Below are 112,811 nucleotides of genomic sequence, written 5' to 3' on the forward strand. Positions count from 1 at the left end.
CGATCCGCTGCGCGAGTACCCACGCATCATGCACCCCCACCTGATAGACGACACCGCCATGCGCTATCTGCTCGACCCGAGGATCACCGCGATCGTCGCCGAGCTGATCGACGAGGAGCCGATAGCAGCGCAGAGCATGCTGTACTTCAAGCCTCCCGGCGCACGCGGGCAGGCGCTGCACCAGGACAACTTCTATCTGCGGGTCGAGCCGGGCACCTGTGTCGCGGCGTGGGTGGCGCTCGACCACGTGGACCGCGACAACGGAGGGCTCGAAGTCGTCCCCGGCACGCACCTCATGGACCTCTTCTGCCCCGAGGAGGCCGACCCCGACACGTACTTCACGAGGGAGTACGTGCCACCGCCGGCGGGCCTCACGCGCGTGCCCGTCGACATGGAGCCGGGCGACGTCCTCTTCTTCAACGGGAGCCTGGTCCACGGCTCCGAGCCGAACACGACCACGGACCGGTTCCGCCGCAGCTTCGTGTGCCACTACGCCCCGCGTTCGGCCCGCCGCATCGCCCGCCACTACCGCACGTTCACGCTGGAGGGCCAGGAGGTCTTCCTGGCAGAGGCGGAGGGGGGCGGCCCCTGCGGTACGGAGTTCCCGGTCACGTCGCCGCACTAGTGGCTCTCGTTCGGATCATGCCGGGTTCGCGGGGCCCGGCACGCTAGGTCCCGCTCCTGACCTCCAACGCCCTTCCCAGGACGGGCGCCAGGGCTTCGGCGTAGCCCTCTGCCATATGGCTTTCGTCCCGGTAGACGAAGGTGTCGTACACCGCGACGGGACAGGCTCCGTGCGTCGTGCACAGCCAGGGCTGCGGGTCGATCACGGAGACGCCGGTCGAACGCGCCGCTGCCTTGGTGGCGTTCCTGCGGGTCACGTCGTGCAGCGCCTTGGGGACGCGGACCGAGCAGTCCCGCAGGTGCTGGGGGTGGATGGCCGCGCAGTCGAGTACGTCCTCGCGAGGCCAGGGTGTGTCGAGGAGCGCGACGACCCGGCCGCCTGATCGCGAGAGCTTCCGGAACGTCCGGACGTAGCCGTCGGTCCATCCCGCGAGCGGATCCCGCATCGTCTGCGCCGGTGTGCCCGCGTCGGAGGAGGACACGAGGACGAGTGAGGGACGGAGCTTCTCGATCCGCGAGAGCGCGTCTGCGCGCCAGCGGTCACATGTCGTATAGGGACGGTGTGCGTTGACGATGGTGACCGCGGCCGCCTTGCAGGATGCCTTGGTCATCGATATCAGCTTCCAATGGTGCTGCAGGGCAAGGACGTTGAGCGCCGGGAACCACTGGGCCGCGTGGGAGTCGCCGAAGAGTACGACGACGTCCTTCGAGGACCGGTCTCCGTACACGCACAAGGGTGTGCTCGTGCTGGCGTAGTTCTGGTGGCACCCGTCCCGGTACACGGCGGACCGTACGTCCGTGATCCCTGTGAGTGGCGGTGTGAGGTTGTCCGGCAGGCGCGTGCCGGTCGTGCCGAGGGCCTGCGTGAGGCGCGCGCCGGGGTCCGGGGCGGAGGCGAGGGCGTCCTTGAGCACGGGAGCGGGCTCGCCGGAGCTGATCGACGGCGGGAAGGCCGCCGCGATCAGCGCGGTGGCCGCGGTGACGGCGGTCAGGGCGAGGCCGAGCCGCAGGCCACGGCCCGGGCGGCCGCGCAGGGCCCGGTGGAAGCGCACCGGGTTCTCGACCAGGCGCAGGGTCAGCCAGGCCGGGAGCAGAGCGGCCACACCGAGGGCCAGCTCCAGGTGCGTGCCGGCAGGCCTGTCCAGCGCCTTGGGCCCGATGACCAGGAACGGCCAGTGCCACAGGTACCAGCTGTACGACAGGCCGCCCAGCCAGGTCACCGGCCGTGCGGTGAGCATCCGGCGCGCTCCCGGCCACGCGGGCGAGGTGCCGCCGACGATGACGAGGGCGGCGCCGATGACGGGTGCCGCCGCGGCCGTTCCCGGGAAGGGCGTGCCGGCGTCGAAACGCAGCGCGGCGGCGATGATGCAGGCGAGACCGGCCCATGTCATCGCCACGGCCACGCCGGCCGGCAGACGGGGAGGCCGGAGCAGGGCGAGCGCGACCAGCGCTCCGGTGCCCAGCTCCCAGGCGCGCGTGTGCGAACCGAAGTAGGCCCACGGCGCCGACTGCCCGGTCACGTAGACGCTCAGCCCGAACGACACCGCGCACAGCGCCACCAGGGGTATCGCCAGGAGCGCGCGGCGCCGCCTCGACAGCCGCCAGCCGAGCAGCAGGAGCAGCGGCCACACCAGATAGAACTGCTCCTCGACGGCGAGCGACCAGAAGTGCTGGAACGGGGACGGAGGGCTGCCCTCCGCGAGGTAGTCGGTGCCCGTGGCCGCGAGGCGGAAGTTCACCGCGTACAAAGCGCTGGCGAACGCGTCGCTCATGTACTCGGCGAAGCGGATCTTCGACAGGAACAGCCATGATCCGGCGAGGGTCACCAGGACGACGAGGGCCGAGGCGGGGAGCAGGCGCAGCGCCCTGCGGGCGTAGAACGCACGGATCGATATGCGGTCGGAGGCGGACAGTTCGCGCAGGAGCGAGGACGTGATGAGGAAGCCCGAGATCACGAAGAAGACGTCGACCCCGACGTAGCCGCCGCTGAACCGTGTGACACCGGCGTGGCCCAGGACGACCAGAGAGACAGCGAGGGCCCGGAGCCCCTGGATGTCAGGGCGCTGCCCAGGCACGGTGTGTGTCGCGCCCGGCGGGGGTGAGGTGCGCCCGGCGTCGGACGCCGGCTTCTCTTCCACCGTCCCCGTCGACTGCGTGGCGGGTTCGGTTGCTGTCTGTCCGGCGTGCGTTCTTGCGCGCAGTACGGCGTATGGAGTCCTGGTCACGTCTGGGACTGTCCGGTCAGACCCGTGTGTTGCGCCCGCGCACCCTTGTTTTTGAGCACTCAACCAGGTGTTCACCGACAGGGCGCCTGCGGGTCGTCCGGTGTTGTGCCGGCGCCCGGCACCATGGCGTGGCTCGCGCAACGGCTGCCGCGGAACGGAGACATGCGGTCATGGAGGACTCACTGCGCGCCCGCGCCCGGATCAGGGCGGGCGACGCCGATGCCTTCGCGGAGCTCTTCGACGACACCTCTCCCGCGGTGCACCGCATGGCGTTGCGCGCGACGGGCGACTGGGCGCAGGCCGAGGACGTCGTCTCGCTCACCTTCCTGGAGATATGGCGGCTCCGGCAGACGGTGCGCCGCGAGGACGCCCCGCTCCGGCCGTTCGTCCTGGGCGTCGGCCTGAACGTCCTGCGCAACCAGTCCCGCTCGGCCCGCCGTCACCGCGCGGCCCTGGCCCGGCTGCCCGTCTGCGAGCACCTGCCGGACTTCGCGGACGAGGTGGTCGACCGCATCGCGGACGCCGAGCAGGTCGCCGCCGCCCGCACGGCACTGGACGCGCTGAACCGCGCCGAGCGCGATGTCGTCCTCCTGTGCGGCTGGTCGGAGCTCAACTCCGAGGCCGCCGCGGAGATTCTGGGCGTGGCACCGGGCACGGTCCGCTCGCGCCTGTCGCGGGCGAGGGCGCGGCTGCGGGCGTCCGTCGACGCGTAGGCCCACGAAGGCAACGACCCGCACGCCGGTTACCGACTGATCAAGCCCTGCCAGAGCAATGTCGATGGACGTGACGCCTCGTCAGATCTCTGGTTCGACCCACTGCTCGAGGAAGTCGTCACCGAGGTCGGGTACGAGGTCCTGTTCTCCGCTGTACGGGGACAGCTCGGCCCAGATCACCTTGCCGCGCGGCGGATAGCGCGTGCCCCAGCGTTCGGCGTAGTGGGCGACGAGGAACAGCCCTCGTCCGCCCTCGTCGGTGGTGGCGGCCCGGCGCAGATGGGGTGCTGTGCTGCTGCCGTCGGAAATCTCGCAGATCAGGGAGCGGTCGTACAGCATACGGACCTTGATCGGCTGCGTGCCGTAGCGGATGGCGTTGGTGATCAGTTCGCTGAGGACGAGCTCGGTGGTGAACGCGATCCCGTCGAGGCCCCAGTCGTCGAGTCGGCGCAGGCACGCGGAGCGTACGGGGGCGACGGCCGCCGGATCGGAGGGCACGTCCCATTCGGCGACCCGGCCGGGGTCGAGAAGCCGGGTGCGGGCGACGATCAGGGCGACGTCGTCGTCGGGCCGTTCGGGCATCACGGCGTCGAGGACGTCCGTGCAGGTCTCCTGCGGTGTGCGGTTCGCTCCGTCGGACAGGGCGGCGCGCAACAGCTCGATGCCGGTGTCGAAGTCGCGGTGCCGGCCCTCGATCAAGCCGTCGGTGTACAGCACGAGTTGGGAGCCTTCGGGCAGGAGCAGTTCGAGGGTCTCCATCGGCATGCCGTCACCTAGTCCGAGGGGCGGGGACACGGGTACGTCAAGGAGGGTGACGGTGCCGTCGGGGCGGACCACGGCTGGTCCGGGGTGGCCGGACGAGGCCATCGTCACGTGGCCGGTGACCGCGTCGTAGATCGCGTACAGGCAGGTCGCCCCGACGATGCCCGCCCCCTCGCCTTCGGCCTCGCGTGCCACGTCGGCGTCGATGCGGGCGACCTGTTCGTCGAGGTGGCTCAGGAGTTCGTCGGGGGTCAGGTCGAGGTACGAGAAGTTGTGGACGGTGGTGCGCAGTTGCCCCATCGTGGCCGCCGCGCGTACACCGTGCCCGACGACGTCGCCGACGACGAGGGCGACACGGGCGCCGGGCAGCGGGATGAGGTCGAACCAGTCGCCGCCGACCCCCGCTTCGGCGGGCAGGTACCGGTGGGCGACCTGGAGCGCGGACTGCTCGGGGAGCACGCCGGGCAGGAGGCTGCGTTGCAGGGTGACGGCCATGTCGTGTTCGCGGGTGAAGCGGCGGGCGTTGTCGATCGCCACTGCGGCGCGGGCAGCCAGCTCTTCGGCAGTGGACAGGTCGTCCGGCTCGAAGGGCCCGGTGCTCTCCATGCGCCAGAAGTTCGCGAGGCCGAGCACGATGCCGCGTGCGCTCAGGGGCACGCTGATCTGTGAACGGATGCCGTGTTCCAGAATCCGCCGGGCCCGCACGGGGTCCTGCATGCGCCAGGCGCCTGCCGCACCCAGATCCTCCTCCAGCACCGCGTGGCCGGTGCTCATCGACCTCTCCATCAGCGTCGAGGGGACGAACCTGATCAGTTCGCCCACCGGGTAGAACACGTCCTCGCGCGCGATGCCTGTGACCGCCATGCGGCGCATTTCTGCGGTGTCTCCGCTGGGCTCGCCGCCTCGCATGACGCCTTCGAGGAGTTCGACGGTGACGACGTCCGCGAAGCGGGGGACGGCGACATCGGCCAGTTCCTCCGCGGTGTGGATGACGTCCAGGGTCGTGCCGATGCGTACGCCCGCGTCGTAGAGGAGTTGCAGGCGTTCCGTGGCCGACTGCGCCTTGCCCGCGAGGGCCCGCAGTTCGGTGGAGTCCCGCAGCGTCACCGCGTTACCGGCGGGCCCGCCGTACAGGGCCGTCGGCCGTACGTTCACCGCGAGCAGGCGGTCGCCCGCGCGGTGCACCTCGTCGGTCACGATCTGTTCGGTGACGAGGAGTTCGGCCATGTGCGGGGCGAGGCCGAGGTCCGCGACGGCGCGGCCTTCCGCACCCGGGGGCAGTCCGAGGAGCCGTTTCGCCTCGTCGTTGGCGAGCAGCAGGCAGCCGTCCCCGCTGGTGATGAGCACGCCTTCCTTCACGGCGTGCAGGACCGCGTCATGGTGCTCGTACATCCGCGAGAGCTCGGCGGGATCGAGGCCGTGGGTCTGGCGCCGCACCCTCCTGCTCACGAGGACCGACCCGGCCGTCACGATGAGTAGCGCGCCCGCGGCGGGCCCCAGGAGCAGGGGCAGTTTGCCCGACACCCCGGCGTTCACGTGCTCCACGGTGATCCCGACGCTCACGAGGCCGACGACGGAGCCGTCGGTGTCGATGACCGGGACGGTCGTGTTCACGGCGGGGCCGACGGAGGTACGGAAGGTGCTGGTGACCGTATGACCGGCCAGCGCGGTCGCGAACGGCCCGGTCACGTGCTTGCCGATCAGGCTCGGGTCGGGATGGGACCAGCGGATGCCCGCCGGGCTGAAGGTCACGACGTAGTCGACGCCGGTTGTCTTGCGGACCGCTTCCGCGCTGGGCTGGAGTACGGCGCCCGGGTCGTCGGACTTCATGGCGCTCAGCGTCCCCGGGGAGTGGGCGAACGCCTCGGCGGTCGCGACCGAGCGACGCGTGGCCTCCTTCATGGTGGAGTCCCTGGCCTGGAGCACGAGTGCCGTGCCGGCCGCGACGACGAGCAGCACGGTCAGTGTCAGCTGCAGCAGAAACACCTGGCCTGCGACGCTGTGCACGCTGACGAGGGAGCGGAGAGTGTGCGCCCAGGAGGACCGTGGCTCCCCGGGAACGACGCCCTCCTGTCGGGCGGCAGGCCGCCCGAGGGACTGCGTCATATCCCCTTTGTAACACTGTGCGTAATCAGGGGCGAAGCCCCGGCCGGAGAACCGCTGCGGACAGCGCCGGCGGCGAGTTTCCTCACGAGGAGTGACCCTGCGAACGCGTCAGCCTGCCTGCGCCCCGTAAACGCGCTCGACTGTCATCGTCATGAGCACCCTGCGGTCCGACACCATCACCGACCGGTACTCGTCCCAGTCGGGGTGCTCGCCGGACGCGGCGCGGTAATAGCTCACGAGGGCCTCGACCTCGGGGCCGTGCGGGTCGGTTCCCGGTCCGGCCAGCGTGACCGGGCCCTCGGCCGTGGCCCATGACCAGCCGTCGGCACTGGTGACCTCCAGGGCGGCGCGCGGGTCACGGCGCAGATTCGCCGTCTTGGCGCGCCCCTCGGTCATCGACACGTAGAGGAGACCGGCCTCCTCGTCGTAGAAGGGCATGACGGGCGAAAGCTGAGGCAGGCCGTCCGACTTGATCGTGGCGAGGACACCGAGTCGGCTCTGGGCGAGCAGCGTGCGCGGGCTGAACGGAGTGTCGGTCATATACAGATTCAAGTCCCGACCTGGCACCGCTATTCCCCTTGCACGCACGCTCACCGCATCGCGGGGCCGGGGTCCCGCAGTCCCGTAGCTCACGGATGGGAGACTGGTCTGCCGTTCGGGGCTTCGAGGGGATGGACGGGATCATGCGACGCCGTCAGGTGACGACGCACATCGTGGCACTGGTCATGGCGGTGACCGCGACAACGGCCGCGACGGGCTGCACCCGCCTCCTCGACGACAAGGGCCCGCTGCCGTCACGGTCCGCGGAACCGCGCCTGTCGGCGGACGCGGCGGTGCGCGAGCTGACGTCCGCGCTGGCGGCGGAGGGCGTCACGCTCGATCGGGCACCCCAGGATCAGATCGTGATCGAGTGCACCGAGCGGCTGACGGGCCGTGGTGGGTCGGCGAAGGCCGCCGCGGCCCTGAAGTCCGGTTTCGCCCGTGCCCGTTCCGACCACGGCTGGAAGAGCGGCCCGGACATCGGCAGCGCCTCGCTCACCCTGCGCAAGGGCAACTGGACGGCGGCGGCCGCCCTCCCGCCCGCGACGGGTGCGTCCGCCACGACGCCGGTCACGATCATCGTCAACCTCGTGTGCGACGGCGCCCGCTCGAAGTCCGGGACGGGCGCCTCGCCGAGCCCGGCCGCTTCCTGAGCGGTGACGCTCTCGGGCCTCGGCTACTCGCCCGGCCGCGCCGCCTCCGCACGCAGTTTCGCGGCCCGTTCGGTCGGGTCGTAGGCCGGTCCGACGCCCTCGATCAGCAGCAGATCGCCCTCGATGTGGTCGGTCCGCAGCCGCAGAATGTCCTGGTACGGAGGTGAGTTGTACCAGGCACGCGCCTCGGCGAGGCCGGGGAACTCGATCAGCACCATGCTGCCCGGCCAGCTCCCCTCGACCACTTCGGCGGGCGGGCCGTGGATGACGAAGCGGCCCTCGAAGGGGTCGAGCGTGGCCTGGATGCGCTCCAGGTACTCGATGATGTCGGCGTGATGCCGGCGGCTGCGGAGATGCGCGAAGCCATAGGCGGACACGGTCGGGCTCCCTCGTTCGGGTCCTCGCGGTGCAAAGACGAGGACCCGAACGTAGCCCGGGGGCGTTCGAGGGGTCGATTACCTCTGAGGTAGGTGCCACGGAGCCGCCGCGGCGTTCACGGGACAGCCCCCTGGACCGTGGTTCAGGAAAGGGCCCCCACGTGCGCGAGGGCCTGCTTCAGGAGGACGCCGTGCCCGCCCGGCATCTCGTTCTGGACCATCTGCGACGAGGCCTCCTCCGGGGTGAACCAGACCAGGTCGAGTGCGTCCTGCCGGGGCCGGCAGTCACCGCTCACAGGGACGATGTACGCGAGCGACACGGCATGCTGGCGCGGGTCGTGGAACGGCGTGACGCCGAGCGTCGGGAAGTACTCGGCGACAGTGAAAGGCTGCAGGGACGCCGGCACGCGCGGCAGGGCCACCGGGCCGAGGTCCTTCTCCAGATGACGCAGCAGCGCGTCGCGGACGCGTTCGTGGTGCAGCACCCGGCCGGAGACGAAGGAGCGGCTGACCGTCCCGTCCCGCCCGATGCGCAACAGCAGTCCGATGTGGGTGACTTCACCATTGTTGTCGACTCGCACCGGTACGGCTTCGACGTACAGGATCGGCATGCGGGCGCGCGCCAGCTCAAGGTCGTCGGAGGTGAGCCAGCCGGGCGTGGTTTCGGTCGTATCAGACATTGGGCGATCGTACTTTCAACGTCTCCCGCGTCACGCACGCCGCTCCCGGCAACACCCCGATCGGGGACGGACGGTCATACACGAATTCAGGCAAACGACACGAGGTGGAACACCGGATGCCGCGCCGACTCCGCGGCGAACTCCTCGTCGGTCGAATCGAGCGTCACGTCGAAGTAGGCCCGGGTGACCGGCACTTCCCGCAGGTACTGCCGCAGTACGGGGACGCTTTCCTCGGGGCCGAGTTCGACCACGCGCAGGTTCTGCGACCGGCCACCGCGGCTCAGGCCGACCTCGCCGGCGACGCGGGCGTTGCGCACCCAGTCGCTGACCCCGTACGCGGCGACGAGCCAGCGCTCACCGCCCGCCGACATCACGTCGACCGGGGTGGAGTAGGGGCGGCCCGACTTCCTGCCCTTCACGGTCAGGATGTAGCGGTAGCCCTTGCCGATCCCGAGTCGGGTCATGGTCGTGAACACCCGGTTGACCGCGCGCGTCCCGAGTCCGACACGGTACGACTTCGCCATGTGCCCCTCCACTGATTCCGGCTTGCCGTGCTCGATCCTGTCCTGATCGAACTCGTCCTGGTCGCCTACGCTCCGGAAGCCTACGTTCTCCTGTTGGAACAGCCCCAGTTGACCCTTCGAAGGCAGGCAACATGTCCACACGCCCACCCCTCCCTCCCTTCACCCGCGAGACCGCCATCGAGAAGGTGCGTCTCGCCGAGGACGGCTGGAACAGCCGCTCCCCGCAGAAGGTCGCCCTGGCCTACAGCGAGGACTCACGCTGGCGCAATCGCGCGGAGTTCATCACCGGCCGGGACGCGATCGTGGAGTTCCTGTCGCGCAAGTGGAACCGGGAGCTGGACTACCGGCTCATCAAGGAGCTGTGGGCCTTCGACGGCCACCGCATCGCGGTCCGCTTCGCCTACGAATGGCATGACGACTCCGGCCACTGGTTCCGTTCGTACGGCAACGAGAACTGGGAGTTCGACGACGACGGCCTGATGCGCACCCGCCACGCGAGCATCAACGACCTGCCGATCGAGGAGTCCGAGCGCACATACCGCTGGCCGCTCGGGCGCCGCCCCGACGACCACCCGGGCCTCAGCGATCTCGGTCTGTGAACACGCCGACGCCGCTCGCCGCGATGTGACGGCGTAGCACCCCGCCGTCACGGGGATGAGACGGCGGGGGCTGCCACGTCGAGCGTGACTGTTCAAGTTTCACAGACTCAGGGCGTGATCGGAACCACGCCTCGCGAACGGATGGACACACGGGGCGACGAAGAGGCGGCGTTCAACTCCCCATCCCCGCCCATCCGTTGGCCGCGGTCGACTTGTGGCGCCGGCGGGAGCGGGCCACGCACGCGGGTGCCACAGCGGGCGGCCGAGCAGCAGAGGCGGCGGGGGCCGGCAGGAACAGCAGCACGCCGTCCTCGGCCCCGCACTGCCCTCGGACCTGTGAGGTGAGCGATGACGAGGTGGTCGGCGAGCTGGACCTGGCTCAGCAGCCCGCGCTCGGAGGATCCCGGACGGCGTAACTCAGGGCGCCGGACGACGATCTTGTGCTTACGGTCGGCGGTGGGCGCCCTGACAGGACGGCGCACCCGGGCGGCCTCGCGGACCACTTCGCACGTACCGCGAGGCCGCCCATCACCGCCTCCGGCAGGCGAGCCTGACGGCCGCACCCGACCTGATCGACACACCACGACGCCTCGCGGTCCGGCTGGACCTCGAAGGGGACCGACGGCCTCCAGTCGTGCCACGTCTCCCGGTTCGCGGGGCGTGCGGCTCACCAGGCCAGCATCAGCCAGGCGCGATGCGGCAGTTCCGTCTCGGCCGCGACGCCCTCCGCGCCGTGGAACACGCTCGCCGGTTCCGGGGTCTTCAGCGGGTCGAGCCGGACCGACGAGACCGCGTCGGGTGGCGTGGGGATGTCGACGTGGGGCAGCGCGGGATCGAAGCTGCCATTGGCCACGGCGAGTCGCGTCACCCCGTCCTGGTGGGACAGGTGCGGGATCAGGTGCGGTCCGCCGCTCACCAGCGGCAGCGTCGGGGCCTGTCCCTCCAGGAACCTGATGACGACGTGCATGACGCGCTGCCCGAAGTCGTCGCGGGGCAGGTCGGCGGGGTCGGTGGCGGCGAGTACGGCGACGCGACCGCCGAGCTCATTCACGTATCCGCAGCTGCCTGCGCCCCACGCGTCTTCCCCTGGGGTGAGGATGTGCGTCCACACCACGGCGTCCGGATGCGGCGTCAGGCGGGCCAGCGCGGGCTGTGTGTTGACGCTCAGCAGCGTGCCGACGAGGTCGGGGTCGGGGTGGTGGGTGATCTGTTCGAAGCTGAACGGGTCCGCCGTCTGCGCGTCCTCGCGGTCGACGACCTCGGCGACCTGGACACCGAGGAGGTCGCCGAATCCGCGCCGGGTCAGCACGTCGGCCGCGATCCCGTCGAGCAGCAGTCCGCCCGTCAGCATCTCCCGGATCTCGTCGTCGTCGAACGCCCAGGCCAGCATGCCGAAGACGGCCTGGACCGGAGCCTTTGAGGCGGTGACCGGGATGCCGTAGCGCAGCAGGAATTCGGCTGCCCCGCGCGGGCCGGTGCGCAGCTCCTCCAGGGTGCCGGTCCGCGTGCGGACGTGGGCCGCGGCGTCCTGCCGGTACGGCAGCCCGACCCCGAGTGTCCGGGCCTGCTTGGTATGGCGCCCCGCGATCCAGTCGAGGGCCGGGCGTGAGCGGCGCAGCAGCTGGGCCGTGCCGGGGAAGCGGTCGGGGCGGCCGGCCTGCATGGGGTGCACGTTGAGGAACAGCGCGTCCGCGCCCGACAGTTGGGCCGTGGTCATCTCGGACCAGGTCTGCACGTCGGACTTCGACCAGGTGGTGTGCGGCCAGTTCTCGATCTCCGGCTCGGACTCGACCCAGTCGGGCCGCAGCGCGCGCTGGGATTCCAGGAGCCACATCTGGCTGCTGAGGGAGCGCGGGGCGCTGTCGCTGTACGGCGCGAAGTGCGGGCGGTGCGCAGCCCGGCCCCGGACGGCCAGGGCCTGGAACAGCGCCGGCCAGTCGCGGCCCTCGACGGAGTGGACGTCGGGCAGCGAACTCATCAGCCCGAGCCGGGAACGGCCCGCCGAACGTTCCTCGACGACCTCGCTGAGCCGCTCGGCGATCTCCGTCTGGACGGTGCGCCAGACCTGCTGGAGCAGGGCGCGCCACGGGTGCGGCGACCCGGGTTCCGTGATCGCCCGCACGACCTCGTCGCGGGTCACGGGACGGCCGACGAGATCGGCCAGCCGGTCCAGGACGGAGGTCTCGAAACCCCCGCCCCAGTCCAGCGGGGCGTGGTTGTGGTAGCGGAAGTCGTCCTCCAGCCACAGCACGCGGAAGCCGAGCCCGGCGAAGCGTCCGTAATGGGCGTACAGCCATTCCCGCCAGCGGGGGCAGGTGAACGAGGCCTGCGCGGCGGCGGTCCTGCCGGTGGGCGAGACCATCGGCAGGAAGCCGTGGGCGTCCTTGCGGCCGCGGTCCGCGTGGCCGGCCGTCACCCACGGGTTGAGGCTGACGTCGAGTCCGGCGTCGCGCAGGATGTCGCTGACGGTGGCCGTGGTCTCGTACCAGCGGTCTTCGGCCTCACCGACGACGTAGCCGCCGAACACTTCCTCCGCAGCCAGCAGAAGAACGACTTCGTCGACCCCTGCCTCCTGGCAGGCCCCGGCGAGGGCGGTGGCATTCGCGACCGCCTCGGCCGGGTCCTTGCGGGGAGGGAGCTGGAATCGCAGGTGGTAGCGCGCCGACAACGGGACTCTCCTTGCACGGGTTGTACGAGGGCGGGCGCGGCCGGTGGCTCCGCCGGCCCACCGCCCCGTCCGCCGCGTCAGCTCCGGAATGTGACGAGGGGAGCTGACGCGAGGGACCGGCGATCTACGGACGAAGGAAAACTATCTGCTTGAAATTGCTCGGTCAATGGAGCTTTCGCGCAACTTCAATCAAACCCACTGAACGGCTTCTGGGCGCCCTCCGTCACGCCAGGTCCGTCGACATGGCCAGGGCCCGGTTCCGGTCGAGTTCGCGGGTGACGAGGTCGAGTTTGGCCTCGACGCGGGCCACGGCGTCGGCGCCGAGCAGGAGGCGGAGCGGAGGTTCGGGGGTCTCGGCCAGGCCGACGACGGCGGCTGCCGCTTTGGCGGGGTCTCCGGGCTGGCGGTGGTTGACGTCCGCGAGGGCCTTGCGGGTGGCGCCGGCGGTGGGCGCGTAGTCGTCGATCACGTGAGGTTCGGTGTAGAGACTCGACGCGTCGAGGAAGTCGGTGCGGAAGCCGCCGGGTTCGACGACGGTGACGTGGACGCCCAAGGGGGCGAGTTCGCCGTGCAGGGCCTCGGTGACGGCTTCGACGGCGAACTTCGTCGCGCCGTACAGGCCGACGCCGGGAGCGGTGGCGAAACCGCCGACCGAGCCGATGTTGATCACGTGGCCGGAACGCTGTTCGCGGAGTGTGGGCAGCACGGCCCGCAGGGTGCTGAGCACCCCGAAGACGTTGATGTCGAACGCGTCGCGTACGGCCGCGTCCGAGACCTCTTCCACCGCCCCGAGGAGGCCGCGCCCCGCGTTGTTGACCAGGACGTCGATGCGGCCGAAGCGCGCGAGCGCGGCATCGACCGCGGTGCGTATCGTCGCCTCCTCGGTGACGTCCAGGTCGACGGCGAGCAGGGCGTCGGGCGCGTCCGGGAAGGCACGGCGCACGGCCTCGGCGTCGCGCGCCGTGGCGACGACCTCATGCCCTCGCGCCAGCGCCTCCCGCGCGATCTCCGCTCCCAGGCCGCGCGAGGCGCCGGTGATGAACCAAACAGACATGTCTCCTGCTTTCGTGAGCGTGACTGAGTACGTGTGCCGTAGGGGTGACACGGCGCGGGTGCTGAGCCGTGCCGTGCCGTATGCGCTGTACGCGGATGCGGCTTGCGGCTTGCGGTTTACGGGTGACCCGGTACGGCACGGGCGAAGGTGAAGACCGTTTCCCGTTCCTGGCCGTCGTCGGGGAGTTCCCGGTCGGCCCACCTGTCCATGACTTCCACGATCTCGTCCTTGAACTGGGCGAGTTCGGCGTCGGTCATCCGCAGCCACACCTCGGCGGCAAAGGGCCCGAGCGGCCAGCGCTGCTGCTCGGACTGGGGCTGATCGGCCCAGCGGCGCACCTGGTTGATCTGCCGCTCGAGGTTGAGGGACTCGGCGGCCTGTGCGACGGCCTCCCCCGCCGCGTCGTCGGCGAAGTCGACGGAGGACCACAGGAGCTTCGGAGTGGTGCGCCGCCACCACCGTTCCCGGCGGTCGCGCGCGAGTTCAGGGGCCTCCTCGATCAGCCCAGCGGCGGCCAGCGCCTTCAGGTGGTGACTCACATTGCCGACGGCTTCGCCCGTCGCCTGCGACAGTGCGCTGGCGGTGGAAGGGCCGTCGAGCTTGAGCAGATCGAGCAGGCGGCGACGGACCGGGTGGGCCATCGCGGCCAGCACCCGGGAATCGGTGATGGGAGGGGCCATACGGGCAACATTACTTACACAAGAACTCTTGTGCAATGGTTCTTGTGGGACTGGTTCAACCACGGTGGAACAGGTCCTGCGGATCTACGCGCACCCAGCCCTGCCGCGTGGCGGGCGGGCGGGGGACCTCCCGGTGCAGGGCGCGCCATTGATGCACGAGCGCGTCGTAAATGGGCGTCGGCGAGGCGGCCCCGCCCGTGCCCAGCGGGGCAGCGTGACGCGGTCGGGGCGCAGGAACGCTTTTGCGCGGGTCGTTCATGCGCTGACCAACGACCGCGCCCCCTCCTGGCCACGCCATCGGCGAAGGATCTTTCCCAGGACACACATCCGAGCGGCGACGGACCACCGCGAAGCCGCGACGTCGCTCCGTCACACGTCGAGCATGAGCCTCGGTCCGGCGCTCATCGGCACGCACAGCAACATCGTCCGGCTCTCGGCGCGTTCCTGGTCGGTGAGCAGGTCGTCGTGGTGTTCGGGCGGTACGGCCAGGACCGGCGTCTCACGGGCTCACCGCGCTGGTCCGCCGCATCGAACGCCTGGAACCCGCCGGTCCTGAGACCCCGTTCGTGCACAACACGCTGCGCGGCTGGTCCTCGGTCCCGGTGCGCGCGGTGGCCCGCTGAGCCCGCGGAGCTCCGGCCGCCACGCACATCCGCGGCCCAGGGTCAGTCCTTCGTCAGCCTCACGGGAATCGCCTTCAGGCCTCCCACGATGAAGCCGCCGGCCGGTTCCAACGACTCGGCGGGCAGGGCGAGTTCCAGGTCGGGGAAGCGGTCGAAGAGGGCCGGGAGGGCGATCGCGGCTTCCATACGGGCCAGGGGCGCGCCCAGGCAGCGGTGGACTCCGTGGCCGAAGCTGAGGTGTTCGGCGCTCGGGCGGCGTGCGTCGTACTGGTCGGCGGTGTCCCCGTGCTGCCGCGGATCGCGCCCGGTGGCCGCGAACGACGCCAGAATCGGCTCGCCCTTGCGGATGGTGGGCCCGTCCGGGATCTCGATGTCCTCGACGGCGAACCGGAGCGGAAGGTTGACGACGCTGGGGGCCCAGCGGAGGGTCTCCTCGATCACGTCGTTCCAGGAGAGCTTGCCCGCACGGACCAGTTCGAGCTGCTCCGGGTGCGTGAGCAGGGCGTGAACGGCGTTGCCTATGAGGTTGACCGTGGTCTCGTGGCCGGCGACGAGGACGAGCAGGAGCGTGTCTATCAGCTCCTGTTCGGTCATGCGCTGGCCTTCCTCGTCCCGCGCGGCGACCAGCACACTGGTCAGGTCCGACGCGGGTTCCTCGCGCTTCAGCGCGGCCAGCCCCTTCAGCAGCGCCTGGATCTCGACGAACGCGGCGCCCGCCTCCTGCGGGTCGACGGAGGTCATGATGATCTCGGAAAGCCGGGCCAGTTCGGCGCGGGTGTCGCCCTCGGGGACACCGAACAGCTCGCAGATGACCTGCATCGGCAGCCGGTGCGTGAAGCTCTCGCGGAGGTCGACCGCGGATCCCCGGGGCGCCGTGGCGAGTTCGTCCAGGAGGGCGGCGGTGATGCGCTCGACCGAGGGCAGCATGGCGTCGGTGCGGCGGGCCGTGAACGCCGGTGCGATGAGCTTGCGCAGCCGTCGGTGGTCGCTCCCGTACGCGGTGAACATGTTGTTCACGCCGACCCAGGTGGCCAGCCAGGACTCGCGGTACTCGCCGCGCTGCCACGCGGGCCAGTGCAGGTTGGGGTCCTTGGACACGCGTGGGTCGGTCAGCAGGTCCTTGAGCAGGCTGTGGCTGGTGATGGCCCATGCCTCGGGGCCGTCGGGGAGCCGGACGAGCGTCACCGGACCCGCGGCGCGCAGCCGCGCGGCCTCGGCGTGGACGTCGGCACCGGCCGGGTCGATTGCGACGGGTTGCGGTCCCATGAAGTGGCTCCTGCCTGGTCGGGATCTTGGGGCCGGAGGATGACGCGCCCCGCGGCGCGAGAGCCCTGAGGAACCTATCCAAGATCATTACGACTGTCCGGCAGGGATGGCCGGTTCGATGCGTCCGAGCCTGGGCTGCCGGTCGCTCGACAGGTGTTCCGGCCGGGCGGACGCGCGCGGCACCTCTGAGTGGACCGGTCCTCAACGGGTCCCGTCTTGGCCGAAAGTCAACCACTCGACGGACAGTCAACAACCGTGTCTGCACCGCCGAGTTGGCGTGGTGGGCAGACCGGAGACACCTGCCCGCAGGGGCCGCACGGTACTCCCACCCCGCTCCTGGCAACTCCTGGCACGCCGTCCCGCGCGAAACTCCGGGCTCAGCTCTGCTCGGTCGGCAGCTCGAGGCGCGTCAGGTGCTCGGGCGTGAGTGCATGCAGGAAGCTCTCGGCGTCGAACGCTTCGCCGGCGGCGACCACGCCGGTCACCACACGGTCGCCTTGGAGCATGCGCGCGAGGGCCTCGACGACGAGCGGCGCCGTGACGGCGTAGATGTCACGGCCTCCCGCCACGGCGCGGCGCGTCTCGCGGCCGCGGGTCACCACGGCCTCCACGAGGAAGGACTGCGCGGAGCGGCCGTCGGCGTCGGCGGGTACGGGCTCGGGGGTGTCCTCCGCGCGGATGTCGCGCAGCGGCGCGAGGTTCATCACCGCGCGCACCTCGGGGGTGCGCACGTGGCGCGGGAGCGTGACCTGGTCGGCCGTCGCGAACACGACGGTGTCCTGCTTGCCGAGCGGCTCCGGGAAGGTCCACGGGGAGACATCCTGCGCATACGAGAAGGGGCTCAACCTGCCCGCGGTGAAGGTGAGATGGCGCCCGGCGTTGCTCTCGCCGGTGCGGCGGGTGCCCTGCGTCGGGTGCCAGCTGTCGAGGCCGTACGCGAGTGTGATCTCGTCCGCGTCCGGCCAGTCGCCGAGAGCGGCGGTGGCGAGGAGGTCACCCAGGCCGCCGTAGAACGCCAGGGACGGAACGACGGCGATGCCGGCCTCCCTGGCGCGGTCGCCGTAGGTGTCGAACAGGGCGGCGGTGACGGCCTGTTCGGCCCCGACGTCCAGGTAGGGGATGCCCGCGCGGAGCGCCGCGTCCACCAGCGGGCTGGCCGTGTCGAGGAACGGTCCGGCGGCGTTGATGACCGCCGCCGCTCCTTCGAGGGCCCGGTCGAGGGAGGCCGCGTCGTCGGGGAGCGCCTGACGCACGGGCGCGCCGGGAGCGAGGTCGCGCACCGCGTCGAGCTTGCACGCGTCCCGTCCGACGAGCACCGGCGTCGCTCCCCGTCTCAGCAGCTCCGCCACGACGAAGCGGCCGGTGTGTCCGTAGGCGCCGAAGACGACGACCGGCCGCCCGTCGAGCGACCCGGTGGTGTGATGCGAGGCGGGTCCCGAGAGGGTGTTGCTCATCGTCGGCTCCAGTGTCCGAAGGGCGGTGGTGTGCGGTTCGACAGCAATGATCCGGGCGAGGGGCCCGCCCAGCCAGTGGCAGGAATGACGAGGGGCGTACAGTTTCGGACATGCAATCCCTCGCGCGTTCCGCTGTACGTTCCGCTGCGCATTCGGTTGCGATGGCGCTCCCCGAAGGCACGATGCTCTTCGAGGCCGCGGGGGCGCTCGAAGTCTTCGGCTCCGACCATTCCGACCTGGCCGCGCCTTGGTACTCGTTCACCACCTGCGGACCCGCCGGGTCCCGCGTCGGCGACTGGCTCCGGGCCGACACCACCCACGGACTCGAGGCCGTCGCCGATGCGCAGACGGTGATCGTCCCGGCGTGGCGCGACGTCGAGCAGGAGCCTCCGCAGGAACTGCTCGACGCCCTGCGCACCGCCCACTCGGCAGGCGCCCGGATCGCCTCGCTGTGCACCGGCGCCTTCGTCCTGGCCGCGGCCGGACTCCTCGACGGCCGTCGCGCCACCACTCACTGGGCGCACACGGAAAGGCTCGCGGCGCGGTACCCGGGCGTCAGGGTCGACGCCGAAGTGCTGTTCACCGACGAGGGCAGCGTCCTCACGTCCGCCGGCAAGGCGGCCGGAATGGACCTGTGCCTCCACATCGTGCGCACGGACCACGGGGCGACGGTCGCCAACGCCCTGGCGCGGCACCTCGTGACGCCGCCCCATCGGGACGGCGGCCAGGCGCAGTTCATCCCGGCGCCGGTGACGCACGGGCGCGACCATCCGCTCGCCGATCTGCTCCCCTGGGTGCTGGCCCGGATCGACCAGCCGCTCACCGTCGAGGACATGGCCCGCCAGGCGGGCATGAGCAGCCGCAACCTGGTGCGGCACTTCCATGCCGTCACAGGGACGGCGCCCCTGAGGTGGCTGTTGAGCCAGCGTGTGCGGGAGGCGCAGGAGCTGCTGGAGTCGAGCGACGACACCGTCGAGCGGATCGCGGCACGGACGGGCATGGGGACCTCCGCCACGCTCCGGCGGCACTTCGCCCGGGTCACGGGCCTGCCGCCGGAGGCCTATCGGAGGACGTTCGGCGGCCGGTGACACGCGCCGCACCCCGCACGATGCACACCCCCACGATCACCGAACCCTCACCCTAAAGCTGAGGTCGAGGTGCCACTCGATGAGACCACGCCTCGGACCGGGCCCGGGACCGCGCGCCGGACGACGGGACCGCGCCTGGGAGCCGCCCGGGACCCGCCTGGTACCGCCAGTCCCAGGAAGACGGGACTCCTGGCTGATGGCAGCGCGGGGCCGCACGCTGGTGGCATGACGAAAACACTCATCACCGGAGCGAACAAGGGTCTCGGCTTCGAGACCGCCCGCCGACTCGTCGCCGCAGGCCACACCGTCTACGTGGGCAGCCGCGACCCCGAGCGCGGCCGCCGCGCCGCCGAGCAGCTCGGCGCACGCTGGGTCCAGCTCGACGTCACGGACGACGCGTCCGTGAACGCCGCCGCGAAGACGATCGAGGCCGACGGCGGCCTGGACGTGCTGATCAACAACGCCGGCATCGAGGGCCGGACCCCGGACGGCGGCGTGATCGGCGCCGCGGACGTGACCGCCGACGAGATGCGGTCGACCTTCGAGACGAACGTCTTCGGCGTCGTACGTGTCACCCACGCGTTCCTGCCCCTGCTGCACAAGTCCGACGCGCCGGTCGTGGTCAACCTGAGCAGCGGCCTGGCCTCGCTGGCCCGGGTCACCGACGCGGGGACGCCGACCCACGCGTATCCCGGAGTCGCCTACCCCGCCTCGAAGACGGCGGTGAACATGGTCACCGTGCAGTACGCGAAGGCGTTCCCCGGCATGCGGATCAACGCGGTCGAGCCCGGCTACACCGCGACGGACCTGAACGCCCACACCGGCATCCAGACCGTCGAGGAGGGCGCCGAGATCATCGTGCGCATGGCCCAGCTGGGCCCCGACGGCCCGACCGGCACGTACGTCAGCGCGGAGGGCCCGCTCCCCTGGTGACGACGCGCGTCGCCCGACGGGGACGCCCGCCTCACACCGTCCCGTCCGCCATCGCCCGCGTGACGTCACGCCCACCGCGTACACGTCGCGCGAGGTTGGCGGCGGCGTCGGGCCACCCGGCGTGGTCGAAGGAGAAGCCCGCGTCGAGCAGCCGGCCCGGGACCACGCGGCGGCTCTTCAGAAGGAGTTCGGTGTCCGAGCGGAGCGCGAACGCGCCGAGTTCGGCCATCCACTTCGTCGCGGGAAGGCCCACCGGAACGCCCCATGCCGCGCGTAGCGCACGCATGAAGTCACGCTGCGGCAGCGGCTCGGGGGCGGCGAGGTTCACGGGCCCGTCCAGGTCGTCGCGTTCGATCAGGAACCGGACCGCTCGGGCGAAGTCACGGTCGTAGATCCAGGACACGTACTGGCAGCCGCCCGCGACCGGACCACCGAGGCCGAGCCTGGCCAGGCGCAGGAGGACGTCGAAGACACCGCCGCGATCGGGGCTCATGACCATCGCGGCGCGCAGGGCGACCTTGCGGGTGTGCGGGGTGTCGGCCCGCTCCTGCGCCCGCTCCCACACCTTGGCGATCTCGACGCTGTAACCCCAGTAGCCCGGGACGCCGGCCTCGTCGCCGCCGAGTACGCCGGTTGTCTCGTCGTTCGGCGCGGCGAAGCTGTGGGCGTAGATGGTGGCCGTACTCATCTGCAGCCACACCCTCGGAGGTCGCGCTGCGGCGGAGACGGCCTCGCCGACGACCTCGGCGGACCGCACGCGCGAGTCCATCATGGCCCGGAGGTTGGCCTGTGTGTAACGGCAACTGACGCTGCGTCCGGCGAGGTTGATCACGACGTCGCTGCCGTCGACGACCTCGGCCCAGGGGCCCAGGGTCTCGCCGTTCCAGCGGACTTCGTCGTCGTGCACGGGCCGCCGCGTGAGGACGACGACTTCGTGTCCCGCTGCGGCCAGTTCACGCTTCAGGATCGTCCCTACCTGCCCGGTGCCGCCGGGTATCACGATCTTCATGGAGCCCCCTCATCGTGTCGGCCCCACCTTAGCGCAGATATTTGAACACGTTCAAATAGAAGGGGGCCCAGGAGGGCCGCCCGCGCGGGACGGTCCTCAGGCCCGGTCGCGGACGTGCAGGTCGAGTCCGCTCGTGCCCGGTGCCTCGACCTCCGGCAGGAGCCGCATGTCGTGGTCGTAGTCGCCGCCCGTGAGAGGGCGGAAGGGGACGGGCGTGGCCGTGAAGAGTGTGTCGAGTCGTCGCGCGTACTCCGCCCGCGCGGCGGCGAATCGTTCGTCGGGCAGTTCGTTCGAGCTGTACACCGCGAACGGCTCCAGCGGGTTCATGCCGGTGAACCAGAACAGGCCGTGCTGAATGGGGTGCAGAACGTCCGCGAGGCTTCCGTGGACACCACGGTCGGAGAACGCGGACTCGCGCGCGCCGACCGTCACCGACACGAGCGCCCGCCTGCCCGGCAGGGAGCTTTCGCCGTACGGCGGCGGGACCGCGGGGCCGTACGCGAAGCCGCTCGTGAAGACCCGGTCGATCCAGCCCTTGAGGATCGCGGGCGCCGAGAACCACCACATCGGGAACTGCAGGACCACCGCGTCCGACCAGCGCACCTTCTCCTGCTCCGCCGCGATGTCGGGTGACAGACCGCCCGAGAGCGTCGCCCGCTCGGAGTCGGCCATCACGTGCAGCCGGGCCGCTCCGGTGCGCTCGGGGAAGTCCTCGGCGTCCACCGTCGCCTTCCACTTCATCGCGTAGAGGTCGGACACCCTCACCTCGCCCCGCCGTGCGCAGGTGCTCGACCGCGAAGCCGGTCAACGCGGAGTTGAGCGAACGGGGTTCCGGGTGGGCGCTGACCACGAGGATCTTCTTGGGCTGCCGAGGCGTCGTGTCGTTCATGCCACCACGTTCGCCCAGGCGCGTCCGGGCAGCCAGCACCCTGGTCAACGGCGGAACGCTCATCCTGGTACTGCGAGGGCCACGCATACTTGGGTCCATGGACGGCGTGAACGGCATCGGGGACACGGGCGCGGGCACCACCCTCACCACCGGCGGCTCGCAGCGCGGCCTCGGAGACTTTCTCCGCGCCCGCCGCGCGCGCGTCACACCGGAGCGCGCCGGGCTCTCCGGCGGCCGTCGCCGGCGGGTACGGGGACTGCGCCGCGAAGAGCTGGCACAGCTCGCCGGGATCAGCGTGGACTACTACGTACGCCTGGAACAGGGCCGCGCCACGCAGCCCTCCCCAGAGGTCGTCGACGCGCTCGCCGGAGCGCTCGGCCTCGACGCGGCGGAGCGCGGGCATCTCGCGACCCTGGCCGGTGCGCGGCAGGGCCCCGCGCCCGAGACCAGGGTCAGCCCGATGCCTTCCCGGCCTTCGCCACGAACCATCGCCTGGACGTGGTGGCGTGGAACGTCCTCGGCGCCGAGCTCATCGGCGGTCTGGGCAAGCCGGCCCGCCGCGACCGGAACAACGCGCGGTACCTCTTCCTCGACCCCGCTTCCCGCGTCGTCCACCCTGAGTGGGAGGACCGGGCGGCGGAGGCCGTGGGCCAGCTGCGGGTCTGGTCGGGGCGCTACCCCGACGACACGGAACTGGCCGCGCTCATCGCCGAACTCACCGCGCTCAGCCAGGAGTTCAGGCGTATCTGGGACAGCGGCGAGGTCGTGATGTGCGCGGCGGGGCGCAAGCTCCTGAGACACCCGGTGGCCGGGCTGCTCACGCTGGACTTCGAGACGCTGCACGTACCGGCAGTTCCCGGCGAGACGGGCCTGGTCGTGCATGTGTTCAGCGCCGAGGACGGCAGCGAGGAGGCCGCGGCTCTCGCGCGGCTGACCGAAGCCGTTACAGTGGCCCACAGGCCGTGACTGGCGCTGGGGTGGAGAACCACCGGGGAGCGGCCTGACCAAAGGGTCGATGTATGCCGTGCGCCTGGGCGAGTGGTCAATGACGCCTGGGAGGCGACCATGTCCCCGACACGGACAACCCACCTCATGGACGGCACCGGTCCCGCCCGGCGCCTCGTCGAGGAGTCCGCGGGCAAGGCGGCGGAGCTGGTGAGGCGTACGGGCTCGGCGCCCTGCCTCGCGACCGTGCTGGTGGGCGAGGATCCCGCCTCCGTCACCTACGTACGTATGAAGCAGGCCCGCTGCGCCAAGGCCGGTATCGAGTCGCGGCGCGTCCAGCTCCCCGCCACCACGACGACCGCGGAGCTGGTCGCCACCCTGCGCGAACTGTCACAGGACGCGTCGGTCCACGGAATCCTGCTCCAGCACCCCGTGGGCCCGCACATCGACGAACGCGCGGCCTTCGAGGCCATCGCTCCGGAGAAGGACGTCGACGGCGTCACCATGAGCTCGTTCGGCGCGATGGCCTTCGGGCTGCCCGGGTTCGTCTCCTGCACACCCGGCGGAATCATGCGGCTCCTCGACGAGTACGACGTCGGTCTCGCGGGCCGGCACGCGGTCGTCGTGGGCCGGAGCGCGATCCTCGGCAAGCCGGCCGGGATGCTGCTGCTCGCCCGGGACGCCACGGTGACGTACTGCCACTCGCGGACTGCCGACCTCAGCACGTTCGTGCGGGAGGCGGACATCGTGGTGGCGGCGGTGGGCCGGCCCCGGCTCATCCGCGGCGAGGACATCAAGCCTGGCGCGGTCGTCATCGACGCCGGCTACAACGCGGGCAACGTCGGTGACGTGGACTTCGACACCGCGGCCGAGCGGGCCCGCCTGATCACTCCCGTTCCCGGCGGGGTGGGCCCCATGACCATCGCCGTCCTCCTGGCGCAGACGGTCACCGCCGCATACCGCCAGCTCGGCGCGGACCCCGGCCGCGCGCTCGCCTGAGGGGACGGCGGTCCGGGGCCCTACGCGGTGGCGACGTCGAGGAGTCCGGCGGCCGCCACCGCGAGTGCGGCGCGCGGCAGCGGCTCGCACTCCAGCGGTGCGCACACCTCGAAGCCGATGTGCCGTACCGCCGTCTCACCGGAAGGCAGCATCTGGAGATACTCGGGCCCGTCGGGTTCCTCGCGGCCCAGGAGGAATGCGACGGTCAGCAGCGTTCCGGCGGCGACCCCCGGGGATCCGGCCTGCGGTTCACGGGCGATCAGGGTGAACTCTCCCTCGTACGGGCCTGGCGGCGGCTCGGCCAGAAGCCACTGAGCGAACTCGGCGGCCCGCGCCGCGCCTTCACCCAGTGGCACGCGCCCGAGGAAGTACGCCCCGAACCACCAGCCGCCGTCCGTATCTGTGCCGAGGGCCGATCCACAGCTCCTCGACGGGCCGGCCCGGATAGTGGGTCCCGCGCCATGCGAGGCGGAAGAGGGGACCGGTTCCGGGACGGGGGCGATCCGCGTACGGCATCGAGTGATCTCCTTCGGGCACTGGCGCTCAGACCACCCAGTGCGGTCGGCGCGCGGCTGATGCCGAGGGGAGGCCGGCGGCGAGCGCGGTCGCCATGCGGTGGACGGCCTCGCGCAGGGTGTCCGCCGAGGTCGTGTACGGGATGCGCATCCGCTGCTCGAAGATGCCTGGGTCGGTGGCGAAGTGGGCGCCGCTCTCGATCCGGACGCCGTTGTCGAGGGCCCGCTCGGACAGCGCGGAGGCGACGGGTTCGCCCAGGTCGACCCAGAACGACAGCCCGCCGGGCGGCAGTTGCCAGGTCCAGTGCGGCAGGTGCTCGCCCAGCGCGGCGGCCAACGCCGCGCGCTGTAGCCGTAGTTGCTCAAGGCGGGGCGGCAGAAGCTCGTCCGACCGGTCCAGGAGGGTGAGGGCCAGGAGTTGGTCGACGACCGATCCGCCCATGTCGGTGGCCACGCGCTGGCCCGCGAGTTCGGTGACGAGCGGTGCGGGCGCGCGCAGCCAGCCGATACGCAGGCCACCCCAATGGGTCTTGCTCATCGAGCCGATGGCGATGACCTGGCCGGCGCCACCCTTCGCGGCGTGGGAGGCGAAGGGAGGCGGGGCGGGCACGTCGAGCGCGAGGTCGGCCAGCGTCTCGTCGATGACCAGCCATGTCCCGGAGCGCTCCGCCGCCCGCAGGACGCGCGCCCGCTCCTGCTCGGGCATGAGGCAGCCGGTCGGATTGTGGAAGTCGGGGACCAGGTAGGCCATTTGGGGCACGGCCTGGCGAAGGGTCGATTCGGTGATCTCGATGTCCCAGCCGGTGTCGGTCACGGGGACGGACACGGTGCGCAGCCGGGCTCGGCGCAGGGCGTCAAGGGCGTTGGGGTAGGACGGGTTCTCGACCATGACCCGGTCACCGGGGCTGCTCAGGAGTCCCAGGACGAGTGTCAGCGCGTGCTGCGCGCCGGACGTCACAAGGATCTGTTCGGGCAGGGTGGCGAGACCGCGTCGGGTGTAGCGCTCGGCGATGGCGGCGCGCAGGTCGGGCAGGCCGTAGGGGTGGTAGCCGGGGGTGTGCGCCTGCTCGGCCAGTTGCGGGGTGATGTGCGCGAGGGCGTCGACGAGTGCCTGCCGGGGCAGCCCGGGCGAGGCTCTGGCCAGGTCGATCGCGGTGTCCGGGGGGCCGAGGAGGCGTGTGATGCCACTGGGGGTGCGGCCTTCGGGCAGGGCGGTCCACGTGCCCGATCCCTGGCGGCTGTGCGCGTAGCCGCTCTCGCGCAGCAGGTCGTACACGGCGGTGACGGTGGTTCTGCTGGTGGCGAGGGCTGCGGCCAGTTCGCGCTCTGCGGGGAGCTTGACGTGCAGCGCGATGCGTCCGTCGAGGATGAGCGTGCTGATCGCCTGGGCGAGGTGGCGGTAGGCGGGTCTCGTGCCCGAGATGTCAGGAAGCATCGCGGCGAGCCGGCGGCTGCCCAGGGTCCGGTCCGCGCGGCCCACCCTGTCCACGGGCAGGAAGGCGTTCGCGTCAGTCAAACCATTCTCCCCAGATTGGCCATGTTATGCGGGCCAATGACTCTACAGAGTTGCCGCAATGGCCTTGAAGGCATACGACACCCAGGGCGGAGACAGGCACACATGCGGCACGACACGGGTATGACGGGCCACCTCGAGAAGGCGGCACCTCAGAGCAACGACATCGGCGCAGCGACCTCGCCTCCGGGGCCCGGCGAGATCCCGACGACCGCACCCCGGACGCCCGGTGGCGGCGCCCGCACCACTCCCCCACTCACCTACGTACGCTTCGGGGAACGCCCGCTCCGCCGCCTGCCGCAGTTGTTCACCGGCCTCGCCCTGTACGGATTCAGCATGGCCGTCATGGTGCGCTCCGCGCTGGGGCTGAGCCCTTGGAGCGTCCTCAACGAGGGGCTGGAGAAGCACACTTCGCTGACCTTCGGCACACTCACCGCCGTCGTGGGTGTGTCCGTCCTGCTGCTGTGGATCCCCCTGCGGCAGCGGCCGACGTTCGGCACCGCCGCCAACATCGTCGTCATCGCCTTCTCGTCCGACCTCGGGCTCACGCTCGTCCCCGGAGGCCTGGCACTCCCCGAGCGCGTCGGGCTCCTCCTCGCCGGGATATCCGCCAACGCCCTGTCCGTCGCCGTCTACGTAGGCGCACGGTTCGGTCCGGGGCCCCGGGACGGGCTGATGACCGGAGCGTCCGCCCTGACCGGGCGTTCCATCCGCGTGGTCCGCACGTGCATCGAGATCGCCGTGCTCGCATCGGGGTGGCTGCTCGGCGGCGGCGTGGGCCTCGGCACCGTGCTGTACGCCCTGACCGTCGGCCCCATCACGCAGTTCTTCCTGCCCCGGTTCGCCTACACGAGCCCGACCAGGACCGCACGCACGGGCCCGTCTGTCACCGGCTCCCGCAGGTCTTCGTAGAGTCTGTGCGTCATATCTGCCCAAGCATCTGCTCGACCGGGCCCGGTACGGCGAGTTCGACACGTGAGCGCGGGCCGTTCTTGCGTCTATCGCCGGGCGCCCTGCCGGCGGTAGAAGTCGAACTGGGTCACGCCGTCGTAGCCGTAGCTCTCGGGGTGCAGTTCGTGCAGCGCCACCCCGCAACGGGCAAGCGGGCCCAGGGTCTTGGTCATCAGCTCACCCGCCTCAGCGATGAACGCGGCCTTCTCCGCGGCGCTGTTCGTGCCGACGGTGACGGTGGCCTCGACATGGGCGTCGAGGCCATCGGTCAGCGGCCTGCCGTCCACGTAGTAGCGCTCGGCCGGAACCAGGTCGACGTGCACGATGGTCCGCGCGCCGGACTTGCGCAGTGCCGACACCGCCAGGCCGGTCAGGCCCTCGGCGAGGGTGCGCCGGACGCCGGCGGGGAGCGCGGGGTCGGTGACGGTGACACGGATGAAAGGCATGGCTTCTCCTGAGCAGGTGGGAGGAGTGTGTCCGCCGGAGCCGGCGGCACGGACCAAGACTCACCCGACCTGGCACCATTGATCCAACGCATACGTGTCATAGGTATATGAGGCCCCCGCATGACCGTGAACCTTTCCCAGTTGAGGGCGTTCCTCGCCGTCGTCGACGCGGGGGGCTTCAGCGCGGCGGCGGCCGAACTCGGGCTGAGCCAGTCGGCGGTGTCGCACGCGGTCGCGTCCCTGGAACGCGAGTTGACCGCTCCGCTGCTGGTGCGTGCCGTCCCGGTGCGGACCACGGCGCTCGGCGAGCGGGTCGTGCCGCACGCCCGGACCGCCGTGGCGGCGGCGCGGTCCGTGGAGCAACTCGCGTCGGACGCCGCCGCGATGACGGGCACGGTACGGCTCGCCGCCACACCGACGGTCTGCCAGGGTCTGATTCCCGGCCTGCTGCGGCACTGGGGCGAGGGCCAGCCCCATATCACGGTCCGCGTCTTCGAGGGGGACAGCTCCGAGATCGCCGCCTGGCTGGAGAACGGGACGGCCGATGCCGCCATCCTGATCGACCCTCCCCCGGGCCGGGGCATCCAGCTCGCCGCGGACAGCTACCGGGCCGTGCTGCCCCTGGACCATCCCCTCGCCGGCGAGCCGGTCGTCGACATCCGCGACCTGGAGGACGATCCGTTCCTGATCTCGCCCAACGGCTGCGAGGACCGCATCCGGACGATCCACCGTCTCGCCGGGCTGAGGTTCACACCCACGCACCGTGTACGGGATCTGGCGACCCTGATCAGCATGGTGCAGGCCGGTATCGGCGTGACCGTCCTGTCGGAGGTGTCCCGCTCCCTGATCCCGCCCGACCTGGCGCTGCTGCCGGTGCACCCTCAGACCTCGCGCCGCCTCGTACTGACCGGACCCCGCGCCCGCCCCTGGCATCCGGCCATCCGCACCCTGGCGGAGTCCGCCCTGGAGCATCTCGCCTCTTCCGGTGCCACGCCGGTCGCACACGCGGGCTGAAGAATTCCGTCGAAGCCACGGACGGTGCTGATAACTGTGGCCGCATGACCCATGGGAAGACTTCATACGTGTGCCTGCCCTGCCGGGTCTCGTACAAGCAGGCCTACGACCGGGGCAGGGAGCGGATCTGTCCGCGCTGTGCTGAGCCGATGATCCATGCGGGGTCGGCGTTCGCCGCGCCGCGCCGCCGGGACACGGCCGCGTGGCGGGCGCTCACGGTCCTGCTGAACGCGGGCGTGGGCTTCCACAAGAGCTGCTGCGGCGGCCCGGGGTTCCGGCCCCGCAGTCCGCGTGAGGTGCGCGAGCGCCTCGCGTACGCCGAGCGGTCCGGTGAGCCCGTCGCCCGCGCGCTCACGCGGTATGACGTGCCGTGGATCGGCGGGCCCGGTCGGCGTTGACGGGTGCCGTCGTGTCGAGCGGCGTGGGCGCAGAGCGCGACGGCCGCCGCGCCGGGGGTGATCCGGTGACCCCCTGACCGGCCACGGGCTTGCTTATTGGTCACACACTCAATAATATCCCGGGTATGCCGTCACGCGTCCAGCACAAGCGAATTCGGAAGACGCCGGCCGCCCGACGTGCGGAGATCGTCGACGCGGCCGCCGCGGTAGCCCTCGCCGAAGGGCTCGAGTGCGTCACTCTGCGGCGGATGGGCGAGGAGCTCGGCGTCCGCCCCGGGCTGATCAGCCACTACTTCCCCGCGGCGGACGACCTCGTGGCGGAGGCCTTCGGCAGCGCCGCCGGCGCCGAGCTCGACAGCCTGCTGCCCGCCGAGCGGACCCAGGGGATGCCCACGCTGCACCTGGGGTGGTTCTTCGCGCGCGCGACGGGCGCGCCCTACGACAACATCAGCCGCCTCTGGATCAACGCGCGCCACCTCAGCCGCTACCGGCCCGTCCTGCGCGACCGGGTCGCCGAGCAGGAGGCGGCCTGGCGCGAGCGGCTCACCGGCCTGATCCGGGAGGGCGTCGACCGGAACGAATTCCGTACGGACGACCCGTATGTGACGTCCATTCAGATCCTGGTGGTGCTCGACGGCCTCGGAGCGCACGCCAACACCGACACGAGCAACCGCCCCGCCGCGGTGTCGCGCATGGCCGCCACGACGGCGGAACGCGAACTCGGCCTTCCGAACGGGACGCTCACCAGAACCGGCGCATCGCTCACGGCGTCACCCACCGGCTAGGACCTGGCCCTCCCCTCCCCGGCCACCACCCACCCGCCCTGCAAGGAGCCGCCGTGCCCACCCCGCTCGTCCTGTTCTCCGCCCGCCTGCTCGACCCGGTCACCGGCGCGTTCCTGCCGCAGACGGCCCTCGCCGTGTCCGGCGGCCGGATCTCCGCCCTGGGTGACGACCGCGGCATACGTGAGCACGTGGACTCCTCGACCACGGTGATCGACCTCAAGGGCGCCGTGGTGACGCCGGGCCTGGTCGACGGACACCTCCACCCCGTCTCCGGTGCCGAACTGACGCACGGGCTCGACCTGTCGGACTGCACGGACGTGGAAGGCGTGCGTGCGACGCTCGCCGCCGAGGTGCGGAAGCTGACGCCGGGGGCGTGGCTGCACGGCTGGGGGCTCGACCCGAACGTCTTCGGAGACCGGCCCGTCGGAATCGCCCCCTTCGACTCCGTCCTCGACGGCGTACCGGCCCTTCTGCTCCTGTTCGACGCCCATTCCATGCTGGCCAGCCGGCGCGCGCTGGAACTGGCCGGGGTGGACGGCCCGCGCACCTTCGACCAGGCCTCCGCCGAAGTGGTCTGCGACGCGCAGGGCCGTCCCACCGGTCTGCTCCAGGAGGACGCCGCCTGCGAGCTCGTGGAACGCGTCGCCCCGCAGCCCACGCGGGAGGAGCGCCGCAACCGGCTCGCCGCCACGCTGCGCGCCATGGCCGCCTCGGGTCTCACCGGCGGTCACGTCATGGACGCGAACGGGGACAGCCTCGCCCTCTTCTCCGAGCTCGACGCCGCGGGTGAACTCGCGCTCCGGCTGCGGGTCGCGCCATGGTGCCAGCCCGGTACCGACGCCGAGGGAGTACGGGCGCTCATCCGGCAGCAGGGCGCCGGCGGCGCGCTGTGGCGGACGGACGGCGTCAAGATCTTCATGGACGGCACCATCGACAACGGCACGGCCTGGCTGGAACGCCCGGACTGCCACGGCGAGTCCACCCACGCGTTCTGGCCGGACCCCGAGGTCTACTCGCGGATCGTCGGCGAGCTCCACCGCGCCGGGGTTCCCACCGCCACCCACGCGATCGGCGACGCCGCCGTACGTCATGTCCTGGATGCCGTCGAGAAGGCGCAAGCCGCCGGCGGGCGCGGGGTGCGTCACCGGGTCGAGCACATCGAGACCGTGCCCGACGACACCCTGGGCCGGTTCGCCGAACTCGGCGTCATCGCGTCCATGCAGCCCACCCACTGCTGCGACTTCACCCGGGCCGACCACACCGACAACTGGTCGCGCCGCCTCGGTGAGGAGCGCGCATCACGCGCCTGGCGCTGTCGCGATCTGCAGGACTCGGGCGCCACGGTGGTCCTCGGCTCCGACTGGCCGATCGCCCCGTATCCGCCGCTCGGGGTCATGGCGGGCGCGCGCCACCGCCGCCCGAGCCGTGACCTCAGTCAGGACCCGCACGGACCCGAGCAGGCGCTCACGCCGCTCGAAGCGCTCCAGGGTCTGACGGCCAACGCGGCCTATGCGGCGGGCGAGGAGCACGAGGCGGGGCGGATCGCCGTCGGCTACCTCGCCGACCTCACCGTTCTCGCCGACAACCCGCTCACCACGGCGGACATGGCGCTGCCCGACCTGCCGGTGCTGCTCACGGTCCTCGACGGCCGCCCTACATTCCGCGACGCGAGTCTGTAGTTGTCTACGGGTACGGGGAGCCGCTCACACCGGCTCTCCGTACCAGCGGCGGTGGACGACCGGCTCCACCAGGAGCACCCCCACCGCCGCGACCGCCGCCACCGAGGCCGCCGGAAGGGAACCCCACGCGGCCGCGACCGCCCCGGCGAGCACCACCAGCGGGCGCACCAGGGTCAGCGGCCCGAGGCCGACGACCACGGCGAGGGTGCCCGCCCGGAACGGGCCCCATAGGTAGCAGCCCAGGCTCAGGGCGACGATCACCGCGTACGGCGCGTAGCACAGGAGCATCCGGTGGGCGGCGGCGTCGAGTTGGGCGTAGCGCGCGCCCCGGTCAGCCGCGGTGACGAGCAGCGCCACGGCAAGGGCCGTACTCAGCAGCAGCGCCGGGGCGCCGACCGTGAGACCGCGGCGGGCCGCGAGCAGCGCCCGTCCCGACTTGCGGATGCGCCCGTCCCGCCCGGTGTAGGCGCGGAATCCGGCGAAAGCCGCGTCGACGAGCGCCAGAGCGGCGAGCAGGACGGTGTTCATCCGGCGCCCTCCCCCGCCGAAACCCCCTGGCGCGTCACGCCCCCGCTGTCCGAAGGCCCCACCAGGCGGCCCGACGGACCGGGTCCCAGCTCGGCCCGCAGCGGCGGCAGCAGGTCCGGGCGTACGCCGATGACGGGTCGCAGTGTGGTGCAGAACGGGTTGCTGCGTCCGCGTGGTTCGTACACGAGCGGGGTCATACCGTCGGCGTGGGCGGCGGCGGCCAGCAGTGTCTCGTCGTCGTGGGCGCGGCGGGCCGACATCACGCCGTCGTGGCGGCCCAGCGGATCCCGCATCCGCGCCCGGTGGAAGACCCACGCGCCGATCGGGGCGAGACCGGTGGCGGCGATGTCGAAGTGGCAGAACGCGGCCGTGCCCGGCGTGGCCTGGGCGGCGAAGAAGGCGTCGAGGTCATCGCCCCGGAAGTGGTGCAGGACGCCCGTCGACACGTACACGGTGGCGGGCTCGTCCAGGGCGAACGCGTCACCCCGCACGAACCGGCAGGGCAGTCCCTCCGCGCGGGCGAGCCGCCCGGCCTCGGTGACCAGGGCCGCGTTGAAGTCCACGCCGACCAGGTCGACATCCGGGCCGAGGGCACCGGACGCGGCCAGCCAGCGCACCAGGTAGCCGAGCCCGCAGCCGATGTCCACCACGCGCAGCGGACCGTCGGTCCGCCCGGCCGCGCGGATCACGGCGAGCAGCGGACGCAGGAGTTCGGCGATGCGGTCGCCGAGGCGCAGTTCCTCGCTGAGCCGCTGGAGCTCGGTGTGGACGGCGACGAGCCGGCGGTCCACGGCGAGCGGATCGAGGTTCCCGTCGTCGTCGCACGCCAGCCCGGCGGCGATACGGGCGCCGCTGCGGTCCCCGGCGGCGGCGAGCCGCGCGACGACGTCGGCGCCCCGCACCGGCAGGCGTGCGCGCGTGCCGGGGTCGTGGTCCACGACCAGATCGGATATCTCGATGAGCTGCACAGGGAGAAGGTACGCGGCCGGGGAGGCCGTCGGCGCGACGCCCTGGGAGGCACCTCCGGCCCGAAAGCTCAAGCGCGCGACGGCCGGACGGCCCCGCCCGTCCTCGGAACGGACGGGGCCTGCGCTCTCGTGGCTACCGCGAAACCACCTGGTCGGTCACCGCACCCGGCACCGGGGCGTAGCCGGTCGCCCGGCTGGTGAACGTGCCCCGGCCCTGGGTCCGGCCGCGCAACTGGGACGCGTAGCCGAACAGTTCGGCCAGCGGCACCGTCGCCGTGACGACCGCGGTGCCGGCGCGCATCGCGGAGGCGGAGATCTGGCCGCGGCGCGCGGCCAGGTCCCCGAGCACTCCGCCCACGGCGTCCTCGGCCACGGTGGCCGTGACCTCGACCACCGGTTCGAGGAGCGCCATGACGCTCGCCCGGAAGGCGGCCCTGAGCGCGAAGCGGCCGGCCGTGCGGAACGCCATCGGGGAGGAGTCCTTGGGGTGCGTGGACCCGTCGGTGAGCGTGACCCGTACCCCGGTGACGCGGTGGCCACCGAGGGGGCCCTCGCTCAGGGCGTCCCCGCATCCGGCCTCCACGGCCTGCACGTAGTCCCGCGGCAGGCGTCCGCCGGTGACGACCGACCGGAACTCGAACTCCGGCGCGCCGTCGCCCGTACCGTCCTGCGCCACCGGCAGAGGCTGCACATCAATGACGACGTGCGCGAACTGGCCTGCTCCTCCCTCCTGTTTGACATGCCGGTACACCAGTCCGGACACCCCGCGCGAGACCGTCTCCCGGTAGGCCACCTGCGGCCTGCCGACACCGACCTCCAGGCCGTGCGCCCGGCGGATCTTCTCGACCGCCACCTCCAGATGCAGCTCGCCCATGCCCGACAGCACCGTCTGGCCGCTCTCGCGGTCGGTCCTGACCACGAGCGAGGGATCCTCCTCCACGAGTCGTGCCAGCGCGGACACCAGCCGGGCGCTGTCGGCGTTCCTGCGTGCCTCGACGGCCACGGAGACGACCGGTTCGGCCACCGCGGGCGGTTCGAGGACGACAGGCGCGCCGGGCGCGCACAGGGTGGCGCCGCTGCGGGCGGTCCTCACGCCGGCCACCGCGACGATGTCACCGGCCACCGCGTGCTCGACCTCGGTGTGCCGGTCCGCCTGGACGCGCAGGATCCGGCCGATCCGCTCCGTACGCCGGGCGCCCGCATCCCACACCGCCTCTCCCCTGCGAACCGTTCCCGAGTACACCCGCAGATAGGTCAGACGCCCGCGAGGGGTCGCCTGCACCTTGAACACCAGCGCGGCCAGCGGCGCCGCCGGATCGCAGACACGCTCCTGCTCGTCGTCGCCGACGACACCGCGGACCGCGGGCACGTCGAGCGGTGACGGCAGGTAGGCGACGACCGCGTCCAGGAGCGGCTCGACACCGCGGTTGCGGTACGCCGAACCGCACAGCACGACGACGCCCTCACCACTGCGCGTCAGATCACGCAGCGCCGCCGTCAACATCCCCGCGGACAGGGCCGATCCGTCGCAGAACTCCTCCAGCGCGCCGGGATGGAGCTGCGCCACCGTCTCCTCAAGGAGCCGTCTGCGCCGCCGCGCCTCCTCGAGCAGCTCTGCCGGTACCGGCCCCTCCTCGTACGTGTCGCCGCCCTCTCGCCACACGAGAAGCCGCATGCGGATCAGGTCGACGACACCGGTGAACGCGTCCTCGCGGCCGACCGGCAGCTGGACCACCATCGGGACCGTGTCGAGGCGCCGGCGCATCGACTCGACCGCCGTGTCCAGGTCGGCACCGGCACGGTCGAGCTTGTTCACGAAGGCGATCCGCGGCACACCGTGCCGGTCGGCCTGACGCCAGACCGACTCGCTCTGCGGCTCGACGCCCGCGACGGCGTCGAACACCGCGATCGCGCCGTCCAGCACGCGCAGGGAGCGCTCGACCTCGTCGGCGAAGTCGACATGGCCCGGGGTGTCGATCAGGTTGATCCGGTGCCCGTCCCAGGCGCAGCTGACCGCCGCGGCGGAGATGGTGATGCCCCGTTCGCGTTCCTGGACGTCGAAGTCGGTGACGGTGGTGCCGTCGTGGACTTCGCCGCGTTTGTAGGTGGCGCCGGTGACGTAGAGGATCCGTTCGGTGACGGTGGTCTTGCCGGCGTCGACGTGGGCGAGGATGCCCACGTTGCGGACGGCGGTCAGGGGGTCGGTGTCATGACGGTGCAGGTCGGTACGCACGCCTGTGGCCTTTCGGGTGGTTCCGCACAGAGGCAGCGCGATCGCCGGACGTACAACGCAACGGGCCCTGCCGAAGGGTCGGTTCAGGGTCGTGCGGACACGCGAGGTGTCAGATGTTCGTCGCGGGGGTCCGGTACCGGCCGCGCAGCCGGTGCCGGGCACACCGAGACACCAGGATCACCTCGAACCGTGACCGGGGAACGACGACAGCGGTGCGGTGACGCACGGCCCGGCTCCCCTCACTTGTCACGGCGCGCGCTGCGACGTGGGGCAGCGGCGTGGATACGTGGCGAGTGTAGGGAACCGGGCTCTTGCCGGGCACCCGATTAAAAAGCCCGGAGGCGCCTCTCTCAGGGATGCATCCGTGCCCCCTTGAGGACCTTGTCGACGGCGCCCCGCGCGCCGTACACGGCCATGCCGACCAGGTCCAGCTGGTCGGCTGGCACCGCCCGGACCGCCGCACGGTTGTCCCCGTCGTTGCCCGTACCGAACAGCTCCGCCGTGAACACCGCTGTCGGCAGCGAGCGGGACAGGGCGCGTCCGTGCGCCGTGGTCAGGGTCTGCTTCGTCCCCTCGAAGACCAGCACCGGCTGGCGGAACATCGGCAGGTATGTGGTCGCGTCGGCGTCCTCGTACGGGGCTCCGACCACCTCGGGCGCCGTCGTACCGAGCCCGCTGACCAGGAACGCGGTCACGTTGAGCCGCTGCCAGGGCTCCAGGTCGTCGCGCAGGAGGACGGCGATCTTGGTGTCGAAGCGGACGGGCGCGCGGCCGGAAGGGTCATCCGACCCGGCCGGGGTCGACATCGACGCCGCCGTCGGTGTCGGTGTCTGCATCGCGGTGTCGGTGGGGATCTCGTCCATCGTTCTCATGCTTCGAGACTGCGCTGTCCACCCCGGTCAGGTCTTGTACGTTCCTTGCATGGTGCCCCGGCCGGAGATCTCCGCATGGCGCCCGCAGGTCGCGGGTGTCGTGGAGGTGTTCCACGCCCACTTCACCGAGCACGCGTACCCCATGCACGTCCACGACGCGTGGACGCTGCTGATCGTCGACGACGGCGCGGTCCGCTACCACCTGGACCGCCACGAGCGCGGCACGCCGAACGACACCGTCAGCCTGCTTCCGCCGCGTGTCCCGCACAACGGGTCGCCCGCCACCGCACAAGGGTTCCGCAAGCGCGTCCTCTACCTCGACATGACGCAGCTCGACGAGTCCTTCATCGGTGCGGCGGTGGACGGGCCCGACCTCACCGACCCCGTCCTGCGCACCCGAGTCGGCCAGCTCCACAGCGCGCTCGAGCACCGGGGCGACGAGTTCGAGGCGCAGAGCCGCCTCGCCCTGATCGGCGAACGGCTGCGCACCCACCTGCGGCCCGGCTCCCCCGGCACCGAGCGGCCCGGCCGGGGCGTCGCCCACGACCTGCGGGACCTCCTGGACGCACGGCTCCTGGACGGCATCGCCCTGGACGAGGCGGCGCGTCTCGTGCACGCCCACCCGACCCATCTCGTACGCGCCTTCAGCGGCGCCTTCGGCATCCCGCCGCACCAGTACGTGATGTCGCGCCGCGTCGATCTGGCCCGCCGCCTGCTCCTCGGCGGGCAGCCCCCGGGCGAAGTGGCGACCGCCGCCGGCTTCTACGACCAGTCGCACCTCACCCGGCACTTCAAGCGCGTACTCGGCACCACCCCCGGCCGCTACGCCCGCACCGCTCCCTGAGTGCTTCGGCTGCATTCAGGGGGTGTTGCACACGTTCGCGGAACCACTTCCCCCTACCGTCGTTGCACGGATGCCGCCGGGCGCCGATGCCGGGCCGCGACAAGACCCTGGGAGTGCGCGTGAAGGTTGTCTGTGTCGGTGGAGGTCCCGCCGCCCTGTACTTCTCGATTCTGCTGAAGCTCCAGGCTCCTTCGCACGACATCACCGTCTTCGAACGGAACCCGGAAGGCTCCACCTACGGCTGGGGCGTCACCTACTGGCCGGACATGCTGGAGCGGCTCAGGCGCCACGACCCGCACTCCGCGTCCGCGATCAGCGACGGGTCCCTCCGCTGGCGTGACGGGGTCGCCCATGTCGGGCAGCGCACCACGACCCACGAGGGCGACGAGGGCTTCGCCATCGGCCGGCACAGGCTCCTCGACATCCTCGCCCGCCGCGCGGAGTCCCTCGGCGTCGCCCTTGAGTACGGCCACGAGATCGCGGACCGCGAGCAACTGCCCGAGGCCGACCTGGTCGTGGCCGGCGACGGCGCCAACAGCCGGATGCGCGACCGCCACGCCGGCCACTTCGGCACGCAGACCACCCTGGGCAGCAACCCGTACCTCTGGCTCGGCACGACCAAGGTGTTCCGCTCCTTCACCTTCGCCTTCGCGCAGACCGCGCACGGCTGGATCTGGTGTTACGCCTACGGGTACAGCGACGAGCACAGCACCTGCGTCGTCGAGTGCTCCAAGGAGACCTGGCAGGGCCTCGAACTCGACCGCCTGCCCCAGCCGGAGGCCCTGCGCCGCCTGGAGGCCATCTTCGCCTCGCTCCTCGACGGCCACGCCCTCGTCGGCCGCAGCGACCACGGCGGCCCGGCCCCCTGGCAGACCTTCCGCACCCTCACCAACCGGACCTGGTCGCACGGCAATATGGTGCTGCTCGGCGACGCCGCGCACACGACGCACTACTCCATCGGAGCGGGCACGACGCTCGCGATGCAGGACGCCATGGTGCTGGCGAGCTCCCTCGCCGAAGCGAAGACGATCCGGCCGGCGCTCTCCCGCTACGAGCACACCCGCAAGAGCGAGCTGCTGTCCGTGCAGAGCGCCGCCCGGCACAGCGCCCAGTGGTACGAGAACCTCCCCCGCTACATCCATCTCCCGCCGGCCCACATGTTCGCCCTGCTCGGCCAGCGGCACTCTCCGCTGCTCCCCCACATCCCGCCCCAGCTCTACTACCGGATCGACCAGGCCGCCGACCAGTTGCAGTCATTGCGCAGACTCAAGCAGTGGCTGGGCCCCCGCCTCGCCCGCACCCTCCAGCACCGCAACTGCGCGCGCGGGTAAGACACTTCGAGTCAGAGGCGCCAGAAGCTCAGAAGCTCACGGCAGTCGGCGAGACGGCTCAGGCCCGTGTCTTCGACGGCGTGTGCGGCGGCCGGACCGCCCGGCCGCCGTCAGTGGTGCCAGGCGTGCCCGCCCGTGTTGTGGATGAAGCGCTGAAGCACCTTGAGGGTGGTCAGATACTCCTCGTCCGAGACGCCCGCGTGCCGCTCCGCCCACAGCTCCTCCTGGAGTGCGGCCAGTTCGTCGAAGGAGTTCTTGCCCGCCGCCGTGAGCGAGAGCCGTCCCTCGGCGTCCTCGGTGAGCCAGCCGCGGGCGATCGTCGCGTCGATCTCCTCTGCCAGGACTACCTCTCCCGCGTCGAGGTAGCCACTGAGGGTTTCGGACACCTCACCCCGCGTCTTGACGCGCTCGGCCCGTGCGACCTGCGCGAGGACCCACCACTGCGGCTGGGTGGTGCCCTTCTCCGCGAGGGCGCCCCTGGTGCGGGCGACTACTGCCTTGTAGGCGGCCCAGGCCCAGTAGCCGATGGGCTGCTGGATCAGTTCCGCGTCGTTGTGCGAGTACTCCATGGCTGGTTCGCTCCGTCCGCTGCACACGATCCTTCGGTGCATCCGAGCCTAGAAACTGAACCACACTTGAGGTCCAGGGCTCGCGGCTCAAAAGATCGCGCGTTTTCGGATCGCGCGAGACCGCCGCGCCCTGTCACCCTGCTCTCATGAGTGATGCGGAAGTGCTGCTTCTCGGCGGACGGGCCGGTGTCGGCAAGACGACCGTGGGCTGGGAGGTGTCGGCCCTCCTGCGCGGCATGGAGGTGTCGCACGCCGTGATCGAGGGCGACTTCATGGGGCAGGTGCATCCGGCGCCGGAGGGCGACCCGCACCGGGCCGGGGTCACCGAGGACAATCTGACGGCCGTGTGGAGCAACTTCTCCCGGCGCGGCTACCGCCGCCTCATCTACACGAACACGGTCAGTGTGCTGCCCGAAGCGGCCGGCATGTTCGAACGCGCCATGGGAGCGGGCGTCCGGGTCGTACGGGTCCTGCTCACCGCCTCCGACACCACCGCCAAAGAGCGGCTGACCGCCCGGGAGATCGGGTCGGAGCTGGAGACGGAGCTGCGGGGCAGCGCCCGCAAGGCACGCCTCCTGGACGAGCGGGCCCCCGCGGACACCCTACGGGTGGCGACCGACGGGCGCACGGTCGCGGACATCGCCCACGAGGTACTGGCGGCAACCGGCTGGGGCGACCGGCCGCCTGTCACCGGGTGGGTCTAGGTGCCCGCCGTGCCCGAGCGGGCCAGCCAGCGGCCCCCGTGGCGTGACACCTCGATGGGGCGGCCGAAGCACTCCGTCATCCGGGCGGCCGTCAGCACCTCGTCGGCCCGGCCCCCCGCGAGAACCCGGCCGTCGCGCAGGAGCAGCGCGTGGCCGATCGCCGGCGACAGCTCCTCCAGGTGGTGGGTGACGGTGATGGTCGCCAACTCCCGGCGTCCCTCGGCGAGTTGACGCATCGTGTCGATGAGGTCCTCGCGCGAGGGCAGGTCGAGGGCGTTGAAGGGCTCGTCGAGCAGGAGCAGGGACGGGTCCGCCATCAGCGCGCGTGCGATGAGAAGACGGGCCCGCTGACCGCCGGAGCAGACGCCGTACGGCCGGTCGGCGAGTTCCTTGATGTCGAGTTCGGCCAGGAGCATGTGCGCGCGCTCGCGCACGTCGGCGTCGTACTTGCGCCACAGCGGCTGCACGGTGCCGGTGTGCCCGGTGAGGACGACGGTGTGCCCGGTGAGGTCCTGCGGCACGCGCTGCGCGCTCGACACCAGGCCGATGTGCGCGCGGAGTTCGCGTACGTCGACCTTGCCGAGGCGGTGGCCGAGGACCTCGACGGTGCCGGTGGTGGGGTGCATCAGGGCGCCGATGAGGCGGAGCACGCTGGTCTTGCCGGCGCCGTTGGCACCGAGCAGGGCCCAGTGTTCGCCTGAGCGCACGGTCCAGTTGATGTCGTCGAGGATGACCTGGCCCGTCGTGAACCTGCGCACGCAGGCCCCGTCGAGGGCGGCGACGATCCGTCCGTTGCTCACTGACGCCTCCTGTCGAATGGACCGGCAAAGGTTAGCTGCACACGGCATTCAAACGCGGAGACGTCCAGTTCGTGGACCGGTCGAGGAGCGTCGTCGCCGCGGGCACCAGCAGCAGTCGTAGGACCGTGGCGTCGACGAGCACGCTCGCCGTGCCGCCCAGGCCGAGCGTCTTCGTAGGGTTGTCACCACCAGTCACCACGCGCACATCCGAGGAGAAGCTCGTGACCATTGCCTTCACCGACGTACAGGCCGCGGCCGACCGCATCGTGGGGCACACGCGCCCGCTCGTGCCGGCTCCCCTGGGTGACGGGGCGTTCGACGGTGCGTTCGGCGAGGCCGAAGGCTGGCTGGCGCTGGAGTTCATGCAGCACACCGGGTCTTTCAAGGCGCGCGGCGCCTTCAATTTCGTGAGCAGCCACATAGAGGCGGGCCTGATGCCGGACGCGGGCGTCGTCATCGCTTCCGGGGGCAACGCCGGGCTCGCCTGCGCCTGGGCCGCGGCCCGCCACTCGGTCCGGGCCACCGTGTTCGTCCCCGAGACGGCGCCCGCCGTGAAGGTCGACCGGCTCAGGCGCCTGGGGGCCACGGTCCGGCAGGTCGGCTCGGAGTACGCGGAGGCGCTGGTGGCCTCCCAGAAGTACGCGGCCGAGAGCGGCGCCCTGGAGTCGCACGCGTACGACCACCCGCTGATCGCGGCCGGTGCCGGCACGGTCATGGAGGAGATCGTTCAGGCGCGGCCCGGCGTCGACACCGTCCTGGTGTCGGTGGGCGGCGGCGGCCTCTTCACGGGGATCGCCGTGTCTGCGCGTGAGCACGGCGTGCGCGTCGTGGCCGTGGAGCCGGAGCGCTGCTGCGCCCTGCACTCCGCGCTGGAGGCGGGCGCAGTGGTCGACGTCCCGGTCGACTCGGTCGCGGCGGACTCCCTCGGCGCGCGCCGCACCTCCGAGATGGCGCTCGAATGGGCCGGCCAGGGCCACGTGCGGTCCGTTCTCGTCACCGATGAGGCGATCGTGTCCGCACGTCAGGCCCTGTGGGACGACCGGCGGCTCGCGGTGGAGCACGCGGCGGCCACGGCGCTCGCGGCGGTGACCTCCGGCGTCTACACGCCCGCACCCGGCGAGCGGGTCGCCGTGATCCTGTGCGGCGCGAACACGGACCCCGGCGACCTGACGCGGAGCGCACGCCTCCTGCCCTGAGCGTGCACCCCCGCGGGCGTCCCAGCGCAATCCCGGGCGATCGAATCTACGATGGGGTTCTCCGGCCGCTCCCCCGCGCACGCTCGCGGGGACCGGCCGGGCGAGACGCCGATGAGTTCGGGGTGGAAGACGCAATGGCACAGGCCGCAGGCCCAGCGCGCACCGTCATCCTGACCGTGGACGACGACCCGGGGGTCTCCCGCGCCGTCGCCCGGGACCTGCGGCGCCGCTACGGCGAGTCGTACCGCATCGTCCGCGCCGAGTCCGGGGCGTCGGCCTTGGACGCGCTGCGCGAGCTCAAGCTGCGCGGCGACCTCGTGGCGGTGATCCTGGCCGACTACCGGATGCCCGAGATGAACGGCATCGAGTTCCTCGAGCAGGCCATCGACATCTATCCGGGCGCGCGCCGGGTCCTGCTGACCGCGTACGCCGACACGAGCGCCGCCATCGACGCGATCAACGTCGTCGACCTCGACCACTACCTCCTCAAGCCGTGGGACCCGCCGGAGGAGAAGCTCTATCCCGTCGTGGAGGACCTGCTGGAGACCTGGCGGGCCACCGACCGCAAGCCTGTGCCCACGACGAAGGTCGTCGGGCACCGGTGGTCGGCGCGGTCCTCGGACGTACGGGAGTTCCTCGCCCGTAACCAGGTGCCGTACCGGTGGTACTCGTCCGAGGATCCGGAAGCCCGGTGTCTGCTGGCCGCCGCCGGCGAGGACGGCTCGCGGCTCCCGGTCGTGATCACCCCGGACGGCACCGCGCTCGTCGAACCCGAGGACGCGGAGCTGGCCGCGCGGGTGGGCCTGGCGACGACGCCGACGGCCGACTTCTACGACCTGGTCGTCGTCGGCGGCGGCCCCGCGGGGCTCGGCGCGGCCGTCTACGGCGCGTCCGAAGGGCTGCGGACGGTACTCGTGGAGCGCTCGGCGACCGGCGGACAGGCGGGCCAGAGCTCACGGATCGAGAACTACCTCGGCTTCCCGGACGGCGTGTCCGGGTCGCAGCTCACCGAACGGGCCCGGCGCCAGGCCGCGAGGTTCGGCGCCGAGATACTCACCGCCCGCGAGGTGACGGGCCTGGAGGTGAACGGCGCCGCGCGCACCGTGCTCTTCTCGGACGGCTCCTCCGTCTCCGCGCACAGCGTGATCCTCGCGACCGGTGTGTCGTACCGGCAGCTGGACGCCCCGGGCCTCGCGGGACTCACGGGGTGCGGGGTCTTCTACGGTTCCGCGCTCACGGAGGCGAGCGCCTGCCAGGGGCGCGACGTGTACATCGTCGGCGGCGCGAACTCGGCGGGACAGGCCGCCATATTCCTGGCCAGGGGTGCCAAGTCCGTCACCCTCCTCGTCCGGGGCCAGTCGCTGTCCGCCTCGATGTCGCACTATCTCGTCCAGCAGATCGAGGACGCGCCCAACGTCTCCGTACGCACCGGGACCGTCCTCGAGGCCGCCCACGGCTCCGGTCATCTGGAACAGCTGACCCTGCGCGACGTGGCGACCGGGCACACCGAACTCGTCGACGCGCAATGGCTGTTCGTGTTCATCGGGGCGGCGCCGCTGACCGGCTGGCTGGAGGGGACGGTGCTGCGGGACGGGCAGGGGTTCATCATGGCCGGTCCCGACCTCACCCCGGACGGACGGCCGCCCGCGGACTGGGATCTCGACCGACCGCCGTACCACCTGGAGACCAATGTCCCCGGCGTGTTCGTGGCCGGGGACGCGCGCTCCGAGTCCGCCAAGCGCGTCGCGTCCGCCGTCGGAGAGGGAGCCATGGCCGTCATGCTCGTACACCGGTATCTGGAGCAGTCGTGAACGGGCGCCGGGTTCCGTGCAGCCGCGAGGAACTGGGCTCGCTGTTCCTGTTCGAGAAGCTCGACGCGGACCAGCTCGGCCGGCTGTGCCGCGAGGGCCACGTGGAGGCCTTCGATCCCGGGCCCGTGTACGCGGAGGGCGATCCGGCGACCTGCTTCTACGTACTCCTTGAGGGCGAGCTCGTTCTGTCGCGCCGCGTCGGCGCCGACGACGTCGAGGTGAACCGGAGTTCCAGCCGCGGTGTGTACTCGGGCGCCTTCCAGTCCTATCTCGGCGACCGAGCCCCGCAGACGTACAACAGCTCGATGCGGGTCACGGAGCCTTCGCGGTTCTTCATCCTGCCGGCCGACACCTTCGCGGCCGTCGTGCGGGAATGGTTCCCCATGGCCGTCCACCTGCTGGAAGGGCTCTTCTTCGGTGTCCGGAGCACCCAGCAGAGGATCGGGCAGCGGGAGCGGCTCCTCGCGCTCGGCTCACTGTCGGCCGGGCTCACCCACGAACTCAACAATCCGGCCGCCGCGGCCGCGCGGGCCACGTCGTCGCTGCGGGAGCGGGTCGCGGGCATGCGGCACAAGCTCGGCGCGATCGCCGCGGGCCCGTACCGGCGGGCCACGCTGGAGACGCTCATCGAGATCCAGGAGCGCACGGCCGAGCAGGTGTCCAAGGCTCCCGCACTGACCCCCCTCGAAGCGTCCGACCGCGAGGACGCCCTCACGGACTGGCTGGACGACCACGGGATCACCGCCGGCTGGCAGCTGGCGCCCAACTTCGTCCAGGCGGGCCTCGACACCGACTGGCTCGACCAGGTCGCGTCGGCCGTCGGCGAGGAGACCCTCGAAGGCGCCGTGCGGTGGCTGAACTACACGGTCGAGACCGAGCTCCTCATGAACGAGATCGAGGACTCCACCGCACGGATCTCCCACCTCGTCGACGCGGCCAAGCAGTACTCCCAGCTCGACCGGGCCCCGTCCCGGGTCGCCGACGTGCACGAGCTGCTCGACAGCACGCTGATGATGCTCTCCGGGAAGTTCGGCCACGGCATCAAGGTCGTCAAGGACTACGACCGCACACTGCCCGAGGTCCCCGCCTACCCCGGCGAGCTCAACCAGGTGTGGACGAACCTGATCGACAACGCGGTATCGGCGATGAACGACGCAGGCGGCGAGGGCACGTTGACCGTGCGCACCGCGCTCGATCGTGACCTTCTGCTCGTGGAGTTCCGCGATACCGGGCCGGGAATCCCCGCCGACATCCGTGGCCGCATCTTCGACCCGTTCTTCACCACCAAGCCGGTGGGCGAGGGGACCGGGCTCGGCCTCGACATCTCGTGGCGCATCGTCGTCAACAAGCACCACGGCCAGCTCGAAGTGCAGTCGGAGCCCGGAGACACCCGCTTCCAGGTACATCTCCCCCTCACGTCCACGAACTCCGACCCGGAACCCGTACCCGACCCCGCACCCGACCCCCCTCAGGAGCCTTCATGAGTACCCTGAACGGAATCGACCCCTCGGTCCCGCCGAGCGGCACCGGCTGCGCCGACTGCGACGCGCTCGGCGGCTGGTGGTTCCATCTGCGGCGCTGCGCGCAGTGCGGCCACATCGGCTGCTGCGACGACTCACAGGGCAAGCACGCGACGGAACACGCCAAGTCCAGCGGCCACCCGGTGATCCAGAGCTTCGAGCCGGGCGAGAGCTGGTTCTGGGACTACAACACGTCCTCGCTCATCGAGACGGGCCCGGACCTCGCTCCCCCCGCCAGCCATCCCGAAACCCAGTCGGCCCCCGGCCCGGCGGACCGGGTCCCCTCGAACTGGACCGAGTTGCTGGGCTGACCGGGTTCCCTGGAGGGCGGCGCTCCGGATCAGGTCCGCCCCGGGGCCGTGAACGTCACGTCCGCCGAGTGCGTCGTCGTGTCCGCGTCGCTGCCGAGGGCCCGGGCCGCGGCCCGCGAGACGGTGGCGGCCGGGATCTCCTCGCTGATGCCGGGGGCCGCCGGGACGTTCTGCGTCGCGTGGGCGTCGTACGGCAGGACCACCCGGTAGCCCCGCGCGAGAGCGGTGCGGGCGGTCGCCTGGACGCACATCCCGGACATCACGCCGCAGACGGCGAGCGCCTCGGCCCCCACGCCGGCGAGCCAGTGCGCTCCACGAGCCGGTCCGCGCCGGGCACCGCCCCGTCGCCGACGACGAACGCCGACTGGACTTCCACGACGATCAGGGCCTCCACAGGACGGTTCACGCGGCCATCATGACCGTCGGCGCCGGGCAGCTCCACAAGGTTTTGCGCGCTCCCGTGCCTGTGTTCCACTGACGTCGGATGCCGGTCAGGCCTCTGACGTGGGCGTTGACGCCGACGCCCCATGATCGACAGCAGGGAGAGGTTCGATGACGACGACCGCGAAGCCGAGCGTGCAGCACGAGGACGAGCAGGTGCGGGTGACCCGCTGGGACTTCGAGCCCGACACGCGTACCGGCCGCCACGTCCACGAGCACGACTACGTGGTCGTGCCCGTGGTGGACGGCCGGATCAGCGCGTTCGCCCCCGACGGCACGGTGACCGAGTCGCAGCTGCGCGCGGGCGAGTCCTACGCGCGCCCGGCGGGCGGCGAGCACGATGTCGTCAACACGGGTGGCACGTGGCTGGCGTTCGTCGAGATCGAGCTCAAGGGAACGTCGAAGGCCGTGTCGTAGCGTTCCGTCGGTCACCTGACGACGGTCACTTCACGAGGTACTTGCAACCCGCGATCGACTTGCCGTCCTCGTTGTCCGCGTCTCCTAGACTCGTCATGTGTCTAGGAAGGTTCGGGCCCCGGCGCTACCCTCCGCGCATGATTTCGACCGTTGTCTGGGGTACCGGAAATGTCGGGCGCGCGGCCATCCGTGCCGTCGAGGCCCACCCGGCGCTCGAGCTCGTCGCCGTGCTGGTCCACGACCCCGCGAAGGTCGGCCGCGACGCGGGCGAACTCGCGGGCCTCGACCAGGAGTTGGAGGTCAGGGCGAGCGACGACATCGAAGCGGTGCTGGCCGCCGGGCCCAGGGCCGTCGTGTACGCGGCCTCCGGCGACATCCGCCCCGACGACGCCCTCGCCGACATCGCCCGCGCCCTGCGGTCCGGCGCCGTCGTCGTCTCCCCCACCCTCTATCCGCTCTACGACCACCGAAGCGCGCCGCCGGAGTTCCTGGATCCGGTGGTGGCCGCCATCGCGGAGGGCGGCGGCTCCCTGTTCGCATCCGGCGTCGACCCGGGCTGGGGCAACGACGTCCTGCCGCTCCTCGTCAGCGGGCTCGGCAGCACCGTCGACGCGATCCGCTGCCAGGAGATCTTCGACTACTCGACGTACGACCAACCCGACTCGGTACGGCTCCTGGTCGGCATGGGCCAGCCGATGGACTACGACCCGCCCATGCTGTGGGACACCGTCCCCACCATGGTGTGGGGCGGGCAGATACGGCTGATGGCGCGGGCGCTCGGGGTCGAACTCGACGAGATCCGCGAGACGTTGGCCCGCCGCCCGCTCGACACCACGGTGAGCACGCGCACGATGGGCGACTTCGAGGCCGGGACCCAGGGCGCCGTGCGGTTCGAGGTGCAGGGCATCGTCGAGGGCGAACCCCTCATCGTCATCGAGCACGTCACCCGCATCCATCCGTCCTGCGCACCGGACTGGCCGACGCCGCCCGACGGCACCGGGGCGCACCGGGTGGTCATCGAGGGCCGTCCGCGCATCGAGGTCACCGTCGAGGCCGCGGACGAGGGCGAGAACCGGTCGGCCGGCGGCAACGCCACCGCTGTCGGCCGCCTCGTGAACGCCATCGACTGGCTCGTGGACCAGGCTCCGGGCCTCTACGACGCGCTCGACGTCCCACTGCGCCCCGCAGTCGGAAAACTCGGCCATCGCGGAAGGAAGCAACGATGATCATCGACATCCCCGAGGGACAGGAACCGATCGGCTACGTCTGGGGGGACATGGTCCCCGGTATCGGCACGGCGGCCGCCAACTTCTCACTGTCCGTGTACGCCCATACGACGCTGGGCCTGCGGGAGTTCGAGGCGGCACGGCTTCGGATCGCGCAGATCAACGGGTGTCGGTTCTGCCTGGACTGGCGTACCGACCGGGAGGGGGAGAAGGTCGAGGAGTCCTTCGCGGACTCGGTGACCGAGTGGCGTACCAGCGACGCCTTCGACGACCGGACCCGTCTCGCGGCGGAGTACGCCGAGCGGTACGCGCTCGACCACCACGGCCTGGACGAGGAGTTCTGGTCCCGGATGACCGCGCTGTACAGCCAGGTCGAGATCGTGGAGCTGAGCATGAGCATCGGTTCCTGGCTGGCGTTCGGCCGGCTCAACCACGTGCTGGGCCTCGACACCGTGTGCGTACTGCCCACGGCCTGAGACGCGGGGGCCACGGCCGGCCCCCGCGCTGTGCACCCGCTAGAGATCAGTCGCGATGATCTTCTCGATGTTCCGCTCGGCGAGCGCCGTGATCGTGACGAACGGGTTGACGCTCGTGTTGCCGGGGATCAGCGAGCCGTCGATGACGTAGAGGCCGGAATACCCGTGCAGGCGGCCGTAGTTGTCGGTGGCCTTGTCCAGGACCGCGCCACCGAGCGGGTGGTACGTGAGGTGGTCGCCCCAGATCTTGTACGTGCCGAAGAGATCGGTGCGGTAGATCGTGCCCTCCTTGGCGTTGATCTTGTCGAAGATCGTCTTGGCCATGTCGATGGAGGCCTGCTTCCAGGCCGTCTGCCAGTTCAGATCGGCCCTGCCCGCCTGCGCGTTCCACGAGAACTCGGCGCGGTGCGGGGTGTTCGTGATCGACAGATAGAAAGAGGCGTACGTCTCGATCCCGGTCGGCAGCGGCGCGACCTCGGCGAACGCGCCTCCGGCGGCCCAGTTGTCGATGCCGCCGCAGGGGATCGACGCCTGGACCTTGCCCGTCGGGTCCCACAGGTGGTTGGCGCGGCCGCACATGACGTTGCCGTTGTCGCCCCAGCCCTTGCCGACCTCGCCGTTCAGGCCGGGCAGGGCGCCGGTGGCCCTGAGCTTGACCAGGAGCTTGCTGGTACCGACGCTGCCGGCCGCGAAGAACACCTTGTCCGCGGTGACGGTCTTGGTGGCCGTGGTCGTGCCGGTGGTGTCGATCTGCTCGATGACGACCGTGTACCCGCCGCCGGGTGCGGGCGCGACCGAAGTCACCTTGTGCAGCGGCGAGACGGAGACCTTGCCGGTGGCTCCGGCCTCGGCCAGGTAGGTCTTCTGGAGTGACTTCTTGCCGTAGTTGTTGCCGTAGAGGATCTCGCCGGCGAGCGCCGACTTGGGGACCGTGCCGGCCGCTTCCTGCTTCATGTAGTCCCAGTCGTACACGTCGGGTACGAAGACGAACGGGAAGCCGGAGCGCTGGGCGTGCTTACGGCCGACGCGCGCGAACTGGTAGCACTCGGCGCTCTCGAACCAGGCCGGGTCGACGGTGCCGACGCCTAACGCGGCGTTGGCGCGCGGGTAGTACGTCGCGTACATCTCGGCGGCGTCGACCGACGGGAGGATGGCGCCGAAGTTCTCGCGCTTGGGCGTGACCGCCATGCCGCCGTTGACGAGGGAGCCGCCGCCGACTCCGCGGCCCTGGTAGACGATGATCCCGCCCATTTCCTCGGCGTCCAGAATTCCGGTGTAACGGGGGACGTCCTTGTCGAGCGGGAAGCCGAGGAAGTTGCTCAGGGGCTGTTTGGTCTTGGTCCGGAGCCAGTAGGAACGGGCGTCCGGGCTGGTCGTGTTGGCGAATATCCTGCCGTCAGGGCCGGGGGTGTCCCAGGCCATCCCCATTTCGATCATGTGGACGTCGACGCCCGCCTGGGCGAGTCTCAGCGCGGCCACGGAGCCGCCGTATCCGGTGCCGACGACGAGGGCGCGGACGTGCGCGCCGGGGTCGATCGGAGCGCCGACGGGGGCGGGGGCGGCATGGGCCGCGGGGGCGTGAGCCGACAGCGCCGCGGCGCTCAGAATAGAACCGGTTCCAGCGATAAAAGTGCGTCGCGAGACGTTCCTGGAACCGATTGCACGCGTGGTGGGACCACTCATGGCACGTTCCTCACTTTCGGCGGAATCGAAACGAGTTCTACTGCCCTTCGCGCATCAAGTCACTACACACGAATAGGTAATTCATGTGCGCCGAATAGGTAACTCGCGTCCACTCGACCCCGGGCGCACCGACGGCCCCGGGCGGCCGTCGAGGAGTTAGCACTGTCACACAGATCCAGGCAAGTCCCTGCATGTAAACAATCGAGCGGGTTACTACACTTCGTCAGGTTGTTCGGCGCCCGGCCGGACCGGCAGCACGGCTTTCATGCGGGATCACCGTTGATCCAGCTCCGGCGGCGACACGCAAGGAACCCATGACGACCTCACACAACGGCAGCGACGTCCCCCCGCTCGACGGACCGCTGCCCGGCATGGTGACACTCGACAACGCGGGTAGCCTCGCGGGGGAGCGCGGGACGCCGCGGATCGAACCTCTCGACCTGACGGTCGCCTCCCCCGACGCGGAGTCCTTCGAGGACAGCACCGCGGCGGCACACAGCGGCACGGCCCTGTTCACCGCGGGCCCCGCCGCCCCTGCCCGCACCCTCATGAACATCTTCGGCGCGTCCGTGCGCGACCACCGCGACGAGGTGGCCCTGGACGACGGGGCGAAGCAGCTCACGTACCGCGCGCTCGCCGACGAGGTGGAGAACCTGCGGGTGCGGCTCGCGCTGGCCGGGGTCCGCAGGGGCGACCGGGTCGGGGTCCGCGTCCCGTCCGGGACCAACGATCTCTACATCGCGATCCTGTCGGTGCTCGCCGTCGGTGCGGCCTACGTCCCCGTGGATGCCGAAGACCCGGACGAGCGGGCCGAGTTGGTGTTCGGCGAAGCCGGGGTCCGCGCCGTCATCGGCGCCGGCCACGACCTGACCGCGTGGGGACCCGACGGCAAGGAGGATGGCGGCACCAGGACTCCCCGGGGATCCACCGACTGTCTGCCCGGCACCGACGACGACGCCTGGATCATCTTCACGTCCGGCTCCACCGGGAAGCCCAAGGGTGTCGCGGTCTCGCACCGCAGCGCCGCCGCCTTCGTCGACGCCGAGGCCGCCCTGTTCCTCGCCGACGAGCCGATCGGCCCCGGCGACCGCGTGATGGCCGGCCTGTCCGTCGCCTTCGACGCCTCGTGCGAGGAGATGTGGCTGGCCTGGCGCAACGGCGCCTGCCTGGTGCCGGTGCCGCGGTCCCGCGTCCGCAGCGGCGCCGACCTCGGTCCCTGGCTCGTCGAGCAGGACATCAGCGTCGTGTCCACGGTGCCCACGCTCGCCGCGCTGTGGGAGCCCCAGGTCCTGGACGACGTACGCCTTCTGATCTTCGGCGGTGAGGCATGCCCGCCCGAGCTGGCGCAGCGCCTGGTCACCGAGGGCCGCGAGGTGTGGAACACGTACGGCCCCACCGAGGCCACGGTCGTCGCCTGCGCGTGCCTGATGACCGGCGAGGAGCCCGTCAGGATCGGACTGCCGCTGGACGGCTGGGAGTTGGCCGTCGTCGACGAGGCCGGCGCCCCCGTCGCCCTCGGCGCCACCGGCGAGCTCGTCATCGGCGGCGTGGGCCTGGCCCGCTATCTCGACCCCGCCAAGGACGCCGAGAAGTACGCGCCGCTGCCCTCCCTCGGCTGGGAGCGCGCCTACCGCAGCGGCGACCTCGTCAGGGCGGATCCGGAAGGCCTCGTCTTCCTCGGCCGCGGCGACGAGCAGATCAAGCTCGGCGGGCGCCGCATCGAGCTCGGCGAGGTCGACACGGCTCTGCAGGCGCTGCCCGGTGTCGCCGGGGCGGCCGCCGCCGTGCGCACGGCGCGCAGCGGCAACCAGCTGCTCGTCGGCTACGTCGTCACGCAGGACGGCTGGGACCGCGCCGGAGCCGTCGAGCGCCTGCGGGCCGCGCTGCCCGCCGCCCTGGTGCCGCTCCTCGCCCCCGTCGAGAGCCTGCCCACCCGCACGTCCGGGAAGGTCGACCGGGCGGCGCTGCCCTGGCCGCTGCCCGACCTGGAGACCTCCACGGGGCCCGCCGAGCAGTTGTACGGCACGGAGGCATGGCTCGCGGAACAGTGGGCGCACACGCTCGGGGTGTCCGTGACCGGTGCCAAGGACGACTTCTTCGCGATCGGCGGCTCCAGCCTGGCCGCCGCCCAGCTGACCACCCGGCTGCGCACCCGCTACCCGAGCGCCGCCGTCCTCGACATCTACCAGCACCCGACGCTGCGTAAGCTCGCCCGTCATCTGGAGGAGTCCGCACAGGGCACGGAGGCTCACCGCGATGTCGGGCCGGTGCCGGTGCGCGCCCAGATCGTTCAGCTCCTGCTTCTGCTCCCGCTGTTCACGCTGGTGGGGCTGCGCTGGTGGGTGGCTCTCACCGCGCTCGGCAATGTCCTCCACTGGTTCGGGTCCTATGCCTGGGCTCCGGCCGTGTCCTGGTGGTGGGTGGCCGCGGGAGCGGCGGTGCTGTTCAGCCCGGCGGGGCGGCTCGCGCTCGCCGCGGGCGGCGCGCGGCTGCTGCTGCGGGGCGTCGGGCCCGGCACGTATCCGCGCGGCGGCCGGGTCCATCTGCGGCTGTGGACGGCGGAGCGGCTCGCCGAGTACAGCGGAGCGACCTCGCTGACCGGTTCGTGGCTGCTGCGGTACGCGCGCGCCCTGGGCGCCCGGATCGGCGCGGATGTGGACCTGCACTCGCTGCCGCCGGTGACCGGCATGCTCAAGCTGGGCCGCGGCTGCGCCGTCGAGGCCGATGTGGACCTGTCCGGGCACTGGCTGGACGGCGACCGTCTGGTGATCGGTGCCGTCAAGGTCGGCGGTGGGGCCGTCGTCGGCACCCGCAGCCTGCTCTTCCCCGGCGCGCGCGTCGGCAAGAAGGCCGAGGTGGCCCCCGGATCCGCGGTGACCGGCCAGATCCCGACCGGGCAGCGCTGGGCAGGCTCCCCCGCCGTGAAGCTGGGCAAGGCCAAGCGGGACTGGCCGAAGCAGCGTCCGAAGCGCTCGTACGGGTGGCGGCTGATGTACGGCGCGTCGGGCCTCGCCCTCTCCGCGCTGCCGGCACTCGCGGCCGTGCCCGCGCTCGCGGTGGCCCTCCGCTTCGTACCCGCGGACGCGGGTGTCGGCGAGGCGCTGCGCGGCGCCCTGCTCGCGGTGGTGCCCGCCGCGCTGGCCTTCGGATGCGCCTACGCGCTGCTGCTGTCGGGCGCCGTGCGGCTGCTGAGCCTGGGGCTGCGGCCGGGGCTGCACCCGACGCACAGCCGCACCGGCTGGCAGGCCTGGACGGTCACACAGCTGATGGACGCGGCCCGGCAGACGCTGTTCCCCCTGTACGCGGGGCTCGTCACCCCTCTGTGGCTGCGGCTGCTCGGCATGAAGATCGGCCGAGGCGCGGAGGTCTCCACGGTCCTCGCCCTGCCGAGCCTCACCACGGTCGGCGACGGCGCGTTCCTCGCGGACGACACCCTGACCGCGCCGTACGAACTCGGCGGCGGCTGGGTGCGGATCGGGCGGGCCGCGATCGGGCGGCGGGCGTTCCTCGGCAACTCCGGCATGACCGGGCCGGGACGCAGCGTCCCGGACGGCGGTCTGGTGGGTGTCCTGTCGGCGACTCCGAAGAAGGCCAAGAAGGGCACTTCGTATCTGGGGCTGCCGCCGATGAAGCTCCCGCGCGCTCCCGAGGGCGGCGACCACTCCCGTACGTACGACCCGCCGGCGCGGCTGCTGTGGGCGCGCGGCGCGGTGGAACTGTTCCGGCTCGTGCCCGTCTTCTGCTCGGCGGCGCTCGCCGTCCTCACGGGCGGGGTGCTGTGCGCGCTCGCCGGTGCGACCGGCGCGGGCTGGTGGGCGGCTGCCGCGCTGTCCGGGGCGGTGCTCCTCGGCGCGGGCGTCGTGGGCGCGTTGGCGGCGGTCGCCGCGAAGTGGCTTCTCGTGGGCCGGCACCGGGCCGGTGAACACCCGTTGTGGAGCGGCTTCGTCTGGCGCGACGAGCTGGCGGACACGTTCGTCGAGGTGGTCGCCGTGCCGTGGCTGATCGGAGCGGTGCCGGGGACCCCGCTCATGACGCTGTGGCTGCGCGGCCTGGGCGCGCGCGTCGGCCGGGGCGTGTGGTGCGAGAGTTACTGGCTGCCGGAGACGGACCTGGTGACCCTCGGCAGCGCGGCCAGCGTGAACCGTGGCTGCGTGCTGCAGACGCACCTCTTCCACGACCGGATCCTGCGGATGGACAAGGTGGCACTCGGCGCGGGTTCGACGGTGGGCCCTGGCGGAATCGTCCTGCCGGGCAGTACGGTCGGCGCTCGCGCCACTCTGGGGCCCGCGTCCCTGGTCATGGCCGCGGAGTCCGTACCCGACGGCACACGCTGGCTGGGCAATCCGATCGAGGCCTGGCGGTCCTAGAAGGGCGGCCACAGCTTAAGGTCGGTCAGAGCTTCGATGCGTACGGCACGAGGTGGGGGGCACGACACAGACACGTTGAGTACGGCGCAGGGAGTGGACACTTCAGTGAGCGGCCAGACAGCGGCTTCGGAGCCGTACTTCCCCGGGCACGGCGACCCCCGCTACCGGGTGCACCGCTACGAGCTGTCCCTCGACTACCGCCCCGGCCCCAACCGCCTCGCAGGTCACGCCCGCATCAGCGCCATAGCGGGCCGGTCCCCGCTCACCGAGTTCCATCTCAACCTCGAGGCCTTCCGGCTCGGCAAGGTGCTCGTCGACGGCCGGCCGCCGCGCTACACGCACCGTGGCGGCAAGCTCCGGATCCGGCCCGTCAAGCCGCTGCGGGCCGGGGCCGCGTTCACGGTGGAGGTGCACTGGTCGGGCAACCCGAAGCCGGTCAACAGCCCCTGGGGCGGGCTCGGCTGGGAGGAGCTGTCGGACGGCGCGCTCGTCGCGAGCCAGCCCGTCGGGGCGCCGTCCTGGTTCCCGTGCAACGACCGGCCCGACGACAAGGCCGCGTACCAGATCTCCCTCACGGTCCCCTCGCCGTACACGGTGGTCGTCGGCGGGCGCCTGCTCACGCGCACGACGAAGTCGTCGACGACGACCTGGGTGTACGAGCAGCAGGCACCGACGCCGAGCTATCTCGTGGGCCTCTCGATCGGCATGTACCAGACGGTCCTGCTGGGCGAGCCGGGGCTCGGCGGTGTGCCACAGAGCGCGTACGTGCCCGTGCGTCTGCTGTCGGAGTTCTCGCGGGACTTCGCCAGGCAGCCCGAGATGATGCGGCTCTTCGAGGACCTCTTCGGGCCCTATCCCTTCGGTGAGTACGCCGTCGTCGTGGCCGACGAGGACTTCGACGTCCCGGTCGAGGCGCAGGGACTCTCCCTGTTCGGCGCGAACCACGTGGACGGGGCGCGGGGCTGGGAGCGGCTCGTCGCGCACGAACTCGCCCACCAGTGGTTCGGCAACAGCCTCACCATCGCCGACTGGCGGGACATCTGGCTGAACGAGGGCTTCGCCAAGTACGCGGAGTGGCTGTGGTCGGAGCGCTCGGGCGGCCGGTCCACGCAGGAACTGGCCGCCGCCGCGCACCGCGAGCTGTCCGTGCTCCCGCAGGATCTGCTGCTCGCCGACCCCGGCCGCAAGTCGCTCTTCGACGACCAGGTCTACGAACGCGGCGGGCTCACCGTGCACGCGATCCGGTGCGCGCTGGGCGACGAGCCGTTCTTCCGCATGGTGCGCGACTGGGTCTCGGCGCACCGGCACGGCGTGGTCACGACGGAGGCGTTCACGGCGCACGTCGCCCGGTACGCGGCGGCGCCGGTCGGCGACATCCTGACCGCGTGGCTGCGCCGCAGGCCACTTCCGCCGCTCCCGGCACCTCTCGTCCCGTACAGGTAAGGATTCCCCCGTGGCTGACGGAACACCGCGCTTCCCCCTGGATCCCACGCCCGTCCACGTGAGCGACGCCGTCCTGGACGACCTGCGCCGGCGCCTCGACATGACGCGCTGGCCCGACGACGTGGGGAACGGCGACTGGTTCTACGGGGTCGACCGCTCCTACCTCCAGGAGCTGGCCGAGTACTGGCTGCACAGCTACGACTGGCGCAAGGCCGAAGCCGCGATCAACGCCTACGAGCACTACCAGGTGCGCGTGGACGGTGTCCCTGTGCACTTCATGCGCAGGCCCGGGGCCGGCCCGAACCCCACGCCGCTGATCCTCACCCACGGCTGGCCCTGGACCTTCTGGCACTGGTCCAAGGTCGTCGACCCGCTCGCCGACCCCGCGGCCTTCGGCGGGGACCCGGCCGACGCGTTCGACGTCATCGTCCCGTCCCTGCCCGGTTTCGGCTTCTCGGCGCCGCTGCGCGACCACCCCGACATGAACTTCTGGAAGGTCGCCGACCTCTGGCACACCCTCATGACCGACACGCTCGGCCACACCGTGTACGCCGCCGGCGGCTGCGACATCGGTGCCCTGGTCACCGGTCAGCTCGGCCACAAGTACGCGGACGAACTCCTGGGCATCCACATCGGATCGGGCCTGAAACTCGACTTCTTCACCGGCGACCGCGCCTGGGACTTCAGTGGCGGCCGGCCCGTCCCCGACGGACTGCCCGACGACATCCGGGCCGGGATCCTGGCCTTCGACCGCCGCTTCGCCTCCCACCTGGCCGTGCACGTCCTCGACCCCAGCACGCTCGCCTACGGCCTGAGCGACTCGCCCGTCGGGCTGCTCGCCTGGATCCTGGAGCGCTGGGTCAGCTGGAGCGACCACCACGGCGACATCGAGACCGTCTTCACGAAGGACGACCTCCTCACCCACGCCACGATCTTCTGGGCCGGCAACACTATCGGCACGTCGACGCGGTACTACGCGAACGCCAACCGCTACCCGTGGACGCCCGCCCACACCCGCACGCCCGTCGTCGAGGCCCCCACCGGGCTGACCTTCGTCGGCCACGAGAACCCGCCCGGCGTCACGACGCCACAGCAGCGCGTCGACAACTGGCTGGCGAGCGACCGCGCCGACTGGTACCACCACGTGAACGTCAACGCCCATGACGAGGGCGGGCACTTCATCCCGTGGGAGGTCCCGGGCGCCTGGGTCGACGATCTGCGCCGCACGTTCCGCGGGCGGCGCTGAGCGGGCGGCACTGACCGGGGCCTGGACGCTACTCGAACCGCGAAGGGTCGCCCGCCCCGCGCCGTACGATCTCCATCTCGCCGCCGGCGAAGTCGATGACGGTGGTCGGCTCGGTGCCGCAGTCGCCGGAGTCGAGCACGACGTCGACCTCGTGGTCGAGCCGCTCCTTGATCGCCCAGCCCTGCGTCAGCGGCTCCTCCTCGTCGGGCAGGAGCAGCGTGCTGGACAGGATCGGCTCGCCGAGTTCGGCCAACAAGGCCTGCACCACGGCGTGGTCGGGGATCCGGACGCCGACCGTCTTCTTCTTCGGGTGCAGCAGCTGGCGCGGCACTTCCTTCGTCGCGGGCAGGATGAAGGTGTAGCTGCCGGGCGTCGCCGCCTTGATCGCACGGAACACGTCGTTGTCGATCTGCACGAACTGCCCGAGCTGGGCGAAGTTCTGGCACACGAGCGTGAAGTGGTGACGGTCGTCGAGCCGGCGGATCGCGCGGATCCGGCTGATGCCGTCCCGGCTGCCGAGCCGGCACCCCAGCGCGTAGCAGGAGTCGGTCGGATACGCGACGAGTTCGTCGGCCCGGATGCTGTCGGCCACACCGCTGATCGTGCGCCGCTGGGGGTTCTCGGGGTGTACGTCGAAGTACTTCGCCATTCCCCGATTGTAGTGGCCGCGGTCACACTTCGATCTCCGAACGGGCGCGGCTCTCCCCCGAAAGCGGTCCCCTGAAAGCAGTCCTCCGAAAGCAGTCCTCCGAAAGCAAAAAGGAAATGCGGTCACGACACGCCGGCGTGTTATATGGCCCTCATGGTGTCTTCCGACCGACTGCTGGCCTTCGCGGCCATGTCGTTCCTGCTGATCGTGATTCCGGGCCCCAGCGTGCTGTTCGTGATCGGACGGGCGCTGAGCCAGGGCCGCCGTGCCGCGCTGACCACCGTCGTGGGCAATACGCTCGGCGCCTACGTGCTCGTCGTGGCCGTGGCGCTCGGTGTCGGTGCCGTCGTGGAGCGCTCGGTCCTCGTCTTCACCGCGCTGAAGCTCGTCGGCGCCGCGTATCTCGTGTACCTCGGCATCAAGGCGGTGCGCCAACGGCGTTCGCTGCACGCCGCGTTCACGGGTGTCGGGGTCGCGCACGGCAGCCTGCGTACGTTGTGGGAGGGTTTCGCCGTCGGCGTGGCCAACCCCAAGACGATCGTGTTCTTCGCCGCCGTGCTGCCGCAGTTCGTGGACCGCGGCCAGGGGCACGTCACCCTTCAGATGCTGCTGCTCGGCCTGGTCTTCAATGTCATCGCGGTGGTGTCCGACAGCGTGTGGGGTCTGGTCGCGGCGACGACGCGGAGCTGGTTCGCCCGCTCGCCGCGGCGCCTCGGCATGGTCGGCGGCGTCGGCGGGCTCACGATGATCGGCCTGGGCGTCACCGTCGCGGCGACGGGCCGTACCGACTAGAGGCTTCCTGTCTACGGCGCGAGCGCAACGCCCAGAGAGACGGAGCCTATGGGCTTCGGCGCACCCTGCTCGTAGAAGACGTCCAGTGCCGTGATCGTGAATCCGGCCTCCGTCAGCAGGTCGGTGATCGGGCGCGTGAGGTGACAGCCGCCGAAGAGCCGCTTGTTCACCGGTTCCACGCGTCGCTGCCAGCGGCGTACGTTCTCGTCCCCTTCCGGTGCGAGTCCGTGCTCCAGGAAGTGCAGTGTCCCGCCGGGCCGCAGCACACGGCGCACCTCGCGCAGGGCGGCCCCGGCGTCGGGGATGGTGCACAGCGTCCAGGTCGACAGCGCGGTGTCGAAGCAGTTGTCCTCGAAGGGCAGCGACTGGCCGTCCGGGCCCGCGCGGCGCACCGGGACGGACGCCGCGCCGACCCGCCCGGCGGCGAGTCGCCATCCGACGTCCGAGGGTTCGATCGCGACGACGCCCTCGACGGTCGACGGGTAGTGGGGGACGTTGTGTCCCGTGCCGAACCCGATCTCCACGACCTGGCCCCGCAGCCCCTCGCAGACCCGCCGTCTCAGCGGCGCGGTCATCTTCACGCCACAGGCGACATCGATGATCCGGGGCAGCACCTGCTCGGCATAGAACCCCATGGCGGTCCTCCATATCTCCTGTCCAGCATGGCATCGCGGCGGCCCCCGTGCGACGTTGCTGAACCGCGACCTTCCGGACCGCAACCATGGCTGTTCCCGAGCGGTCCTATCCGTAACTCACAGGAGACCCAGGAGGAACGTCTTGTCCCGTGCGCCCCGTAATCGCCGCCGTCTGTCGCAGGCCCTGATCGCCTGCGGATGCGCGGTGACGCTGCTCGCCGGCTGCGCGGAGGGCGACGCCCGCGAGGACCGCACCGCCGACCCGGCCCCGAGGGTGCCCACGGGCCGGGGTGCGGGCGAGCGCGGGCTCGGGGACTTCGACCGGGACGGCTACGACGACTTCGTGACGTCCCTGACCACGCGGAACAAGTTCAGCCAGCCCACCGGCTACCACCTGCTCGTCCTTCCCGGCTCGGCCAAGGGCCTGGACCCCGGGCGCCGCAGGACCTACCGCGATTTCTTCTACGGTCCGCTGCTGCGCGCCGACCTCAACGGTGACGGCTACACAGACCTGGTCGCGACGCAGACCGACCACCGCGCCAAGGATCCGGCGCCCCGGGACGACCCCGGCACTGCCGTGATCCTGCCCGGCGGCAAGAAGGGCCTCGGCGACCCGGTCCCCGTCAAGGCCGCCGGTCTCGTCATGGCGAGCGCGGCCATCGATGCCGACGGCGACGGGGCCGTCGACCTGGTCTACGCGGGGCACCACCCCAACGGGAACGACACCGAACTGCCTGACCGCCAGGGCCTGGTGGCCTACGGCCCCTTCGGCAAGGACGGCGCTCCCGCCCGCACCGCCGAACTCGAGAACGCGGCGAGCCCCAGCCAGGCGACCAGCGGGGACTTCGACGGTGACGGCTACGGCGATGTCATGTTCACCGACCCCGGCCCGGGCGAGGAGGACGCGGATCCGCCGGTGGACAACGGCCCGTCCGTGACGTACTTCCGCGGCAGCCCCCGCGGGCTGACCCCGGCCCGGCCGCCCAAGAACCTCGGCAACGAGACGTACGACGGAGTCCTGGTGCCGCGCAGCGGTGACGTCGACGGCGACGGGATCGAGGACATTCTCGCGCCCGGCTACCGCGAGGTGGGTGTCGCGGAGGGCCCCGCCTCGGGGCGGCTCACCGTGGCGTACGGGTCGAAGTCGGGTGCAGGAGGGGGGCGGCCGAACGCCGTCTTCGACCAGGAGACACCCGGTGTTCCGGGCGGCTCGCAGGGCAAGGACGGTTTCGGAAGGGGCGCGGGCACCGGCGATGTGAACGGTGACGGGCATCCGGATCTGCTCGTGGACACGCCGGGAGAGGACCAGGGCAACGGCCGCTTCACGTTGCTGCCCGGCGGTCCCGACGGTTCCCCGACGGGCGCGGACGCGACCGCCTTCGACCTCGACACCCCCGGTGTGCCCGGCAGGCACGACCCGTCGGGCGGTGACGGGTTCGCCGCCACGTTCCCGCTCCTCGACGTCAACGGCGACGGCCGCTCCGACGTGGTGGCGAACGCCCCCGGCTATCGGCGCGGCAAGGGCGGCCTCTGGCTCTTCCCGGGAACCCCGGAGGGACTTGGTACGGGCGGACGGATCCAGTTCCTCGATCCGTCCGGCCTCGGGCTCCCGCCGCGCACCGCGTAGGGCTCAGCCGTCCGGGGGCGGACCGTCGGCCCCGGCCACGGCCCTCGCTTCACCCGGCCTCCGGCGCTTCCAGCAGGTCGCGTACCTCCTCGGCGGTCGTCTCCTGAAGATCCTCGCCGAGCAGCAGCCAGCGGGTGATGCCGATCGATTCGAGGAACGGCAGGTCATGGCTGGCGATCAGGAGGGCGCCCTCGTACGATTCCAGCGCGCTCGTCAACTGCCGTACGCTGGCCATGTCCAGGCTGTTGGTCGGCTCATCGAGCATCAGGAGCTGCGGAGCCGGTGCGGCGAGCATCGTCGCCGCGAGTGCCGCACGGAAGCGTTCGCCGCCGGAGAGGGTGCCGGCCGGCTGCTCCGCGCGGGCGCCCTTGAACAGGAACCGCGCGAGCTGTGAACGGATGTGGTTGTCGGTGACGCCCGGGGCCATGCGGGCCACGTTCGCCGCGACGCTCAACTGCTCGTCCAGTACGTCGAGGCGCTGCGGCAGGAACCGCAGCGGGACGAACGTCCTCGCCTCGCCCGACAGCGGTTCCAGCTCACCGGTGAGGGTGCGCAGGAGGGTGGTCTTCCCGGCTCCGTTGCGCCCCACCAGCGCGATGCGCTCGGGGCCGTGGATGTGGAGGCTGCCGTCGCGCAACCTGCCGTGCGGGAGGCTCAGTTCGTCGAGGCTCAGGACCGTACGGCCCGTGGGTACGGCGGTGTGGGGCAGGCTCACGCGGATCTCGGCGTCGTTGCGGATCGCCTCGGCGGCCTCCTCGCGCCGCTCGTGGGCCTCGCCGAGCCGGTCCTCGTGCAGCCCGCGCAGTTTGTCGCCGGACTCCTGCGCGGACCTCTTCTTCTCCCCCGCGACGATTCTCGGGGCCTTGCGCTGGGCGTCCAGCTTCTTGCTGTGCCTGGCGCGGCGGGCCACCTTGATCTGGGTCTCCTCCAGTTCGCGCTTCTGCCGGCGCACGTCGGCCTCGGCGGCCCGCAGCGTCCGCCCGGCCGCCTCCTGCTGGGTGGCGAGCGCCTCCTCGTACGCGGACCAGCCGCCGCCGTACCAGCTCACGGAGCCGGAGCGCAGCTCGGCGATGCGGTCGACCCGTTCGAGGAGTTCGCGGTCGTGGCTGACCACGACGAGGACGCCGGAGCGCCAGGAGTCGACGGCCTCGTAGAGCCTGCGCCGAGCGAAGACGTCGAGGTTGTTGGTCGGCTCGTCCAACAAGAGGATGTCGGGGCGCTCCAGAAGCAGGGCGGCAAGGCGCAGGAGGACGGTCTCGCCGCCGGACAACTGGCCGACGGTGCGGTCGAGTCCGACGTCCGCGAGGCCGAGTGAGCCCAGGGTCGCGAGGGCCCGCTCCTCGACGTCCCAGTCGTCGCCGACCGTGTCGAAGTGCTCCTCGCTCACGTCGCCGTTCTCGATGGCGCGCAGCGCGGCGCGGCGCTCGGCGATACCGAGGGCCTGGTCGACGCGCATCGCGGTGTCGAGGGTGATGTTCTGCGGCAGGTACGCGAGGCTGCCGCCGACGGTCACCGACCCCTGGGTGGGGGTGAGTTGGCCGGCGAGCAGGCGCAGCAGGGTGGACTTGCCGGTGCCGTTCGTGCCGACGAGTCCGGTGCGCCCCCGGCCGATGGCGAGGGAGAGCCCGTCGAGGACAGGGGTGCCGTCCTGCCACTGGAAGGACAGGCCGGAGCAGGTCAGGGAGGCGCTGGGCGCGGTGGGTGTCGCCATGGTGTTTCTCGCATTCGCAAGCGCGGTGGGAGGGGGCTACGTATGCGAGCACCACGCGGCGACCGAGCCGGGAATCCGGAGATCCGAGAACCGGGCAAGGGGGGTGCGGCTGTCCGACAGATCATCGGGGACGGCTCATGCACCGAGGTCGCATCCACGCGGGGTCACGGGCGGCACGGAACGGCCGCTGCGGCGTGACGGACGTACGGCGGCGAAGGCCGTACGGCGCGGTGATCGCGATCCTCAGATGCGCAACGTCCACCTCAATCGGAGACAACAGAGACGCCGAAAACCTTAACGACCGGGTGATCGCAAGGCAAGAGCCCCAGGTCACGGGCCCCCTCCTGCCCGCCGTGCGCCCTGAGCGCCCGACATGCACCAGACGCGGCCGCGTGCAAGTCTGGGAGTGGCCGGAATGCCGTCGGGCACTCGATTCCGGCGCACTCCGGCAGGAGGAACGATCATGAGCAAGAAACAGAGCCGACACAACCGCGGCGCCCGCTCGGGCGGCCACGAGCATGACCGCACCGCCCCCGCCGCCGAGAAGAAGCCGACGCCGCAGCCGGTCAAGAAGGCGACCGACCCCTCCGAGGAGCCCGCACGCCGGATCTCGGAGCACCACTCGCACAAGCCGCCTCGGAAGTTCGGCCACAACTGACGCGCGGGCCGGCCGCGCACACCGTCACGTCCTGCGACACGGGGTCACTGAACGCTGCCCCGCGCCGAACGCTGCCCTGGCGCGCACGAGTGGTGCCCGCCCGCCGCCGGCCGGTCATGATCGCGGCCCTAGAGTGCCCGCATGAGCCGCCTCACTTCGAATGGTGCCACGATCCACTTCGACGACCTGGGCCCGGCGGACGGCGCGCCCGTCGTCCTGATCCACGGCCACCCCTTCAACCGGACCATGTGGCGCCCCCAGACCGCCGCGCTCACCGCCGCCGGATACCGCCTCATCGCCCCTGACCTGCGCGGTTACGGGGACAGCGACACGGTTGCGGGTACCACCCTCTTCCCCGCGTTCGCAGACGACATCGCCGCCCTCCTCGACCACCTGGAGCTCGACCGTGCCGTCGTCGGCGGTGTGTCCATGGGCGGCCAGATCACCATGGAGTTCCAGCGCGGCCACCCGCAGCGCGTGCGGGCCCTGGTCCTCGCCGACACCTCGCCGGTGGCCGAGACCGACGAGGGCAAGGCCTTCCGCAACCGCCTCGCCGACCGGCTCCTCACGGAGGGCATGGACGGTTACGCGGGTGAGGTGATCGACAAGATGCTGGCCGCGTACAACGTCACCGCGATGCCCCAAGTCGCCGCGCACGTACTGGAGATGATGCGGACCACCGACCCGGCGGGCGCCGCCGCGGCCCTGCGCGGGCGCGCCGAACGGGCCGACTACCGCGAGACGTTGGCGGCCACGTCCGCTCCCACGCTCGTCGTGGTGGGCGCGGACGACGTGTACACCCCGCCTGAGGACGCCCGGTCCATCCAGCGGCTGACCCCGCACGCGATCCTCACCGTCGTCGACGGCGCGGGACATCTGCCGAACATGGAACAGCCCGATGCCGTCAACACCGCACTGATCCAGTTCCTCAACTCCCTGCCCGATTAGGGGATTCGCCGAAACAGGTTCTCGTCAGGCTTGTTCGCGGAGAACTCCCGGTTTCGGCCGCCGCGGACGCTTCGGCAGGTGCCGAACTGTCCGCGGCCTAGCGTCTTCGGCGTGCGAAACGACGGGGAGAGGTGCGCGGCGGAGTGACGGTGTGGGAGATGGTCGCCGTTTGTGCGGCCGGGGTGGGCGCCGGAGCCATCAACACCGCGGTGGGCTCCGGGACTCTGATCACGTTCCCGGTTCTGCTCGCCACCGGCCTGCCGCCGGTGACCGCGACCGTCTCGAACGCGCTCGGTCTGATCCCGGGATCCATCAGCGGCGCCATCGGCTACCGCGCCGAACTCGGCGGGCAGCGGCGGCGCATCCTGAAGCTGGGCGCCGGTGCCGTGCTCGGCGGGTTCGGGGGCGCCACGCTTCTGCTCACCCTTCCGGCGGCGGCGTTCGAGACGATCGTGCCGGTCCTCGTCGGTCTCGCTGTCGTCCTGGTCGCGTTCCGGCCGCTGATCAGCGGCCGGGTGCGGCGCCGGCGCGAGCGGTCCGGCGCGCGCCCGCGCGGCGACGTGGGGCCACTCCTGTTCACCTCCCTCACGCTCGCCAGCGTCTACGGCGGCTACTTCTCCGCCGCGCAGGGGATCCTCTACGTGGCGCTGATGGGCATGCTTCTGGACGAGCCGCTGCAACGCCTGAACGCCGTCAAGAACGTGCTGGTCGCCCTCGTCAACGCCGTCGCCGCCCTCTTCTTCCTCTTCGTCGCCGACTTCGACTGGACGGCCGTACTGCTCATCGCGGCCGGTTCCGCACTCGGCGGTCAGCTCGGCGCGAAGGCAGGCCGGCGCCTCAGCCCCGGCGTCCTGCGCGCCCTCGTCGTGACGGTGGGGACGTTCGCGGTCGTCCAGCTGCTGCTCCGGTGACCGAGGCGCTCACCCCGCCAAGGCGCCCCCACCGGGTTCGAACACCGTGAACTGCGCACCCTGGGCGTCCCGCAGCGTGGCCCAGCGCCCCGCCTCGTCCTGCCACTCGCCCGTCACGGCACCGTCGTGCTTGACGGCCGCACGGGCGCACTCGGCGACGTCGTCCACGGTGAACTGGACCTCCCAGTGCGGCCGGACGTCGGGATCGGGGGCCGCCTCGACGGCACCGGAGGTGATCCGGGCCATGGCCAGGCCGCCGCAGACCAGGACGACCTCTTCGTTCTCGTAGCGGACGTCGCAGCCGCCGGGCCCGGTCCAGCCGAGGACCTCGCCGTAGAAGATGGCGGCGTCGAAGGCGTTCCTGGTCACGAGCCGGAGCCCGACCTGCGCCTCGGGGTGCCATCCGCTCCAGTCCCGTTCGAGGCGCCCGGACCAGATCCCGAAGGCGGCGCCGCTGCTGTCGGACACCAGTGCGGCGCGGCCCAGCGGGAAGGGGATCGGGCCCACGCCCACGGTGCCGCCGCGTTCGCGGACCCGGCTCGCCGTATCGTCCGGGTCACCGACGGCGAAGTACGGCAGCCAGGCCGTGGCCACGCCGAGGGTGGACGCCACCGCGCCGATGCCCGCCACCGGTCTGCCGCCCGCCATCGCGACGGCGAACCGGTCGCCGAGGCGGCCCGGGCGGAATTCCCAGCCGAGCACGGCCTCGTAGAACGCGCTGGTGGCGGCCAGGTCGTGCGCCGCGAGGCTCACCCAGCAAGGGGCCCCGGGGACGGCGCCGCTCGGCGGGCCGTCCTCGTCACCGGCCTCGGTGGCCAGTCTGTCGGTCATCGTGCACCATCCCTGAATCACGGCCTGCGCCCATTGCAGCAAGAACGGCCTCGTGCGGCCATCGCCCAGTGGGGCGACACGCACACCTGCCGGAAGCCGCCGGGCGAGAGGCCATCAAGCCAGGGGCGCCTCGGAACGCCCAGCGTAGAATCAGGATAAAAGGTGCCGAACGGGCACGCTGTGGGTGTGCCGGGTCGGCGTCGTGGTTTCGGGGCGGGTGGTGCCCCGGTCCCGCCGGAAGGAGTCCACGATGACGACCGGGCAGGCAGTCGATTCCGAGCGGAAGGAAGAGTTCGCCGGGCGCATGGTCCAGGTGCTCAATGACGCGTGTCTGGGCTATCTGTGCAGCCTCGGCCATCGGTCGGGGCTTTTCGACGCGATGGCACCTCTTCCGCCGTCGACCAGCGTCCAGATCGCCAAGGCCGCGGATCTCGACGAGCGGTACGTACGGGAGTGGCTCGGCGGCCTGACCGTCGCCGGTGTCGTCGAATACCGGCCGGCCGACGGCACGTACTGGCTCCCGCCCGAGCACGCCGCCTCTCTCACCCGGGCAGCCGGGCCGGAGAACATGGCCTCGCTCCTCCAGGACCTCGCGCTCCTCGGCATCGTCGAGGACGAGGTTCTCGACTCCTTCCGCAAGGGCGGCGGGGTCCCCTACTCCTCGTATCCGCGGTTTCAGGAGCTCCAGGCCGAGGAGTCGGGGCGTGTCTACGAGGTGGCCCTGGTCGACACGATCATCCCGCTGGCGGCGGGCCTGCCGGAGCGGCTGAGCGCCGGGATCGACGCGCTGGACATCGGGACCGGGCAGGGCCGTGCGGTGAATCTGCTGGCCCAGGCGTTCCCCAAGAGCCGGTTCCGCGGGGTCGACATCTCCCGGAAGGGCATCGCGGCGGCCCGCGCCGAGGCGGAGCGGCTCGGCCTCGACAACGTCCGGTTCGACGTGGTCGACACCGTCGATCTGAGCGGTACGTACGACCTCGTCACGGCGTTCGACGTGATCCACGACCTGGCCCGCCCGGCGCGCACCCTGGACGCGGTGGCCGCCGCGCTGCGCGACGACGGTGTGTTCCTCATGGGCGACATCTCCGCCTCCAGCAATCTGGAGGAGAACATCGACCATCCCCTCGGCCCCGCCCTGTACACCTTCTCGGTCTTCTACTGCATGACCGTGTCGCTGGGCGAGGGCGGCGCGGGGCTCGGCGCGGTGTGGGGGAGGCAGCGGGCGCTGCAGATGCTCGCCGACGCCGGGTTCGGCGACATCGACGTGGAGCAGGTCGAGGGCGACATCCTCAACGTGTACTACGTGGCCCGCAAGTGACGGCCGCCGGTTGCCGGGTCATTCGCCGGCCTGGGCGCGGCGGACCAGGCGTGTGTGCGTGGCCGCCGGGGAGCTGACGAGCTCCACGACCTCGTAGCCCGCGACGCCGTCGCCGAGGTTGTCGAGCAGGCGCTCTCCCCTGCCGACGAGGAGCGGCACGATGGCCAGGTGCAGTTCGTCGACGAGACCGGCGCGCAGGTACTGCTGGATCGTGGCCGGGCCCCCGCCGATGCGCACGTCCTTGCCGTCCGCCGCCTCGTAAGCCCTGGCGAGGACCGTCTCGATGGGCTCGTCGGTGAAGTGGAAGTCCGTTCCGCCCTTCATCGACACCGACGGACGCGGGTGGTGCGTGTGCACGAACACCGGGTGGTGGAACGGCGGGTTGTCGCCCCACCAGCCGGTCCACGCCTCGTTCTCCCACGGTCCGCGATACGGGCCGAACATGTTGCGGCCCATGATCGTGGCGCCGATGTTGTCCTCGCTTCGGGCGACGAACTCGACGTCGACGCCCTGCTTGCCGTCGGCGTGGTCCTTCATCGCGGCGAACATCCAGTCGTGCAGGCCGTCGTCGATCCCGTCGCCGAAGGGCGCGTCCATGCGCTGGTCGGTACCGGCGGCGAACCCGTCGAGCGAGACAGTGACGTTGTGTACGCGGAGCCTGGGCATGACGTCTCCTTGGTGGTGACGGTAGCGGGTCCGTTCCCGCTCTCACCCCTGCGTCGAACGGTGCGGGGCCGGATCGACAGCCCGTCCCGATTTTCTTCCAGGAATCCCGTCACCGCAGCGCGCACGGGGCGGGCGGCCCCTCAGGCGTCGGGGAGCCCGGCCAGCCACTCGATGAGGATGCCGTTGACGTCGTCGCCGCGCTCCTGCTGGATCCAGTGACCGCAGCCGTCGAGGATGTGCGACGAGCGCAGACCAGGCAGGGTTGTGGGGTAGGCGTCGATGGCATCGGACAGCCACGTGGTGGACGCGTCCATGGCGCCGCCGATGAACAGGGAGGGCTGGGTGGCGGGGGCGCCTCGGTGGGCGGCGAGTTCCTCCCAGTCGCGGTCCATGTTCCGGTAGCGGTTGAGCGCTCCGGTCAGTCCCGTACGCTCGAACTCCCCTGCATACACGTCGAGTTCGTCCTCGTCGAGCCAGGCGGGGAGCCGGTCGACGGGGAAGCGTTCGCGCATCGTGCCACCCCGGGCGACGAAGTGCGGGTCGGGTGCGCCGGGCGCGGCCATCGTGTCGGCCGACAGCGCGGCGAAGATGCCCGCGAGCCAGCCGCGCACGTCCGGCTCGATCTCCGCCTCGGCCCTCCCGGGCTCCTGGAAGTACGAGACGTAGAACTCCTCGTCTGCGCCCATGCCCGCGAAGATGTCGCTGGGCCGCGGCCCGCCGGGCGGGGTGTAGGGGACGCTCAGCAGCGCGACCGCGCGGAAGACCTCCGGCCTGAGCAGGGCCGAGTGGGCGGCGATGTTCGCGCCCCAGTCGTGCCCGACGAGCACCGCGGACCGCTCGCCGAGGGCGTGCACGACGGCGACGTTGTCGTCCACCAGGTCGAGCATTCCGTACGCGGCCGGGTCGGCGGGCTTCGATGAGCGGCCGTAGCCGCGTACGTCGAGCGCGACGGCCCGGTATCCGGCCGCCGCGAGCGCCGGCAGCTGGCGGCGCCATGAGTACGAGCTCTCGGGGAACCCGTGCACGAGCAGGACCAGCGGCCCGGTGCCCTGCTCCACGAGGTGGATCCGGCCCGCGGGCCCGTCGACCAGTCGGTGTGTGGTGTGCCCGGCCTGCTGCGACATGCGACCTCCTGTGGATACCGTGCGGCCACGCCGGGTGCGACTGGCGGTGGCGGCCCTGACGCCGATCTTGCAACGGGCCGTGGCGCGCCACCGAACCTTCTTGCCGTTCCGGCAAAGAATCCGCTCGGCCGAGGCGATCTGCCGGCGTGCGTTCGGCTCAGTCGCCCGCGCCGCCGATCATGTCCACCAGTTCCGCCAGCGCGGTGGCGGCTTCGGGCAGGCCCGGCGTAGGCGTCACCGGTTCGTCCAGGTACACGTCCCGCCGGAGTTCGATCATGAGTGCGCTGACCCTCTGGTCCTTGCCGTAGTGCCGCAGCGGCACGTACGTCCCGGCGAACGGGGTGTCGAGGGCGATGTCCCCGAGCGCGCCGAAGGCGGCGCGCGCCTGCGCGAGCAGGGCGTCGGGGGTGTGGAAGGGGTCGGTGCCCAGGCACACGTGCGGGCGCGGGCCCGCGCCGTGGAGTTCGTAGGGCAGGGCCCGGCTCGGGTACGAGTGCACGTCGACGATCACCACGCGCCCGGCGGCGGCGAGCCGGTCCTCGACGGCGTCCGTCATCGCGGCGGCGTAGGTGTGGAAGTAGGTGTCGAGGAGCTCGGGACCGTCGGCGGGAGGTTCGGGCCTGAGAACCTCACGGTGGGTGGTTCGGGTGTACACCGCGCCCATGCCGACCGCGCTCATCTCCTCGCGCTCGTCGGGAAAGCGTTCGGGGTCCACGACGAGGCGGGAGAGTTCGTTGACGAAGCGCCAGGGCGTCATCGCCGCGTCACGCGCGGCCAGTTCGGCGATGTCCCGTGTATGAGCGTCCGTGATCTGGTCCAACTCCCGTTCCAGGGAGACGTCGTCGAGCACGATGCCCTTCCGGACGTGCGCCGGCACGGCACGCGAGCCGTGCGGCACGTGGAGGAGGACGGGCGAGGCCGCGCTCCCGGGAATCAGCCGGTACGACGGCCGGGTGTCCTGTACTGACCTGTCCGTGGTGTGCATGTCCCCACTCTCCCCCGCCCGACGGCCCTCGCAGGCCGGGCTACCCAGTCGCGGGCCGCCATGACGGGGAGCGGCCCAGGAACGCGAGGATCTCGTCGAGCGGGGAGTCGCCGTCGGCCGCGACCGCCGGCGCGAAGGCCGCGCGAGGGCCGAGGCGCGCCTCGCCTCCGGGCACCACCCGCGCCACGGCGAGCGCCGCATCAAGGAGTTCGGGGTCGAACGTCACCGTGTGCCCCAGGGCCCGGGCCACGTCCCAGGAGTGCACGACATAGTCGACGAGGTGGAAGCTGACGGCCTGCGCTCCCGGGAACGGTCCGCCGTCGCGGATCTCCGGGAGCGGGAACGCCCGCTCCGTCACCCCGTCGGCGGCGAAGGCCTCCAAGACGTGCTGGGCAGCCGCGCGGTACGCCCCGACGGGGTCGTCCCCCAGGGGACGCGGCCGCCACACCGCGATGTCCGCCTCCGCGCGCGAGGCCGCGGCGAATCCGTAGTGCTGCGCGGCCATGTGACCGAGCAGGTCACGCAGCGTCCACCCGGCGCACGGCGTCGGCCTGACCAGGTCTCCGGCCGTCGCCCGCGCCACCACGTCGACGCTCGTACGCACCGCTTCCGCGTCGAGCGCGACCAGATCCTTATTCGTAGGCATGTGCTTATGATCTGCTGACGCCTATCACATGTCAACGTCTATCATCGGCGCGTGATGGCCAAGAACGGCGGACGGCGCGACCTCGCCGCGATGCTGCAGCCCCTGGTGCGTTCCCTCATCGCCGCCGAGCTGCCGGTGCTCGCGTCGCACGGGATCTCGATGTGGGGATACGTCGTGCTCAGCGCCCTGGACGACGGCCCGGTCCGCACGCAGGCCGCGCTCGCGGCGGCCATCGGCGCCGACAAGACCCGGATCATCTCCACGCTGGACACGTTGCAGGAGAACGGGCTGATCTCCCGCACCCCGGACCCGCACGACCGCCGGGTCCGGCTCCTGTCCATCACCGACGACGGCCGGCGCGTGCGCAGGTCCGCGCAGGCCGACATCCACGCGCACGAGGACCACCTCCTGGCCCGGCTCCCCGCGGCCGACCGCCGTGTCTTCCTCGACTCGGTCCACGCCCTGACCCCGGATGCGGACACGCCCTAGTCGGCCCCTGCCCCCAGGTGTCCGAGCACCGAGCGCACCGCCCGTTCCACCGCGTCGCGTGACGCGTCGGTGGGGTCGGTCGTCTCGAAGCCGTGGTGTCCGAGCGGCACGTCGATCACCTCGACCGCGGCGCCGCAGTCCGCTGCCGCGGACACGAACTCCTCGACCGTCACCGCGATTTCAGGGCGTTCGAGCCCCACCCTCGTCAGCACGATCGGCAACTGCCCCGCACCACGGACCGCCGCCGCCGGGCGGAACCGGCTGTCGCTGAGCCCCCAGCCCGGCAGCGGCGCGAGGATCGGGTACGAGGCCGCCACGCACCGAAGCCACGGGGGCGGCGCCGCGAGCCAGTCGGCCGACAGGAGCCCGCCGGCGGACACGAACCACAGCGCGACGCGGGCGCCGTCGACCCGTGGATCGGCCCGCGCGAAATCGATCGCCCCGGCGATGTCGTCGGCGGCCCGCCCGTACGCGGTCAGTTCGTGGAGCCGGTGGTCCACGGTCACGCCGACGGCGCCCAGGCTCGCCACGTACTGGGCGTAGCCGACGAAGGCGGGCCAGTCACGCGGTGTCGGGCGGGCGCCGGCCGGAACCGGCCCGCCGTGCACGAAGACCACGGCGGGCCGGGGGCCGTCGGCATCGGGCAGATGCAGATCGACACGGCCCGACCGCTCCCGGGGCCGCTCCTTGACGTCCATGAGGAACGGCCGTAGATGCGCGGGCTGTTCGCGCCCGGTGACGGACACGTGGTGCCCCTCCCCCGCGGCGGCCCGGAGCAGGACGTCCACGAGCTCGCGGGGAGCGGAGAGCATCGGCCAGTGCCCGGTGTCGAGTTCGAAGAAGGTGACCCCCTCGTCGGCGAGGGCCTGGAACGCGGGATCGCCCATGGCCACCATCGCCTCGACCACGGCGATTCTCGACCCGTTGGCCGTGCACAGGACACCGGTCGTCGGCAGCCCGGCGCCCGCGCCGGACAGACGCAGCGGCTGGGTGAGTGTGGCCAGGGGCTGGGGAGCGGCCTGTTCGGTCAGGCGTTCCAGCGCTTCGGCCGTGAGGCCGGCGACGCTGCCCCAGCGCTGCCACTCCGCCACCACCGGCGGGGGCAGCGCCCCGGAGCCGCTTTCCCGGGACAGGGTCAGCACGCGCTCGCGGACCGTCTGGTCGGGCACCAACTTGAGGGCCGGGTCTCCGTCCTGGGGGATGCCGACGTCCACCTGGACGATCCTGGCGATCCGTTCCGGCCGCCGGTGCGCGGCGCCGCGCACCGGGTGAATGCCGTAGCAGTGGCCGACGAGGACCACGTCCTGCGCCTCGACCCGGTCGATCAGCCGCACCAGTTCCTCGATGTGCGTCTCCAGATCCACACCCGGCCCCGCCGGACGACCGCCGCCGTCCATGCCCGTGAGCGTCACTTCGTACGCCCGCTCCCCCGCGTCCCTCAGCCCGGCGGCCACTTCCCGCCATACCCATCCGCCGGTGTGGGCCCCCGCCACCAGGATGAATGCCGTCATGCCCGTCTCCTCCCACGCCATCGTCCACGAACCCGGCCGCACCGGCCGTCCACGCTCGCCGGTACCGTAGGAACTCCCCCTGAGGGAGGTTCAAGCCGTGTCCGCCGACAGCATGTGGTCCATCGGGGAGCTCGCCGAACGCGCGGGCGCCACCGTCAAGACCGTCCGCTTCTACTCGGACCGCGGTCTGCTGCCCGAAGCGCCCCGCAGTACGGGCGGCCATCGCCGGTACGGACCCGAGGCGCTCGACCGGCTCCGCGTCATCCGCTCCCTGCGCGCCCTCGACCTGTCGCTGCCGGACGTGAGCCGCGTGCTGGATGAAGAGGGCGCGCTGGACGGCGCTCTCGAGGATGTCGTCGCGGGGCAGTTGCGGGACATCGGCTCCCAACTGGCCGCGCTGCGCTGGCGGGAGGCCGCACTTCAGCTGCTCCAGGACTGCACGCCCGCCGAGCGTACCGAGCGGCTGCTTCTCGTCGGCGCGATGTCGGCCCCGCCCAGTACGGCGGCACCGGCCCGGTTCTGGCGCCGGTGGCTGCCGCTCCGGATGCCCGCCCGAGTCGTCTCCGCCGTCCTCGAACAGGCCGTACCACAGCCTCCGGAGGACCCGACTCCGGCCCACGTCCTGGCCTTCGCCCGGCTGCACGCGTTCACCTCCCGCTCGTGCGAGGGCGGCGACCGCGGCCAGCCGGCGGCGCACCGGACCGACGAGGGGTTCCGCCCCGGGGTGCTCTACGAGGGGCTCAGCGAGGCCCACGCTCTGACATCGCCGCACCTGCGCGACCAGCGGTCACCGCACGAGGGAGAGGCCCTGGACTGCTTCGTCTCCGCCCACGCGGCCTCACGGGGCGTACGCGACACCCCCGCGTTCCGCCGCGCGCTCAGCCGTGTGCTGGCCGCCGATCCGCGTATCGACCACTACTGGCAGCTCGTCGCCGAACTGACCGGTCCTTCGCGGCCGACGCCCGGCGCCGCCCACGACTGGCTCTGCGCCGCGCTCGACGCCCAGGTCGCACGTCAGGGCACGTAAGGGGAGGGCAGTCATCGGCGGTTAATCGCTTGGGCCGGCGGCGCCCGCTTCCGTATCTTGGCGCGACGGCAGACGCGCCATGTGGCTCTACGCGAAAGGCTTCCATGTGCCCTCGTAAGTTGCGCCCCGAAGAGGCGGACATCGACGCCTCGTTGGTGCGCCGGCTCGTCGACGCGCAGTTCCCCGAGTGGGCCGGGCTGCCGCTCACCGAGGTCGTCTCGGCGGGCACGTCCAACGCCATGTACCGCCTCGGCGAGGACATGGCCGTGCGGCTCCCCCGCCTTGCCGGCTCCGCGCAGGACGTGGACAAGGAGTACCGGTGGCTGCCCCTGCTCGCCGGAGCGCTCCCCTTCGCCGTCCCCACGCCCCTGGGCAAGGGCACTCCCGGCGAGGGCTACCCGTGGCCGTGGTCCGTGTACCGCTGGCTCGACGGCGCCAACCCCGCCCCGGACCGCACCCCCGAACCGGCCCTGCTGGCCCAGGACTTGGCGGAGTTCGTCTCCGTACTCCAGCGTGTCGACCCCACCGGCGGCCCGGCTTCCTACCGCAGCGAGCCGCTGGCGGAGCGGGACGAGGTGACGCGTGCGGCGATCCGTGAGCTGCGGGCGGAGCTGGACGGTGATGCGGCGGCCGCCGTCTGGGAGTCGGCCCTGCGGGCGCAGGGGTGGGCCGGGCCCGCCGTGTGGATCCACGCGGATCTGCAGCCCGGGAACGTGCTCGTCGCGGACGGGCGGCTCAGCGCCGTCATCGACTTCGGCTGTCTGGGCCTTGGTGACCCGGCGGTCGACCTCATCGCGGCCTGGTATCTGCTGCCCGCCGGTGCGCGCGAGGTCTTCCGGACCGGCTCGGGCTCGGACGACGACGCCTGGGCACGGGGCCGCGGCTGGGCCCTGTCGGTCGCCCTCCTGGAGCTCCGGTACTACCGGGAGAGCAACCCGGTGATGGCCTCCATCGCCCGCCATGTCATCGCGGAACTTCTCACCGACGACACGGCGGCGGCCTGACGATCCGTCCTGCCCACGCACCTAGGGGATGTCCGCAGCCGCGCGCAACCACTCGTCGAGGCAGGCGAAGTCCGCCTCCGTGAGGCCCCGTCGAGGGTCTACGCGATGCAGCAGGGCGCGTTCCGGGTGATGGGCGAAGACCCAGGCGCGGTCGACGTCAGTGATCTCGTCGTCGACCCATGCGAAGGGACGGCCCTGCGCCTGGCCGACCAGGGCGCGGGTCTTCCAGTGCAGGCCGCGCACGCCGTGCCCTTCATCGCGCGCGTCCCGATCCGGCGGGTCGGGCCAGTCCACCACCGGCAGCGGCGGCAGCCCGAGGAGCGGGGCGACGCAGTCGTTCGCCTCGTCCATCCAGGTCGTCGCCCAGACGAGCTCGCACGGGAGCGCCGCGAGCCGGGGGCCGTACTCGGGGTTGATCCTGGCCAGCAGGGGGTTCAGGTCGGCGCCCAGCGGGTCGGGGCATCCCGGCCGGCTCATCGGATACGTCGGGTAGCACTCCGGCGGCCCGCCGAACGGAATCAGCGGCCCGTCAATGTCGAGGAAGAGCAGCGGAAGGTGCTCGGATCCGGTCACTTCAGCACCGTAGCGACTCGGGCACCACGCCCGCGGCCACGCCGCTAGTGTGACGGGCATGACTGGGGACACGGGGCCTGCGGACAGCCACGAACTGGCGGGCGGCATGGTGAACGCGGGCGCGGTCTTCCGGCGGGGCGACGTGGTCGAGCGGCCGGCGCCGCCGAATGTCCGGGCGCTCCACGCCTACCTCGCGGCGCTGAGGCTTCAGGGATTCGACGCGGCTCCGGTGCCGCTCGGCGTTCGTGCCGACGGGCGTGAGCAGTTGGGGTTCATCCCCGGCTACGTGGCCGTGCCGCCGTTTCCGCGGTGGGCCATGTCGCGGACCGCGCTCCGGTCTGTCGGGATCCTGCTGAGGCGCCTGCACGAGGCGAGTGCGCGCGTCGCGGTGGACGTATCCGCCGGCTGGGCCGGGGAACTGGCCGATCCCGAGGGCGGAACGATGCTGTGCCACAACGATGTGTGTCTGGAGAACGTCGTCTTCCGGGACGGCCGCGCCGTGGCCCTGATCGACTTCGACCAGGCGGCCCCGGGGCGCCCGGTCTGGGATGTCGCGATGACCGCCGGCTACTGGGTCCCGATGCGGGACCCCGAGTCCACGGCCCCGTTCTATCCGGTACCTGACCCCTCTCACGCGTGGGACGCCCCGGGCCGGCTGCGGCTCCTCGCGGACAGTTACGGGCTCTCGCCGCGGGAGCGCGCCGAATTGCCGGAGGTCGTCGAACAGGCCGCCGCGGTATGCCGGGCGTTCGTCGCCCGGCGCGTGGCCGACGGGGACCCCGTCTACGTACAGGCGCTGCGCGACCGCGGCGGCTGGGAGCGCTGGGACCGGATTCAGTCGTGGCTCAGCGCCGGGCGCGAGGCGTTCACGGCGGCCCTGCTCGCCTGACCCGGTGCCGGGCGCGAGGCGTTCACGGCGGCTCTGCTCAGCTCACCTCGCGCGCGTCCCGCGCCCCCTTCCGCCCCGCGTGAGGTGTCCGAAACCAGTGATTCATCAAGCGGGTGGTGAATAGGGCTGGTTGGCGGGGTGAAGAATGCGCAACCATGTGCACATGACCGCGGCCCATCGCGCCATGACCCAGCTGGAGTCCTGGCCGAACCTGGTAAGTGGCTCTCCCCGGTGCGCCGTTGGGCGCGCCTTCGGGACAGCAGGGTGCGACATCGTGCATTTCCATGCCAACGATGCGGCGGACCTGTACCTCACCCGGACGGCGGTCGAACGCCTCCTTCCGCTGTTGCGCGACAGCACCGCGATCCGGGTGCGCCCCGGCGCCGCGTGGATCACTGTGCTGCTCGACTGCGACGACGACGTGGCGCTCCTGCTGACGCTCATCAGCATGGCGCTCAAGGAACACGAAGCGTTCGGAGTGCCGGAGGAGGAGTGCGCCGGGCCCCGCACCGCGCGTGCGGCTGCGCCCTGTGACTGGGAACCACGTGCGATCCCTTCGCCGCGCGCCCCCGGCCCGGCGGCACCTTCCGGCCCCGCTCACCACGGACGCGTCCACGACGCGTGGAAGGCCGTCGGACGGATGCTGCCGCACGGCCACTGACGAGAGCGACGCCGGTGTGCGCGGGCTGAAATCCGCAACAGGCACTCAGCCACTGACGTCGAACGCCGGTCAGGCGCCCCCGCCCGTCACGCGCCCCCGCCCACCACGGCCTCCGCGCCCCGCGCCGCCCCCGTGCTGTCGCGCTCGATCAGGCGCGGCAGCGGCACCTGGACCGTCCGCGACGGGCCGCCGTCCAGGAGTGCCGTCAGTTCCTGGGCCGCGGTGCGGCCGAACTGGACCGTGTCGCGGGACAGTGCCGACAGCCAGGGCTTGACCATGCGGCAGAGCGGGGAGTCCTCCCAGGCCACCACCGAGACGTCGCCGGGGACCGAGTAACCCAGCTCACCGGCGGCGGCGACCCCGGCGACGGCCATCACGTCGTTGTCGTAGACGAGCGCGGTCGGGGGTGTGTCGCCCTCCATGACGCGGCGCGTGACCGCGGCGCCCTCGGCGTCCGAGTAGTCCGTGGTCACGGAGCGCACCTCGGTCAGGCCGCGGCGCTCGGCCTCGGCGCGCAGGGTGCGGATGCGCCGCTCGGTGTGCGCGAGGCCCGGCAGGCCTGCGATGTGGACGATGCGGCGGTGCCCGAGCGCGTACAGCTCGTCGACGACCGACGCCATCGCGCCGGCGTCGTCCGCCCACACCGTCGACATGCCGCGGTGCTCCGCGTCGGGCGCTCCGCCGATCACCACGGCGGGCAACCCGAGTTCGTCGAGGAGTGCGGGGCGCGGGTCGGCCGTGCGGGGGTCGACGACGAGCACGCCGTCCACCCGGTGCTCGGCCCACCAGCGCCGGTAGACGGCGCACTCCGCCTCGACGTCCTCCACCACCTGGAACAGCAGGCCGAGGTGACGCTCCGCCAGGATTTCCTGGATGCCGGAGATGAGCTGGAGGAAGAACGAGTCCACGCCCAGCGTGTCCGCCGGGCGTGCCACGACCAGGCCGACCGTGGCCGCGCCTTCGCCGGACAGGGCGCGGGCCGCCGTGCTGGGCCGCCAGCCGAGCTGCTCGGCCACCCGCCGCACCCGGTCGCGGGTCACCTCGGAGACCCCTGGCCGGTCGTTGAGCGCGAAGGACACGGCGCTCTCCGAGACACCCGCCCTGAGCGCGATGTCCTTCATGGTCGGTCGGCGCGCGGGAGACCGCTTGGCTGGCACAGCTGCCCCTTTCCCGTGGAACCCCGGTGGGTTGCCCCGACCAGCCTAGCGCATGCCGTCAGACACTAATGCGCTTGAGTTCAAGAGCCTAAAGCGCATTAGTCTCGCATCGCAAAAGGTCTACTCCACTGCCCTGACCTGGTGTTCTTCCAGATGACTGCCGACAGTTTCAGAGAATGCATTGACTTTTTCCGTGATCGCAATGCAGGGTCTGCACGGCAACATTCGATGCCGCCGCAAAGGAGCCGTGTCACCGTGCCCATCTCTCGCAGAGCACTAGCCGCTGCCGCCGCCATCGCTGTCGTCCTGCCGCTGAGCGCGTGCGGTTCCGGGGGTGACGACAGCGGCTCGACGGACGCCTCGGGCAAGATCGAGGGCAGCATCACGTTCCAGACGTGGAACCTCAGGGCCAACTTCAAGCCGTACTTCGACGGCCTGGTCAAGGACTTCGAGAAGAAGTACCCCGGCACGCACGTGAAGTGGATCGACCAGCCGGGCGAGGGCTACGCCGACAAGATCAGCGCGGATGCCGCCGGCGGCACGCTGCCCGACGTCGTCAACGTCTCCCCCGACCTCGTCGCCCCGCTCGCGAAGGCCGGCCTCGCGCTCGACCTCGACAAGGCGGCGCCGAAGTACGAGAAGGAGTACCTGCCGGGGGCCTGGGCGAGCCACCAGATACCGGGCATGGACGGCACGTACGCCTTCCCCTGGTACCTCAACACCGGGCCGCTGTTCTACAACAAGAGCCTGTTCAAGAAGGCCGGACTAGACGCCTCGCAGCCCCCGAAGACGTACGACGCGCTCTTCGACGACGCGCTTCAGCTCGCGAAGAAGAGCAAGGGCAAGGTGGCCACGCTCGCCAACGTCCCCACCATCGAGGACTTCGGCCGCTACGGCGCTCCGCTCATGAACAAGGAGGGCACCGGCTTCGCGTTCAACGACGCCAAGGGTGTCGAACTCCTCACGAAGTACAAGGAGTTGTACGACGCGAAGGCGCTCGACCCGCAGGCCCTGACCGCGACCCCCGAGTCGACCGGCAAGAAGTTCCTGACCGGGGCCGTGGCGATGAACCCGGGCAGCGCGCTCGACCTGTCGAAGTTCAAGAAGGAGGCGCCCAGCCTCTACAAGAACATCGGGATCACGGACCAGATCACCAGCACCGGCAAGGTGAACATGTACGTGATGGGCGTGATGGTGAATTCGCGCTCCAAGCAGAAGCCCGCGGCCGTGGCCTTCGCGCACTACGTCACCGACGCGCGGCACCAGATGGAGTTCGCCAAGAAGGTCGCCATATTCCCGAGCACCGCGGGCTCCCTGGACGACCCGTACTTCACGCAGCAGGACGGCTCGGACGAGACGCGGGTGCGGATCGCCGCGGCGGACTCGCTGAAGTCCGCGGTCAACTACACGCCGGTCCTGTTCAGCGAGCAGATGAAGACCGAGCTGCGGAACTCCGTCGCCAAGGCCCTCCAGGGCAAGGAGAGCCCCAAGACCGCTCTTGACAACGCTGTCAAGGCCTGCGACCGGCTGCTCCAGCAGCAGGGCTGAGCCCCGGAGCCGTACATCATGACGAGTCCTCTTCCGACCGTGAAAGCCGCCGCCAAGACTTCGGCGAACGCACATGTGACGTCACCCTCGAAGTCCTCGGGCGAGCGGCCGGTCTCCCGCGTCCGGCGCCATCTGCCCACCAGCCCCTGGCTGTTCGCCGCTCCCGGGCTGCTGGTCGTCGCCGCCTTCATCCTGTATCCGTTCGTCTCCACCCTGGTCAGCTCCTTCACCGACCGGCGGACGCTGATCCCCGGTGAGTTCGTGGGCCTGGCCAACTTCCGGGACCTGCTGCACGACGACATGTTCTGGACGGGGCTGCGCAACAGCGTCCTGTACATGGTCGGGGTCGTCCCCGCCCTCGTACTCCTTCCGCTGCTGCTCGCCCTCCTCGTCCAGAAGAACATCCCGGGCATCACCTTCTTCCGGTCGGCCTTCTACACGCCGGTGGTCGCGTCCATCGTCGTGGTCGGCCTGATCTGGGTGTGGATGCTGGACGAGCGCGGGCTGGTGAACTCCCTGCTCGAAGCGGTGGGGATCGGCAAGATCGGCTTTCTCAGCGACCAGTGGCTGCTACTGCTGAGCGCCATGGCCGTCACGGTCTGGAAGGGCCTCGGCTACTACATGATCATTTACCTGGCGGCGCTGGCCAACGTGCCGCGCGAACTGCATGAGGCCGCCTCGGTGGACGGTGCGGGCGCGGTGCGCCACTTCTTCACCGTCACCGTGCCCGCCGTGCGCTCCACCATGGTCCTGGTCGCCGCGCTCTCCTCGGTCGCCGCCTTCAAGGTGTTCTCCGAGGTCTATCTGATGGGGGGGCCGAACGGTGGCCCCGCGGGCGAGGACACCACACTCGTGATGCTCGTACAGCGTACCGGCACGGGCCTGACCGGCCGTGTCGGCTACGCCTCGGCGATCTCCGTCGTCGTCTTCGTCGTCACCGTCGCGCTGATGCTGCTCGTGCTCCGCGCCGACCGGAAGGAGGACGCGTGAACGTCACCGAGGACGTCCGCGCCACAACAGCCGGGGATCCGGGGCCCGTTCGGCGCCGGCGTGCACCGCGCGTCACCGACGAGAACGGCCGGCGTATCCGCGTCTGGGAGCTCGTACTGCGCTACGCGCTGCTGCTCGCCGTGCTCGCGATCACCGTCGGGCCCTTCCTCTGGCAGCTGTCCACCTCCCTCAAGGGAACGCACGAGGACATCTTCAGCTCCCCGCCGAAGTTCCTGCCGGGCGATCCCACTCTCCACAACTACGAGCGCGTCGCCGACACCATCCCCGTCTGGGACTATGCCTTCAACTCCCTGAAGGTTGCCACCGCCAACGTGGTCACCAACTGCCTCGGCTCCGCTCTCGCGGGCTACGCGCTAGCCCGGCTGCGCTACCGCGGCCGGAAGATCGCCACCCTCGTGTTCATCCTCGCGATGCTGGTGCCCGTCGAGAGCATCGTCATCGCGCAGTTCACGACGATGCGCGAACTCGGCCTCAACAACACGCTCGTCGGCGTGGTCCTGCCGGGCTGCATCGCCGCCATGAACGTCCTGCTGATGCGCAACGCGTTCCTCAATCTGCCGTACGAGATCGAGGAGGCGGCTTTCGTCGACGGGGCGAACTCCTGGCAGCGGTTCCTGCGGATCGCGCTGCCGTCCGTGAAGGGGACCCTCGCGGTCGTCGCGATCTTCGCGTTCATGGGCGCCTGGGACGACTTCCTGTGGCCGCTCATCGTGCTCAGCGACCCGGCGAAGTTCACCCTCACCATCGGCCTGAACTATCTGCACGGCACCTTCGCCAACGACGAGCGGATCGTCGCGGCCGGCACGATCATCGCCGTCGCGCCGCTGATCATCCTCTTCGCCTGCCTCCAGCGGTACTTCTTCCGCGGGGTCGGCGAGGGAGCTGTCAAGGGCTGACCCCTCCCCCGTGACCGAGGCCCTGCCGTACCGAAGAACCAGGACTCCGCATGACTTCTGCCGCGCGCTTCGGCGTCAACTACACCCCCAGCCAGGGGTGGTTCCACCACTGGCTCGACTTCGACCTCGACGCCGTGCGCGCCGATCTGGACTCGATCGCCGCGCTGGGCCTCGACCACATCCGGGTGTTCCCGCTGTGGCCGTACTTCCAGCCCAACCGCACGCTGATCCGTCCGCGCGCCGTCGAGCAGCTCGTCCAGCTTGCCGACGCGGCGGCCGAGCGCGGGCTCGACGTGAACGTGGACGGCCTGCAAGGGCATCTGTCGAGCTTCGACTTCCTGCCCGCGTGGACGCAGACGTGGCACCGGCGGAACCTCTTCACCGACCCAGATGTGGTCGAGGGCCAGGAGGCGTATCTGCGCACGCTCGCCGGGGCGCTCGCCGACCGGCCCAACTTCATCGGCATGACGATCGGCAACGAGGTCAACCAGTTCGCGGCGGGCCCGCACCCCGACCCGGACCGCATCACACCTCAGCAGGCGGGGAGCTGGCTGCGTCGTGTGCTCGCCGCGTGCGAGCAGGGCGCGCCGGGGCGGACCCATCTGCACGCCTCGTACGACGCCGCCTGGTACCAGGACGACCAGCCGTTCACGCCCGCGCACTCCGCACGGCTCGGCGCGCTCACCGCGGTGCATTCGTGGGTGTTCAACGGTACGGCGCAACGCCACGGCCGCACCGGGACGGCCACCGAGCACCATGCCGCGTACCTCGTCGAGCTGTCCAAGGCCTGGGCCGGCGATCCGCACCGGCCCGTCTGGCTGCAGGAGGTCGGCGCGCCCGCGCCGCTCGTCCCGGCCGAGCACGCGGCACACTTCACCGAGGCCACCGTCGAGAACGCGCTCGACTGCCCGGACCTGTGGGGCGTGACGTGGTGGTGCTCGCACGACGTCAGCCGTGATCTCGCCGATTTTCCCGAACTCGAGTACAGCCTCGGCCTGTTGACGAGCGAGCGGCAGCCGAAACCCGCGGCGAAGGCCCTTGCCCGCATCGTCGCGGACCGGCGCGCCCATCCCCGTACACCCGCGCCGCGCACCACCGCGCTCGTCGTCGACGCCGGTGACGACGAGACCGCCCCGAACCGCTCGGTGTGTGCCCCCGGCGGCGCCGTCTTCGAGGCGTTCGCCCGGCTCACGGCCGACGGGGCCCGGCCCACCACGGTCCTCGCCGGCCGCGCCGACGACAAAGAGCATCTGGTGGCGCGCGGCATCACCGAAGTGGTCACACCGGACCACGTCACACGGACCGTCGGCACGGCTCCGTAACCGTCGAACCCGATGCGGACCGCACGATTCGAGGTGCGCCGCGTCGGGGAGTTGTACAGCGTCCCGCCCGCCCCCGCCTGGTGAACACCCGCACCTCGGACCTTACGGAGTACCCCTCATGCATGACGACCGCACCCTGGTCGAAGCCCGTCTCAAGCGCGTCCTCGACGAGCGCATCCGACCCGCCGTGTACCCCGAGTCCGTGCCACTGGAGGTCGCGGTGTGGAACGCGCCGGGTGAGCCGGTGCCGGTCGAAGAAGGGCTCGCGGCGACGCCCGAGCCGATCGCGGTGGGCTCGCGCTGGGGCGCTCCGTGGGCCACCTGCTGGTTCCGCGTCACCGGGACGGTGCCCGAGGCCTGGGCGGGCCGGACCGTCGAGGCGGTCCTCGACCTCGGCTTCGACGAGAACATGCCCGGCTTCCAGTGCGAGGGCCTGGTCTACCGCCCGGACGGCACTCCGGTGAAGGGCCTCAACCCGCGCAACCAGTGGGTGCGCGTCGGCGCCCCTGTCGAGGGCGGCGAGGAGGTCCGCCTGCACATCGAGGCGGCGTCCAACCCGGTCATCCTCGACTACCACCCCTTCCTGCCTACGCAGTTGGGCGACAAGGAGACCGCGGGCAGCGAGCCGCAGTACACGCTGGCGCGGATGGATCTCGCGGTCCTCGACGAGACCGTGTGGCAGCTCGTCATGGATCTCGAGGTGCTCGGCGAGCTGATGGCCGAGCTGCCGGTGGAGTCCGCGCGGCGCTACGACATCCTGCGCGCCGTGGAGCGCGCACTCGACGCGGTCGATCTCCAGGACGTGAACGGTACGGCGGCCGCCGCCCGCGAGCGGCTGACGGGCGTCCTGGCCGCGCCCGCCGTACCGTCGGCACACCGCATCAGCGCCGTCGGCCACGCGCACATCGACTCGGCGTGGCTGTGGCCGCTGCGCGAGACAGTGCGCAAGGTGGCGCGGACGACGTCCAACATGACGGCGCTCCTGGAGGACGAGCCCGACTTCGTCTTCGCCATGTCGCAGGCCCAGCAGTGGGCGTGGGTCAAGGAGCACCGGCCCGAGGTGTGGGCGCGGGTGAAGAAGGCGGTCGCCGACGGGCGGTTCGTGCCGGCGGGCGGCATGTGGGTGGAGTCGGACACCAACATGCCGGGCTCGGAGGCGATGGCCCGTCAGTTCGTGCACGGCAAGCGGTTCTTCCTCGACGAGTTCGGGATCGAGAACGACGAGGCGTGGCTGCCCGACACGTTCGGATTCGCCGCGGGCCTTCCGCAGATCATCAAGGCCGCGGGCTCCAAGTGGCTGCTCACGCAGAAGATTTCGTGGTCGCAGACCAACAAGTTCCCCCACCACACGTTCCAGTGGGAGGGGATCGACGGCACCCGGATCTTCACGCACTTCCCGCCGGTGGACACGTACAACTGCTCCATGAAGGGCAGCGAGATCGCCCACGCGGCGAAGAACTTCAAGGACAAGGGCGTCGCCAGGCACTCGCTCGCGCCGACCGGCTGGGGTGACGGGGGCGGCGGCACGACGCGCGAGATGGTCGCGAAGGCGGCCCGCCTCCGTGACCTCGAAGGGTCCGCGCAGGTGGTGTGGGAGACGCCGGAGGAGTTCTTCAAGAAGGCGGAGGCGGAGTACCCGAACCCGCCGGTCTGGGTCGGCGAGCTCTACCTCGAACTCCACCGCGCCACACTCACCAGCCAGGCCGGGACGAAGCAGGGCAACCGACGCAGCGAGCACCTGCTGCGCGAGGCCGAGCTGTGGGCCGCGACGGCTGCGGTGCGGGCCGGATTCCCTTACCCGTACGAGGAGTTGGACCGGATCTGGAAGACGGTGCTGCTGCACCAGTTCCATGACATCCTGCCCGGCTCGTCGATCGCCTGGGTGCACCGCGAGGCGCGCAGGACATACGAGCGGGTCGCCGAGGAGCTGAACGGCATCATCGGCGCGGCGCAACGCGCCCTGGCCGGTGAGGGCTCGGGGACGCTGGTCTTCAACGCGGCGCCGCACACCCGCGACGGCGTGCCCGCGGGCGGCGCCCGTACCCCGGTCATCGAGGGCGAGGCCGCGATCGCCTCGCGCGCGGCGGGCGGATTCGTCCTGGACAACGGGCTGTTGAGGGTGGAGATCGACGACCAGGGCTTGGTCGTGTCCGCGTACGACCTCGTCGCGGGTCGCGAGACCGTGGCGCCGGGCCGCGCCGCGAACCTGCTCCAGATCCACCCGGACTTCCCGAACATGTGGGACGCGTGGGACGTCGACGAGTTCTACCGCAACACCGTCACGGATCTGGTGGACGCCGACGAGGTGGCTCCCGGCGAGGGTGCGTCGGTGCGGATCGTGCGCACCTTCGGCGACTCGCGCGTCACCCAGGTCCTCTCGCTGGCAGCCGGTGAGCGGCGGCTCGGCATCGACACGGAGGTCGACTGGCACGAGACGGAGAAGTTCCTGAAGCTGGCGTTCCCGCTGGACATCCACGCCGAGCGGTACGCGTCCGAGACGCAGTTCGGGCACTTCTTCCGGCCCACGCACACCAACACCAGTTGGGAGGCGGCCAAGTTCGAGGCGTGCAACCACCGGTTCGTGCACGTCGAGGAGCCCGGCTGGGGCGTCTCGCTCGTCAACGACTCGACGTACGGCCATGACGTGACGCGGACCGTACGGGACAGCGACTCGGGCACGACGACCACCGTCCGTGTCTCGCTGCTGCGGGCGCCGCGCTTCCCCGACCCCGAGACCGACCAGGGTGTGCACCGCTTCCGGCACGCGCTGGTGCCGGGCGCGGCGATCGGGGACGCGGTCCGCGAGGGATACCGGATCAACCTGCCGGAGCGGCACGTGACCGGCTCCGGCGAGGTCGCTCCGCTGGTGGACGTGGACCAGGACGCGGTCGTCGTGACGGCGGTCAAGCTGGCCGACGACGGCAGCGGCGACGTGGTGGTCCGCTTCCACGAGTCCCGCGGCGGCCGGGTGCGCGCCACGCTCACGGCGGGCTTCGAGGTGACGGCCGCGGCGGCGACGGACCTCCTGGAGCGTCCGCTCGCCGACGCGGGTGACCCGGAGCGCGACGGCGACCGGATCACCCTGTCGCTGCGCCCCTTCGAGCTGGTGACGCTGCGCCTGAAGCGGGCCTGAGCCGGCGTTGTCGTCCGGTGGGCCGGTCATGGAACCGGCCCGCCGGACGGCGCGTTCAGTCCTGCGCGCCGGGTGCCGTCCTGGCCTCCCGGGACAGCAGGATCAGGCTGCGGGCCTCGACCAGCACGTCGGTGCCCGGCTTGTGTTCCATCTCGTCCGCGACGCCTTGCGGGTCGGTGGTGTCGATCCGGGTGGTCCACCGCTCGCCGTAGGTGGCGTCCGGGAGGCGGAAGCGGACCGGCTTCCAGTAGCTGTTGAGGAGCAGCAGGAAAGAGTCGTCGACCACCGGCCGCCCGTACGGAGTGGGCTCGGCGATGGCGTCGCCGTTGAGGAACACGGCGACCGAGTGGGCGTCGCCGCGCTGCCAGTCGTCGTCCGTCATCTCGCGCGCGTCCGGGCGCAGCCACACGAGGTCGGGCAGGGGCTGGCCCTCGTGGGTGTGCGTGTCGCCGCGGAAGAAGCGACGGCGGCGCAGGACCGGGTGGGCGGCGCGCAGGGCGATGGTGCGCCGGGTGAACTCCATCAGCTCGCGCTGGTCGTCGCTCAGGCGCCAGTCGATCCAGGAGATCTCGTTGTCCTGGCAGAAGGCGTTGTTGTTGCCCTGCTGGGTGCGGCCCAGTTCGTCGCCGTGGGCGAGCATCGGGATGCCCTGGGAGAGCAGCAGCGTGGCGAGGAAGTTGCGCTGCTGCCGGCCCCGCAGTTCGAGCACGCCTTCGTCGTCGGTGGGGCCTTCGGCGCCGCAGTTCCACGACCGGTTGGTGCTCTCGCCGTCCCGGTTGTTCTCGCCGTTGGCCTCGTTGCGCTTGCCGTTGTACGAGACCAGGTCGCGCAGCGTGAATCCGTCGTGGGCGGTGACGAAGTTGACGCTGGCACGCGGGCGGCGGCTGTCGTGCTGGTAGAGGTCGGAGGAGCCGGTGAGCCGGGAGGCGAACTCGGCGAGGGTGTTCTCGCCGGAGCGCCAGAAGTCCCGTACGGAGTCGCGGTACTTGCCGTTCCACTCCGACCACTGGGGCGGGAACTTGCCGACCTGGTAGCCGCCCTCGCCGACGTCCCACGGCTCGGCGATGAGCTTGACGCGGCCGATCACCGGGTCCTGCTGGATCAGGTCGAAGAAGGCGGAGAGCCGGTCCACCTCGTGGAACTGCCGGGCCAGCGTCGCCGCGAGGTCGAACCTGAAGCCGTCGACGTGCATCTCGGTGACCCAGTACCGCAGGGAGTCCATGATGAGCTGGAGCACGCTGGGGTGCCGCATCAGCAGGCTGTTGCCGGTGCCGGTGGTGTCGTAGTAGTGCGCGAAGTCTCCGTCGACGAGCCGGTAGTAGGACGCGTTGTCGATGCCGCGGAAGGAGAGCGTCGGGCCGTTCTCGTTGCCTTCCGCGGTGTGGTTGTAGACGACGTCGAGGATCACTTCGAGGCCGGCCGCGTGCAGCGCCTTCACCATCGACTTGAACTCGGTGACCTGGCCGCCGCGGCTGCCCTGGGCGGCGTACGCGTTGTGCGGGGCGAAGAAGCCGATCGTGCTGTAGCCCCAGTAGTTCGACAGGCCCTGGTCGCGCAGGAAGCCGTCCTGCGCGAACTGGTGCACCGGCATCAGCTCCACCGCGGTCACGCCCAGCGAGGTCAGGTGCTCGATGACCGCCGGGTGCGCGAGGCCCGCGTAGGTGCCACGCAGTTCGGCGGGGACCTCGGGGTGGGTGCGGGTCAGGCCGCGTACGTGCGCCTCGTAGATGACGGTGTCGGCGTACGGGCGCAGGGGCGGGCGGTCGTTGCCCCAGTCGAAGGCGCTGTCGGTCACCACGGCGACAAGGGTGTGGTCCGCGCTGTCGGCCGGGGACGGTCCGGCGGCCGTCCGCTCGAAGAGCGAGGGGTCGTTGTCCATCTGCCCGTCGACGGCGGTGGCGTACGGGTCGAGGAGCAGCTTCGCGGGGTTGCAGCGGTGGCCCGCCGCCGGGTCCCACGGGCCGTGCACGCGGTAGCCGTAGCGCTGGCCGGGGCCGACGGCGGGCAGATAGCAGTGCCATACGAAGCCGTCGACCTCGGTCATGGTGACCGTGTCGTGGGTGCCGTCGTCGTGGAGGAGGACGAGGTCGACGCGCTCGGCGACCTCCGTGAACAGGGCGAAGTTCGTTCCGTCGCCGTCGAATGCCGCGCCGAGGGGATAGGGGCGTCCGGTCCAGGTGAGCATCCGGCCACGGTACGGATGATCTTGGTGTCGGTGTCGTCACCGCGCCGCCCGCGCCTCGTCTGCCGCGCGCCCGGCCCTCGTGAGCCGCTGTCCTGGCACGCTGCCGGGCCGCGGCTGCCGAGGCAGACCGCGGTCCGGTGCGACACGCTCCGGACGGAGCGCCGTACTGCTGTCACATGACCGGCGTCGGGCGGACCACCCTGCGCGGGACGGACAGGTGCGGCTCGCGTGCGCGGGCCGCCGGGGCCGTGGCCACGAGCGGATCCGTGACCACTGACCCCGCGAACGCCGGGACAGGTACGTCGCGCGGCATCTCGAGCGCTTCGCTGATGCGCGGCGGGGGGCCGGCCGGGACCAGCGGGGCGCGCTCGCCGAGACGGGCACGGCGCGAGAACCAGATGATCTTTCCCGTGGCGGTGGCGCAGCCGCCCCAGCCGTCGCTCAGCGCGGCAATCTCCGCGAGGCATCCCTCCTTCGGGGCGTAGTGCGGGCCCGGCAGGTCACGCTCGTGGTCGGACACCGCGGTGATCAGATGCTGGCCGTTCCACCACATCTCGACGGTGGTGTTCTTGTCCGTGGCGTGCTCGTCGATCGTGTGAAGCAACACCTCGACGCCGCGGCAGACAGGCTCGACGAGAATGTCCAGGTTCCAGTACCGGAGGTGGGCGGCCAGGATGCGCCTGACCTGCCCGACACGCTCCGAGCTGACCTCGACGTCGAGGTGGTAGTAGCAGGGCACTGCTGTATTCATCGTCTTCGGCTCCTCACCGGCGAAGCTCCCGCTCGTTGCTCGCCCCCTACGGGCCGTACCCCGAACACGTAGCGTGAGCACTGATCGCTCCTGAGTCAGCCTCAGGATGAGAGCGCTACTCCATTCGTGCAACACGAGGAGCCGCTCCCGGTGTCGTTGAAGCTCCAACAGGACGGGCAGTACCGCCAAATGCACCATGGGACGGGGTACCGATCGGCGTAATGGTTCGGTACCTCTCCGTGCACGGCCCCAGCGCACCGACCCGGTGCACCGTGCACATCGAAGAGTGGGAAGTGAACAGCGACATGTTGCTGCCTACCAAGACCGAAGTCGCCAGGCATCTGGCGCAGTACCGCGCGTGGGAACGCCTGCGGCTGGCGGCGCCCGCCGACCGCCAGGTGCGGGCCCACTTCGAGGACACGGCCTACACGTTGTGCGTGCTGATGGGAAAGCGCTGCGGGCGCGAGGCCGCCGACGCGGCCGAGCGCTATCTCCGTCCCAGCGTGGAGCATCCGCCCATGGCCGCCCCGCCGCTCGCGGCGCCCGCGGTCGCCGTCGCCGCCCTCAGCGGGCCGTGACGCCGGACCCTCCGGCAGAAGCGGGACGCCGGCCGACACGCCTGAACCGGGGCATTTCCCGACAGGCCGAGCCCGGTCGGCTCCCGTAGCGTGTCGCCGGAGGGACGCAGCCCGTCGATGACACCCTGCTGTGCCCGGCCACGTGCCGGGCCAACTGGTGTGCGAGTGACGCCGCGTCCCGTGGCGCATGTGAACCCGGCGGGCCCCCGAGCGAGGACGGCCCTGCCTCGAGCACGGCGGAGGTGCAACTGATGAACCCAGGCACGGTGACGGGCCGCGTCCCGATCGTGGACGTCCTCCCGGCCGTCGACTGCGGCAGGCGTCCGGCGAAGGCGGTCCCGGGCGAGACGTTCGAGGTCTCCGCCACGCTCTTCGGCGAGGGCCATGCCGCCGTCTCCGCCAACGTCGTGCTGCGCGGCCCCGACGGCCGGCCCGGCCCGTGGACCCCGATGCGTGAACTGTCCCCGGGCAGCGACCGCTGGGGCGCCGACGTCACCCCGACGACGGTCGGCAACTGGACGTACTCGGTGGAGGCGTGGGGCGATCCCGTGTCCTCGTGGCGCCGGTCCGCCGGCATCAAGATCCCGGCCGGGATCGACACGGAGCTGATCCTGGAGGAGGGCGCCGCGCTGCACGAGCGTGCCGCCGCCGGCGTTCCGGAAGGCGCGGGACGCAACGCGGTCCTCGCGGCCGTGGACGCGCTCCGCGACGAGGACCGGCCTCCCGCCGCCCGCCACGCGGCGACCCTGGCGCCGGACGTGACCACCGCGCTGGCAGAGCATCCGCTGCGCGAGAACGTCACCCGCTCGGCACCCCTGCCGCTGCTCGTCGAGCGCGAACGGGCGCTGTACGGAGCCTGGTACGAGATGTTCCCGCGCTCCGAGGGCGCCGTGGTCCGTGAGGGCGAACGCCCGGTGAGCGGCACGTTCCGCACGGCGGCCGAGCGCCTTCCCGCCGTCGCCGCCATGGGTTTCGACGTGGTCTATCTGCCGCCGATCCACCCCATCGGCATCACCTTCCGCAAGGGGCCGAACAACAGCCTGTCGGCGGACCCGTGGGATGTCGGAGTGCCGTGGGCGGTCGGCTCGCCCGAAGGCGGCCACGACGCGATCCACCCGGACCTCGGCACGCTCGACGACTTCGACGCGTTCGTGCGCCGGGCCGGGGAACTCGATCTGGAGATCGCGCTCGACTTCGCCCTCCAGTGCTCCCCGGACCACCCGTGGGTGGAGAAGCACCCGGAGTGGTTCGAGCACAGATCCGACGGCACGATCGCGTACGCGGAGAACCCGCCGAAGAAGTACCAGGACATCTACCCGATCGCGTTCGACCGGGACATGCTGGGGCTGATCGAGGAGACGACCCGGGTCCTGCGCTTCTGGATGCGTCACGGGGTCCGCGTCTTCCGCGTCGACAACCCGCACACCAAGCCGGTCATGTTCTGGGAGCGGGTGATCTCCGACATCAACCGCAGCGACCCGGACGTCGTGTTCCTCGCCGAGGCCTTCACCCGGCCCCCGATCATGCGGGCGCTCGCCAAGGCCGGTTTCCAGCAGTCGTACACGTACTTCACCTGGCGCGACACGAAGCAGGAGCTCACCGAATACCTCACGGAGCTCTCCCGGGACACGGCCGCCTACATGCGTCCCAACCTGTTCGTGAACACACCCGACATCCTGCCCCGCTACCTCCAGAAGGGCGGCCGCCGCGCCTTCGAGGTGCGCGCCGTGCTCGCGGCCACGCTCTCCCCGACCTGGGGGGTGTACGCCGGATACGAGCTGTGCGAGAACACCCCGGTCCGCGAGGGCAGCGAGGAGTACCTCCACTCGGAGAAGTACGAACTACGGCCGCGCGACTGGGAGTCGGCCGAGCACGAGGGCCGCTCCATCGCCCCGCTCATCACCACCCTGAACCGCCTCAGGCGGGACCACAGCGCCCTGCGCCTGCTCAGGAATCTCCACTTCCACCGGACCGACAACGACGCGCTGATCGCGTACAGCAAGCGCTCGGGCCCCGACACGGTCGTGGTGGTCGTCAACCTCGACCCCCACCACACCCAGGAGGCGACGGTTTCTCTGGACATGCCCCAGCTCGGACTCGACGCGCACGCGAGCGTGCCGGTCCGCGACGAGCTGACCGGCGAGACATACCAATGGGGCAGGACGAACTTTGTGCGCCTGGAACCGGGCCGCGCGCCCGCGCACATCCTCACCGTCCTGCGACCGTCCTCACCGCCCACCGGAGGGTCACCCACCACATGATCGTCAACGAGCCCGTCCAGGACAAATTCGAGGACACCCCCACCAAGGACCGGGATCCCGACTGGTTCAAACGCGCCGTCTTCTACGAGGTCCTCGTCCGCTCCTTCCAGGACAGCAACGGCGACGGAGTCGGCGACCTCAAGGGGATCACGTCCAGGCTGGACTACCTCCAATGGCTGGGCGTCGACTGCCTGTGGCTGCCGCCGTTCTTCAAGTCCCCACTGAGGGACGGCGGTTACGACGTGTCCGACTACACGGCCGTCCTGCCCGAGTTCGGCAATCTCGCGGACTTCGTGGAGTTCGTCGACGCCGCGCACCAGCGCGGGATGCGGGTGATCATCGACTTCGTCATGAACCACACGAGTGACCAGCACCCGTGGTTCCAGGAGTCCCGCAAGGACCCCGACGGGCCGTACGGCGACTACTACGTCTGGGCCGACGACGACAAGCAGTACGAGGACGCGCGGATCATCTTCGTCGACACCGAGGCGTCCAACTGGACCTTCGACCCGGTGCGCAAGCAGTACTACTGGCACCGCTTCTTCTCCCACCAGCCGGATCTCAACTACGAGAACCCGCGCGTCCAGGAGGAGATCATCGCGGCCCTGCGCTTCTGGCTGGACCTCGGCATCGACGGCTTCCGGCTCGACGCCGTGCCCTACCTCTACGCCGAGGAAGGGACCAACTGCGAGAACCTCCCCGCGTCCCATGCCTTCCTCAAGCGCGTACGGGCCGAGGTCGACGCGCACTATCCGGACACGGTCCTGCTCGCCGAGGCCAACCAGTGGCCCGAGGACGTGGTCGACTACTTCGGCGACTACGCATCCGGCGGCGACGAGTGCCACATGGCATTCCACTTCCCCGTCATGCCACGCATCTTCATGGCGGTCCGCCGGGAATCCCGCTACCCGGTCTCGGAAATTCTCGCCAAAACGCCCGCCATTCCGTCCAGTTGCCAGTGGGGCATCTTCCTGCGCAACCACGACGAGCTCACGCTCGAAATGGTCACCGACGAAGAGCGCGACTACATGTACGCGGAGTACGCCAAGGACCCGCGCATGCGGGCCAACATCGGCATCCGCCGCCGCCTCGCACCCCTCCTGGACAACGACCGCAACCAGATCGAACTCTTCACCGCCCTGCTGCTCTCCCTGCCGGGCTCGCCGATCCTCTACTACGGCGACGAGATCGGCATGGGCGACAACATCTGGCTCGGCGACCGCGACGCGGTCCGCACACCGATGCAGTGGACACCCGACCGCAACGCGGGCTTCTCGTCCTGCGACCCCGGCCGGCTCTCCCTGCCCACGATCATGGACCCGGTCTACGGCTTCCAGGTCACCAACGTCGAGGCGTCCATGTCGTCCCCGTCCTCGCTGCTGCACTGGACCCGGCGCATGATCGAGATCCGCAAGCAGAACGAGGCGTTCGGCCTCGGCTCGTACACCGAACTCCCGTCGTCCAACCCCGCCGTGATCGCGTTCCTGCGCGAAGCCCCCCCGACAGAGGACAAGGGGGACGACCTCGTGCTCTGCGTGCACAACTTCTCGCGCTTCGCCCAGCCCACCGAACTCGACCTCCAGGCCTTCGACGGCCGCCACCCCGTCGAGCTCATCGGTGGGGTCCGCTTCCCCGCCATCGGCCGGCTCCCGTACCTGCTGACCCTCGCGGGCCACGGCTTCTACTGGTTCCGGCTCCGCAAGGACGCCGTCAGCACCACGTGGTGACCGGCGGCCCCACACCCCTGGGTCCGTCTGTCCGCCCTCGAAAGGAGTCGTCGCCATGCCCAAGGCCGCACTGCAGAGTCCGACCGGCGTCAGCCCCTCTCTGCTGCTGAACTCACTCGCCGGTCTGCTGCACGAATGGCTGCCGCGGCAGCGCTGGTTCGCGGGGAAGGGCCGGCCCGTCACCGGGCTGACCCTGGCCTCGATGACCGAGCTGCACCCGGGCTGCCTGCACCTGCTGGTGCGCGCCGAGCACGCCTCGCAGGCGATCCGCTCCGGCTCGGGCACGCCCCCGGCCGACAATCTCTACCAACTGCTGCTCGGCGTACGGGAGATGCTGCCCCCCTCGCTCGCGCCGGCCTTCATCGGCCGCGCGACCGAGGGCCCGCTGACCGGCCTCATGGTGTACGACGCCCTCCAAGAGCCCCGGTCGGCCGGGCTGCTCCTGGAGCGGCTGCGCCACCCGGGCACGGCCGGCCCTTTGCGCTTCGAACGCGACCCGCAGGTCACCGTGCCCGCCGGTCTCACGCCACGCGTCCTCGACGCCGAACAGTCCAACACGTCGCTGGTGTACGGGGATTCGTACATCCTGAAGGTCTTCCGGCGCGTCCAGGCCGGCGTCAACCCGGATCTGGAAGTGCCGCAGGCGCTCGCCCGGCAGGGCTGCACCCGCGTGCCGGGACCCGTGGCGTGGTTCCGCACCTCGCAGCCCCAGCAGGCGACGCTCGGCGTCCTCCAGCCGTTCCTGCCCGACGCGGACGACGGCTGGACCCTCGCGCTCCGGTCGCTCGCCTCCGGCAGGGACTTCACCGACGAGGCGTACGAACTGGGACGGGCGACCGCCGAGATCCATCTCGCGCTGACCGCGGCATTCCCGGTCGACGCCCCTGTGCCGTACCGCAACCGGCACCTCGCGCAGGCGATGACCGATCGCCTCGAATCCACGGCCCGTTCCGTGCCCGCGGTGCTTCCGCACGCGCCGGGGCTGCGGGCCGCGTTCGACGCGTTCGCGCTCGTCGACTCGGCGCGGCCCGCGCAGCGGATCCACGGCGACCTCCATCTGGGGCAGGTGCTGTGGTCGGGGCAGCAGTGGTTCGTCATCGACTTCGAGGGCGAGCCGGCCCGCCCGCTCGCCGAACGCCGCCACGCGCAGTCCCCCGTACGCGATGTGGCGGGCATGCTCCGCTCCTTCGACTACGCGGCCCGCACCCGTCTGCCCTGGCGGCCCGAGTGGTCGCTGCGCTGCCGGGACGCCTACTGCGCCGGCTACGCGGCCGAGTCGAAGTCGGACCCGCGCGAGGAACCCGACCTGCTCCGCGCCTTCGAGACGGACCGGGCCCTCTACGAAGTGCTGTACGAGGCGCGGCACCGGCCCGACTGGCTGCCCGTGCCGATGGCGGCGATCAGCCGCCTCGCCGAACCCCGCTGAACCAGGCGGCGGCAACCCCGCCGTCCGCCTGCAGAAATCGCTCACCCCCGAGGAGACAGAACCGTGGCAGCTCGCAAGACCTCCGCCCCCAAGGCCGTCGGCCTGTCCGACAAGCCCGGCACCGGTCGCCTCAAAGTCCTGCCCGCCCCCGTGCTGGACGGGGCGGACCGCGGGCGCCTGCTGTGGGGTGAGCATCACGACCCGCACTCCCTGCTCGGCGCGCACCCGGTGGACGGCGGTGTCGCGTTCCGGGTGCTGCGGCCTTACGCCCAGGCCGTCGCCGTGTCGGTCAAGGGCCGGCGCGTGGAGCTCCGTGACGAGGGTGACGGTCTCTTCACCGGGATGCTGCCGCTCGACGCGATTCCCGCGTACACGCTGCTCGTGACGTACGACGGGGACGAGCGGGAGGTGGATGACCCATATCGCTTCCTGCCCGCGCTCGGGGAGTTCGACCTGCATCTGATCGGCGAGGGGCGGCACGAGGAGCTGTGGACCGCTCTGGGCGCCCAGCCGATGACGCACGAAGGGGTCGCGGGCACCCGGTTCACGGTGTGGGCGCCGAACGCGCGGGGCGTACGCGTCTGCGGGGACTTCTGCGCCTGGGACGGCACCGCGTTCCCGATGCGGTCGCTCGGCTCGTCGGGCGTGTGGGAGCTGTTCCTGCCGGGCATCGGCGAGGGAGCGCTGTACAAGTTCGACATCACGCGCCCCGACGGTTCGCACACCGTGCGCGCGGACCCGCTGGCCCGGCGCACCGAGATGCCGCCCGCGACCGCGTCCGTCGTGACGGAGTCGTCCCACACGTGGGGGGACTCCACGTGGATGAAGAAGCGCGGGCAGCGCCCGGTGCACGAGGCGCCCTTCTCGGTGTACGAGGTCCATCTGCCCTCCTGGCGCCCGGGCATGAACTACCGCGAACTCGCCGACCAGCTCGCCACCTACGTGAGTGACCTCGGCTTCACCCACGTCGAGTTCATGCCCGTGGCCGAGCATCCGTTCGGCGGGTCGTGGGGCTACCAGGTCACCGGCTTCTACGCCCCGACGGCCCGCATGGGCACGCCCGACGACTTCCGGTATCTGGTCGACACCCTGCACCAGGCCGGCATCGGCGTGATCGTGGACTGGGTGCCGGCCCACTTCCCGAAGGACGACTGGGCGCTGGCGGGCTTCGACGGCACCGCCCTGTACGAGCCGCAGGACCCGCGTCGCGCCGAGCACCCGGACTGGGGCACGCTCGAGTTCGACTACGGCCGCAAGGAGGTCCGCAACTTCCTGGTCGCCAACGCCGTGTACTGGTGCGAGGAGTTCCACATCGACGGCCTGCGCGTCGACGCCGTCGCCTCCATGCTCTACCTCGACTACTCGCGCGAGGAAGGCCAGTGGTCGCCGAACGGGCACGGCGGCCGCGAGAACCTCGACGCCGTGGCCTTCCTCCAGGAGATGAACGCGACGGTGTACCGCCGCTGCCCGGGCGTCGTGACGATCGCCGAGGAGTCGACCGCGTGGGACGGCGTCACGCGGCCGACCCACGACATCGGCCACGGCGGTTTCGGGGGCCTCGGCTTCGGCCTGAAGTGGAACATGGGCTGGAGCCATGACTCGCTGCAGTACATCGTGCACGAGCCCGTGCACCGCAAGTACCACCACAACGAGCTGACGTTCTCGATGGTGTACGCCTACAGCGAGAACTATCTGCTTCCGCTCTCGCACGACGAAGTGGTGCACGGCAAGCGCGCGCTCGTGTCGAAGATGCCCGGCGACTGGTGGCAGCGGCGAGCGGACCACCGCGCGTACCTCGGCTTCATGTGGGCCCACCCGGGCAAGCAGCTCCTGTTCATGGGGCAGGAGTTCGCGCAAGGGGCCGAGTGGTCGGAGGGACACGGCCCGGACTGGTGGCTCCTCGACCCGGCCTACGAGGCCGAGCCGGACCACCGCGGGGTCCTCGACCTGGTACGCGACCTCAACCACGAGTACGCGGCCGCGCCCGCCCTCTGGGAACGGGACACCACACCCGCGGGGTTCTCGTGGATCACCGCGGACGCGGCCGACGACAACGTCCTCGCGTTCCTGCGGTTCGCGGCGGACGGCGCGCCCCTGCTGGCCGTGTGCAACTTCTCCCCGGCGGTCCGCGAGAACTACCGGCTCGGCGTGCCGGACTCGGTCCCCGGCTGGTTCGAGGTCCTGAACACGGACGCGGCACGGTACGGCGGCAGCGACGTCGTCAACGCCGGCGTCCTCAAGCCGGACCCTCAGCCGAGCCACGGCCGGCCCGTCTCGCTCCAGCTGACGGTGCCGCCGCTGGCGACGGTGTGGCTGCGGCCGGCCTGAGGACCGTCGAGACGTCACTCGAAGGCCGCCGCCTCCCGTAGGGCGGCGGCCACGGCCGCCGGGGAATCGGGCGCGGGCGCTCCCGGGCGGTAGGTCACGGACCTGAGTCGCCCCGTGTGGCGGAAGCTGCCGTGGCGCTCGTGCACCGGCCAGGACACCGGCGACTTGCGGTCGACGCCGACGCTGATGCCCTGGAACGGCGCCATGCCGATGAGCTGGTGCACGCTGTCCGGCGCGGTGCGCTCCACACCGTCGACGCCGACCGAGAACCGCCAGCGCAGGCCCTTCTCGGCGGTCGCGGCGACGGTGACCTCGTGCGGCCCAGTTCGGGGCCCGGTCCGGCGCGGTGCGGCGTGGCGGCCAGGCGGGCTCCGAGTCGGCGAAGGTGCGCCCGACACGTCCGGGGAAGCCGTCGTAGGGGTCGCGGCGGGTGGTCATGATGTCTCCGTGGGCCGGGCGGTCGTGGTCGGGTGATCGAGTCGGCCAGGTCGTCATGCGGCGGGCTGTCCTACGGGCGCGTCCGCGGGTACGGGGTGTGGTGCTGCCGCGAGCAGGGAGCGGGTGTACGGGTCACGGGGCCGTTCGCACACCTCGTCCGCGCTGCCGCTCTCGACGATCCGGCCCTCGTGCATCACGGCGATCCGGTGGCTGACCTGCCGGACCACCGCCAGGTCGTGGGCGATGAAGACCAGTGCGAGGCCGAGGTCACGCTGGAGGTCACAGAGCAGGTTGACGATCTGGGCCTGCACCGAGACATCGAGTGCGGAGACGGGCTCGTCACGTGGCCGGGCCACGGCGGGGCGCGCCGGCGTGGGATCGCCGACGCGGTCGGGTCACCAACGGGTCCGGGCCACGGACGCGTTCGGGTCACCGAAAGCATCAGGGCGCCGCCCGGGCCGGGCAGGACGAAGCGCCGGATTCTTTTCGCCGCGGCAGGAATTAATGACCGCGGCGGCTCAGGAGCCGTGTCTGCCAGGGGAGAGCCGGGACGTGCGACGAGGGAGAGCGCGCGGGCCGGCCGTGCTCGGGCACGGTCGAGGAGCGCGGCTGAGTGAGCGGAAGTCAGCCCGGGCGTACGGGAGTCGGTTCCGCGTCAGAGGCTGACGGCACAGACCGCGCTGGCCTGTCGACAGAGGTCGACGTGCCTGCGGGAGACGAGGCGCATGTCCGGATTCACGGGAGCAATATGGCAGTGGCTCGCCGGAGCGGTCAACCGGTGAGGTCCGAATCCTGGACCGGGGTCAGCCACGCGCGGCCACGGACGGACGCGGGCCGCAGGCCTGCAGAGGGCTTCTGAACAGGGGGTTCAGGAGAACCGTCCCGGCCGCGACGGGCAGGACACCCGGTCCGGCATGTGGACTGACGATACGTTCGGGGTCGTCGCAGACGTGGGAGAGGTCGACCGCGGCGCCGCGGATCTCTTCCAGGTACTCCGGGTCGAGAAGGCTCGACTGCTCGGTCACCACGACGAGATCCGGGTTCAGCACGTCGAGCAGCAGAGCCGTCGCGCGGCCCACCGCCCTGGCCCGCTCGCGCAGGAGCCGGTCGGCCCGGCGGTCACCGGCCGCGGCGGCGTCCACCACCAGCGACGCGTCGGGTTCCGGGACGATGCCGCGCCGCAGGGCAACCTGGCCGAGAACCGTGTTCGACGCGGTCGCCTCCAGGCAGCCCCTGCGCCCGCACGGGCAGGGCGCCGTGGAGTCGGGCACCGGCAGATGCGCCACATCACCGGCGCCGGAACCGGGCCCTTGGTGCACCACCCCGGCGATGCCGAGCGCCGCGTCGACGACATTGCCCACGAACAGGTGCACAAGGCTGCGGCGTGCGGCGGGTCTGCCGAAGAGGATCTCGGACTGCGCGATGGCACGGGCGTGGTTGTCGAGCCGCACGTCGAGACCGCCGAGCCCACGGGCGAGTTCGGCGGCGAGGGGTTTGCGGTGCCACCCGAGCGCGTCGTGCCGCACGACCGTCCCCTCCCCCGGGTCGACCCAGCCGCCCACGGCCGCCCCCACCCCCAGCAGCGGCCGACCACGCACGGTGCGGTCCAGGAACTCCCGCAGCCCGCACGCGACTTGACCCGGCAGGTCCTCCGGTTCGATCCCGTCGTGCGGGAACATGTGCCGGGCAAGCACCCGGCCGCGCAGGTCCACGAGGCCGAAAGTCGACAGGGGAACGCCCAGGTGAACCCCGCCCGCCACGGGTCCCCCGGCCGCGCCCGTGTGCAGGTCGACGGGGATCTGCGGCCGGCCGACCGTGCCGCCCGGCGCCAGTTCCGGCAGTTCGCGGACCAGGCCGAGCCGGGCCAGGTCGGTGCACTGACGCGACACGGCGGCGGGGCTCAGGCCGGAGAGCCGGGCGATCCCGCTGCGAGCCACGGGGCCGTGACCGAGCACCGTGCGCAGAACGGTCGCGGCGTTGGCTTCGCGCCGGCCGTCGCCCGCCATGCGCGGGCCTGGGGTGGCGAGCGTCATCGTTTCCCTCTCGATGTGGTTCCGCCGGCTGCGACGGCGGCAACATTGCGGTGGCGTGAATTCGCGCGGGGCGCCCGATGCCGTCCCGTGCACCCCACGCAACTGGGTGGCAATGATGGGCGGCTCGCGCGAAACTCCGCTGGTCACATGGGGTTTGACGGGAGGCGGAGCACAGGGCGCCGCCTTGTTCGCAGGCGCCGATTCAACCATCAGGCGATGCGGTGACGGGACCCGGACCGCGCTTGACGGTGCCTCGCCGCCGCTGCGACTCTCCGAGCCATGCCTGCGACGACCGCTCCCACGTCACGGCCCGTCGGTGCCCGGCGCGATGCGCCGGGGGCGTGTACGGGCCGCTGTCCGGCGACCTTCCGCATCTGACGCACACCACGTCCGGCCCGACACCACATCTGACGGGTGTCACGCACATCGTCCGAGGCGGACCTGCACCCTCAGACCTCACCCGTAGTGGCTGTGCGCTGCCGCCCTAATTACTTCCGCTCCAAGGCCAATTGGCCGCGACGGGCGACGAACGCGACCTTCGCGCCTCCCGAAAGGACTTCCACCATGACCTCCGCACCCGCCACCGACACCCGCCCCGCCCAGGACTCCGACGACCTTGGCATCACGGTCGAGAAGGTCGGCGGCCGGCTCGGCGCCGTCATCTCCGGCGTACGCCTCGGCGGCGACCTCCCGCCCGCGACGGTCGCTGCCGTCCGCTCCGCACTGCTGCGCCACAAAGTCGTCTTCTTCCGTGGCCAGGACCACCTCGACGAGGACAGCCACGAGGCGTTCGGCCGGCTCCTCGGCACACCCGTCGCCCACCCCACCGTCCCGTCCGTGGACGGGCGTTACTCGTTCCCGATCGACTCGGACCACGGAGGACGCGCCAACCAGTGGCACACGGACGTCACCTTCGTGCCCGCCTACCCGGCGTTCTCCATCCTGCGTGCCGTGACCGTACCGCCCTACGGCGGGAACACCCTGTGGGCCAACACGGCCACCGCCTACGCTCATCTGCCCGAGTCACTGCGCACGCTCGCCGACGGTCTGCGCGCCGTGCACTCCAACGACTACGACTACGCGGCGCTGCGCCCGGACGCCGTGCCGGAGCAGCTCGAGCGGTTCCGTGAGGTGTTCGCGTCGACCAAGTTCCTCACCGAGCACCCGGTGGTCCGCGTGCACCCGGAGACCGATGAGCGCGTGCTGCTGCTCGGCAACTTCGTGCAGCGCATCGCCGGCCTGACCGGCCGGGACTCACGCGCGCTCGTCGACCTGTTCCAGTCGCACATCGAGCGCCCCGAGAACACGGTGCGCTGGCAGTGGCGGGCGGGGGACGTCGCCATCTGGGACAACCGCGCCACGCAGCACTACGGCGTGGACGACTCCGACGACCACGAGCGCAAGCTGCGCCGGGTGACGATCGACGGCGACGTGCCCGTGGGCGTCGACGGCCGTTCCTCAGTGCTCCTGTCCCCCGAGTCAGTGCCGGACCCGGCCTTCGGCATCGCTTCGGGGAACTCGGCCGCGTAAGACCCGTCGGCCCGCGGTTCGCCTCACCCTGCGTTCCCGTGATGCTCACCGGCGGCCGGTGAGCATCACGGGCATTCAACAGACGCCTCACGAACCGGTTTGCGAAATCCCTCTGGACGCGGCCTGCCCCCGTAGGGTCGGGCCCTCGGGCAGCGAGACGGACGCGCCGTGCCGTCGGCGACCTGTCGCACCCAGCTCCGCACACCGGGTGCGGCTACCTTCCTGACCACCGCCCGAGGCCGCGTCGGCATCGCGACGACGAGCTTCGGCATCGTCCGGCCGGTGCACGACCGGACCCTACGCGACGGCCGGACTGGAACCCGGGGCTTCGCCGTCGGTGAGGCACTCGCGGGACCCCAACTCGCCCGTCTGCCCGACCGTTTCGGCCAGACCCGGGTCCAGCGACCGGTGCTGCTCACTCACGCCGCGGCGGTGACTGCGCTGCTCTGTCCGGTGGCGAGCGATGCCCCGGACCACCTGCTGACGACGGCGGGAGTCCCGCAAAGCGATCAAGGGGACTGGTTGCGCCCGCTCCTCAGACCCCGTACCCGCACGACCCGCCCGCCAGTAGGTCCTCGACCTCGCTGTGGGCGGCGTTGACGATGGCCGTCACCGCTTGCGCCGCTTCGGCCGGGCGGCCCGCGGCTACCGCCTCGGCCACCTCCTGGTGGCGGCGTACGGCAGCCATGTCGATGTCGTGCGGCATCAGGGACAGCTCGCGACGGGCCACGAGGAGTTCCTCCGTCACCTCCGCGAGCTGGGCGAACATGCCGTTGCCCGAGGCGCCGAGCAGCGCTCGGTGGAAGGCCGCGTCCGCGTCGACGAAGCCGGCGCTGTCGCCGGCCCGGGCCGCGCTCGCCATGACACGGGCGTGCTCCGACAGCGACTGCCGGGCCGCCGTGTCACCGCCCGCCGCGGCGAGGGCCGCCGCGGACGGCTCCACCGCGGCGCGCAGCTCCGCCAGTTCGCGCAGCTGGACCTCGCGGCGGGGCGAGGCGAGGCGCCAGCGGATGACCTGGGGGTCGTAGAGGTTCCACTCGGGCATCGGGCGGACCGTGATGCCGATGCGCGGGCGGCTGGTCACCGCCCGCTTGGACTCGAGCACTCGGACGGCCTCGCGCGCGACCGTGCGCGAGACGCCGTACCGCTCCTGGACGTCCTCCAGGCGCAGGACCTCTCCGGCGCGGATCTCGTCCGCCGCGAGGGACAGGCCGATCCGGTCGACCACCTGCCCGTGCAGGCCCTGAAGTTCCACGCCACTCCCTGGGTCGTCGTGTGCATCGTGTGCCGGTGATCCCGTCCGGTGCGTTGTCGATTGTCACACCTCCGGTGGGAATCGGAGCACCGGGTGTGGCGTGCCCGCGGCATCATCGCAGCAGCTCAGGCACCAATTCGGCGAACTCGGCGCAGAACCGGTCGATCATGGCGGTCTCCTCGCCGTCCAGGGTGTGCCCGGGTGCCCGGCAGTGCGCGGAGCCGAACCAGCCGCGGCGCACGGAGATCTCCTTCTCGGCCGCGACGATCAGCTCGACGCCCTGCATCCAGTAGGAGAGGTACGGCGTCATGCGGGTGTGCAGGGCGACGGCGCCCTGCTCGTCGCCGCGTTCCCAGCGGCGCCACAGCTCCACGTACAACTCCGTGAAGGAGCAGCCCGGTTGGACGCCGATCGCGCCGCGGCGCAGGGCGTCGGGGAGCTGGAGGCCGGCGTAGCCGACGAGGGCGGGCAGCGGGCGTTCTCCCTGGGCGAGTGCCGCGATGAGGCGTCCGGGCGGGGCCGACTCGACCTTCACCCAGCGGAGGTTGGGGTGTTCCGCGGCGAGGGTGTGCAGGGTGGGTGCGTCCAGTGCGGTGCCTGTCTGGGCAGGGGCGTACTGGACGACGACGGGCAGCGGGTCGACGGCGGCGAGCACCGATCGTACGTGGGTGAGTACGGCGTCCCGTGAGGGACCGAGGAAGTGCGGCGGCAGGACGTTGACCGCGTCGGCCCCGCGCTCGGCGGCGCCGACGGCCTGGGCGACGGCGTGCCGGGTGGCGTGGTCGGGGACGGACACGATCGCGGCGGCGTCCGCGCGGCCGCGCGTGCGCTCCAGGAGCAGGCCGGTGAGCAGGTCCCGCTCCCCCGCGTCGAGCTTGTGGAACTCGCTCGCGAAGCCCGGGAACATCACGGAGCCGGCGCCGGTGGCGAGGACGCGGTCGACGACCGTGGCGAAGCCGTCGGGGTCGAGCGCGCCGTCGTCGTGGAAGGGGACTTCGAGTACGGGCGAGACGCCCCGGACGAGGGCGTCGACGTCCTTCGTCAACTTCTCTGTATCTTCCGTCAACGTCCCTGATATCTCATCACTCATGACGGGTCCTCAGAAGGCCTGGCGGGGCGGGGCGGAGTCGCTGGCGCCGACCAGGAAGTCGAGGTCCACGCCCGTGTCGGCCTGGGTGACGTGCTGGGTGTAGAGGTAGGTCCAGCCGCGGTCGGCGGGCGGTGCCGGCGGCTGCCACTCGGTGCGGCGTCGCTCCAGTTCCGTGTCCTCGACCAGTACGTCGAGGCGTCGCGCGGGCACGTCGAGGCGTACGTCGTCCCCGGTGCGTACGAGGGCGAGCGGGCCGCCGACCGCGGCCTCGGGCGCGACGTGCAGGACGCAGGTGCCGAAGGCGGTGCCGGACATGCGGGCGTCGGAGATGCGGACCAAGTCGCGCACTCCGGCGTCCAGGAGCTTCTTCGGGAGCTGGAGGTTGCCGACCTCGGGCATGCCGGGGTAGCCCTTGGGGCCGGTGTTGCGGACGATGAGGACGGTGTCGGCGGTGACGTCCAGGTCGGGGTCCTCGGCGACGGCGAGGTAGTCCTCCAGCGAGTCGAAGACGAGCGCGGGCCCGGTGTGGCTGAGCAGCTTCGGGTCGGCGGCCGACTGCTTGATGACGGCGCCGTTCGGGGCGAGGTTGCCGCGCAGGACGGCGGTGCCGGTGCCGGCGGGCTGCACCGGGCGGTCCATGGGGCGGATCACCTCACGGTCGTGGACCTGCGCGCCCTCGCAGTTGTCGACGAGGCCGCGTCCGGTGACGGTGACCGTGTCGCGGTGGAGCTGGTCGCGCAGGTCGTTGACGAGCGCGGGCAGTCCGCCGGCGTACGCGAACTCCTCCATGAGGAAGCGACCCGACGGCATCAGGTCGATCAGCAGCGGGAGTTCGGCGCCGAGTCGGTCGAAGTCGTCGAGGGCGAGCGGCACGCCGAGGCGGCCCGCGATGGCGAGGAGGTGGACGACGGCGTTGGTGGAGCCGCCGATGGCCGCGTTGATCCGGACGGCGTTCTCGAAGGCGGCGCGCGTCATGATGCGCCCCGGGGTGAGGTCGCTGCCGGCGAGTACGACGGCGCGGGCGCCGGTCTCCTCGGCGAGGGTGCCGCGGCGTGCGTCGACGGCGGGCAGGCCCGAGCCGCCGGGGAGCATCATGCCGAGGGCCTCGGTCAGGCACGCCATGGTGGAGGCGGTGCCCATCGTCATGCAGTGACCGGCGCTGCGGTTGAGGGAGCTCTCGAACTCGGTGAACTCCTCCTGGGTGATGGTCCCGGCCCGCAGTTCCTCGGTCATGCGCCAGATGTCCGTGCCGGAGCCGACATTACGGCCCTGGAAGCGCCCGTTGAGCATCGGGCCGCCGGTGAAGACGATCGCGGGGACACCGGCGCTCGCGGCGCCCATGAGGGCGGCGGGGCTGGTCTTGTCGCAGCCGGTGAGCAGGACGACGGCGTCGAGGGGGTTGGCGCGTATCTGCTCCTCGATCTCCATCGCGGCGAGGTTGCGGTAGAGCATCGAGGTGGGACGCAGGAACGGCTCGCCCAGGGACATGGCGGGGAATTCGAGGGGGAAGCCGCCGGCCTGGAGGACGCCGCGCTTCACGGCGTCCGCGATGAGCTGGAGGTGGCCGTTACAGGGCGTCAGTTCGGAGAAGGTGTTGCAGATGCCGATGACCGGGCGGCCGTCGAAGTTGTGGCCGCCGCGGCCCATCGCGCGCAGATGGTGGCGGGAGATGAAGCCGTTCTTGCCGCCGTCGCCGAACCAGGCGCGGGAGCGCAGCGGCACCTCGCTGTCGGCGGGCGTGGGTTCGAGCGCGGCCATGTGTGGTCCTTCCGGTGCGATGCCGGGGCCGTGACCGCGGCCGTGATCAAGCCGTGTCCGACGCACCCCTTCAATGGTGCTATCAAATCACGATACGGTCCCCGGCGTGTCCAGAGGATCGACGCGGATCCGGCACGATCGACCTGGGAGAGCCGTGGAATCGACAGTCATGAAAACGGTGACCTGGCGGCTGATGCCGTTCCTGGTGCTGCTGTATCTGGTGGCGTACATAGACCGGTCCAACGTCGGCTTCGCCAAGCTGACGCTCCAGGACCAACTCGGCCTGTCGAACGCCGCGTTCACCTTCGGCCAGGTGGCGTTCTTCATCGCCTACGCGATCTTCGAGGTGCCCAGCAACGTCTACCTCGACCGCTTCGGCGCGCGCCGCTGGTTCACCCGCATCATGCTCAGCTGGGGCGTGGTGACCGTACTGACGGCGCTGGTCACCAACGACTGGCAGTTCTACGCCGCGCGCTTCCTGCTCGGCGTAGCCGAGGCCGGCTTCTACCCGGGAGTCCTCTACTACCTCACCAAGTGGTACCCGTACCGCTACCGGGCCCGCATGACCGGCTGGTTCATGATGTCCGCGCCGCTCGCCTTCATCATCGGCAACCCCGTGATGGGCGCGCTCGACGACCTCGACGGCACGTTCGGGCTCGAAGGCTGGCAGTGGATCTTCATCGCGACGGGCCTGCCGGCGATCGTGCTCGGCTTCGTCACCCTGCGGCTCCTGCCCGACGGTCCCGAGGGCGTACGCTGGCTGGCGGCCGAGGAGCGGGCGTGGATCGCCGGTGAACTCGCCGCCGAGGCCGACGCGTTGGGCGAGCGGGGACACGGCAGTCCGCTGCGCGCGCTGCGCGACAAGCGCGTACTCCTGCTGTCGCTCTTCTACCTGTGCTTCCCGCTGGGCGCCTACGGGCTGAGCTTCTGGCTGCCGACGATCGTCGACGGCTTCGGCGGCCTCTCCACGACGGCCACCGGCTTCATCACCGCCATCCCGTACGTCTTCGTGGCCATCGGCCTGTACGTCGTGCCGAAGCTCGCCGACCGCAGCGGCACCCGCTATCCGTGGATCGCGGGCACCGCCGCCGTCGGCGCCCTCGGTCTCGCGGCCAGCGCCCTGACCGGCAACCACGTACTGCAGATGGCCTTCATCAGCCTTGCGGCGATGTGCATCTTCGCGGGGCAGCCGGTGCTGTGGTCGCTCCCCTCACGCTTCCTGACGGGTATTCAGGCGGCGTCCGGCATCGCGGTGATCAACGCCGTCGGCAACCTGGGCGGCGGCTTCGGGCCGATGGGAATCGGCGTGGTCGTCGACCGTACGGGGTCGGCCGTGGGCGGGCTGTGGTTCCTGGTCGCCGCCATGGCCATCGCGGCGGTCGCCACGCCGGGGATCCGGCGGCTCGTCGAGGGCGGGCCCGTGGTCGCCCACGCGCCCGACACGTCGGCGACGGCTCAGGGGCGCACAAGGGTCTGAACGCGGTGAAGGCGACGGGACGCGGTGGGGCGACGGGCTCCCCACCCCCACCGCGACGGCGTCACGCCCCGAGGCACTCGCGCACAGCCGTGATCAGACGGTTGGCGCGGGCGTCTCCGTGGCCGATCATGCGGTTGGCCACATAAGCGAAGCCGACCCCGAACTCGTCGTCACCGAAGGCGAATTGGCCTCCGGCGCCGTCGTTGCCGAAGCTGCGGTCACCGAGCATCGGACGGAAGGACGGCGAGTCGAGCAGGAAGCCCGAGCCCCAGCGCGCTCCGGCGTCAAAACCGAGCCAGCTCTCGCCGGAGGACAGCTCGCGCAGCGCGTCGCTCACCGTCGCCTCCGTGAGCAGCCGTTCGCGGCCCTCGATTCCGGTGACAGCCGCCGCGTAGAGCCCGGCGAGTCCGCTCGCTGAGCCGACGGCGCCGGCCCCGGGGAGTTCCATGGCGTGCAGCGCGGGGTCGTTCCAGCCATGCGGCTCGTCGAGGCCCGGGAACACCAGGGCGCCGTTCATCGTCACGATGCGCGTGAGCAGATGCTCGGGCCCGGGCATCCCGGGCCGCCCCTCGGCCTCGACGAGCCGGGCCACGCGTTCCGTCTCGTCGGCGGGCAGACCGATCCAGGCCCGCAGCCCGAGTGGGTCACCGACCGCTCGGCGGACGTACGCGCCCGGCGTGAGGCCCGTGATGCGCCGGATCACCTCGCCGACAAGGAATCCGAAGACACGGCCGTGATACTCGTACGCGGTGCCCGGCTCCCACAGCGGCTTCTGCTCCTCGATCGCGCGGATCACCGGCGTCCACTCGGCGATCTCCTCGAAGGACAGCATCCGGTCGAGGGCGGGGACGCCTGCTCGGTGCCCAAGCACCATGCGCGAGGAAATGACCTCCTTGCCCTGCTGCGCGAACTCGGGCCAGTACCGGCTCACCGGGGCGTCGAGGTCGAGCCGGCCCTCCTGGGCGAGGAGATGCGCGCTCAGGCTCACCAGACCCTTGGCGACCGAGAAGACGGGGACGGCGGTGTCCTGTTCCCAGGCGCGCCCGGTCCGCTCGTCCGCGACGCCGCCCCACAGGTCGACGACCTTCCGTCCGCCGGCGAACACCGTGACGGTGGCGCCGAGTTCGGGGAACTCCGCGAAGTTCCGCGCGAACACGTCGGCGACGGCCCCGAACCGTTCATCGGCCCCACCGTGACGCTGTTTCATCGTTCCCCGTCCTCCGCGTGTCCCTGCGGTCGCGGAGCCGCCGGTCACGTGTGCCCGCGCCGTCCGCGATCTTCGGATCGATCACGGTACGGGGGTGCGCCGCGCACCTCGAACGAATTACGCGCGGCGGGGTGCGCGCCGTCCACGCGGCGGACGCCGCCCTCCCCCGGGGTTGCCTCCTCGAACAGGGAAGCTACCCTTGCCGACGTACCGGACACGGGGTGCCCCGCACGAGGGCTGAGATCACACCCGTCGAACCTGAACCAGTTAGCACTGGCGGAGGGATGTCAGCCAATGTCGTTGCCCCATGCCCCGAGCAGCACCGGGACCACCGGACCGCGCTCCGTCTTCGACGGGCGCATGCCCGCCGCGCCCGGTGATCTGCGCGTCGAGGCGCGCGGGATCGCGCCGGTCCCCGAGACCCACCGCTACGGCGGCGCCGGACGCCTGTTCACCGTGTGGTTCGCCCCGAACCTGACCATGACCGGCGTCTTCACCGGCACCGTCGGCATCGCACTCGGCCTGGACTTCGGCACCGCGCTGGCCGCCGTCGTCATCGGCACCCTCGTCGGTGCCGTGCCCACCGCGTATCTCGGTACGTGGGGCAGCGCGACCGGCGCGGGGCAGCTCCCGCTGGCGCGGCTCGCGTTCGGCCGGGCCGTCGCGGTGCCCGGCGCCCTGCAGTGGCTGTCGTCGGTCGCCTGGGACGCGCTGATCGGCCTCTTCGGCGGTGACGCGCTCGCCCGGCTGTGCGGCTGGCCGTTCTGGGTCGGCGTGCTCGTGATGATGCTGGCGCAGGGCGCGCTGGGCGTGCTCGGCTACGAGGCCGTCCACCGGCTCCAGAAGCTGATGACCTTCGTGCTGGCCGCCGCCTTCGTGGTCCTCGCCGTCAAGCTTCTCGACGGTGTCCACCCGGTCACCCACGGAGCCGCGCACGGCGCCGACCGGGCCGGCGCGTTCGTCCTGACCAGCACGATCGCGCTCAGCCTGTCCCTGTCCTGGGCCCCCTACGCCAGCGACTTCAGCCGTTACCTGCCGGCGGCCACATCCCGTCAGCGCATGTTCTGGTTCACGCTCCTCGGCGTCACCGTTTCCTTCGTCGCTGTCCAGGCGCTGGGGCTGTGGGGCGCCTCCGTCTTCACCGACCAGACCGCACGCGGCGTCGACGAGCTGCTCGGCGGGGGCGTTCTCGGCTCCTTCGGGCTGCTCGCCGTGGCGCTGGCGGCCCTGTGCAGCAACGCCATGAACGACTACAGCGGGTCGCTGGCCCTGCAGACCATAGGCATCCGGATCCCGCGGCCGCTCGCGGCGGCGCTCGCCGCGGTGCTCGGCTTCCCGCTGGTGCTGTGGATGCACGCCGCCGACACCACGGCCCGGTTCCAGAACGTGCTGCTGTTCGTCGGCTACTGGATCCCCGGCTTCGTCGCTGTCGTGGCCGTCGACTGGTTCGCGCGCGCCAGGGCCCGGGGCGGCGCGCCGGTCGACCTGGCCGCCGAGTCCGCCCGGCCGCAGCCCTGGTGGCCCGGGCTCCTCGCCTTCGTCGCCGCCTTCGCCGCCGCGGTCCCGTTCATGGACAGCGGCCTGTACGTGGGCCCGGTCGCAAAGTCCCTGCACGGCGCCGACCTCGCGTACTACGTGGCCTTCGTCGCCGCGCTCGTCGTGTACGCGCCCCTGAGGCTGCGCCGCCCGACCGCTGACGCCCAGACTGCACCGCACGAGGAGGCCCGCACATGACCGCGCCCGCGAGCACCGGACGCGTCGCGCCGCCCCGCGTCCTGACCGTCGCCGGATCGGACTCGGGCGGTGGCGCCGGGATCCAGGCCGACCTCAAGACGATGCTGGCGCTCGGCGCCCACGGCATGAGCGTCCTGACGGCCGTCACCGCGCAGAACTCCCTGGGGGTCCAGGGAGCGTGGGAACTCCCCGTCGACGCGGTGCGCACGCAGTACCGCAGCGTCGTGGACGACATCGGCGTCCAGGCGGTCAAGACCGGGATGCTCTCGTCACCGGTCCTCGTCGAGGCGGTGGCCGAACTGCTCGCCGGCACGGACGCCCCCGTGGTCGTGGACCCGGTGAGCGTCTCCAAGCACGGCGATCCACTGCTCGCCGAGGACGCGCTGGACGCCGTACGCACGAAGCTGCTGCCGGTCGCGACGGTGGCCACGCCGAATCTGGACGAGGTGGCGCAGCTGACCGGCCTCGCCGTCACGGACGACGACGGCATGCGCCGGGCCGCGGCACGGCTCCTGTCGTTCGGCCCGCGCTGGGTGGTCGTCAAGGGCGGCCACCTGCCCGGGGCGGCTGTGGACCTGCTCACCGACGGCACGGAGGAGCACTGGCTGCGCGCTCCCCGCCACGACAACCGGCACACGCACGGCACGGGTTGCACCCTGGCGTCGGCCGTCGCCGTGGGCCTCGCCCACGGCCTGCCCGTGCCGGAGTCCGTCCGGCTGGCGAAGGAGTACGTCACGGGGGCGATCGCCGCCGGGTTCGCACTGGGGTCGGGCATCGGGCCGGTGGACCACGGGTGGCGCCTGCCGGGCGACCGGTCCGTGGCCACAGAGGGACGGGACTAGGGCACGTGGTGCGCTCAACACGCCCACCTGCACACAATCAGGGCCCGACGTGCGTGCCCGCCCTCCCGTCCACTTGACTGTTGCCATGACCACCCTGCCCCGCCAGCCTCAACAGGCCCCGCCGACCGGCCACATGATCGTGTGCGGTGGTGACGCGCTCGCCGAGCGGCTCGCCGCCGAACTGCGCGCCGTATACGGCGAGCGGGTCACCGTCGTGGTGCCCTCCGTACGCGTCACCAGGCAGGGCGCCGGTCCGGCCGGACGGGCGCGGGCCGCCGCCCTGCTCTCGCGGATGCAGGCGGTCATGAGCCGTACCGTGTCCACCGTGGCCGGCGACAGCGTTCCGCCGCCGCGGGTCATGGAGGCGCCGGAACTCGACGAGGAGGCGCTGGCCGAGGCCGGTGTGGCCGACGCCGCCGCGCTGGCCCTCGTACACGGCGACGACGAGACCAACATCCGGGCCGCCCTGGCCGCCCGCCGTCTCAACCCCCAGCTGCGCCTGGTCATCCGGCTCTACAACCGCAAGCTCGGCCAGCACCTGGAACACCTCCTCGACCAGGCCGCCGCGCTGTCCGCCCCCGGCGTCGACCCCGAGGCACTGGACACCACGACGACCGTCCTGTCCGACGCCGACACCGCCGCACCGGCGCTCGCGGCCACCGCCGTCGCCGGTACCAGCAAGGTCGTCCAGGCCGACGGGCTCCTGCTGCGCGCCGTGGAGCGCACCCCGCCGGGCCGGGGCGAGGTCGCCGACCCCGGCCTGTGCACCCTCGCCCTGCTGTCCGCGACCGCCAACGACCCGGCGGGCGCCGAGGGTTCGGACGTGGGCGGCGCCGAGGGCCCGCTGCTGCTGCCCGACGAACGCACGGTCGCCGCCGCGACCGGGCGTGGCACGGTGGTCCTGGAGGCCGTCTCCCCCACGGTCGCCACTCCCAACGGCCGTGCGAGCAGCCGCCGTATGCCCCTCGGCTCGCTGTTCTCGCGCCGGCTGCGCTGGTCCCTCGCCGGTCTCGTCACGAGCGTCCTCGGCCTGGCCGTCGCCTCCTGGGCCACCACCGGCGGCCACCCGCTGCACGCCGGATACCTCACGCTCCTCGACCTGTTCGCCATCGACGACCCGGCCATCGGGGAGCCGCTCGCCCGTCAGCTCCTCCAACTCCTCACGGGGCTCGCCGGACTGCTCCTTCTGCCCGTACTCCTCGCGGCGGTCCTGGAAGCGCTCGGCACCTTCCGTACGGCATCGGCCCTGCGCCGCCCGCCGCGCGGCCTGTCGGGTCACGTCGTGCTCCTCGGTCTCGGCAAGATCGGCACCCGGGTGCTGGCCCGACTGCGTGAACTCGGCATCCCCGTCGTCTGCGTGGAGGAGGACCCCGAGGCCCGCGGCGTCGCCCTCGCCCGCCGCCTGCGCGTGCCGACCGTCATCGGCGACGTCACCCAGGAAGGAGTCCTGGAGGCCGCCAAGGTGCACCGCGCCCACGCCCTTCTCGCCCTCACCAGCAGTGACATCACCAACCTCGAGGCCGCGCTGCACGCGCGGTCGGTCAAGCCCGATCTGCGGGTGGCGCTGCGCCTGTTCGACGACGGTTTCGCGACCGCCGTCTACCGCACGCTCCGCTCCGCGCATCCCCGGGCCCTGACCCGCAGCCGGAGCGTCTCCACGCTCGCCGCACCCGCGTTCGCGGGCGCCATGATGGGCCGCCAGATCCTAGGCGCCATCCCCGTCGAGCGCAGCGTGCTGCTCTTCGCCGCCCTCGATGTGGCGGGACATCCGCTGCTCGACGGCCGGACCGTCGCCGACTCGTTCCGGGCCGGTGCCTGGCGGGTGATCGCGCTCGACGCGACGGCGCCGAGCGAGCGGCGCCCCGACCTGGCCGCGTCCCCCGCCGACGACGACCCCGACCGCCCCACCGGTCTCGTGTGGGACCTTCACCCCGGTTACCTGCTGCGCCCGGAGGACCGCGTGGTGCTGGCCGCGACGCGCCAGGGCCTGGCCGAACTCCTGCGGCACGGCCCCCTGGCCCGTACTCGTGCAGGCGCCCCCTAGGAAGCACAGTGCCCGGTGTGATCACCACCTCTCGCCTTCTGTACGAGCCACCCGGCGAAGTGTGATCACCGGCTCTCCGCGCGCCTTATCCTTGATCCCGCCACACCCCTCCCGCTCGTCCTCGCGCTCGCGCGGGGCGAAGTACGTTCCGTGGCAACCAATTTGACGGGGCTGTCTCTCAAGGGTGGTGCGCAGGTTGTTGCTGGCGGATCGGTACCGGTTGCACAAGGCGATAGGCCGCGGCGGTATGGGTGAGGTGTGGCAGGCGACGGACGAGATGCTCGGCCGGCCCGTGGCCGTGAAGCTGCTCCTCGCGCAGGACGCGGATCCGTCCGCGGCGGCCAGATTCCGCATGGAGGCGCAGACTTCGGCGTCGCTCAGCCATCCGCACGTGGTGGGTGTCTACGACTTCGGCTCGTGGGAGCAACGCTTCTACCTCGTCATGGAACTCGTCGAGGGCGGCAGTCTGGCCCACGAGACGGCGGGCGGCGCGCGGCTGACGCCGGAGCGCGTGGCCGACATCGCGACCGGCGCGGCCGCCGGTCTCGCGGCCGCCCACCGCCAGGGCGTGGTGCACCGGGACATCAAGCCGGGCAATCTGCTGCTCACCCCCGACGGCACGGTCAAGCTGGGCGACTTCGGCATCGCCCGCTTCCTGGACGATCCCGCCGCCGGGCTCACCACCACCGGGCAGATCGTGGGCACCGGCCTGTATCTGGCGCCCGAGCGCGCCCTCGGCAAGAACGCGGGCCCGCCGTCCGACGTGTACTCGCTGGGCTGCGTGCTCTATCAACTCCTCACCGGAAACCCGCCGTTCCGCGCCGACACGGCAACCGGCCTGCTCTACCAGCACGTGGACGCCGCGCCCGTGGCCCCGGGGCGGCTCGGCGTCCGGCTGCCCCCGTCGTTCGAGAACTATCTGCTCGGCCTGCTGGCCAAGCAGCCGGAGGACCGGCCGACGGCCCAGGAGGTCACGGACTGGTTCCGTACGGATGCCTGGCAGGGCCGTCCCGAACCCCTCCCGGAGCCCGTTCCGGTGACCCCCGCCCCTGCGCCCGTGCCGCACCGTCACGCCGCCCCGGAGATCCGGACCACCTCCACGACCTATCAGCTGCCGTCGTCCGGCCGGACGTCACACCGCGGGGCGGTCCGGCGCGGCGGCGTCATGGCGGCGGCGAGACGCAGACCCAGAACCATCGGGGCCATCGCCGCCGCCGCTCTCTTCGTCGCGTCCCTCCTGATCGGCATGGCGTGGTTCGCCCCCGACGACAGCGCCGCGACCACACCCACGGGCGCGCCGTCGCCCGCCGCCTCCGCGCACTGACGGGGCTCCCGTTCCGGCGGAGCACACTGCGGCGACGATGGGGTGCGCCGTCTGCTGACCGACCACCATGGAGTTCACCGTGCACACCCGATCCTGGGCCGATCTCGCAGTCCACCGCAGCCGGGTACGCGGTTGTCTCCTCGGCGGCGCGATCGGTGACGCGCTCGGGTACCCCGTCGAGTTCCTCTCCCTCGACGCGATCCGCGCCACACACGGCCCGGCCGGGGTCACCGGCCTGGTGCCCGACGCCGACGGTGTGACGGGCCGGGTCAGCGACGACACCCAGATGACCCTGTTCACCGCCGAGGGGCATCTGCGGGGGTACTGCCGCACCCGGGACCGCGGCATCGGCGGCGCGGAGGCGCACATCGTGCGCGACGCGTATCTTCGGTGGCTGGAGACG

General features: G+C 71.4%; 98 protein-coding genes, 4 pseudogenes and 2 riboswitches (2 of these 104 only partly in view). Of the genes and pseudogenes, 55 read left to right on the top strand and 47 right to left on the bottom strand.

Annotated features, from left to right (window positions below; translation table 11 throughout):
- On the top strand, window positions 1-625 hold the 3' portion of the coding sequence (locus ACWIGU_RS14855; protein WP_454400859.1) for a phytanoyl-CoA dioxygenase family protein. 170 nt of this gene lie to the left of the window's left edge; only the last 625 of its 795 coding nucleotides appear in the window; the start codon falls outside the window, past its left edge; it ends in the stop codon at window positions 623-625.
- Window positions 626-668: 43 nt separating this feature from the next.
- Here ACWIGU_RS14855 and ACWIGU_RS14860 read toward each other — a convergent pair whose 3' ends face one another.
- A complete protein-coding gene (locus tag ACWIGU_RS14860) occupies window positions 669-2,849 on the bottom strand; it encodes an acyltransferase family protein (protein ID WP_454400861.1) in 2,181 nt (726 codons plus the stop codon).
- Window positions 2,850-3,019: 170 nt separating this feature from the next.
- On the opposite strand from ACWIGU_RS14860, the gene ACWIGU_RS14865 reads away from it, so the two are divergent.
- Window positions 3,020-3,562, top strand: a complete 543-nt coding sequence (locus tag ACWIGU_RS14865) for an RNA polymerase sigma factor (protein WP_454400863.1) — start codon at window positions 3,020-3,022, stop codon at window positions 3,560-3,562.
- 81 nt (window positions 3,563-3,643) lie between these two features.
- On the opposite strand, the gene ACWIGU_RS14870 is transcribed toward ACWIGU_RS14865, so the two are convergent.
- Window positions 3,644-6,430, bottom strand: a complete 2,787-nt coding sequence (locus tag ACWIGU_RS14870; RefSeq protein WP_454400865.1) for a SpoIIE family protein phosphatase — start codon at window positions 6,428-6,430, stop codon at window positions 3,644-3,646.
- Window positions 6,431-6,538: 108 nt separating this feature from the next.
- A complete protein-coding gene (locus ACWIGU_RS14875; protein ID WP_454400867.1) occupies window positions 6,539-6,970 on the bottom strand; it encodes a PPOX class F420-dependent oxidoreductase in 432 nt (143 codons plus the stop codon).
- Between the two features lie 143 nt (window positions 6,971-7,113).
- Between ACWIGU_RS14875 and ACWIGU_RS14880 the strand changes: the two genes are divergently transcribed.
- Window positions 7,114-7,623: a hypothetical protein gene (locus ACWIGU_RS14880; RefSeq protein ID WP_454400868.1), complete on the top strand. Its 510-nt coding sequence runs from the start codon at window positions 7,114-7,116 to the stop codon at window positions 7,621-7,623.
- 23 nt (window positions 7,624-7,646) lie between these two features.
- Here ACWIGU_RS14880 and ACWIGU_RS14885 read toward each other — a convergent pair whose 3' ends face one another.
- From ACWIGU_RS14885 to ACWIGU_RS14895, 3 genes are all read right to left on the bottom strand, one after another.
- On the bottom strand, window positions 7,647-8,000 hold the full coding sequence (locus tag ACWIGU_RS14885; protein WP_454400870.1) for a DUF1330 domain-containing protein: 354 nt from the start codon (window positions 7,998-8,000) through the stop codon (window positions 7,647-7,649).
- A gap of 143 nt (window positions 8,001-8,143) precedes the next feature.
- On the bottom strand, window positions 8,144-8,680 hold the full coding sequence (locus ACWIGU_RS14890) for an NUDIX hydrolase family protein (protein WP_100593395.1): 537 nt from the start codon (window positions 8,678-8,680) through the stop codon (window positions 8,144-8,146).
- Window positions 8,681-8,766: 86 nt separating this feature from the next.
- Complete coding sequence (locus ACWIGU_RS14895) at window positions 8,767-9,204, bottom strand: nitroreductase family deazaflavin-dependent oxidoreductase (RefSeq protein WP_454400872.1); 438 nt, start codon at window positions 9,202-9,204, stop codon at window positions 8,767-8,769.
- Between the two features lie 131 nt (window positions 9,205-9,335).
- Between ACWIGU_RS14895 and ACWIGU_RS14900 the strand changes: the two genes are divergently transcribed.
- On the top strand, window positions 9,336-9,803 hold the full coding sequence (locus ACWIGU_RS14900) for a nuclear transport factor 2 family protein (RefSeq protein WP_454400874.1): 468 nt from the start codon (window positions 9,336-9,338) through the stop codon (window positions 9,801-9,803).
- 667 nt (window positions 9,804-10,470) lie between these two features.
- On the opposite strand, the gene ACWIGU_RS14905 is transcribed toward ACWIGU_RS14900, so the two are convergent.
- The 5 genes from ACWIGU_RS14905 to ACWIGU_RS14925 form a co-directional block, all read right to left on the bottom strand.
- Complete coding sequence (locus ACWIGU_RS14905) at window positions 10,471-12,471, bottom strand: hypothetical protein (protein WP_454400876.1); 2,001 nt, start codon at window positions 12,469-12,471, stop codon at window positions 10,471-10,473.
- A gap of 223 nt (window positions 12,472-12,694) precedes the next feature.
- Entirely contained in the window at window positions 12,695-13,525 is an 831-nt protein-coding gene (locus ACWIGU_RS14910) for an oxidoreductase (protein WP_454400878.1), read from the bottom strand.
- A gap of 116 nt (window positions 13,526-13,641) precedes the next feature.
- Entirely contained in the window at window positions 13,642-14,205 is a 564-nt protein-coding gene (locus tag ACWIGU_RS14915; protein WP_383082325.1) for a winged helix-turn-helix domain-containing protein, read from the bottom strand.
- Window positions 14,206-14,870: 665 nt separating this feature from the next.
- Entirely contained in the window at window positions 14,871-16,094 is a 1,224-nt protein-coding gene (locus tag ACWIGU_RS14920; protein WP_454400880.1) for a cytochrome P450 family protein, read from the bottom strand.
- 377 nt (window positions 16,095-16,471) lie between these two features.
- Entirely contained in the window at window positions 16,472-17,548 is a 1,077-nt protein-coding gene (locus ACWIGU_RS14925; RefSeq protein WP_454400882.1) for a saccharopine dehydrogenase family protein, read from the bottom strand.
- 161 nt (window positions 17,549-17,709) lie between these two features.
- Here ACWIGU_RS14925 and ACWIGU_RS14930 point away from each other — a divergent pair, with 161 nt between their 5' ends.
- On the top strand, window positions 17,710-18,636 hold the full coding sequence (locus ACWIGU_RS14930; RefSeq protein ID WP_454400884.1) for a helix-turn-helix domain-containing protein: 927 nt from the start codon (window positions 17,710-17,712) through the stop codon (window positions 18,634-18,636).
- Between the two features lie 225 nt (window positions 18,637-18,861).
- Window positions 18,862-19,569, top strand: coding sequence for an SDR family oxidoreductase (locus ACWIGU_RS14935; protein WP_454400885.1), 708 nt, complete (start codon window positions 18,862-18,864; stop codon window positions 19,567-19,569).
- A 31-nt stretch (window positions 19,570-19,600) separates the two neighbouring features.
- Here the strand turns inward: ACWIGU_RS14935 and ACWIGU_RS14940 are convergent, their stop codons facing one another.
- Both ACWIGU_RS14940 and ACWIGU_RS14945 read right to left on the bottom strand, forming a co-directional pair.
- On the bottom strand, window positions 19,601-20,578 hold the full coding sequence (locus ACWIGU_RS14940) for an epimerase (RefSeq protein WP_454400887.1): 978 nt from the start codon (window positions 20,576-20,578) through the stop codon (window positions 19,601-19,603).
- 96 nt (window positions 20,579-20,674) lie between these two features.
- Window positions 20,675-21,337 carry an NAD(P)H-dependent oxidoreductase gene (locus ACWIGU_RS14945; RefSeq protein ID WP_454400889.1) on the bottom strand — a complete coding sequence of 221 codons (663 nt, stop codon included), beginning with the start codon at window positions 21,335-21,337 and terminating at the stop codon, window positions 20,675-20,677.
- 227 nt (window positions 21,338-21,564) lie between these two features.
- Between ACWIGU_RS14945 and ACWIGU_RS14950 the strand changes: the two are divergent.
- The 3 genes and pseudogenes from ACWIGU_RS14950 to ACWIGU_RS14960 form a co-directional block, all read left to right on the top strand.
- Window positions 21,565-21,813 (top strand): annotated as a pseudogene (locus tag ACWIGU_RS14950) (helix-turn-helix domain-containing protein); the annotation flags it as partial.
- 155 nt (window positions 21,814-21,968) lie between these two features.
- Complete coding sequence (locus ACWIGU_RS14955) at window positions 21,969-22,433, top strand: MmyB family transcriptional regulator (protein ID WP_454400891.1); 465 nt, start codon at window positions 21,969-21,971, stop codon at window positions 22,431-22,433.
- Window positions 22,420-22,510, top strand: a riboswitch (ZMP/ZTP riboswitch). Its footprint overlaps the gene before it by 14 nt.
- Window positions 22,511-22,532: 22 nt before the next feature.
- The gene (locus tag ACWIGU_RS14960) at window positions 22,533-23,411 is read left to right on the top strand and encodes a bifunctional 5,10-methylenetetrahydrofolate dehydrogenase/5,10-methenyltetrahydrofolate cyclohydrolase (protein ID WP_454400893.1); all 879 of its coding nucleotides are present in this window, start codon (window positions 22,533-22,535) and stop codon (window positions 23,409-23,411) included.
- 20 nt (window positions 23,412-23,431) lie between these two features.
- Here the strand turns inward: ACWIGU_RS14960 and ACWIGU_RS14965 are convergent, their stop codons facing one another.
- Window positions 23,432-23,767, bottom strand: a complete 336-nt coding sequence (locus tag ACWIGU_RS14965) for a hypothetical protein (RefSeq protein ID WP_454400895.1) — start codon at window positions 23,765-23,767, stop codon at window positions 23,432-23,434.
- Between the two features lie 187 nt (window positions 23,768-23,954).
- Window positions 23,955-25,442 (bottom strand): MocR-like transcription factor YczR, encoded by a 1,488-nt coding sequence (yczR, locus tag ACWIGU_RS14970; protein WP_454400897.1) that lies wholly within the window; start codon window positions 25,440-25,442, stop codon window positions 23,955-23,957.
- Between the two features lie 102 nt (window positions 25,443-25,544).
- Here yczR and yczE point away from each other — a divergent pair, with 102 nt between their 5' ends.
- The gene (gene yczE / locus ACWIGU_RS14975) at window positions 25,545-26,351 is read left to right on the top strand and encodes a membrane protein YczE (protein WP_454400899.1); all 807 of its coding nucleotides are present in this window, start codon (window positions 25,545-25,547) and stop codon (window positions 26,349-26,351) included.
- 86 nt (window positions 26,352-26,437) lie between these two features.
- Here the strand turns inward: yczE and ACWIGU_RS14980 are convergent, their stop codons facing one another.
- On the bottom strand, window positions 26,438-26,836 hold the full coding sequence (locus tag ACWIGU_RS14980) for a tautomerase family protein (protein ID WP_454400901.1): 399 nt from the start codon (window positions 26,834-26,836) through the stop codon (window positions 26,438-26,440).
- Between the two features lie 120 nt (window positions 26,837-26,956).
- Between ACWIGU_RS14980 and ACWIGU_RS14985 the strand changes: the two genes are divergently transcribed.
- The 4 genes from ACWIGU_RS14985 (at window position 26,957) to ACWIGU_RS15000 (ending at window position 30,712) form a co-directional block, all read left to right on the top strand.
- Window positions 26,957-27,850 carry a LysR family transcriptional regulator gene (locus tag ACWIGU_RS14985; protein ID WP_454400903.1) on the top strand — a complete coding sequence of 298 codons (894 nt, stop codon included), beginning with the start codon at window positions 26,957-26,959 and terminating at the stop codon, window positions 27,848-27,850.
- Window positions 27,851-27,894: 44 nt separating this feature from the next.
- On the top strand, window positions 27,895-28,248 hold the full coding sequence (locus ACWIGU_RS14990) for a deoxyxylulose-5-phosphate synthase (protein WP_454400905.1): 354 nt from the start codon (window positions 27,895-27,897) through the stop codon (window positions 28,246-28,248).
- 125 nt (window positions 28,249-28,373) lie between these two features.
- A complete protein-coding gene (locus tag ACWIGU_RS14995) occupies window positions 28,374-29,033 on the top strand; it encodes a TetR family transcriptional regulator C-terminal domain-containing protein (protein ID WP_454400907.1) in 660 nt (219 codons plus the stop codon).
- 53 nt (window positions 29,034-29,086) lie between these two features.
- Window positions 29,087-30,712 (top strand): amidohydrolase, encoded by a 1,626-nt coding sequence (locus ACWIGU_RS15000; protein ID WP_454400909.1) that lies wholly within the window; start codon window positions 29,087-29,089, stop codon window positions 30,710-30,712.
- Window positions 30,713-30,736: 24 nt separating this feature from the next.
- Here ACWIGU_RS15000 and ACWIGU_RS15005 read toward each other — a convergent pair whose 3' ends face one another.
- From ACWIGU_RS15005 to ACWIGU_RS15020, 4 genes are all read right to left on the bottom strand, one after another.
- A complete protein-coding gene (locus ACWIGU_RS15005) occupies window positions 30,737-31,240 on the bottom strand; it encodes a hypothetical protein (protein WP_454400911.1) in 504 nt (167 codons plus the stop codon).
- The gene (locus ACWIGU_RS15010; protein WP_454400913.1) at window positions 31,237-32,208 is read right to left on the bottom strand and encodes a class I SAM-dependent methyltransferase; all 972 of its coding nucleotides are present in this window, start codon (window positions 32,206-32,208) and stop codon (window positions 31,237-31,239) included. Before ACWIGU_RS15010 ends, ACWIGU_RS15005 begins: the two co-directional genes overlap by 4 nt.
- 133 nt (window positions 32,209-32,341) lie before the next feature.
- The gene (gene fusA / locus ACWIGU_RS15015; RefSeq protein ID WP_454400915.1) at window positions 32,342-34,441 is read right to left on the bottom strand and encodes an elongation factor G; all 2,100 of its coding nucleotides are present in this window, start codon (window positions 34,439-34,441) and stop codon (window positions 32,342-32,344) included.
- Between the two features lie 350 nt (window positions 34,442-34,791).
- Complete coding sequence (locus ACWIGU_RS15020; RefSeq protein WP_454401589.1) at window positions 34,792-35,247, bottom strand: DUF2000 family protein; 456 nt, start codon at window positions 35,245-35,247, stop codon at window positions 34,792-34,794.
- 115 nt (window positions 35,248-35,362) lie between these two features.
- Here ACWIGU_RS15020 and ACWIGU_RS15025 point away from each other — a divergent pair, with 115 nt between their 5' ends.
- Window positions 35,363-36,157, top strand: a complete 795-nt coding sequence (locus tag ACWIGU_RS15025) for an AraC family transcriptional regulator (protein ID WP_454400917.1) — start codon at window positions 35,363-35,365, stop codon at window positions 36,155-36,157.
- Between the two features lie 119 nt (window positions 36,158-36,276).
- Window positions 36,277-37,488 (top strand): FAD-dependent monooxygenase, encoded by a 1,212-nt coding sequence (locus ACWIGU_RS15030; RefSeq protein ID WP_454400919.1) that lies wholly within the window; start codon window positions 36,277-36,279, stop codon window positions 37,486-37,488.
- A 110-nt stretch (window positions 37,489-37,598) separates the two neighbouring features.
- Here the strand turns inward: ACWIGU_RS15030 and ACWIGU_RS15035 are convergent, their stop codons facing one another.
- A complete protein-coding gene (locus ACWIGU_RS15035; protein WP_454400920.1) occupies window positions 37,599-38,057 on the bottom strand; it encodes a MarR family winged helix-turn-helix transcriptional regulator in 459 nt (152 codons plus the stop codon).
- Window positions 38,058-38,203: 146 nt separating this feature from the next.
- Between ACWIGU_RS15035 and ACWIGU_RS15040 the strand changes: the two genes are divergently transcribed.
- Window positions 38,204-38,761: an AAA family ATPase gene (locus ACWIGU_RS15040; RefSeq protein WP_356283975.1), complete on the top strand. Its 558-nt coding sequence runs from the start codon at window positions 38,204-38,206 to the stop codon at window positions 38,759-38,761.
- Here ACWIGU_RS15040 and ACWIGU_RS15045 read toward each other — a convergent pair.
- The gene (locus ACWIGU_RS15045; RefSeq protein WP_454400923.1) at window positions 38,758-39,561 is read right to left on the bottom strand and encodes an ABC transporter ATP-binding protein; all 804 of its coding nucleotides are present in this window, start codon (window positions 39,559-39,561) and stop codon (window positions 38,758-38,760) included. The two genes, ACWIGU_RS15040 and ACWIGU_RS15045, sit on opposite strands and share 4 nt — an antisense overlap.
- Window positions 39,562-39,592: 31 nt before the next feature.
- Window positions 39,593-39,790, bottom strand: a complete 198-nt coding sequence (locus tag ACWIGU_RS15050; RefSeq protein WP_454400925.1) for a hypothetical protein — start codon at window positions 39,788-39,790, stop codon at window positions 39,593-39,595.
- Between ACWIGU_RS15050 and ACWIGU_RS15055 the strand changes: the two genes are divergently transcribed.
- From ACWIGU_RS15055 to ACWIGU_RS15070, 4 genes are all read left to right on the top strand, one after another.
- On the top strand, window positions 39,783-40,757 hold the full coding sequence (locus tag ACWIGU_RS15055) for a threonine/serine dehydratase (RefSeq protein ID WP_454400927.1): 975 nt from the start codon (window positions 39,783-39,785) through the stop codon (window positions 40,755-40,757). The two genes, ACWIGU_RS15050 and ACWIGU_RS15055, sit on opposite strands and share 8 nt — an antisense overlap.
- Before the next feature lie 134 nt (window positions 40,758-40,891).
- Window positions 40,892-42,568 carry an FAD-dependent oxidoreductase gene (locus ACWIGU_RS15060; RefSeq protein ID WP_454400929.1) on the top strand — a complete coding sequence of 559 codons (1,677 nt, stop codon included), beginning with the start codon at window positions 40,892-40,894 and terminating at the stop codon, window positions 42,566-42,568.
- Complete coding sequence (locus ACWIGU_RS15065) at window positions 42,565-44,052, top strand: ATP-binding protein (protein WP_454400931.1); 1,488 nt, start codon at window positions 42,565-42,567, stop codon at window positions 44,050-44,052. Before ACWIGU_RS15060 ends, ACWIGU_RS15065 begins: the two co-directional genes overlap by 4 nt.
- Entirely contained in the window at window positions 44,049-44,399 is a 351-nt protein-coding gene (locus tag ACWIGU_RS15070; RefSeq protein ID WP_454400933.1) for a UBP-type zinc finger domain-containing protein, read from the top strand. Before ACWIGU_RS15065 ends, ACWIGU_RS15070 begins: the two co-directional genes overlap by 4 nt.
- 29 nt (window positions 44,400-44,428) lie before the next feature.
- Here the strand turns inward: ACWIGU_RS15070 and ACWIGU_RS15075 are convergent.
- A pseudogene (locus tag ACWIGU_RS15075) lies at window positions 44,429-44,835 on the bottom strand (isochorismatase family protein).
- Window positions 44,836-44,951: 116 nt separating this feature from the next.
- Between ACWIGU_RS15075 and ACWIGU_RS15080 the strand changes: the two are divergent.
- The 3 genes from ACWIGU_RS15080 to ACWIGU_RS15090 all read left to right on the top strand — a co-directional run bounded on the left by ACWIGU_RS15080 (window position 44,952) and on the right by ACWIGU_RS15090 (window position 46,959).
- Window positions 44,952-45,257: a cupin domain-containing protein gene (locus tag ACWIGU_RS15080; RefSeq protein WP_454400935.1), complete on the top strand. Its 306-nt coding sequence runs from the start codon at window positions 44,952-44,954 to the stop codon at window positions 45,255-45,257.
- Between the two features lie 137 nt (window positions 45,258-45,394).
- Window positions 45,395-46,483, top strand: coding sequence for an NAD(P)H-dependent amine dehydrogenase family protein (locus tag ACWIGU_RS15085; RefSeq protein ID WP_454400937.1), 1,089 nt, complete (start codon window positions 45,395-45,397; stop codon window positions 46,481-46,483).
- The gene (locus ACWIGU_RS15090; RefSeq protein WP_454400939.1) at window positions 46,480-46,959 is read left to right on the top strand and encodes a carboxymuconolactone decarboxylase family protein; all 480 of its coding nucleotides are present in this window, start codon (window positions 46,480-46,482) and stop codon (window positions 46,957-46,959) included. The genes ACWIGU_RS15085 and ACWIGU_RS15090 overlap by 4 nt, the downstream gene beginning before the upstream one ends.
- A gap of 39 nt (window positions 46,960-46,998) precedes the next feature.
- Here the strand turns inward: ACWIGU_RS15090 and ACWIGU_RS15095 are convergent, their stop codons facing one another.
- Window positions 46,999-48,642 carry a GMC oxidoreductase gene (locus ACWIGU_RS15095; RefSeq protein WP_454400941.1) on the bottom strand — a complete coding sequence of 548 codons (1,644 nt, stop codon included), beginning with the start codon at window positions 48,640-48,642 and terminating at the stop codon, window positions 46,999-47,001.
- Between the two features lie 314 nt (window positions 48,643-48,956).
- On the opposite strand from ACWIGU_RS15095, the gene ACWIGU_RS15100 reads away from it, so the two are divergent.
- The 3 genes from ACWIGU_RS15100 to ACWIGU_RS15110 all read left to right on the top strand — a co-directional run bounded on the left by ACWIGU_RS15100 (window position 48,957) and on the right by ACWIGU_RS15110 (window position 55,698).
- Window positions 48,957-53,009, top strand: coding sequence for a Pls/PosA family non-ribosomal peptide synthetase (locus tag ACWIGU_RS15100; RefSeq protein ID WP_454400943.1), 4,053 nt, complete (start codon window positions 48,957-48,959; stop codon window positions 53,007-53,009).
- Window positions 53,010-53,114: 105 nt separating this feature from the next.
- The gene (locus ACWIGU_RS15105) at window positions 53,115-54,452 is read left to right on the top strand and encodes a M1 family metallopeptidase (RefSeq protein WP_454400945.1); all 1,338 of its coding nucleotides are present in this window, start codon (window positions 53,115-53,117) and stop codon (window positions 54,450-54,452) included.
- Between the two features lie 10 nt (window positions 54,453-54,462).
- A complete protein-coding gene (locus tag ACWIGU_RS15110) occupies window positions 54,463-55,698 on the top strand; it encodes an epoxide hydrolase family protein (protein ID WP_454400947.1) in 1,236 nt (411 codons plus the stop codon).
- A 28-nt stretch (window positions 55,699-55,726) separates the two neighbouring features.
- Here ACWIGU_RS15110 and ACWIGU_RS15115 read toward each other — a convergent pair whose 3' ends face one another.
- Entirely contained in the window at window positions 55,727-56,347 is a 621-nt protein-coding gene (locus ACWIGU_RS15115; RefSeq protein WP_454400949.1) for an L-threonylcarbamoyladenylate synthase, read from the bottom strand.
- Between the two features lie 153 nt (window positions 56,348-56,500).
- Here ACWIGU_RS15115 and ACWIGU_RS15120 point away from each other — a divergent pair, with 153 nt between their 5' ends.
- The gene (locus ACWIGU_RS15120) at window positions 56,501-57,139 is read left to right on the top strand and encodes a LysE family translocator (protein ID WP_454400951.1); all 639 of its coding nucleotides are present in this window, start codon (window positions 56,501-56,503) and stop codon (window positions 57,137-57,139) included.
- Window positions 57,140-57,150: 11 nt separating this feature from the next.
- Here the strand turns inward: ACWIGU_RS15120 and ACWIGU_RS15125 are convergent, their stop codons facing one another.
- Window positions 57,151-57,774, bottom strand: coding sequence for a class I SAM-dependent methyltransferase (locus ACWIGU_RS15125; RefSeq protein WP_454400953.1), 624 nt, complete (start codon window positions 57,772-57,774; stop codon window positions 57,151-57,153).
- A gap of 142 nt (window positions 57,775-57,916) precedes the next feature.
- Between ACWIGU_RS15125 and ACWIGU_RS15130 the strand changes: the two genes are divergently transcribed.
- Window positions 57,917-59,401: an FG-GAP repeat protein gene (locus tag ACWIGU_RS15130; protein WP_454400955.1), complete on the top strand. Its 1,485-nt coding sequence runs from the start codon at window positions 57,917-57,919 to the stop codon at window positions 59,399-59,401.
- A gap of 49 nt (window positions 59,402-59,450) precedes the next feature.
- Here ACWIGU_RS15130 and ACWIGU_RS15135 read toward each other — a convergent pair whose 3' ends face one another.
- On the bottom strand, window positions 59,451-61,112 hold the full coding sequence (locus ACWIGU_RS15135; protein WP_454400957.1) for an ABC-F family ATP-binding cassette domain-containing protein: 1,662 nt from the start codon (window positions 61,110-61,112) through the stop codon (window positions 59,451-59,453).
- 463 nt (window positions 61,113-61,575) lie between these two features.
- Here ACWIGU_RS15135 and ACWIGU_RS15140 point away from each other — a divergent pair, with 463 nt between their 5' ends.
- The 3 genes from ACWIGU_RS15140 to ACWIGU_RS15150 all read left to right on the top strand — a co-directional run bounded on the left by ACWIGU_RS15140 (window position 61,576) and on the right by ACWIGU_RS15150 (window position 63,629).
- On the top strand, window positions 61,576-61,770 hold the full coding sequence (locus ACWIGU_RS15140) for a hypothetical protein (RefSeq protein WP_454400959.1): 195 nt from the start codon (window positions 61,576-61,578) through the stop codon (window positions 61,768-61,770).
- Window positions 61,771-61,911: 141 nt separating this feature from the next.
- Complete coding sequence (locus ACWIGU_RS15145; protein WP_454400961.1) at window positions 61,912-62,718, top strand: alpha/beta fold hydrolase; 807 nt, start codon at window positions 61,912-61,914, stop codon at window positions 62,716-62,718.
- A 143-nt stretch (window positions 62,719-62,861) separates the two neighbouring features.
- Window positions 62,862-63,629: a sulfite exporter TauE/SafE family protein gene (locus ACWIGU_RS15150; RefSeq protein WP_454400963.1), complete on the top strand. Its 768-nt coding sequence runs from the start codon at window positions 62,862-62,864 to the stop codon at window positions 63,627-63,629.
- 9 nt (window positions 63,630-63,638) lie between these two features.
- Here the strand turns inward: ACWIGU_RS15150 and ACWIGU_RS15155 are convergent, their stop codons facing one another.
- Window positions 63,639-64,460 (bottom strand): VOC family protein, encoded by an 822-nt coding sequence (locus ACWIGU_RS15155; protein WP_454400964.1) that lies wholly within the window; start codon window positions 64,458-64,460, stop codon window positions 63,639-63,641.
- A gap of 250 nt (window positions 64,461-64,710) precedes the next feature.
- Here ACWIGU_RS15155 and ACWIGU_RS15160 point away from each other — a divergent pair, with 250 nt between their 5' ends.
- Window positions 64,711-65,778, top strand: a complete 1,068-nt coding sequence (locus ACWIGU_RS15160; protein WP_454400966.1) for a class I SAM-dependent methyltransferase — start codon at window positions 64,711-64,713, stop codon at window positions 65,776-65,778.
- Window positions 65,779-65,796: 18 nt separating this feature from the next.
- Here ACWIGU_RS15160 and ACWIGU_RS15165 read toward each other — a convergent pair whose 3' ends face one another.
- The 4 genes from ACWIGU_RS15165 to ACWIGU_RS15180 form a co-directional block, all read right to left on the bottom strand.
- The gene (locus ACWIGU_RS15165) at window positions 65,797-66,444 is read right to left on the bottom strand and encodes a dihydrofolate reductase family protein (RefSeq protein ID WP_454400968.1); all 648 of its coding nucleotides are present in this window, start codon (window positions 66,442-66,444) and stop codon (window positions 65,797-65,799) included.
- Between the two features lie 140 nt (window positions 66,445-66,584).
- Entirely contained in the window at window positions 66,585-67,568 is a 984-nt protein-coding gene (locus tag ACWIGU_RS15170) for an alpha/beta fold hydrolase (RefSeq protein WP_454400970.1), read from the bottom strand.
- Between the two features lie 157 nt (window positions 67,569-67,725).
- Entirely contained in the window at window positions 67,726-68,553 is an 828-nt protein-coding gene (locus ACWIGU_RS15175) for an N-formylglutamate amidohydrolase (RefSeq protein ID WP_454400972.1), read from the bottom strand.
- 40 nt (window positions 68,554-68,593) lie between these two features.
- Complete coding sequence (locus ACWIGU_RS15180) at window positions 68,594-69,199, bottom strand: TIGR03086 family metal-binding protein (protein ID WP_454400974.1); 606 nt, start codon at window positions 69,197-69,199, stop codon at window positions 68,594-68,596.
- A 54-nt stretch (window positions 69,200-69,253) separates the two neighbouring features.
- Between ACWIGU_RS15180 and ACWIGU_RS15185 the strand changes: the two genes are divergently transcribed.
- Window positions 69,254-69,688, top strand: a complete 435-nt coding sequence (locus tag ACWIGU_RS15185; RefSeq protein ID WP_454401591.1) for a MarR family winged helix-turn-helix transcriptional regulator — start codon at window positions 69,254-69,256, stop codon at window positions 69,686-69,688.
- Here the strand turns inward: ACWIGU_RS15185 and ACWIGU_RS15190 are convergent.
- The gene (locus ACWIGU_RS15190; protein ID WP_454400976.1) at window positions 69,685-71,199 is read right to left on the bottom strand and encodes an alpha/beta hydrolase; all 1,515 of its coding nucleotides are present in this window, start codon (window positions 71,197-71,199) and stop codon (window positions 69,685-69,687) included. The two genes, ACWIGU_RS15185 and ACWIGU_RS15190, sit on opposite strands and share 4 nt — an antisense overlap.
- Window positions 71,200-71,311: 112 nt before the next feature.
- On the opposite strand from ACWIGU_RS15190, the gene ACWIGU_RS15195 reads away from it, so the two are divergent.
- Together ACWIGU_RS15195 and ACWIGU_RS15200 are read left to right on the top strand one after the other, a co-directional pair.
- The gene (locus ACWIGU_RS15195) at window positions 71,312-72,226 is read left to right on the top strand and encodes a helix-turn-helix domain-containing protein (RefSeq protein WP_454401593.1); all 915 of its coding nucleotides are present in this window, start codon (window positions 71,312-71,314) and stop codon (window positions 72,224-72,226) included.
- Window positions 72,227-72,330: 104 nt separating this feature from the next.
- The gene (locus ACWIGU_RS15200; RefSeq protein ID WP_454400978.1) at window positions 72,331-73,230 is read left to right on the top strand and encodes an aminoglycoside phosphotransferase family protein; all 900 of its coding nucleotides are present in this window, start codon (window positions 72,331-72,333) and stop codon (window positions 73,228-73,230) included.
- Between the two features lie 21 nt (window positions 73,231-73,251).
- On the opposite strand, the gene ACWIGU_RS15205 is transcribed toward ACWIGU_RS15200, so the two are convergent.
- Window positions 73,252-73,803 (bottom strand): HAD domain-containing protein, encoded by a 552-nt coding sequence (locus ACWIGU_RS15205; RefSeq protein WP_454400980.1) that lies wholly within the window; start codon window positions 73,801-73,803, stop codon window positions 73,252-73,254.
- A 58-nt stretch (window positions 73,804-73,861) separates the two neighbouring features.
- On the opposite strand from ACWIGU_RS15205, the gene ACWIGU_RS15210 reads away from it, so the two are divergent.
- Together ACWIGU_RS15210 and ACWIGU_RS15215 are read left to right on the top strand one after the other, a co-directional pair.
- Window positions 73,862-74,692, top strand: a complete 831-nt coding sequence (locus tag ACWIGU_RS15210; RefSeq protein ID WP_454400982.1) for a phosphotransferase — start codon at window positions 73,862-73,864, stop codon at window positions 74,690-74,692.
- Between the two features lie 274 nt (window positions 74,693-74,966).
- Window positions 74,967-75,353 carry a luciferase domain-containing protein gene (locus ACWIGU_RS15215; RefSeq protein WP_454400984.1) on the top strand — a complete coding sequence of 129 codons (387 nt, stop codon included), beginning with the start codon at window positions 74,967-74,969 and terminating at the stop codon, window positions 75,351-75,353.
- A gap of 86 nt (window positions 75,354-75,439) precedes the next feature.
- On the opposite strand, the gene ACWIGU_RS15220 is transcribed toward ACWIGU_RS15215, so the two are convergent.
- Entirely contained in the window at window positions 75,440-76,510 is a 1,071-nt protein-coding gene (locus ACWIGU_RS15220) for a LacI family DNA-binding transcriptional regulator (RefSeq protein ID WP_454400985.1), read from the bottom strand.
- Window positions 76,511-76,765: 255 nt separating this feature from the next.
- On the opposite strand from ACWIGU_RS15220, the gene ACWIGU_RS15225 reads away from it, so the two are divergent.
- From ACWIGU_RS15225 to ACWIGU_RS15245, 5 genes are all read left to right on the top strand, one after another.
- A complete protein-coding gene (locus ACWIGU_RS15225) occupies window positions 76,766-78,058 on the top strand; it encodes an ABC transporter substrate-binding protein (RefSeq protein ID WP_454400987.1) in 1,293 nt (430 codons plus the stop codon).
- Window positions 78,059-78,076: 18 nt separating this feature from the next.
- Complete coding sequence (locus ACWIGU_RS15230) at window positions 78,077-79,048, top strand: carbohydrate ABC transporter permease (protein ID WP_454400989.1); 972 nt, start codon at window positions 78,077-78,079, stop codon at window positions 79,046-79,048.
- Window positions 79,045-79,965, top strand: a complete 921-nt coding sequence (locus tag ACWIGU_RS15235; protein ID WP_454400991.1) for a carbohydrate ABC transporter permease — start codon at window positions 79,045-79,047, stop codon at window positions 79,963-79,965. The genes ACWIGU_RS15230 and ACWIGU_RS15235 overlap by 4 nt, the downstream gene beginning before the upstream one ends.
- 50 nt (window positions 79,966-80,015) lie before the next feature.
- Window positions 80,016-81,287 (top strand): glycoside hydrolase 5 family protein, encoded by a 1,272-nt coding sequence (locus tag ACWIGU_RS15240; RefSeq protein ID WP_454400993.1) that lies wholly within the window; start codon window positions 80,016-80,018, stop codon window positions 81,285-81,287.
- A gap of 118 nt (window positions 81,288-81,405) precedes the next feature.
- Window positions 81,406-84,420 carry an alpha-mannosidase gene (locus ACWIGU_RS15245; RefSeq protein WP_454400995.1) on the top strand — a complete coding sequence of 1,005 codons (3,015 nt, stop codon included), beginning with the start codon at window positions 81,406-81,408 and terminating at the stop codon, window positions 84,418-84,420.
- A gap of 55 nt (window positions 84,421-84,475) precedes the next feature.
- Here the strand turns inward: ACWIGU_RS15245 and glgX are convergent, their stop codons facing one another.
- A complete protein-coding gene (gene glgX, locus ACWIGU_RS15250) occupies window positions 84,476-86,605 on the bottom strand; it encodes a glycogen debranching protein GlgX (RefSeq protein WP_454400997.1) in 2,130 nt (709 codons plus the stop codon).
- 172 nt (window positions 86,606-86,777) lie between these two features.
- Window positions 86,778-87,356 (bottom strand): pep a2, encoded by a 579-nt coding sequence (locus ACWIGU_RS15255; RefSeq protein ID WP_454400999.1) that lies wholly within the window; start codon window positions 87,354-87,356, stop codon window positions 86,778-86,780.
- 293 nt (window positions 87,357-87,649) lie between these two features.
- On the opposite strand from ACWIGU_RS15255, the gene ACWIGU_RS15260 reads away from it, so the two are divergent.
- The 5 genes from ACWIGU_RS15260 to glgB all read left to right on the top strand — a co-directional run bounded on the left by ACWIGU_RS15260 (window position 87,650) and on the right by glgB (window position 95,676).
- On the top strand, window positions 87,650-87,934 hold the full coding sequence (locus ACWIGU_RS15260) for a DUF5133 domain-containing protein (RefSeq protein ID WP_454401001.1): 285 nt from the start codon (window positions 87,650-87,652) through the stop codon (window positions 87,932-87,934).
- Between the two features lie 251 nt (window positions 87,935-88,185).
- Window positions 88,186-90,195 (top strand): alpha-1,4-glucan--maltose-1-phosphate maltosyltransferase, encoded by a 2,010-nt coding sequence (locus tag ACWIGU_RS15265; protein WP_454401003.1) that lies wholly within the window; start codon window positions 88,186-88,188, stop codon window positions 90,193-90,195.
- Entirely contained in the window at window positions 90,192-91,922 is a 1,731-nt protein-coding gene (treS, locus tag ACWIGU_RS15270; RefSeq protein ID WP_454401005.1) for a maltose alpha-D-glucosyltransferase, read from the top strand. Before ACWIGU_RS15265 ends, treS begins: the two co-directional genes overlap by 4 nt.
- A 55-nt stretch (window positions 91,923-91,977) precedes the next feature.
- A complete protein-coding gene (locus tag ACWIGU_RS15275; RefSeq protein WP_454401007.1) occupies window positions 91,978-93,348 on the top strand; it encodes a maltokinase N-terminal cap-like domain-containing protein in 1,371 nt (456 codons plus the stop codon).
- Window positions 93,349-93,411: 63 nt separating this feature from the next.
- Complete coding sequence (gene glgB / locus ACWIGU_RS15280; RefSeq protein ID WP_454401009.1) at window positions 93,412-95,676, top strand: 1,4-alpha-glucan branching enzyme; 2,265 nt, start codon at window positions 93,412-93,414, stop codon at window positions 95,674-95,676.
- Window positions 95,677-95,690: 14 nt separating this feature from the next.
- On the opposite strand, the pseudogene ACWIGU_RS15285 reads toward glgB, so the two are convergent.
- From ACWIGU_RS15285 to ACWIGU_RS15300, 4 genes and pseudogenes are all read right to left on the bottom strand, one after another.
- Window positions 95,691-95,999: pseudogene (locus ACWIGU_RS15285) on the bottom strand (arylsulfatase); the annotation flags it as partial.
- A 168-nt stretch (window positions 96,000-96,167) separates the two neighbouring features.
- Window positions 96,168-96,455, bottom strand: a pseudogene (locus ACWIGU_RS15290) (ABC transporter ATP-binding protein); the annotation flags it as partial.
- Window positions 96,456-96,769: 314 nt separating this feature from the next.
- A complete protein-coding gene (locus tag ACWIGU_RS15295; RefSeq protein ID WP_389531111.1) occupies window positions 96,770-96,841 on the bottom strand; it encodes a putative leader peptide in 72 nt (23 codons plus the stop codon).
- A 76-nt stretch (window positions 96,842-96,917) separates the two neighbouring features.
- The gene (locus ACWIGU_RS15300; protein WP_454401011.1) at window positions 96,918-98,147 is read right to left on the bottom strand and encodes an ROK family protein; all 1,230 of its coding nucleotides are present in this window, start codon (window positions 98,145-98,147) and stop codon (window positions 96,918-96,920) included.
- Window positions 98,148-98,711: 564 nt separating this feature from the next.
- Here ACWIGU_RS15300 and ACWIGU_RS15305 point away from each other — a divergent pair.
- Window positions 98,712-99,677 (top strand): TauD/TfdA dioxygenase family protein, encoded by a 966-nt coding sequence (locus tag ACWIGU_RS15305; protein ID WP_454401013.1) that lies wholly within the window; start codon window positions 98,712-98,714, stop codon window positions 99,675-99,677.
- 297 nt (window positions 99,678-99,974) lie between these two features.
- Here ACWIGU_RS15305 and ACWIGU_RS15310 read toward each other — a convergent pair whose 3' ends face one another.
- From ACWIGU_RS15310 to ACWIGU_RS15325, 4 genes are all read right to left on the bottom strand, one after another.
- A complete protein-coding gene (locus ACWIGU_RS15310; protein WP_454401015.1) occupies window positions 99,975-100,100 on the bottom strand; it encodes a hypothetical protein in 126 nt (41 codons plus the stop codon).
- Between the two features lie 112 nt (window positions 100,101-100,212).
- Window positions 100,213-100,932: a FadR/GntR family transcriptional regulator gene (locus tag ACWIGU_RS15315; protein ID WP_454401017.1), complete on the bottom strand. Its 720-nt coding sequence runs from the start codon at window positions 100,930-100,932 to the stop codon at window positions 100,213-100,215.
- A 112-nt stretch (window positions 100,933-101,044) separates the two neighbouring features.
- The gene (locus tag ACWIGU_RS15320; RefSeq protein ID WP_454401019.1) at window positions 101,045-102,022 is read right to left on the bottom strand and encodes a dihydrodipicolinate synthase family protein; all 978 of its coding nucleotides are present in this window, start codon (window positions 102,020-102,022) and stop codon (window positions 101,045-101,047) included.
- A gap of 9 nt (window positions 102,023-102,031) precedes the next feature.
- Window positions 102,032-103,780, bottom strand: a complete 1,749-nt coding sequence (locus ACWIGU_RS15325; protein ID WP_454401021.1) for an IlvD/Edd family dehydratase — start codon at window positions 103,778-103,780, stop codon at window positions 102,032-102,034.
- Between the two features lie 169 nt (window positions 103,781-103,949).
- On the opposite strand from ACWIGU_RS15325, the gene ACWIGU_RS15330 reads away from it, so the two are divergent.
- Entirely contained in the window at window positions 103,950-105,257 is a 1,308-nt protein-coding gene (locus tag ACWIGU_RS15330; protein WP_454401023.1) for an MFS transporter, read from the top strand.
- A 61-nt stretch (window positions 105,258-105,318) separates the two neighbouring features.
- Here ACWIGU_RS15330 and ACWIGU_RS15335 read toward each other — a convergent pair whose 3' ends face one another.
- Window positions 105,319-106,464, bottom strand: a complete 1,146-nt coding sequence (locus tag ACWIGU_RS15335; RefSeq protein WP_454401025.1) for a serine hydrolase domain-containing protein — start codon at window positions 106,462-106,464, stop codon at window positions 105,319-105,321.
- Window positions 106,465-106,671: 207 nt separating this feature from the next.
- Window positions 106,672-106,766: riboswitch (TPP riboswitch) on the top strand.
- On the opposite strand from ACWIGU_RS15335, the gene ACWIGU_RS15340 reads away from it, so the two are divergent.
- The 5 genes from ACWIGU_RS15340 to ACWIGU_RS15360 form a co-directional block, all read left to right on the top strand.
- Window positions 106,759-108,198, top strand: a complete 1,440-nt coding sequence (locus tag ACWIGU_RS15340; RefSeq protein ID WP_454401027.1) for a purine-cytosine permease family protein — start codon at window positions 106,759-106,761, stop codon at window positions 108,196-108,198. It overlaps the preceding riboswitch by 8 nt.
- The gene (thiD, locus tag ACWIGU_RS15345; RefSeq protein ID WP_454401029.1) at window positions 108,195-109,040 is read left to right on the top strand and encodes a bifunctional hydroxymethylpyrimidine kinase/phosphomethylpyrimidine kinase; all 846 of its coding nucleotides are present in this window, start codon (window positions 108,195-108,197) and stop codon (window positions 109,038-109,040) included. Before ACWIGU_RS15340 ends, thiD begins: the two co-directional genes overlap by 4 nt.
- Window positions 109,041-109,125: 85 nt before the next feature.
- On the top strand, window positions 109,126-111,084 hold the full coding sequence (locus ACWIGU_RS15350; protein ID WP_454401030.1) for a potassium channel family protein: 1,959 nt from the start codon (window positions 109,126-109,128) through the stop codon (window positions 111,082-111,084).
- A gap of 247 nt (window positions 111,085-111,331) precedes the next feature.
- Window positions 111,332-112,408 (top strand): serine/threonine-protein kinase, encoded by a 1,077-nt coding sequence (locus ACWIGU_RS15355; RefSeq protein WP_454401032.1) that lies wholly within the window; start codon window positions 111,332-111,334, stop codon window positions 112,406-112,408.
- Window positions 112,409-112,487: 79 nt separating this feature from the next.
- Window positions 112,488-112,811, top strand: partial view of an ADP-ribosylglycohydrolase family protein gene (locus ACWIGU_RS15360; RefSeq protein WP_454401034.1) — the start only. Its footprint extends 840 nt past the window's final position; 324 of the gene's 1,164 nt are visible here — the first part of the coding sequence; it begins with the start codon at window positions 112,488-112,490; its stop codon lies off the right edge, out of view.

The organism is Streptomyces sp. NPDC055400, from assembly GCF_053644375.1.

Bases quoted from the DNA above. Each gene is read 5' to 3' on its own strand.
- ACWIGU_RS15165 (WP_454400968.1), bottom strand. From the start codon at position 66,444: ATGCCCAGGCTCCGCGTACACAACGTCACTGTCTCGCTCGACGGGTTC.
- ACWIGU_RS15155 (WP_454400964.1), bottom strand. From the start codon at position 64,460: ATGACCGACAGACTGGCCACCGAGGCCGGTGACGAGGACGGCCCGCCG.
- ACWIGU_RS14870 (WP_454400865.1), bottom strand. From the start codon at position 6,430: ATGACGCAGTCCCTCGGGCGGCCTGCCGCCCGACAGGAGGGCGTCGTT.
- ACWIGU_RS15200 (WP_454400978.1), top strand. From the start codon at position 72,331: ATGTGCCCTCGTAAGTTGCGCCCCGAAGAGGCGGACATCGACGCCTCG.
- ACWIGU_RS15190 (WP_454400976.1), bottom strand. From the start codon at position 71,199: ATGACGGCATTCATCCTGGTGGCGGGGGCCCACACCGGCGGATGGGTA.
- ACWIGU_RS15125 (WP_454400953.1), bottom strand. From the start codon at position 57,774: ATGGGGTTCTATGCCGAGCAGGTGCTGCCCCGGATCATCGATGTCGCC.
- ACWIGU_RS14900 (WP_454400874.1), top strand. From the start codon at position 9,336: ATGTCCACACGCCCACCCCTCCCTCCCTTCACCCGCGAGACCGCCATC.
- ACWIGU_RS14890 (WP_100593395.1), bottom strand. From the start codon at position 8,680: ATGTCTGATACGACCGAAACCACGCCCGGCTGGCTCACCTCCGACGAC.
- ACWIGU_RS15040 (WP_356283975.1), top strand. From the start codon at position 38,204: ATGAGTGATGCGGAAGTGCTGCTTCTCGGCGGACGGGCCGGTGTCGGC.
- ACWIGU_RS15175 (WP_454400972.1), bottom strand. From the start codon at position 68,553: ATGCACACCACGGACAGGTCAGTACAGGACACCCGGCCGTCGTACCGG.
- ACWIGU_RS14940 (WP_454400887.1), bottom strand. From the start codon at position 20,578: ATGAAGATCGTGATACCCGGCGGCACCGGGCAGGTAGGGACGATCCTG.
- ACWIGU_RS15325 (WP_454401021.1), bottom strand. From the start codon at position 103,780: ATGGCCGCGCTCGAACCCACGCCCGCCGACAGCGAGGTGCCGCTGCGC.
- ACWIGU_RS14925 (WP_454400882.1), bottom strand. From the start codon at position 17,548: ATGAGCAACACCCTCTCGGGACCCGCCTCGCATCACACCACCGGGTCG.
- ACWIGU_RS14930 (WP_454400884.1), top strand. From the start codon at position 17,710: ATGGCGCTCCCCGAAGGCACGATGCTCTTCGAGGCCGCGGGGGCGCTC.
- glgX (WP_454400997.1), bottom strand. From the start codon at position 86,605: ATGCTCACCTGGACCGGACGCCCCTATCCCCTCGGCGCGGCATTCGAC.
- ACWIGU_RS15210 (WP_454400982.1), top strand. From the start codon at position 73,862: ATGACTGGGGACACGGGGCCTGCGGACAGCCACGAACTGGCGGGCGGC.
- ACWIGU_RS15115 (WP_454400949.1), bottom strand. From the start codon at position 56,347: ATGGCGAAGTACTTCGACGTACACCCCGAGAACCCCCAGCGGCGCACG.
- ACWIGU_RS15355 (WP_454401032.1), top strand. From the start codon at position 111,332: ATGGGTGAGGTGTGGCAGGCGACGGACGAGATGCTCGGCCGGCCCGTG.
- ACWIGU_RS15060 (WP_454400929.1), top strand. From the start codon at position 40,892: ATGGCACAGGCCGCAGGCCCAGCGCGCACCGTCATCCTGACCGTGGAC.
- ACWIGU_RS15160 (WP_454400966.1), top strand. From the start codon at position 64,711: ATGACGACCGGGCAGGCAGTCGATTCCGAGCGGAAGGAAGAGTTCGCC.
- ACWIGU_RS15305 (WP_454401013.1), top strand. From the start codon at position 98,712: ATGACCTCCGCACCCGCCACCGACACCCGCCCCGCCCAGGACTCCGAC.
- ACWIGU_RS14985 (WP_454400903.1), top strand. From the start codon at position 26,957: ATGACCGTGAACCTTTCCCAGTTGAGGGCGTTCCTCGCCGTCGTCGAC.
- ACWIGU_RS14915 (WP_383082325.1), bottom strand. From the start codon at position 14,205: ATGGCCCCTCCCATCACCGATTCCCGGGTGCTGGCCGCGATGGCCCAC.
- treS (WP_454401005.1), top strand. From the start codon at position 90,192: ATGATCGTCAACGAGCCCGTCCAGGACAAATTCGAGGACACCCCCACC.
- thiD (WP_454401029.1), top strand. From the start codon at position 108,195: ATGACCGCGCCCGCGAGCACCGGACGCGTCGCGCCGCCCCGCGTCCTG.
- ACWIGU_RS15240 (WP_454400993.1), top strand. From the start codon at position 80,016: ATGACTTCTGCCGCGCGCTTCGGCGTCAACTACACCCCCAGCCAGGGG.
- ACWIGU_RS14980 (WP_454400901.1), bottom strand. From the start codon at position 26,836: ATGCCTTTCATCCGTGTCACCGTCACCGACCCCGCGCTCCCCGCCGGC.
- ACWIGU_RS15195 (WP_454401593.1), top strand. From the start codon at position 71,312: ATGTGGTCCATCGGGGAGCTCGCCGAACGCGCGGGCGCCACCGTCAAG.
- ACWIGU_RS15135 (WP_454400957.1), bottom strand. From the start codon at position 61,112: ATGGCGACACCCACCGCGCCCAGCGCCTCCCTGACCTGCTCCGGCCTG.
- ACWIGU_RS15320 (WP_454401019.1), bottom strand. From the start codon at position 102,022: ATGAGTGATGAGATATCAGGGACGTTGACGGAAGATACAGAGAAGTTG.
- ACWIGU_RS15095 (WP_454400941.1), bottom strand. From the start codon at position 48,642: ATGAGTGGTCCCACCACGCGTGCAATCGGTTCCAGGAACGTCTCGCGA.
- ACWIGU_RS15275 (WP_454401007.1), top strand. From the start codon at position 91,978: ATGCCCAAGGCCGCACTGCAGAGTCCGACCGGCGTCAGCCCCTCTCTG.
- ACWIGU_RS15120 (WP_454400951.1), top strand. From the start codon at position 56,501: ATGGTGTCTTCCGACCGACTGCTGGCCTTCGCGGCCATGTCGTTCCTG.
- ACWIGU_RS15090 (WP_454400939.1), top strand. From the start codon at position 46,480: ATGATCATCGACATCCCCGAGGGACAGGAACCGATCGGCTACGTCTGG.
- ACWIGU_RS15080 (WP_454400935.1), top strand. From the start codon at position 44,952: ATGACGACGACCGCGAAGCCGAGCGTGCAGCACGAGGACGAGCAGGTG.
- ACWIGU_RS15180 (WP_454400974.1), bottom strand. From the start codon at position 69,199: ATGCCTACGAATAAGGATCTGGTCGCGCTCGACGCGGAAGCGGTGCGT.
- ACWIGU_RS15330 (WP_454401023.1), top strand. From the start codon at position 103,950: ATGAAAACGGTGACCTGGCGGCTGATGCCGTTCCTGGTGCTGCTGTAT.
- ACWIGU_RS14875 (WP_454400867.1), bottom strand. From the start codon at position 6,970: ATGACCGACACTCCGTTCAGCCCGCGCACGCTGCTCGCCCAGAGCCGA.
- ACWIGU_RS14935 (WP_454400885.1), top strand. From the start codon at position 18,862: ATGACGAAAACACTCATCACCGGAGCGAACAAGGGTCTCGGCTTCGAG.
- ACWIGU_RS15300 (WP_454401011.1), bottom strand. From the start codon at position 98,147: ATGACGCTCGCCACCCCAGGCCCGCGCATGGCGGGCGACGGCCGGCGC.
- ACWIGU_RS15245 (WP_454400995.1), top strand. From the start codon at position 81,406: ATGCATGACGACCGCACCCTGGTCGAAGCCCGTCTCAAGCGCGTCCTC.
- ACWIGU_RS15230 (WP_454400989.1), top strand. From the start codon at position 78,077: ATGACGAGTCCTCTTCCGACCGTGAAAGCCGCCGCCAAGACTTCGGCG.
- ACWIGU_RS15340 (WP_454401027.1), top strand. From the start codon at position 106,759: ATGTCGTTGCCCCATGCCCCGAGCAGCACCGGGACCACCGGACCGCGC.
- ACWIGU_RS15100 (WP_454400943.1), top strand. From the start codon at position 48,957: ATGACGACCTCACACAACGGCAGCGACGTCCCCCCGCTCGACGGACCG.
- ACWIGU_RS15265 (WP_454401003.1), top strand. From the start codon at position 88,186: ATGAACCCAGGCACGGTGACGGGCCGCGTCCCGATCGTGGACGTCCTC.
- ACWIGU_RS15170 (WP_454400970.1), bottom strand. From the start codon at position 67,568: ATGTCGCAGCAGGCCGGGCACACCACACACCGACTGGTCGACGGGCCC.
- ACWIGU_RS15350 (WP_454401030.1), top strand. From the start codon at position 109,126: ATGACCACCCTGCCCCGCCAGCCTCAACAGGCCCCGCCGACCGGCCAC.
- ACWIGU_RS14895 (WP_454400872.1), bottom strand. From the start codon at position 9,204: ATGGCGAAGTCGTACCGTGTCGGACTCGGGACGCGCGCGGTCAACCGG.
- ACWIGU_RS15335 (WP_454401025.1), bottom strand. From the start codon at position 106,464: ATGAAACAGCGTCACGGTGGGGCCGATGAACGGTTCGGGGCCGTCGCC.
- ACWIGU_RS14865 (WP_454400863.1), top strand. From the start codon at position 3,020: ATGGAGGACTCACTGCGCGCCCGCGCCCGGATCAGGGCGGGCGACGCC.
- ACWIGU_RS14920 (WP_454400880.1), bottom strand. From the start codon at position 16,094: ATGGGACCGCAACCCGTCGCAATCGACCCGGCCGGTGCCGACGTCCAC.
- ACWIGU_RS15005 (WP_454400911.1), bottom strand. From the start codon at position 31,240: ATGAACACCGTCCTGCTCGCCGCTCTGGCGCTCGTCGACGCGGCTTTC.
- ACWIGU_RS15025 (WP_454400917.1), top strand. From the start codon at position 35,363: ATGGTGCCCCGGCCGGAGATCTCCGCATGGCGCCCGCAGGTCGCGGGT.
- ACWIGU_RS14910 (WP_454400878.1), bottom strand. From the start codon at position 13,525: ATGTCTGTTTGGTTCATCACCGGCGCCTCGCGCGGCCTGGGAGCGGAG.
- ACWIGU_RS15145 (WP_454400961.1), top strand. From the start codon at position 61,912: ATGAGCCGCCTCACTTCGAATGGTGCCACGATCCACTTCGACGACCTG.
- yczE (WP_454400899.1), top strand. From the start codon at position 25,545: ATGCGGCACGACACGGGTATGACGGGCCACCTCGAGAAGGCGGCACCT.
- ACWIGU_RS14880 (WP_454400868.1), top strand. From the start codon at position 7,114: ATGCGACGCCGTCAGGTGACGACGCACATCGTGGCACTGGTCATGGCG.
- ACWIGU_RS15020 (WP_454401589.1), bottom strand. From the start codon at position 35,247: ATGTCGACCCCGGCCGGGTCGGATGACCCTTCCGGCCGCGCGCCCGTC.
- ACWIGU_RS15085 (WP_454400937.1), top strand. From the start codon at position 45,395: ATGATTTCGACCGTTGTCTGGGGTACCGGAAATGTCGGGCGCGCGGCC.
- ACWIGU_RS15035 (WP_454400920.1), bottom strand. From the start codon at position 38,057: ATGGAGTACTCGCACAACGACGCGGAACTGATCCAGCAGCCCATCGGC.
- ACWIGU_RS15140 (WP_454400959.1), top strand. From the start codon at position 61,576: ATGAGCAAGAAACAGAGCCGACACAACCGCGGCGCCCGCTCGGGCGGC.
- ACWIGU_RS15070 (WP_454400933.1), top strand. From the start codon at position 44,049: ATGAGTACCCTGAACGGAATCGACCCCTCGGTCCCGCCGAGCGGCACC.
- ACWIGU_RS14995 (WP_454400907.1), top strand. From the start codon at position 28,374: ATGCCGTCACGCGTCCAGCACAAGCGAATTCGGAAGACGCCGGCCGCC.
- ACWIGU_RS14990 (WP_454400905.1), top strand. From the start codon at position 27,895: ATGACCCATGGGAAGACTTCATACGTGTGCCTGCCCTGCCGGGTCTCG.
- ACWIGU_RS15050 (WP_454400925.1), bottom strand. From the start codon at position 39,790: ATGGTCACGAGCTTCTCCTCGGATGTGCGCGTGGTGACTGGTGGTGAC.
- ACWIGU_RS15255 (WP_454400999.1), bottom strand. From the start codon at position 87,356: ATGAATACAGCAGTGCCCTGCTACTACCACCTCGACGTCGAGGTCAGC.
- ACWIGU_RS14960 (WP_454400893.1), top strand. From the start codon at position 22,533: ATGTCCCCGACACGGACAACCCACCTCATGGACGGCACCGGTCCCGCC.
- ACWIGU_RS15185 (WP_454401591.1), top strand. From the start codon at position 69,254: ATGGCCAAGAACGGCGGACGGCGCGACCTCGCCGCGATGCTGCAGCCC.